Origin of the sequence: Dietzia maris, assembly GCF_036287335.1 — a bacterium.
In the GTDB taxonomy this organism is placed as follows: domain Bacteria; phylum Actinomycetota; class Actinomycetes; order Mycobacteriales; family Mycobacteriaceae; genus Dietzia; species Dietzia cinnamea.
The window spans coordinates 461,374-576,716 of the sequence record NZ_CP143053.1 but is presented as its reverse complement, the minus strand read 5'-3'; the positions used below and the strand labels follow the sequence as shown (position 1 = coordinate 576,716).

Here is a 115,343-nt window from a genome sequence, read left to right as displayed (position 1 = left end):
CGAACTAGGCTGGGACCGATGGAGCGCTGGGTCAGGTTGTTCAGGTGGCTGTGGGCCACCCCCTGGCCCGTGTATGCGCTCACGATGGTGCAGGCCAACATCATCGGCGCGGTCTTCGTGTTCTCGTTCCTGCGCTTCGTGTTGCCGGTGGACCGGTTCCTGGACCTCGACGAGTTCCGGTTCCTCAACCAGTACCTCTTCATCGGCTACCTGGTGCTGGCCTTCATCGGCGGAGTCATCGCCTCCACACTGCTCCTCTTACCCGTGCTCAGAGTGGACCGGGCGGGCGCGGAGTTCGACGGCGCCATCCGCCGCCGCACCCTGCGTCTGCCGTTCCACCAGGCGATCATCTCGGGCACGATGTGGCTCATCGGGACCCTGCTGTTCGCCGCCGTCAACGTCGGGCACTCCCCCAGGCTCGCCCTCATCGTGTCGGTGACGAGCCTCCTGGGCGGGAGCACGACCGTCCTCATCTCCTATCTCCAGGCCGAGCGGATCATGCGGCCGATCACCGTGCGCGCGCTGGCCAGCGGCGTGCCGGCCAACCGGCACGTCCCCGGCGTCCGGCGCCGGATCTTCCTGGGCTGGGCGCTGACGACGGTCATCCCGATCGCGGGCATCCTGCTCATCCTCACCGGCCACTGGTTCGGACTGTTCGGTGACGACCCCGGGACCATCCTCGTCGCGCTGGCGGTCCTGGCGAGCGTCGCCGTCATCGCCGGCGCCATCGGCATGGGGCTGGTCTCGGACTCGATCGCCGACCCCGTCCGCGAGATGCAAGCGGGTGTCAGCCGCGTCAAGCAGGGCGACCTCGAGACGCGCGTGACGATCTACGACAGCTCGGAGATCGGCCGCCTGGCGCAGGGCTTCAACGAGATGGTGACCGGCTTGCAGGAGCGCGAGGCGATCCAGGACCTGTTCGGCCGCTACGTCGGCGAGGACGTTGCCCGCAACGCCCTCGAGCGCGGCACCGAACTCGGTGGGCAGGAGCGGGAGGTCGCGGTGCTGTTCGTGGACCTCACCGGGTCGACCGAGTTCGCGGCAGCACACGAGCCCGCCGAGGTCGTGTCGGTGCTCAACGAGTTCTTCCGGATCGCGGTCGAGGCCGTCGACTCCAACGGCGGGTACATCAACAAGTTTCAGGGAGACGCACTCCTCGCGGTCTTCGGCGCGCCCCTGGAGGTGGACAACGAGGCCGGCCGCGCCCTGCGCGCCGCCCGCGCACTGCAGAGCCGCCTCGCCGAGCTGTCGCCGCTCTCCGCGGGCATCGGCGTCTCCTACGGGACGGTCATCGCCGGGCACATCGGTCACGCCAAGCGGTTCGAGTACACGGTGATCGGCGACCCGGTCAACGAGGCCGCGCGCCTGACGACGTTGGCCAAGATGGAGCAGGGGCACGTGCTGGCCTCGGCGGCGACGATCCACCACGCGGACGGCCCGGAAGCCGCGCGGTGGGTGCTGGGCCAGAGCGTCGAGTTGCGCGGCCGCGGGATCATGACCCAGCTCGCTCGGCCCCTTCGCCCCACCCTGGCGGATCGGTGGCAGGCGGGCGACGCCGTACGGCGGTCCGCGACCGACGCCGGGTCCGTCGCATCCGCGGCGTCGGACGCACGCCCCGCCGCCGCTCCGGCAGCCGACGCGGTCGTCGACGACGCGACGCTCTGACCGACCCGCAGTCCGTCAGCGACGGGAGGAGGCCGCCTTCTTCGCCGGGGCTCTACGGGCGCCCGACTTCGTGGCGGGGGCCCTCTTGGCCGGCGGCGACTTGGCCCGACGCTCCGAGAGCAACTCGGCGGCCCGCGCATCGGTGAGACTCTCCACGGTGTCACCCTTGCGCAGAGACGCGTTGGTCTCGCCGTCGGTCACATAGGGGCCGAACCGGCCGTCCTTGACCAGCATCTGCTTGCCGGAGACCTCGTCGATCCCCATCTCGCGCAGTGCCTTGGGCGCAGCGGCCTGGCGGCCCCGACGCTTGGGCTCGGAGTAGATCTTCAGCGCCTCCTCGAGCGTCACCGTGAACACCGCGTCCTCGGACTCGAGGGTGCGCGAGTCGGTGCCCTTCTTCAGGTACGGCCCGTACCGGCCGAGCTGTGCGGTGATCTCCTCGCCGCTGGCGGGGTCGACGCCGACGACGCGGGGCAGTGACAGGAGCTTGAGCGCGTCCTCCAGCGTGACCGTCGCCGGGTCCATGGACTGCATGAGCGACCCGGTCCGCGGCTTGGGCCCGGTCGGGTTCTCGGAGTCCTTCTTCGCCTTGCGCGTGACCGCGGCCTTGGCCTTCGTGGCGGCCTTCTTGGCCTCTGCCTTGGCCTCGTCGTCCTTCGCCGCGGCGATCGCGGCGTCGCGCTCGGCGTCGATCCGCTTCTTCTCCGCCTCGGCGTCGGCGAGCACCTTCTTCGCCCACGCGGCCTTCTCGGCGTCGCTCGGCTCGGGCAGCTTCTCTGTGACGTAGGGCCCGTAGCGTCCGTCCTTGACGACGATCTCGTGCCCGGTCTCGGGGTCCACGCCCAGCGGACGCCCGTCCTGCGGGGTGGCGAAGAGCTTCTCGGCCACCTCCAGGGTGAGCTCGTCGGGGCTCATACCCTCGGGCAGGTTGGCGCGCTGCGACTCCTCTTCTCCGGACTCGCCCGTCACCATCCGCTCGAGGTACGGACCGTAGCGACCGACGCGCACGTAGACGGGGCGCCCCTCGGCGTCGTCGAACACGCGGATCGAGTTGATGCTGCGGGCGTCGATGGCCTCGAGGTTCACGTCGACGAGGTTCTTCAGCCCCACCGCGTAGTTCGAGTCCGCGTCGCCCTCACCCCCCTCGCCGTGGCCCCCCGGGCCACCGACGCCGAAGTAGAAGCGGCGCAGCCAGTCGCTCCGGTTCTCCCGACCCTCGGCGATCGCGTCGAGCTCGTCCTCCATGAGGGACGTGAAGTCGTAGTCGACGAGCCGGCCGAAGTTCTGCTCGAGCAACCCGACCACCGCGAACGCCACCCAGCTGGGCACGAGCGCGTTGCCGCGCGAGTAGACGTAGCCGCGGTCCTGGATGGTGCGGATGATGCTGGCGTAGGTCGACGGGCGTCCGATGCCCATCTCCTCCATCGCCTTGACGAGGCTGGCCTCGGTGTAGCGGGCCGGCGGGCTGGTGGTGTGGCCCTCGGGCAGGAGGTCCGAGCCGGTGAGGTGCTGTCCCTCGGACAGCTGCGGCAGGCGCCGTTCGGCGTCGTCGGCCATGGGCTTGTCGGCGGACTCGGCGGCATCGTCGGCGGCCTCGACGTAGGCCTTGAGGAAGCCGGGGAACGTGATGGTGCGGCCGGAGGCGGAGAAGGTGGCGCGGGAGTATCCGGAGGCGTTGGCCCCGGCCTCGCCGCTGATGCGGATGCTCACCGAGGTGCCGCGGGCGTCGGCCATCTGGGAGGCGACGGTGCGCTGCCAGATCAGCTCGTAGAGGCGGTACTCCTCCGCGTCCAGCACGCTGTGCAGCTGGCCGGGGGTGGCGAAGGTCTCGCCGGCGGGGCGGATGGCCTCGTGTGCCTCCTGCGAGTTCTTGACCTTGCGCGTGTACTGCCGCGGTGTGGGCGAGACGTACTCGCTGCCGTAGAGCTCCGTGGCCTGCGCGCGGGCGGCGGCGATGCCACCCTCGGACAGGGTGGTGGAGTCGGTTCGCATGTAGGTGATGTAGCCGTTCTCGTACAGCCGCTGCGCGATGCGCATGGTGCGCTCGGAGGTGTACCGGAGCTTGCGGCCGGCCTCCTGTTGGAGGGTCGAGGTCATGAACGGCGCGTAGGGGCGCCGTGTGTAGGGCTTGGACTCGACGGTGTCGACGACGAAGTCGGCACCGTCGAGAGCCCCGGCCAGCGCGCGGGCCGCGGGCTCGTCGAGCACGACGGAGTCCTTGGCTGCGCCGGTGGTCTTCAGCCTGCCGTCCGGGCCGAAGTCACGGCCCTGCGCCACCCGGGCGCCATCGACGGCGGAGAGCTTGGCCGTGAAGCTGCGTGGCTCACCGGCGTCACCTCCGGCCGAGCGCTGCGTCGCCAGGGTTGCGGTGATGTCCCAGTAGTCGGCGGCGACGAACGCCATACGCTCGCGTTCACGCTCGACGATGACGCGGGTGGCCACCGACTGCACACGCCCGGCGGACAGCCGCGGCATGACCTTCTTCCACAGCACGGGCGAGACCTCGTATCCGTAGAGACGGTCGAGGATGCGGCGGGTCTCCTGGGCGTCGACGAGGTCGGTGTCCAGCTCGCGGGTGTTCTCGGCGGCGGCGAGGATGGCGGGCTTGGTGATCTCGTGGAACACCATGCGCTTGACGGGGACCTTGGGCTTGAGCACCTCGAGGAGATGCCAGGCGATCGCCTCACCCTCGCGGTCGGGGTCCGTCGCGAGCAGGAGCTGATCCACCCCCGCGAGCTCCTTCTTGAGCTCGGAGACCTTCTTCTTCTTGTCGGCGCTGACCACGTAGATGGGCTCGAAGTCGTCCTCCGGGTTCACGCCCAGCCGCGCCCACGGCTCCTTCTTGTACTTGGCCGGGATGTCCGCGGCGCCCTTGGGCAGGTCGCGGATGTGACCGACGGAAGCCTCGACCACATAGTCGGACCCCAGATAGGGCTGGATCTTGCGCGCCTTGGTGGCGGACTCGACGATCACCAGGCTCCGCTTGCCGCCCGATGCTGTCTTCTTGCTCGCCACTGGAGTGCTCCCAACCTGCGCTGATCCGTCGGCGACGCCCGCCGTCGACTCCGGTCCCGGTTACGGTACGCGTGCCGGAGCCTTTCCATACAGATTCATACCAGGCCGGTCCGTCACGGGAAGAAACGCGATCCAGCCCTGCGCGGGCACCGTGAGCACGCCCACCCGGACGCCACCACCCCCCGGGACGGTCCGGCCTATCCCTCTATATGCATCGCGCACTCGAGCGCCCCCTCGTCGTCGTTCCCCCCAGCGCACACCGTCGCGAGTGGCGGAGATAGACAGATCGGTCTACGATGAAGAGGAACATCCACGGCCGCGGATTGGAACCTGTTACATTTCCGGCAATTCGGCCGTGGCCGCGGGCTGCGCCCTAAAGGGCGTACCGTCGATGGCCGTACGGGAGCCACGACGAGTCCCGATCATCACGACTTTCTGGAGGTCAGCAGCGGTGGGCAATGCGTCCAAGACCAAGCTGGACAAGGTGGTCATCCGCATCGCGGGTGACTCGGGTGACGGCATGCAGCTCGCCGGTGACCAGTTCACGTCCGAGGCGGCCGCGTTCGGTAACGACCTGGCGACCCAGCCCAACTATCCGGCCGAGATCCGGGCTCCCCAGGGCACCATCCACGGCGTCTCAAGCTTCCAGATCCAGATCGCGGACTACGACATCCTCACCGCCGGTGACCGTCCCGACGTCCTGGTGGCGATGAACCCGGCCGCGCTGAAGGCCAACATCGGCGACCTGCCCTCGGGCGGGATCCTCATCGTCAACTCCGACGAGTTCACCAAGCGGAACCTGACGAAGGTGGGCTACGAGTCCAACCCGCTGGGCTCACCGGCGTTCGAGGCGTTCCAGGTGCACGAGGTCGCGATGAGCACGCTGACCATCGGCGCCGTGGAGTCGGTCGACATCGGCAAGAAGGACGCCGAGCGCTGCAAGAACATGTTCGCGCTCGGTCTGCTGATGTGGATGTACGGGCGCACGGTCGACTCGATCGAGAAGTTCCTGGCCGACAAGTTCGGCAAGAAGCCGACCATCCTCGAGGCCAACACCCTGGCGCTGCGGGCGGGCTGGAACTACGGCGAGACCACCGAGGCGTTCGCGTCGGAGTACGAGATCGCCCCCGCCAAGCTCCCCGCGGGCCGCTACCGTCAGGTCACCGGCAACACCGCCCTGGCCTACGGCCTGGTCACCGCCGGCATCTCGGCCGACATGCCGGTCTTCCTGGGCACCTACCCCATCACCCCGGCCTCGGACATCCTGCACGAGCTCAGCAAGCTCAAGCAGTTCGACGTGACCACCTTCCAGGCCGAGGACGAGATCGCCGGAATCGCCTCCGCGCTCGGCGCCTCCTATGGTGGCGCGCTGGGCGTGACCTCGACCTCCGGGCCGGGTCTGGCCCTGAAGTCCGAGGCGATCGGCCTGGCCGTCATGACCGAGTTGCCGTTGGTCATCATCGACGTCCAGCGCGGCGGTCCCTCGACCGGCCTGCCCACCAAGACCGAGCAGTCCGACCTGCTGCAGGCGCTGTTCGGCCGCAACGGTGAGTCGCCGGTGGCCGTGGTGGCCCCCCAGTCCCCCGCGGACTGCTTCGACGCCGCCCGCGAGGCCGCCCGCATCGCGGTCACCTACCGCACGCCGGTCATCCTGCTCTCGGACGGCGCGATCGCCAACGGCTCCGAGCCGTGGCTGCTGCCCGAGGTCGACGCGCTGCCGAAGATCGACAGGAACCTTGCCACCGCACCCGAGGCGGGCGAGGAGGGCGCGACGGTCCCCGACTACCTGCCCTACGCCCGTGACCCGGAGACCCTCGCCCGCGACTGGGCCGTGCCCGGTACCGCGGGCCTCGAGCACCGCATCGGTGGCCTGGAGAAGGCCAACGGCACCGGCAACATCTCCTACACGCCGGACAACCATGACCTGATGACCCGCACGCGCGCCCTGCGCATCGCGCGCATCGACGTGCCGGACCTCGAGGTCGACGACCCGTCGGGAGAGGCCGACGTCCTCGTCGTGGGATGGGGCTCGTCCTACGGCCCCATCGGCGAGGCCGTGCGCCGCGCCCGCGCCAACGGCCACCGCGTGGCCCGCGCACACGTGCGTCACCTCAACCCGCTGCCCCACAACATCGGCGAGGTGCTGGGGTGCTACCGCCGCGTGCTGGTGCCGGAGATGAACCTCGGTCAGCTGTCGATGCTGCTCAAGGCCCGCTTCCCCGCCAACATCCAGCCCATCACCAAGGTGCACGGCATGGCGTTCTCCGCCGAGGAGCTGCAGAACGCCATCGAAGCCGAGTTCGCCGGCCGCCTCTCCCACGCCGAGCACGACAAGTACCGTGTCGCGCTCGACGGGGTCGTCACCACCACCGGTGAGCCCGCGGCCCGCGCCCGGCAGATCGGTCACACCGCCACCGGCACCACCACCGCCAACCGAACCCGCTGAAACAGACGAGCGAGGAGAGGACCCCCATGACAACAACCGAACCCGGACTCGTCGGCACCAAGCTGCCGCTCGACGCGCTGTCCTCGGTCCCCAAGACCGACGCGCCGCAGAAGCCCAAGGACTACACCTCCGACCAGGAGGTGCGCTGGTGCCCGGGCTGTGGCGATTACGTCATCCTGGCCACCATCCGCGCGCTGCTGCCCAAGCTCGGCCTCAAGCGCGAGAACATCACCTTCATCTCCGGCATCGGTTGCTCGAGCCGCTTCCCGTACTACCTCGAGACGTACGGCATGCATTCGATCCACGGCCGCGCCCCGGCCATCGCCACCGGCCTGGCCACCACCCGCCCCGACCAGTCGGTGTGGGTCGTCACCGGCGACGGCGACGCCATGTCCATCGGCGGCAACCACCTGATCCACACCCTGCGCCGCAACGTGAACATGAACATCCTCATGTTCAACAACCGGATCTACGGCCTGACCAAGGGCCAGTACTCCCCCACCTCCGAAACCGGCAAGGTCACCAAGTCCAGCCCCATGGGCTCATTGGACCACCCGTTCAACACCCTGTCACTGGCACTGGGCGCCCAGGGCACCTTCGTGGCCCGCGCCCTGGACTCGGACCGCAAGGGCCTGACCGAGGTCCTCGAGGCCGCCGCCCGCCACCGCGGCACCAGCTTCGTGGAGATCATGCAGGACTGCCCGATCTTCAACGACGGCTCCTTCGACCTGCTGCGCAAGGAGGACGCCGCCGACCACCTCATCCCGGTGCGCCACGGCGAGAAGATCATCTTCGGCGACTCCGGCCAGCACTGCGTGGTCCGCCGCGGCTTCTCACTGGCCGTGGCCGCCACCGCGGACGTCGACGAGGCCGACATCGTGGTCCACGACGCCCACACCGACGACCCGACCTACGCCCACGCCCTGGCCAACCTGTCCAGCCAGGACCTGGAGTACACGGTCACCGGCATCATCCGCCAGGTCGCCCGCGACACCTACGACGACCTCGCCCGCGGGCAGGTCGAGCACGCCAAGCAGATCGCCACCAGCGATCTGCAGGCCCTCCTCGACGGCTCCAGCACCTGGACCGTCGAGTAGGACGCCGCACCGCCCGCGCCGCGTCCCGCGAGGCCGACGGCGCACGCGCCACCGCTCACGGTGGGCGGTCACCGGCTCACACGCGCCTGGTGACCGTCCCCGTGACGCGTCCGCGGGTGTCCCACGTGCGCTCGACCACGTCGGCGGAGCCGTGCTGGTCCACGCGGACCGCGGTCGTCGACCGGGTGCCGTAGCTCCCGCCGATGCGGACGAACCTCGACGACAACCGCCACTCGTGCGTCAGGGGCACGCCGGTGCGGGGCATCGTCCACGGCGCGGCCGGGCGGCGGTCCGCCAGCACGTCGAGCAGTGCCCGCGACCAGTCCGGGCCCTCCATGAGGTCGGTGCCCAGCAGCGTCCGCACGTCACGGACCGCGCCGACGACCTTGGGCCACGGCGTGTTGAGGGCCGCGTTGGACAAGCCGTGGACGCCGTCGTCGAGAGGCAACGGGCCGCGGGTGGACCGGTTGGAGGCCCACCACATGGCGTCGAGGTCACCGGCGAGGAGGTTGACGCCCCCGTAGGCGTCGAGGCCGTCGACGACGTGGTGGGCGAACTCCGTGACCGGCACCGGCCCGGTGAGCGCATCGACCGGCAACTCACCACGCGACGCCGGCGCGGGGATCGCCGGCCCGGGCTCGCGGACATTGGTGACCGCGGCGAACCGCCCGCCCGGCGCCAGCGCCATCCAGGTTCCCCCAGCGGTGATGTCCCGGCCGGCGACGATGTCCGCGGCACCGTCGTGCTCCAGCGTCCACTCGTGGAGCGGCTCGGTGGGCCGGGCGAGGACCTCGTCCCGGTTGGCCACCACGATGAGGGGATAGCGGGGGTGGACCCGGCAGGCGACCACGAGCATGCACATACCCCCACGGTACGTCGACCTGCGACGGGGCAGCGCGACGCCGGGGGCGGGTCGGCGCGCGGCGGGGGTGTGCAGCGCCGCGTCAGCCGGGCCAGTGCTCCGCGGGCACCCCGACGGGTGGTGCGCCGATGTTCTGCGCCAGCCGCGCCCGCGCCTTGGCCGTCCCCAGTCGCAGCAGCGGGCCGCCGCCCTTCGACCCGACGTACGTCGTCCGGATGCCGACCCGCTCCAGCGCCGCACGCAGCGCGTCCCGCCGTGGGGCGTGGTGCTCCAGCCCGGCGTCGATGCCCAACTCGACCACACCGGTGTCCGTGATGTGGCCGGCGGTGAGGACCCAGACGCGCAGCGCCCCGGCCGAGGGGGTCCACCCCTCCGGGACCGCGGTGACGGCGCCCCGCCTCCAGCGGCGCACCACCGGCGCCAGCACCGACGTCCGCGCCGTGGAGACCGTGCACCGGCCGTCGGGATCCGGGTCGGAGCGCACGGGATCCAGCCCCGCCTGCGTCAGGATCGTCTCGAACGCGTCTGCCCGCCACGCGGCGTCGAGCGCCACCGACACCTGCGCCACCTCGCCGGCCAGGGTGGACTGGCCGCGGGCGGCCAGGACGCCCTCGAGGTCCGAGGGGTCGGGGACATGGTCGTCCGCGGCGAAGAACGACAGCTGCGTCACGGCTCCGAGCCTACGGTCGGCCCCGGACACCTCCGACCCCGACACGGCACGAGGCCCCCACCGCGAGCGCGGTGGGGGCCTCGTCGTGTCGGACCTGATCGGTCAGAGGGCGCGGACCTCCTGCGCCTGCGGGCCCTTCTGACCCTCGCCCACCTCGAACTCGACGCGCTGGTTCTCCTCGAGCGACTTGAAGCCGGTGCCCTCGATGGAGGAGTAGTGGACGAAGAGGTCGGCGGAACCGTCCTCGGGGGCGATGAACCCGTAGCCCTTCTCCGCGTTGAACCACTTGACGGTGCCCTGTGCCATGTTTACTGCGTTCCTTTTCCGTACTGCCAGGTGCGACTCGCGGGATGGCCGCGCGTGTCGGGCCGACGCCCCCGTTCACCGGCTGCCCGGTGGGCGGTTGTGACGACCGGCTCCAGTAGACCACGACAACAGCGTGAGGAGTACAGATCTTGGGGACGTCGGTCCTCCGCCGGTCGCGAATCGACCGGCGGGGCGGAGCCCTCTACGGTCGAAGGGTGACGACTTACGGACGCGAACTCCTGGGCCACCTGCTGGACCAGCTCCCGGCCGGTCCGTCGCCACTGACCCACGCCGCCGACCTGCCCGCCCGCGAGGCGCGGTACGCCGACTGGCCCACCTGGGCCCACCCGGGCCTGGTCGACGAACTGCGCGCCCGGGGCGTCGACCGGCCCTGGGCCCACCAGGTCGCCACCGCCGAACACGCGCACGCCGGTCGACACGTCGTGGTGGCGACGGGAACCGCGTCCGGGAAGTCGCTCGGCTACCAGCTGCCCGCGCTGAGCGCACTCGCCGAGGACCCCAACGCCTGCGTGCTCTACCTGGCCCCGACCAAGGCCCTCGGGCAGGACCAGCTCTCGTCGGTGATCTCGCTGGTGGACTCCGTGCCCGGGCTCTCTCACGTCGCACCCGCCTCCTACGACGGAGACACCCCGTCCGACGCCCGACCCTTCATCCGGGAGAACTCGCGGTGGATCGTCACCAACCCGGACATGCTCCACCTGTCGATGCTCGGCAGGGCCCGCCAATGGACACGGATCCTGCGGGGGCTCCGCTTTGTCGTCGTCGACGAATGTCACTCCTACCGCGGTGTGTTCGGCTCCAACGTCGCCCTGGTCCTACGACGGCTCGACAGGTTGGCCCGCGCCCTGGGCGCGGCGCCGACCTTCATCCTGGCGTCCGCCACCACCTCCGAGGCCGGGGCCGCCGCCACCACGCTGGTCGGCCGCGAGTGCGTGGAGGTCACCGACGACGCCTCGCCCCAGGGCGGCCGCACCGTCGCGCTGTGGGAACCGCCGCTGATGGAAGGGGTGGCCGGCGAGCACGGCGCGCCCGTCCGCCGACCCGCGCCCGTCGAGGCGTCGGCGCTCATGGCGTCCCTGGTGGCCGAGGGCGCACGCACCCTGACGTTCGTCCGCTCCCGCGCCGGTGCGGAATCCACCGCGCTGCGCGCCCGCGAGCGCCTGGCCTCGGAATACGGGGCGCGCGGACTCGAACTCGCCGGCCGCATCGCCGCCTACCGCGCGGGCTACCTCGCCGACGATCGCCGCGAACTCGAACGCGGCCTCGCCGAGGGCGAACTGGTGGGCGTGGCCTCGACCTCCGCGCTCGAGCTGGGCGTGGACATCTCCGGTCTGGACGCCGTGGTGAGCGCGGGATTCCCCGGCACGATCGCCTCGTTCTGGCAGCAGGCCGGCCGCGCCGGGCGCCGCGGCCAGGGCGCGCTCGTCATGCTGGTCGCGCGCGACGACCCTCTGGACACCTATCTCGTCCACCACCCCGAGGCTCTGCTGAGCCGGCCCGTCGAGGCCACCGTCACCGACCCCCGCAACCCCGTCCTGCTGGCCGGGCAGCTGCGGTGCGCGGTGAGCGAGCGGCCGATGTCCCACGAGGAGGCGCGGGCGTGGGGCGCCACCGAGGTGCTCGAGGACCTCGCCGCGCGCGGGCTCGTGCGGCGCCGACCCGCGGGCTGGTACCCGGCCGCCGACGACCACACCCCGCACGCCGAGGTCGACATCCGCGGCACGGGCGGCGCGGAGGTCGTGATCGTCGACGCGGTGGACGGCCGGATGCTCGGCACGATCGATTCCGTCCGCGCCCGCTCGCAGGTCCACCCCGGCGCGCTGTACCTGCACCAGGGCGAGTCGTTCATCGTCGACGAACTCGACCTCGACGAGGGGTTGGCGCTGTGCCACCCCGAGGTGCCGGAGTGGACGACCTCCGCGCGCGAGCAGGTGTCGATCGACCTCATCGAGACGCTGGAGACGGTGCCGGCCGGGCCGGTGACCCTGTCGCTGGCCGACGTGGAGGTCACCACCCGCGTCACCGGCTACCAGCGGCGACTGCGCGGCGGGGAGATCCTCGACGTGCCCCCGCTGGACCTGCCCGAGACGACCCTCGCCACGCGGGCGGTGGTCTACACGCTCACCCCGCAACTCCTGCGCGTGGCCGGGCTCGAGGAGGCGGACTGGCCGGGGGCACTGCACGCGGCCGAGCACGCCGCGATCGGCCTGCTGCCCCTGGTCGCCACGTGCGACCGCTGGGACATCGGCGGGGTCTCCACCGCCCTGCACCCCGACACCGGCCTGCCCACGGTGTTCGTCTACGACGGTTACGCCGGCGGGGCGGGTTTCGCCGAGCGGGGATTCCGCCGCGCGACCTCGTGGCTGCGGGCGACCCTCGACGCGATCCGCGCCTGCGAGTGCGAATCCGGATGCCCCTCCTGCATCCAGTCGCCCAAGTGCGGCAACGGCAACGACCCGCTCTCCAAGCCGGGCGCGATCGCGCTGCTCACGGAGGTGGTCGGGCAACTCGCCGGGGTCGCCGGGTAGCGGGCCGCCGGTCGACCGCCCACCGCGGCCCGGACCCACGTAGGCCCAGGTCTCACCTGGGCCGGGTCTCACACCGGCCCCGCCCGCGCGACCGCCGACACCGCTCGCGAGCCGAGAACGCCGAGATCCACGTGCACCTCGGCCCGGGCCACCAGGTCGTGGCCGTCGACCGTGCACACCGGCAAGTCCGCGCCGTTCGCGGCGGCGATCCCGGACGCCGCCGTGCACGGGTCGAGGCCCTCGCGGAGCGCGTGCGCGCCGGCCAGTGCGGCCAGGTCCGCGGCGGATCGGGCGGCATGCGTGGCCACTGCCGCCCGTCCCACCAACAGAACGGCCACGGCCAGCGCCAGGACGGCCGCCACCGCGAAGGCGGTCGCCACGGTCATGGCCCCCTCGTCGTCGTCACCCACCCGGCGCCACCCCGTGCGCACGGCTACGACGGCGCGTCGGCAGGCTGCCGCACTACGCCCCGTCACAGCACGACGCCCGGCCACGGCGCCACGCCCGGTCATGGCGCAGCGCCCGGCTCGGCGCGCGCCACGGCCCGACCGCGTAACTCCACGCCGGGCAGGCCCCGCGCCGGCGCCACGACCTCGGCCGTGACGGCTCCCCCGCCGCCGACGACCGAGACGTCGGCACCGGGCGCGGCAACCCGGCCGGCCGCCGTGCCCTCCTCCACCCCGGACATCGCGGCCACCCGCGCCGCCTCGCGGGCGGCGTCGACCATCCTGATCTGCGTCAACGCGGCGCCGGCACCGGCGGCGGCGAGCGCGACCACCACCACGAGGGAGGCGATCCCGAGGGCGGCCTCGACGGTCACCGACCCGTCGTCGCGGGCCGCCGCCGCGCGGAGCCGTCGCGGCACCGTCACACCGAGGTGTTGAGAGCCTGCTCGATGATGCCGCCGAGCGCGTCCGGGATCGAGTCGCCGCTGACGACCGTGTACAGCACGGCCCCGAACGCCGCCGCGGCGATGGTCCCGACGGCATATTCGACGGTGGACATCCCCGCGTCCGCGCTGGTCATCGCGTGGAATCGGCGATGCAGGGCGGAACGGGCGCGCGCCACCGCCGCCGTCGGGGCGGCGAGAGTCCGGGTGGCGAGAGTCCGGGTGGCGAGAGTCCGGGTGGCGAGGGTGGCGGTCTGATGGGTGTGGTGAGTGGACATGCGGTTTCTCCTTCTTCACTGACCGGGGCGGCGTCTCCGCCCCGGAATCCGAGTGGCCGGCGGCGCTGCTCACGGCATGACCCCCGGCAGCATCCCGTCGGCCAGACCCACCACGACGGGGAGCACGCCAAGGCAGACGAACGCGGGCAGGAAGCACAGGCCGAGGGGCCCGGCCACGAGGACGGAGGCGCGCTCGGCGCGGGCGGTCGCGGCGGCGTCGGCCTCGGAGCGCATCCGTGCGGCGGCGTGCTCCAGCGCGGAGCGGACCGACCCGCCGCCGTCGCCCGCGCGGATCAGCACAGGAGCGACGGGGGCCAGCCGGGCGGCGCCCGGGACGTCCCGCCAGGCCTCGGCCGACGTCGCGCCTAGCCGCATGCGGGCGGCCGCCGCGCGCAGGGGTTCCGCGGCGTCGGGGTCGGAGTGCTCGACGGCGTCGGCGACCGCGGACAGTGCGTCCGGCGTGGGCAGGCCCGCGAGCAGGGCGACCGCGAGCAAGTCCAGCAGGTGGGCGAGCACCTCGGTGTCGGCTGGGGCGTGGCGGCGCCGGGTGAGCGGGGCCACCAGGCGCACCACTGGACCGGCGATGCGGCCCGTCAACGCCGCGGCCGCGGACGTCGCCACGCCGTGCGGGCGCCCCGGCGCCGCGTGCTGCCGAGCAGGCCCCGCGGGGTCGGGGAGGACCGCGTCGAGTCTCTCGGCGGCCCGCGGGCGCCACGGCGCGATGCACACCGCGGCGGCGAGTAGGAGAACTGCCGGGCTCACCTGCCCGCCCCGCCCGCGATCCGGTCGGTCCACACCAGACCGGCCGCGAGGAGAACCGCCCCTGCCAGGCACAGGGCGCCGCCGAGTGTCCCGCCCAGCAGGACGCCCAGGGGGTCGGCTCCGAAACCCGCGCCGAGCAGCACGCCCAGGCCGGGCAGGGCGGTGAGGATGACGGCGGTGGCTCGGGGTCCGGCGAGGGTGGCGTGCGTCCGGACGGCGCGCTCGCGGCGGGAGGCCACGTCGGCGCGGAGACCGTCCACGACGTCGGCGAGCTCGACCCCGTGCCGGGTCGCGAGCAGCCAGGCCCCGGCGAGCTCGCCGGGGACACGGTCGCCCCCGAGGTCACGCTTCGAACCGTCGGCGGTGGCCGCGGCGGCCGGACCGGTCGTGGTGGTCGCGGCGGGTCGCAGCGCCGCGGTGACGTCGCCGCCCAGGCGGGCGTGCGATCCGGCGGCGGCGAGGATGTTCCCGACCTGCGGGTCGTGGGCAGCGGCCGCGTCAGCGGCCCGGCCGAGGGCGGCCCCCGGCCCGGCGCCCGCCCGGAGGGCGGAGGCGGCGTCGTCCAGCGCGCGCTCCCACGCGCCCAACCGCGTGAGGCGGCCGCGGCGTTCGGTGGCGCGGCCGTGCAGGTCGGCGGCGACACCGCCGAGCACCGCGGCCGCGCAGGCGTGCAGTGGTCCGGCGCCGACCAGGCCGACCAGCCCCGCCGCGACCGGCCACGAGAGGCTCGCCGGAACCTGCAGGACGAGGCCGCCCAGCGCGCCGATGCGCTGGGCGGCGCCGGTCGCGGCTCCGCCAGCCGCGGCTCCGGCACCCGCGGAACCGGTCGCCCCGCCCGCGGCACCGTCGCCCGCGGCCCGGTCGAACCCACCGGACTCGAGCGCCGCCAGCCGGTCAGCCGCGCGCCCGCCCGGCCACACCAGCAGCGCGACGGCCACCAGCACCAGCGCGGCCGTCATCGGACGCGCTCCGCGAGCATCGCGTCGAGGGCCGCACGACCGGGCACGTCTCCCCCGTCGGCACGCCAGGCCGGGTCCACCACGATCCCCTGTGCCTCGCGGCGCACCACCCCGATCGAGTCGACGCCGCGCATCCCGTCGGGCAGGCGGCGCATGCCCACCACGACTCGCAGCGACGCGGCAACCTGGGCGGACAGCGCGGCGCGATCCAGACCGCCGAGGGCACCGAGCGCCTCCAGTCGCGCGGGCAGCTCGGTCGGCGAGTTGGCGTGGACCGTGCCCGCGCTCCCGTCGTGGCCGGTGTTGAGGGCGGCGAGCAGGTCGGCGACCTCGCCGCCGCGGACCTCGCCCACGGCGATGCGGTCGGGCCGCATGCGCAGCGCCTGCCGGACGAGGTCGGCCATCGTCACCTCGCCGGCGCCCTCGACGTTGCCGTGCCGCACCACGAGCCTGACGACGTGCGGGTGCGCGGGTCGCAGCTCGGGCGAGTCCTCGACACACAGCAGCCGCTCCGAGTCCGGGACCAGCCCCAGCAGCGCGGCGAGCAGTGTGGTCTTGCCGGAACCGGTGCCGCCCACGACGAGGTAGCCGACCCGGGCCGCGACGAGCGCGCGGAGCAGCGGCTCGGCGTCGTCGGGGACGGTGCCCGCGGCCACGAGCCGGTCGAACGTCGACTGCGCCGGCCTCGACACCCGTAGCGACAGGCACGTCCCGTCGACGGCGACCGGAGGAAGGACCGCGTGCAGCCGCCACGCCATACCGTCGCGCGACCGCACCACGCCGTCGGCCCAGGGGCGAGCGTCGTCGAGCCGCTGGCCCGCCCGCCCGGCCAGTCGCACCGCGAGCGCGCGCAGCTCGGCCTCGGTCGGCACCACGACGTCGGTCTCCTCGAGCCCCCGACCGCGATCGACCAGCGCGGGGCCCGGTCCGTCGACCACCACGTCGGTCACCCCGGGACTGGCGAGCAGCGCCTCGAGCGGCCCGGCGCCGGCGAGGTGTTCGCGGACGAGCCGGGCGGTGCGCAGTAGGTCGAGGTGTCCGTGGAGGACGCCGGACTCGGCGCGCACCGCGCGGACCACCTCGTCGGGTTCGGGATCCACGCCCAGGCCGGCGAGGCGCGCGCGGACGCGGTCGACCAGGTCGGCGGGCGGGGCGCCGGGGTCCTCAGCGCTCACCGGCGCCCACCTCCCCGAGCAGGGTGTCGGCGAGTGCGCACAGCCGCCGCATCCCGCCCGCGCGACCGCGACGCAGCGCATCGGCCAGCTCGCCGGCGCCGGCCGCGCGCCGCACGGAGCCGATCTCGGGCAGCACGTGCCACCGCTGAGCCCCCACCGATCCGGCGACGTCGGCCGCATGCAGGGGGTCACCGCGCCCGGTCCGGATCACCAACGCCGCGCCGGGTGACCGCCGCACCGCCCGTCGGGCCGCGACCGCGCCCTGGAGGTCGGCCCTGGTGACGACGACGACGAGGTCAGCCTCGTCGCGCACCGGCCCGCAGTCCTCGGCGCCGCCGGAATCGCTCACCGCGAGTCCGCTGCCCGCCCGGTGGGCCAGCACGGCACCCGGTCCGCCATCGGGGGCGGGGGCGGGGTCGGCGTCCGCCGGACGGCTTCTGGACCTGGCCAGTACCCGCAGTCCCGGCAGCACCTCGGGTGCCGCGCCCCACAGGGCGTCGGGGTCGGGCCCGCCCAGGTCGGCCCGGACATCCTCAACGCGCAGGCCGGAGTGGTCCTCCGTCCCCAGCAGCAGGTCGACGCCGGTGCCGTGCGGGTCCGTCTCCACCAGAAGGGTCCGGTGAGACGGCGCGGCACGGACCGCCATCGCTGCCGCGAGCGTGCTGGCCCCGCAACCGCCCACCGCGCCGACGACCACCACCACCGCTCCCGCCCGGGTCGGCACCGGCGCGAGCAGCACCCCCACGAGATCGCCGGTCCCGGACGGCAGGCGGATCACCTCGTCGTCGTCACCCGGATCGCGGTCCGAGCCGACCCGCACGACCCGTGACCCGCCGGTTCCCACCCTCCCCGCGGCGGCGTCCGACACGGCACCGCCGGCACCGCTGGCACGGTCGCCGTCGCGGTCCACGCGCTCGGCGGCGCGGTCGGTCACCAGGACGTCGGCGGGCCCCGTCCCCGGTTCCATCGCCAGGGCGGCCAGCACCGCGCGCACGTCGGCGTCCAGGTCGGGATCGGTGATCTCCACCGCGACGGTCAGCGCTCTCGTAGTCGTGTCCACGGCGCCCACCCTCGCCCATGCCGGCGACCGTCGACCCCGCCGCGACGCGGGACGGCGGTCGGCCTGTGGAGGGGGACGGGGCTGTGGAGAACGCGCGGGGCGGGGCGCTCGTGGCGCACTCACCCGTGGTGTCGACGCGGTCTTCGGGCCCGCTCAGTCGCAGCCGCCCAGCCTTCCCAATCGCAGCCGCACGCGAACATGGCGTCTCGCGCAGCCCGCGGCGGGTGCGAGACGCCATCCCGGGGAGCGGCTGCGAATGCCCGTGGCGCCTTCGGATACCCACAAATGCGAGAAACCGCGGCAGGGGGTGCCGCGGTTTCTCAAAGCCTCAGTTCTCGGGGGGATGAACTGAGCACCTGTAGGGGGATGCCCCGTTAAGGGCACATCCAGTATCACCCATCTGCGTGGGCAACACAAGGACCGTATCGTGGGTGTCGTGTCCGCCCCCCGCCCACCGGGCCCCAGGATCTCGCACCGGCCGCGCCGCGTGGCCGCGTTCTTCGACCTCGACAAGACGATCATCGCGACCTCGTCGGTGTTCGCGTTCAACAAGTCGTTTCTCGACGAGGGCCTGCTCTCCCGCCGGTCGGTCATCGACCTGGCCTACACGCAGCTGGCGTTCAGCCTCTCCGACGCCGACGACGAGCAGATGCAGAAGGTACGCCAGGCCATGGCGACCGCCACCAGGGGCTGGGCGCCCGAGCAGGTCGAGCGGATCGTCACCGAGGCGCTCACCGAGAAAGTCTCGCCCACCGTGTACGCCGAGGCGCAGGAACTGCTCGCCGAACACCGCGCGCTGGGCCACGACCTGGTGATCGTGTCCGCGTCGGGCGAGGAACTGGTCGCGCCGATCGCCCGCATGCTCGGGGTGGACCACTACGCCGGCACCCGCATGAACCGCGACGAGAACGGCCGGTACGGCGGGGAGATCGAGTTCTACTGCCAGGGCCCCGGCAAGGCGGAGGCCATCCGCGGGTTCGCCGACCGGTACGGTTACGACCTCGACGCGAGCTACGCCTACTCCGACTCCTCGACCGACCTGCCGATGCTCGAGCTGGTGGGCCATCCGACGGTGATCAATCCCGACCGCGCGCTGCGCCGCGAAGCGCTCGAGCGGGGTTGGCCGATCCTGACGTTCTCCAACCCCACCCCGCTGCTGCCGACGCTCGAGAGGGCGACGGGGCCGATCGTGGGTGTCGGAGCCATCGTCGTGGCGATGAGCGCGGCGGCCGCCGCGTTCGCGCGTGGTGCGAGGCGGGCGGCGCCGTAGCTGCACGGCCCGGTGCGGTAGATCCGCCGACGCCCCAATCACTCATCGTGGGCCGCGGACGGAGTCAGAAGCGATAGCCGGATCGACCGAGGAGTCGGCGGGTTCTTTGGGGGTTCCCACCATCGCCCCGGCAGGGTGCTCGACGGCATGCTCAAGGCACGGTGGTGAGGACGCCAGGACCGCGACGGAAGAGAAGTCACGGCCCCCCGCCTGATCTACCGTCATCGACGTTCGGAAACCCACGCGACGGATAACGCCCGAGAGGCAACACCAGCCGTGGGTCCGCGCCAGCCGTCACCGACGGTTGTCCCGGGCCGGCGACACGGCGGACGACAGGACGCTTGGTACCCGGATCTCTCGATGAACCGCAGTGAGTTGGCGGGTCGGCTTCGGCCGACCCGCCGTTCGCGTGTCAAGCCAGTGCGCCGTGCGCGCGCCAGACCCGACCCGCCGTTCGCGTGTCAGGCCCCGGCGGCATCGGCGATCGAGGTGGCCTCACGAGCCCCCGCCTCCAGCGCCTTACAGCAGTAGAGGATCCAGGCGGCGACGCCTTCCTCGGTCCCCGCCATGAAGCCGGCGACGGCGGCGCGGTAGGCCTCCGGGTCGCGGTAGAAGGTCACCTCGGGCACGCCCAGGCAGTGCGGGTCGAGGCCGGTGGACACCGCGACCAGCCGGAACGCGGCGCGGGCGACGATCCCGTCGGCCGAACCGAACGGCGCGAGCCCGGAGAGTTCCCCCAGCACGACCGCGGCGAGCACCGGTGCCGGCACGCGCGTGCCGCCGGTGACGAGCCCGGCCAGGCCCTGGAGTCGCTCGGCCACGCCATCTCCGGCGCGGGGGCGGCCCAGCGTCTGCGGGTCGACGTCGGGCCGGGCCGCGGCGAGGAGATGCAGGTGGGCGAGCTCCTGCAGCGGCGAGCGGGTCCACACGGCGACGGCACGATCCAGGGACTCGCCGGTGAGTTCACCGGCGACCCGCAGGGCGCCGGACAGGATCTCGTCGGGCTCGCCGTCGCTGTCCAGACGGACGGACGCGCCCTCGACTCCGGCGGAGGCGCGGGCCCCGCGCAGGACCGATTCGGCGGCGGTGGTGGGCCATCCGCGGCGGTTGGCGGGGTGCCGGTGCACCGCGGCGAGGGCGTCGCGGGCGGTGTCCGCGGCCTCGGCCACGCCCGGCAGGGCGGTCAGCGGGGCGAGCGGGTCGGGAGCTGCGGAGGTCACGGGTCGAGGTTACCCATCGGGTCACAATCGGCCGACACAGGCAATTTTCAGCTGCCTCAACCGGTGTGGAGCTGGTGTAATCACCTCCACCCGGTCGGGGCCCGCGCCGGCACCGCCCGCCCACCCTCGACACCCCGGAGATCCGCGTGAACCTCAAGGACCAGCTCGACGCACTGCTCGACGCGACCGCCTTCGACTCGACGGGGGCCAAGATCGGCGCGGTGCGCCAGGTCTACGTGGACGACGCCAGCGGCAAGATCACATTCGCGGCCGTCTCGACCGGCATCTTCTCCGCCGACGCGATCGTCCCCCTCCACGGGGCGCGGCTCCTCGACGACGAACTCCACGTCGACCACACCCGCGCCGTCATCCGCGACTCCCCGCGCCCCGACAACACCGAGGACGCCCTCACCCCCGAGCAGGAGGCCAAGCTGCTCGAGTACTACGGCATCGAGACGCCCACGCGCCTCCGCGGCACGGCCGCGCAGTCGTCCGGTCCGGCGGCGGGTGCGGCGACGGGTGAGGCCGGAAAGCCTGCGAAGGGCGACGGGAAGACCGCGTCGACGGGCGCCGCGAAGGAGACCGCGGGCACCGGCGGGGGTGCGGAGGCCGCCGCCGAGACCGCCGGCGCCGGTGAGAAGGCCGCCGCCAAGACCGCCGGCGCGGGCGCGGAATCCGCCGCCAAGGCCGCAGGCGCGGGCGCGGGCGCAGCGAAGGACGCGCGGAAGGACGGAGACGCTGCCAACGCCACCGCGACGCCGAGCGCGGACAAGAACACCGCGACGCCGGGAGCGGCCGAGGACGCCGCGGCGGACCCGGCGTCGGCGCGCCGGGACGGTAAGGGGTCGACGACGACGAGGTCGACCGACGGCGATGAGACCGCCGACTCCCCCGCGCCCGCGAAGGCCTCCGGCCCGGGCCCCGCGGCCCCGGCCGCGGACCGAGACGATGAGACCGGCGCCAAGGGCCCGGAACCGCGTCGCGGCTGATGGCCGTAGGCGGGATTCCCCCGTCATACCCCCGCGGGTGGGTTGCCCGACACGACGGGGTGCATGTGACTACGCTCACAGGCATCGGTCCGGTCACGTCCGCCGTGGCGAGCCCGGCCGTCCGTGAAACCTCATCCCCGAGAGAGAGCCGCTGATGACCGCTCCCGAGCACACCCCGTCTTTCGCGCCCGATCCCGACTTCGCCGCCCAGGCCAACGCGCAGGCAGACCTGTACGACAGTGCCGCGAACGACCGTCTGGCGTTCTGGGAGGAGCAGGCCCGTCGTCTCGACTGGGACACCGAGTGGTCCGAGGTGCTGGACTGGTCCGACGCCCCTGTCGCCAAGTGGTTCGTCGGCGGCAAGCTCAACGTCGCCTACAACTGCGTCGACCGACACGTCGAGGCGGGCAACGGTGACCGCGTCGCCATCCACTGGATCGGCGAGCCCACCGACGACGCCCGCGACATCACGTACGCCGAACTCAAGGACGAGGTCAGCCGGACCGCCAACTACCTCAGCTCGCTCGGCCTGGTCGCCGGCGACCGGGTGGCGATCTACATGCCGCTGCTGCCCGAGGTCTACATCGCGATGCTCGCGTGCGCGCGGCTGGGCCTGACCCACTCCGTCGTCTTCGCCGGCTTCTCGCCCGCGGCCCTGCGCTCGCGAGTCGACGACGCCCAGGCCAAGCTCGTCATCACCGCCGACGGCCAGTTCCGCCGCGGCAAGCCCGCCCCGCTCAAGGCCGGCGTCGACGACGCCCTGGCCGGGAACCTCGAGGGCGTGGACGGCCCCGCCGAGTCGGTGGAGAACGTGCTCGTCGTGCGCCGCACCGGCCTCGACGTCGAGTGGACCGAGGGACGCGACGTGTGGTGGGACGAGGTCATCCCCGAGCAGTCCACCGAGCACGCCCCGGAGGCCTTCGACTCCGAGCACCCCCTGTTCCTGCTCTACACCTCGGGCACGACCGGCAAGCCCAAGGGCATCGTCCACACCTCCGGCGGGTACCTCACCCAGGCCGCGTACACGCACCACAACGTCTTCGACCACAAGCCCGGCGAGGACGTCTACTGGTGCACGGCGGACGTCGGCTGGGTCACCGGCCACACCTACGGCGTGTACGCCCCGCTGGCCAACGGCGCCGAGTGCATCGTCTACGAGGGCACACCCAACTCCCCCGACGAGCACCGCCACTTCCAGATCATCGAGAAGTACGGCGTCTCGATCTACTACGCGGCGCCGACCCTGATCCGCACGTTCATGAAGTGGGGCAAGGAGATCCCGGCAGCCCACGACCTGTCGTCGATCCGCCTCCTCGGTTCGGTCGGCGAGCCGATCAACCCGGAGGCGTGGCGCTGGTACCGCGAGAACATCGGCGGCGGGAAGGCCCCCATCGTCGACACGTGGTGGCAGACCGAGACCGGCGCGATCATGATCTCGCCGCTGCCGGGCATCACCGAGACCAAGCCGGGGTCGGCGATGCGACCCCTTCCCGGGATCTCGGCGGCGATCGTCGACGGGGACGCCAAGGAGGTCCCCGCGGACGAGCAGGGCTTCCTCGTTCTCACCGAGCCGTGGCCCGCGATGCTCCGCGGCATCTGGGGCGACATGGAGCGCTACCGCGACACCTACTGGTCGCGCTTCGCCGAGGAGGGGTACTACTTCGCCGGTGACGGCGCGAAGTGGGACTCGGACGGCGCCCTGTGGGTGCTCGGCCGCGTCGACGACGTCATGAACATCTCCGGCCACCGCATCTCGACCTCCGAGGTCGAGTCGGCGCTCGTCGGTCACCAGGCGGTCGCCGAGGCGGCCGTGGTCGGCGCGGACGACGAGACCACCGGTCAGGCGATCGTGGCGTACGTCATCCTGCGCGGCAACGTGGGCGCCGAGGAGGATCAACAGAAGCTCATCGACGAACTGCGCGCCGAGGTGTCGCGCGAGATCTCCCCGATCGCCAAGCCCCGCGACATCACGATCGTGCCCGAGCTGCCCAAGACCCGCTCCGGCAAGATCATGCGTCGACTGCTCAAGGACATGGCCGAGGGCCGCGAGGGCGGCGACACCTCGACCCTGGCGGATCCGACGATCATGGACCAGATCCGCGAGAAGGGCACGCGCGGTTGACCGGGTAGCGGGTGAAGGCCGCCACGTGACGTGGCACGATGGACGACGGTGCAGCCGTCGCCGGACAATGGAGGAACAACCGTGAGCCACGCCCAGGGAACGCACAAGCCGACCGAGGCCTCGATCCCCCTGCACGACGCGGACTCGATCGGCCGGGGCGACGCCAGTATCGGCACCCTAGTCAAGAACGCCTCGACCCACGTCTCCACGCTGATGCGGGCGGAGATCGAGTTGGCGAAGACCGAGATCACCGAGCAGGTGAAGAAGGCCGCCACAGGGTCCGGGTTCTTCGTGGCCGCTCTCGTGCTCCTCCTGATGTCCTTCTTCCCGTTCGTGTTCATGTGGGCGAAGCTCATCTCGCTGTGGTTCGGCACGCAGAGCTGGGACTGGATGGGCTTCCTCATCGTGTTCCTGGTGCTCGTCCTCCTGGCCGCGGTGTGCGGACTGCTCGGGTACCGCAAGGTCAAGAAGATCCGCAAGCCGCAGCGCACCATCGACTCGGTATCGGATCTCAAGCTGGCCATGCCCAAGGGCACCGAGCCGCAGCGTCCCCACACGGTGCGGATCACCAGCACGCCCGAACCCCCCGTGCGCAACTGAAAACGCCCGCTCACAGGCCGCCCGACCCGTCGATCGTCAGGATCGACGGGTCGTGGCGGCATCGTGACGTCTCGGCCAACGGCATCCGCCTGCACGTGGCCGAGGCGCTCCCCGCCGACGCCGTCGCCGGGGAGTTGCCGCCGCTGGTCCTGCTCGTCCACGGTCTGAGCGGGATCTGGTGGACGATGCGCGCTCCCATGCTCGCGCTGGCGGAGGCGGGCTTCCACGCCGTCGCCGTCGACCTGCGCGGTCACGGCGACTCCGACAAACCGCCGCGCGGCTACGACGCCTGGACCCTGGCGTCTGACATCACGAATCTCGTGCGGGCGCTCGGCCATTCGTCGGCCGTCATCGTCGGGCAGGGCGAGGGCGGCTTCTATGCGTGGACCGCCGCATACCGCCGGCCGCGCGCGGTGCGGGGCCTCGTCGTCGTCGGATCCCCGCACCCACTCGCCACCCGCCGCGCCGCCCTCCGTGACCGCCACCAACGTCGCGCGCTCGTGCCCCGCTTGGTCGCGGACCAGGCGCCCCGACTGCCCGAGCGGCGCCTCACCCGCGACGGGGCCGCAGACGTCGAGGAGATGCTCCGCCGCCGCTCCGGACCCGCGTGGCCGGAGACGGACGACTTCCGGGAGACCGCGGAGCTGCTCCGCCGGGCGATGCTCATCCCGAAGGTCGCGCACCTGTCGCTGGAGAGCCGTCGCTGGATGGTGCGTAGTCAGTTCCGCCCCGACGGCCGCGACTTCCGCCGGGCCGTCTCGGGCGTGCTCTCGCAGCCCGTGCTCGGAATCAGCGGCGCCGAGGACCGCTTCATCCTGCCGGAGACCGTCCGCTCGTCGTCCGCGTGGGCGCCGGACTTCAGCAGCGAACTCGTCCCCGGCGCCGGCCACTACCCGGTGATGGAGGCCCCGGCGGAGACGTCCCGCCTGATCGTCGACTTCGCCCGCCGCGCCACGCCGTCCTGAGCCTGCCCGAGGAGCGCTCCGCCCCCGCGAGGCTCCGGCTCGGCCGCGGCCGAGGAGCTCGAAGATCACCGTCATATCGGATTTGGTCGTAACTATCGTGGTAAAACGGCCTCCGGAGCAACGTGGCTACGTCCACAAGCTCGCTGATCACGTCCAGATCGCGGTGCGGGAATGGCGCGGGTGCAGGGATGGCGCGGGTGCGTCAGCGGACCCCGACGCAGGGACCCGTCGGCACGGCGCCCGGCGCGTCGACCGCCGCCTGCAGTTGCGGCAGGACCTGCTCGACGGTCAGCGCGTACCCGGTGTCCGCGGCGTCCATCGCCGCACCGAACACCACTCCCACGACCTGCCCCTCGGGCGTGATCAGCGGGCCGCCCGAATTGCCCTCGCGGACACTGCCGCGCAGGATGTAGACCTCGCGCTCGACGGTCTGTTCACGGTAGATGTCCGGCCCGCGCAGGGTCACGCGCTCGCGGATCCGCGCCGCGTCGGGGCGGTACGGCCCGTTGCCGGGGTAGCCCACGACGATCGCGTTGTCTCCGGTGCGGGCGCGGCTCTCGGCGAACGGCAGGACCGGCGCGTCCAGCCCGGGCACGCGCAGGACCGCCACGTCCACCGAGGAGTCGTAGACCACGACCTCGGCGTCGAGCTCGTCGTCGCCCGAGACCACGCTCACCGAACCGGTGCCGGCCACGACGTGCGCGTTGGTCATGACGAGCCCGGGCGCGGCCACGAAGCCGGAGCCCTCCAGCGCGCGGCTGCACGACTCGGCCCGGCCACGGATCTTCAGCACCGACGGCTTCACCCGGGCGACGACCTCCGAACCGGCGAGCACGGGATCCGGCGGCGGCACCTCCTGCAGCGGAGTGGTGCCGAACGGGCCGAGGATGTCCGGGAACCCGGTCGTGCCGAGGACCTGGGTGAACGCGGCCGGGATCCGCTGTAGCTGCTCGGGGGCGACGTCGTCGATCTTCGCCAGCACCGTCGAACCCCGCACCGCCTTACCGGGCCCCGGGCCCTCCTGAGCGGCGATGGGCACGGCCACCAGCCACGCCACCAGCAGCATCGCGGCGGATTGGAACACCGCGCCCAACGTGCTGTCGAGGAGTCGGGCGCCGGTTCCGGAGATGTAGCGTCGGGCGGCGCGGCCGATGGTCACACCGGCGACCTGCCCGATGATCACCATCACCGCGATGATCGCCAACCCCGCCACCAGGCGACCCAGCGCCGAATCGACCTCGCGGACCAGGTGCGGCGCCACGAGGAGTCCGGAGGTCGCACCGATGCCCACGCCGAGCAGGGCGAACCCGGAGGCGGCGGCGCCGTTGATCCAACCGGAGATCGCGGCGGCGGCGGCCAGGGCGAACAGGGCGAGGTCGAGCCACTGTGAGCCCGTCACCGAAGTCCCCTGCGGGGGTTGTCGGCGGGGAGGTCGAGGGGCTCTTCGCCGTCGGGGGCCGTCTCGACACCCTCGCCGGCCCCGGCTGCGTGCCCGGACCTCACCCCGGGCACTCCGGCGACGGTGCGGTCGGCCAGAGGATCCGCGGACTCGCGCCGGGCCTCCTCCGCCGACATGCGGTGCTGCTCGCCGTTGCCGGACGCGGCCAGGGTCTTCTCTAGATCGCGGATGTCGTCGGTGTCCCACTCCAGGTCCCAGCCGGCGGAGTGGAACATCGCGGCGAGGATACCGGCGGTGAAGCCCCACACCACCAGATCGTCGTGCTGGAACGCGGGGCCGGTCCACCCGGTGGTGTGCCGGAGCAGGAAGCGGTTGGCGGGATCGAGCAGCTCGTTGACCGGGACGGTCATCACGCGCGCGGTCTCGCCCGGGTCCACCACGCCGACCTCCATCGGCTCACGCCAGTACCCCAGCACGGGCGCGACCGAATAGTTGGACACGGGGATGTACAGCTCGGGCAGCACGGCCAGGACGTCGACGCCGGCCGGGTCCAGGCCGGTCTCCTCCCACGCCTCGCGCAGGGCGGCCTCGACGGGCCCGCTGTCGGTGTCGTCGACCCCGCCGCCGGGGAAGGAGATCTGCCCCGAGTGGTTACGCAGGGTCGGCGCGCGATGGGTGAGCAGGACCCGCGCGTCCTCGGGCGGCTGCGGGCCGGGCGCGTCCGGTGAACCCGAGAACAGCACCAGCACGGCGGCGTCGCGGTGCGGGCGACCGACCTCGTTGGGCCCGCGGTCCTCGGGCGGGCGTCGCCGCGGCAGCAGCCCGTCGAAGCTGCCGTCGGTGCACGCCGCCATCAGCGGGTCCATCCACCCCGGATACGGGACGCCGGTGACGTCGCCTGGCCGGGGCGCGTGACGGCTCGCCGGGTCGTTCGTGGTCTCGCTCACGCGGTCACCCCCAGGTGCTCGGCGACGGCGTCCAGCACGTCCTGCTCGCTGTCCATGGGCTGCACCAGCACGTGGGCGACCGTCCCGTCGGCCCGTACGAAGAGGGTGAGCGGCAGGACGGGCGGCGCGCCGAGCACGGTGGGGAGCTCCTCGTCGTGGTCGGAGACCGACACGAGTTCGTCGATACCGAGCGCGCCGAGGGTGTCGAAGCCCTTGGTCTCGGACGGGTCGGTGTGCGAGATGACCACCCGGACGTCGTCACCGAGCGTGGCGGCCGCGTCCTGGATCGCGGGCAGCTCGCGTCGGCACGGCTCGCACCAGTAGGCCCACATGTTGACGACCATGGGCTTGCCGGCCTGGATCTTGCCGAGCGTGGTGGTGGAGCCGTCGTCCATACACCGCACCATGAGGCCGGCGACGGGGCCGGTCGTGGTGGCGGGCGCGGCGCTGTCGCGGCAGGCCGGCAGGTCGGCGGTGGCGCGGGTCCCGGCGTCCACGACCGTGTGTGGCTCGTCCGCGGGCGGGCCTCCGATCGGCGGCGCCCCGGGGGCACCGGCGGGGGGAACGGTGGGGGCGGCGGTGGGGTCACCGGAACCGTCGCCGGAGTCACCGAAGGTGGTGAGGAGGGCGACGACGACGCCGACCAGCGCCACGAGCGCGACCAGCGACCACCGGGTGGAGGCACTCACGCGTATTCCCCCAGTCCCACCAGCTCGAGGAGGTGATCACGCTCGGGTCCCGCCACGAGGCGGGCGGCCGCGACCGGATCGAGCGGGCCGGCCTCGCCCGCGGACGGGCAGTCGTCGGCCAGGACACACGCCCCGCAGGCCGCGGTCCGCGCGTGGCACACCCGGCGACCGTGGAAGATGATCCGGTGACTCGCGTCGGTCCAGGAGGTCCGGGGCAGCATCTGCGACACCTCCCGCTCGATGCGGACCGCGTCGGTGGCGTCCGTCCACTTCCAGCGGTTCACCAACCGGATGAAGTGAGTGTCGACGGGCAGCCCCGGGATGCCGAAAGCGTTACCCAGCACCACGTTCGCGGTTTTGCGCCCGAAGCCAGGGAGGGTGACCAGGTCCTCGAGCCGCTGCGGCACCTCGCCGTCGTACCTCTCCACCAGGGCCGCGCCGAGGCCCTGGATGCTCCGCGCCTTGTTGCGGTAGAAGCCCGTCGGGCGGATGAGCTCCTCCAGCTCCTCGCGGTCCGAACCCGCGTAGTCCGCCGCTGTCCTGTAGCGGCGGAACAGCGCCGGGGTGACCTCGTTGACCCGCTTGTCCGTGCACTGCGCGGACAGAATCGTGGCGACGGAGAGCTCGAGCGGGGTGGTGAAGTCGAGCTCGCAGTAGACGTGCGGGAACGCCTCCTCGAGAGTGCGCAGCATGCGCCTGGCGCGCCGGGTGCGCCCGAGGTCGGTTTCCACCCCCCTCGCGGCCACCCCTCGTCTGCGGCGCTTCACGGCTGGAGCGGGGTCGGGCATGAGTCCACATTACGGCTCCGCCTGCCCACGGCGCCGCGCCGCTCCGGACGGGCACGTGTGCGGCCGCGCGGTCGGCGGTGGATAATCATGGGCATGCAGGGAATCCTCGTCGTCCTCGTGCCGGTGCTGCTCGCCGGGTTCGCGCTTCTCATGGACCGATTCGAGAACGCGATCCTCGCCGAACCCGAACAGATCGAGGCCTGAATCATCCCGCTGACCGCGCGTCGACCACACCTCGACGCGTGAACGACTACAGTGGCTTTCGCCACACGCACGCCATGGCGCGGACGAGCATGTCCCCGCCCGAACGGAGGGTCACAGACTGTGACGATTGATCGCCGCACGGACCAGTCTGCCGACGACGTCCTCACCAGTGCCGGAATCTTCCAGGGTGTGGAGCCCGCGGCGGTCTCCGCTCTGCGTGCCGATCTGACCCGCGAGGAGTACTCGAAGGGTGACGTGATCATCCGCGAGGGCGAGCAGGGCGACAGCCTGTACATCGTCACCTCCGGGAAGGTGAAGCTGTCCCGCAAGGCGCCCGACGGCCGCGAGAACCTGCTGTCCATCCTCGGTCCGTCGGACATGTTCGGCGAGCTGTCGATCTTCGACCCGGGCCCGCGGACCTCGTCGGCCGTGTGCGTCACCGACGTCACCGTCCAGGCCATGGACCGCTCCGCCCTCAAGCGGTGGATCGCCGAGCGGCCCGAGATCTCCGACCAGCTGCTGCGCGTGTTGGCCCGCCGCCTGCGCCGCACCAACAACAACCTGGCCGACCTCATCTTCACCGACGTCCCCGGTCGCGTGGCCAAGGCCCTGCTCCAGCTGGCGCAGCGCTTCGGCACGCAGGAGGGCGGCAACATCCGCGTGACGCACGACCTCACGCAGGAGGAGATCGCCCAGCTCGTCGGCGCCTCCCGCGAGACGGTGAACAAGGCGCTGGCCGAGTTCGCGCACCGCGGCTGGCTGCGGCTCGAGGGCAAGAGCGTCATCATCTCGGACACCGAGCGCCTGGCCCGCCGCGCCCGCTGACGCTGGTCGGGCCGGCTCAGCCCCACCCGTCGCGGCCCACCCCGGACCCCGTCCGAAATCCGCTACCCGGACTCCGGATCCGCTACCCCGACATGGGTAGCGGATCCCGGGTCGGAGTAGCGGATTTTCTCTATCAAGCAGAGTTCGGGCCGAGCCCGAGTCGTTCCTGCCGCCACATCTCCTCACGGACTCGACGGACGATCGCCCGGGGATCCTGCAGGTCCGCCCACGTCCACCGGATCACCACGTATCCGGCGTCCTCCAACTGGGCCTGCCTGCGCCGCTCGGCAGCCCAGTTCCGGCGGATCTCCTCCGGTTCCGTCCCGTACTTGCCGAAGCCGTCCGCCTCGCCGATCAGGCGCCACTGCGGCCAGAAGAAGTCCACCCGGAACCTCTTGCCTCCGCGCACCGCCAGCCGCACCTGCAGCTCGGGCTCCGGCAGCCCCGCCATCACCAGGATGAGCCGGATCAGCGTCTCCAGCACTGACTCGGCCAGCCCGGAGGTCCGCTCGGGCAGGGCCCGCGCCCGGGAGACGCCCGTTCTCCCCTTCGCCGCCTCGGCCTCCACCTGCAGGTCGAACCGGGTGCAGAGGCCTCGGCGGATGGCCTGGTCCGCCGCGCACACCCCGCTCTCCAACCCGGACGTCCGGGCCACGTCGACGATCGTCCGGGCCGGCGAGGTCACCGGTATGCCGTCGAGCATTTGCACCACCCCGTCGAGCGGCAGGTTCGCGACGATGAGCGCGGAGCTGCGACGACTCCCGCCGCCCGCGCGGTGACGAGTGGCGGTGGGACGATCGAGCACCATCCCGTGGAGCGGTAGCCCGTGCAGGGCCAGCGCCGAGGCGTGGGAGAAGACCGTCCCCGGTTCCACCGCTCGCGCTGCGGCCGCCGTGCGTTCGACGAACACCCGGCGACGCCGCTCATAGGCGGGTTCACCGGGCGATCGGCCGTCCGGGCCGGCGTCGTCCGCGGCGTGAGCGTAGACCCCGGTGCGGACACGTCTGAGCTCGCCGTTCGCGATCAGCCGTGCGATGTCGGCGTGGGTCAGGCCGCCCCTCGCCAGATCGGCGTACGTCGACAGGCGGGTGGGGCGGTTCCGGGCGGGTGTCGAGGTGTTCATGCGGACATCGTCCCGCCGGTGTCGCCACGTCCCGGCGGTTCAGGGCCTCGCGGGCCGGCCTCCTGTGGAGACGCCCGGCCCTGTGGACAACGCGGGTCGACACCCCGGCCCATCACCCCGCCCTCCCCGAGATCCGCTACTCCCACTGGGGATCCACTACTCCTGTGCGGGTAGCGGATCCGGAGGGCGGGTAGCGGATACGGGGTGGGGCAGGCCGGGCCGGCGCCCCGGGCAGGCCGGCCCGGCTCAGGCCTCCGCGTCAGGGCGGTCGAGGCGGTCGAGGTAGCGCAGCGCCACCTTGGTCGACTGCTCGGCCACCTTCAGCAGGAACGGCGTCACGTCGCGGTAGATGTGCTGCGTGATCGCCTCGGCGGAGGCGTCTCGGCCCAACTCGGCCCGCGCGGCGATGATCTGCTCGAGCCGATCGCGCCGGTGCTGCCCGAGGACCTGCGCGGCGCGGCCGGTGTTCTCGACGTCGGGCCCGTGGCCGGGGATGCCGATCACCCCGTCGGCCCGCGCGGCGAGCAGGTCCATGCTGCCCAGGTAGTCGCCGAGATCGCCGTCGGTCGAGTCGAGCACGGTCGAATCCCTGCCGAGGATCGTGTCACCGAGGACCACGCAGTCCGGCCGGGCGGTGAACCCGGCGCCCGCGGGCCGCACCTCGAGGCTGACCGAATCGGCCGTGTGCCCCGGCGTGCCCACCGCGGTGATGTCCAGTCCGGCGGCGTGGATCACCTCGTCGTCGTCGCCGTCCGTCACCAACGGTGCGGCGTCGCGACAGAACCGTTCATCGACGGCCCGGACGGGGGCGGTGGTGAAGGCGCGCAGGTGATCGATGCCGTCGGTGTGGTCACCGTGGCGATGGGTGACGACGACGAGCTCGATCTCCCCCACGATCGCCGCGATCCGCTCGGCGTGCGCGCGGTCGTCGGGCCCGGGATCCACCACCACGCAGGTGGGCGACCCGGGGGCCCGCAGGACGACCGTGTTGGTCCCCTCGAAGGTCATCTCGGAGGGGTTGTCGCAGAGGATGACCCCGGACAGGTCCGTGACGGGCCGGAGCGTCTCGTACGCCGGGAAACTGATCGGGGTCAGTCCTGCGGACATGGCTAGACCTCGACCTCGACGACCAGCTCGACCTCGACGGGCGCGTCGAGCGGCAGCTCGGAGACGCCGACGGCCGAGCGGGCGTGGACGCCGGCGTCGCCGAAGAGCTCACCGAGAACGTCGGACGCACCGTTGACCACCGCGGGCTGCCCGTTGAAGCCGGGCGCCGAGGCGACGAAGCCGACGACCTTGACGATCTTCACCACGGCGTCGATGCCGACGAGCGCGTCGACGGCGGCCAGCGCGTTGAGTGCGCACGTGCGCGCCAGGTCGGCGGCCTGCTCGGGGTCGACCTCGGCCCCCACCTTGCCGGTGGCGGCCAGCGTGCCGTCGACCATGGGCAGCTGGCCCGAGGTGTAGACGAACGTGCCCGCCCGGACGGCGGGGACGTAGTTGGCGACCGGCGGGACGACCGTCGGCAGCTCTACGCCGAGCTGCTCGAGCTTGCGGCTCCAGTAGCCCCCGGACTCGGGCTCGGGCATCAGAGCCGTCGCTTCATGTAGGCGACATGCTGCTCGCCCGTCGGGCCGGGCAGCACGGAGACCAGCTCCCAGCCGTCGCTCCCCCACTGGTCGAGGATCTGCTTGGTGGCGTGCGTCAGCAGCGGCACGGTGACGTATTCGAACCGGTCTGTTCCGGTGGATTCGCTCATGGGCCCCACTCTAGGTAAGTGACGAGCGTCCCGCGCGCGGTGGTGTGAGCGCTTAGTGTGGGGGCCATGCCGTCCACTGAGAACCCAGGTACGCGGTCGACACGGGCGACCATCGCCGATGCGCTGTCCACCGGATGGTCGGACAGCTCCGAGCGGGCCGAGTTGCACTACGTGTCCGGGAAGGGCGGGACGGGCAAGACGACGGTCGCCACCTCGCTCGCGCTGGCCCTCGCCTCGACCGGCAAGCGCGTACTACTGGTGGAGGTCGAGGAGCGCCAGGGCATCGCCCGGACCTTCGACCGCGAACCGCTGCCCTACAGCGAGGAGCTCGTCGCGCGGGTGGACGGCGGCGGCAAGGTGTTCGCGCTGGCCATCGACATCGAGTCGGCGATGCTCGACTACCTCGACACCTTCTACCGCCTCGGCGTGGTGGGCAAGGTGATGAAGTCGGTGGGCGCCATCGAGTTCGCCACCACCATCGCGCCCGGCCTCAAGGACGTGTTGCTCACCGGCAAGATCTACGAGGTCGTCACGCGCGAGCACGCCAAGCGCGAGGTCGTCTACGACGCGGTGGTCGTGGACGCGCCGCCCACCGGCCGGATCGGCAAGTTCCTCGACGTCACCACCGCGATGGCCGACCTCGCCGGCGGGGGCGGACCCATCCGGCGCCAGGCCGAGGCCGTGTCCGAACTGGTGCACTCGCCGAGGACGGTCGTGCACCTGGTGACGCTGCTGGAGTCCCTGCCCGTGCAGGAGACGCTCGAGGCGATCGACGAGCTCAAGAGCCACGGCCTGCGTGTCGGCCAGGTGATCATCAACCGCGCCGAGACGCGGCACCTGGACGACGAGGCGCTCATGCGGATCGCCGAGGAGGACATCGACGCCGAGGCGGTGCGCGCCGGCCTGGACGAGACCGGGGTGGAGGTCGACGACGAGGGCTTCGAGGGGCTGCTGGTGCAGGCCATCGAGCACGCCCGCGTCGCCCGCGGGCAACTCCGGGCGGGCGAGACGCTGACGTCGGCCGCCTGCCCCACCCTCGTCCTGCCGGCCCTGCCCCACGGGGTGGAGGTCGCCGACCTGTACGACCTCGCCTCCGCCCTCGTCGACCAGGGAGTGCACTGACATGACACGTCGTCTCGACATCACGGCCATGCTCACCGACCCCGCCACCCGCGTTGTGGTGTGCACCGGCGCCGGCGGCGTGGGCAAGACCACCACCGCCGCCGCGGTCGCGCTGCGGGCCGCCGAACTCGGCCGCGACACGGTCGTGCTGACGATCGACCCGGCCCGCCGCCTCGCGCAGGCCCTCGGGATCGACGAGCTCTCCAACGAGCCCGCGCCCGTCCGGCTGGGACCGGACACACCCGCCGACGCCGGGTCGCTGCACGCGATGATACTCGACATGCGGCGGACGTTCGACGAGCTCGTCGTGGCCAACACCTCCGAGGAGAACGCCCGCGCCATCCTCGACAACCGCTTCTACAAGACCATGGTCACCTCGTTCGCGGGGACCCAGGAGTACATGGCCATGGAGAAGCTCGGGCAGCTGCTCGACGACTCGGCGTGGGACCTCGTCGTCGTCGACACCCCTCCCTCGCGCAACGCCCTGGACTTCCTCGACGCCCCGCGCCGACTCGGCGCGTTCCTCGACAGCCGTCTCATGCGCCTGCTCTCGACCCCCGGGCGCGGGGTGGGGCGCCTCGTCTCCGGCGCGATGAGCACCGCCATGCGCGGGGTGTCGGCCGTGGTGGGCTCGTCGATGCTCAAGGACGCCTCCGAGGTCGTGGTGGCACTGGACTCCACGTTCGGCGGCTTCACCACGCGCGCTGCCCGGACCCAGGCGATCCTGCGCCGCAAGGGCACCGAGTTCCTCGTGGTCTCCTCCGCTGAGCGGCCCGCGTTGCGCGAGGCCGCCTACTTCGCCGAGCGACTGGCAGAGGAACGCATGCCGCTCGCGGGCGTCGTGGTGAACCGGACCCACCCGCGGCTGACCGACCTGAGTGCCGAGCAGGCCTGCGCGGCCGCCGACCGGCTGAGCGGCCGGAACGCGGAGGCCGAGGCGGTCCTGCGCATCCACGCCGACCGGGCCGGCACCGCCAAGCAGGAGCTGCGGCTGCTCGAGTCGTTCACCGACACGCATCCGGACGTGCGGATCGTCGGCGTGCCGTCGCTACCGTTCGAGATCTCCAACCTCGAGGCGCTGCGCTCGGTGGGCGACCAGCTCTGCGGCTGACCGGGGCCGGGATACGCGAACGCGGCCCGCGTCAGATGTCGCGGGCCGCGTCGGGTAGCCGGTCGGGGTGATGGGTGACGACGCGAGGGGGCGTCGACGCCCGGGGCTGAGCTGACTCAGTAGGCGGCGGAGTGCCGCTCGATCTGCTGGGCGAAGAAATCGGCCCAGGACCGCACCTCGGGATGCTGCTTGAGCAGGGCACGTCGTTGACGCTCGGTCATCCCGCCCCACACGCCGAACTCGACGCGGTTGTCCAGCGCGTCCGCCCGGCACTGCAGGAGTACCGGGCAGTGGCGGCAGATGGAGGCGGCCTTACGCTGGGCGGCACCGCGGACGAACAGCTCGTCGGGGTCGATGTCCTTGCAGCGGGCTTGGGCGACCCATTCCTGGCGCCCCTCACCGATGATGACCTCCTCGGAGCCGAGGGGGTTGCTTGAGCCGGGGCGGACCCCGTTACCGGAGGAGCGGGTGGTCCCGGGGAGGGTAGCCGTCATCGAAAAACCCCTAGTCTGTGTGAAGGCGTGGGCGGGTTCACCGCACACGCCTCCGGCCTTCTGAGCCCGCCCGGCGCGGCGGGCTCACTGTGTACGCGGTGCGCCCGCACCGGGGTCGGAGGAGATCGACCCCATTTCGGTCCGGAACGTCCCGCGTTCCCTCATATTGTTACCGCAGTCACACAACAGAAGTAAAGAGTTGACACCGGAACCCTGCTCACGGGGTGGTCCGGCGGAGCCTGTCACGTACTCTGGGCGCGTGTCGGCTATGAGTTCGCTGGGAAAGCTGGTCGCGACCTGTGTGGCGGCCGGGGTGGTGGCGGCGGGCTCGCTGTTCCCCATCGCGGGCGCGGCCGGTCTCGCGTCCAACAAGATGGCCGACTCCCTGGCCGGGACGTCCGCCGATCTCATCAAGGGCGACCTGCCCTCGATCTCCACGGTCACCGACGCCGGCGGGCAGCCCATCGCGTGGCTCTACGACCAGCAGCGTGTGTTGGTGCCCAGCGAGGAGATCTCGCCGCAGATGAAGCTCGCGATCATCGCGATCGAGGACCGACGATTCGCGGATCACAACGGCGTCGACTGGCGGGGCACCATCCGGGCGGCCCTGACCAACGCCACCTCCGGAGAGGTCGAGCAGGGCGCGTCGACCATCGACCAGCAGTTGGTCAAGAACTACCAGTTCCTCGTCTCCGCCGAGAACGACGCGGAACGTCGTGCCGCCGTGGAGACCACCCTCGCCCGCAAGATCAAAGAGATCCGGATGGCGCTCACCCTCGACGGGGAACTGAGCAAGGACGAGATCCTCACCAAGTACCTCAATCTGGTCTCGTTCGGCAACGGCGCGTTCGGCGTCCAGACGGCCGCCCAGACGTACTTCGGCGTCGACGCCGCGGACCTGACGGTCCCGCAGGCGGCGATGCTCGCGGGCATGGTGCAGTCCACCAGCCGCTTCAACCCGTTCACCAATCCCGAGGACACCAAGCAGCGCCGCGACACGGTGATCGACACGATGGTCCAGACCGGGGCGATCACCCCCGCCGAGGGCGAGCAGTACATGGCCGAGCCGCTCGGGGTGCTCGAGCGGCCGAACTCCCTGCCGCGCGGGTGCATCACCGCGGGCGACAGCGGGTTCTTCTGCGACTACGTGCTGCAGTACCTCGACGAGAACGGGCTCAGCCGGGAGATGGTCGAGCAGGGCGGCTACACGATCCGCACGACCCTGGACACGACCGTGCAGGACAACGTCCAGCGCGCCGTCGACACCTACGGCAACCCCACCGCCCAGGGCGTGGCCGAGGTGATGAGCGTCGTCCGACCCGGCAAGGACGCGCACAAGGTCGTCGCGATGGCCTCCAGCCGGCAGTACGGCCTCGAGCTGGGCGACAGCCAGACCGTCCAGCCGCAGCCGTTCTCGCTGGTCGGCGACGGTGCGGGCTCGGTGTTCAAGGTCTTCACCGTGGCCGCCGCGATGGAGAAGGGCATGGGCACCAACACCTCCCTGCCGGTGCCGCGCCGCGTCCAGGTGGCGGGCCTCGGTTCGGGCGGCGCGGCGGGTTGTCCGGCCGGCCAGTACTGCGTGGAGAACGCCGGCTCGTACCCCGCGTCCCTCCGGGTGCCCGACGCCCTCGCCCAGTCCCCCAACACCACGTTCGTCAACCTCATCAAGGACGTCGGCGTGGCCCCGACCGTCGACATGGCCGTCCGGCTGGGCATGCGCTCGTACGACCGCAAGGGCACCGCGGCCGGAGGCGACTCGATCAGCGGGTTCATCAAGAAGAACAACCTCGGGTCGTTCACCCTCGGGCCCACCGCCGTCAACGCGCTGGAACTGTCCAACGTCGGTGCCACCCTCGCGTCCGGCGGCGTGTGGTGCCCTCCCAGCCCCATCGAGTCGATCACCGACCGGACCGGAAAGCCCGTCGAGCTGAACGAGCCGCAGTGTGAGCAGGTGGTCGAGGAGGGGCTCGCGAACACCCTCGCCGTCGCCATGTCCAAGGACTCCGTCGGCGCCGGCACCGCCGCGGGTGCCGCGGCGGGCGCGGGCTGGAACCGCCCCATGTCCGGCAAGACCGGTACCACCGAGGCCAACCGCTCATCGGCGTTCCTCGGCTTCACCAACCACTACGCCGCGGCCGTCTACGCCTTCAACGACGGCACCACCACCACCGAGCTGTGCACCAGCCCGCTGCGCCAGTGCTCCTACGGCAACCTCTTCGGCGGCCTCGAGCCGGCGCAGACCTGGTTCTCGGCCTTCTCCCCCATCGCTGACGTCTACGGCCCGGTCCAGTTGCCCGCGCCCGACCCCGCCTACGAGGCCGGGACCAGTGGCGAGAGCACCCCGGACGTGGAGGGCATGAGCCAGTCCGCCGCCACCTCCCTGCTCACCAACGCGGGCTTCACCGTCAACACCCAGTTCGTCTCCGGCACCGGCCGCCCGTACGGCACGGTCATCGGCCTCGACGGCGGCACCGGCATCCCCGGCTCCCAGGTGACCCTGCGCGTGTCCGACGGATCGGGCGGGGGCGGCGGGACCTCCGGCGCCTCGGGACAGGGTGCCACCGGACCCGGCGCCGCGGTCGGCGACCAGCCCCTGGTCCTCAACGTGCCCGGCCTGGCACCCATCACCATCTCGCCGCCGCGGTAGCCGCGCCACACGCGGGCTCGCTCCCTGTTGCCACACGCGGGCTCGCTCCCGGCGGCGGCCCCGCGCGGCGTCGGTAGTCTGGGAAGATGCGTCGTCCCACACGGAAGAACCAGGCTTCGCCGACCTCCCCCGCCCGTGCGGCCGCCGTCCTCGCCGGTGCCGCCGTGGCCGGGACCGTCTACGCCAGCGGCTGGGAGCGCAACGCCTTCACGCTTCGCCGGCACACTCTGCCCCTGCTCGCCCCGGGCTCCGAGCCCCTGTCGATCCTCCACATCTCGGACCTGCACATGATGCCGGGCCAGAGGCGTAAGCAGCAGTTCGTCTCCTCGCTGGCCGAGCTGCAGCCGGACATGGTGGTCAACACCGGCGACAACCTCTCGAGCGACCGCGCCGTGCCCTCGGTGGTCCAGGCCCTCGGCCCGTTGCTCGACCGACCCGGCGCCTTCGTGTTCGGCTCCAACGACTACTTCGCGCCCGTGCCCAAGAACCCCCTGTCCTACATCGGGCTCGGCGCCAAGAAGCACTCCGCCGTGCCCCTGCCGTGGCGTGACCTCAAGGCCGCCTTCACCGAGCGCGGCTGGGTCGACGCCACCCACCGCCGCGCCGAGATCGCGGTGGACGGGCGGCGCGTGCTGGTGGCCGGCGTCGACGACCCCCACATCGGCCGCGACCGCTACGACGAGATCGCCGGACCCGCCGGGCCGGCGTTCGATCTGCGGCTCGGGCTGCTCCACTCGCCCGAGCCGCGCGTGCTCGACCGGTTCGACGCCGACGGGTACGACCTGGCGATGGCCGGACACACCCACGGTGGCCAGCTCTGCCTGCCCACCGGCGCGATCATCACCAACTGCGGCATCGACCGCTCGCGGGCCCAGGGCCTCTCCGCGTGGGGCCGGGACCTGGTCCTGCATGTGTCCGCCGGCCTCGGGACCTCCCCGTATGTACCGATCCGGACGTTCTGCCGGCCGGAGGCCACCCTGCTCGAACTGGTCGCCGTCCCCGGGGGTGGGGACGGCGGATCCGAGGTCCCGGTAACCCCGCAGCGGGAGACGGTGCCCCTGCCCGCCTGACCCGGTTTCGCGATTCCGGCCACGGGGCGCTACAGTAATCCTCGTTGTCGACCGGGGTGTGGCGCAGCTTGGTAGCGCGCTTCGTTCGGGACGAAGAGGCCGTGGGTTCAAATCCCGCCACCCCGACAATGGGAGGGCCCGGATCACGTCAGTGGTCCGGGCCCTCAGCTCATTCCCGGCCGCGCGGCGGCGGTCTACCGGTGCACAGCGCGGACGACACTCCGTATTCTCGTGGCATGACCTCCGAGACCGACGTCCAGAACGCCGCCACTTCCGGGGATTCCGCGCCCGAGAACGGCGCGCCGGTGCACCCCAATTTCGGCCGCATCACCACCACCGGCGCCGGGGACCCGACCCTTGCCGCCGCACTGCAGAAGGTCCTCGACGGGACCTGGGCGGACGCGCGCGAGTTCACCCGCGACTCCATGACCCTGGACATGCTCAATCCGATCGGGCTGACCATGGAGGAGCACCGCGACCACGTCCTCGCCCAGCTCCAGCGGCTGGCGGACTCGGGGATGCCCAAGCTCGGCTTCCGCGAGGAGGACGGCGGCACTGGTGACACCGGCGGCGCGTTGACGTCGTTCGAGATGCTCGGCCACCTCGACCTGTCGCTGATGGTCAAGGCCGGCGTGCAGTGGGGCCTGTTCGGCGGCGCGATCGCCAACCTGGGCAACGCCGAGACGCGTAAGAAGTACCTGCCCGACGTCATGTCCCTCGACCTGCTGGGCTGCTTCGCCATGACCGAGATCGGTGGCGGCTCGGACGTGCAGAACCTCGAGACCACGGCGACGTACGACCGGGAAACCGGCGAGTTCGTGGTCAACACCCCCACCCCCAGCGCCGAGAAGGCGTACATCGGCAACGCGGCCCGCGACGGCCGGATGGCGGCGGTCTTCGCGCAGCTCATCACCCACGAGGACGGCGAGGAGCTGCGCCACGGCGTGCACTGCCTGCTCGTGCCGATCCGGGACGAGTCGGGCAACGACCTGCCGGGCGTGAGGACCACCGACCACGGCCACAAGGGCGGCCTGCAGGGTGTGGACAACGGCCGCATCTGGTTCGACAACGTGCGCGTGCCCCGCGAGGCGCTGCTCGACCGCTTCGGTGCCGTCGACGAGAACGGCACGTACTCCTCCCCCATCGACTCGGTGGGGGCCCGCTTCTTCACCATGCTGGGCACGCTCATCCGCGGGCGCGTCTCCGTGGGGGCGGCCTCCGGCGCCGCGGCCCGGACCGCGCTGGCGATGGCCGTGCGGTACTCGCTGGTCCGCCGCCAGTTCGACCACCCGGAGACCGGCAAGGGTATCCCGCTGCTCGAGTACCGCGAGCACCAGCGCCGCCTCATGCCGCGGGTCGCCCGCGCGTTCGCCTACGCGTGCGCCCAGAACGCGATCATCGCCGAGCTCGACGAGTTCGAGCGGAACCCTGAGGCGTTCGACGAGGTCAAGCGGCGTGAGATGGAGACCCACGCCGCGGGCATCAAGGCCACGGTCACCGCGTTCGCCAACGACACCATCGTCGAGGCCCGTCTCGCCTGTGGCGGCGCGGGGTACATGGCCGAGAACCGCATCACCGAGCTGCGCAAGGACTGCGACGTCTTCTCGACCTTCGAGGGCGACAACGTGGTGCTCACGCAGCTCGTCGGCAAGGAGCTGCTCACCGCCTACGCGTCCGAGTTCGGGAACATGGACCAGCGCGAGACGGTGGCGTTCGCGCTGGGCACAGCCGTGGACGTGGTGCAGGAGAAGGCCCGCGCCTCGACCCTGTGGCAGAAGCTCGTCGACGCGGTGACCGACCGTGAGCACACCGATCTGCTCGACCGCGGCAACCAGCTCGAGCTGCTCGTCGACCGCGAGGAGCACCTGCTGGAGACGGTCGCCCGCCGGCTGCGCAAGGCGCAGGGCGAGGACGGTTCGGCTGCGTTCAAGGTGTTCAACTCGGCGCAGGACCACCTCCTGCAGGCCGGCCGCGCACACATGGACAGCTGGGTGTTCGCCCGCTTCGCCGAGGCCGTGGACGCCTGCGAGGACCCGGAGGCCAAGGAGGTTCTGGGGATGCTGTGCGACCTGTACGTGCTGGACATCGTCGACGCCGACAAGGGCTGGTTCCTCGAGCACAACCGTCTCACCACCGAGCGCACCAAGGCGGCCACCGCGGCGCGCAACCGCCTGTGCACGAAGCTCGCCGGTCGGGCGCGCACGCTGGTCGACGCGTTCGCGATCCCCGAGTTCGTGTTCGAGGTCCCCATGCTCACCGACGGCGGCGTCGACACGCTGACCGATGAGCCGGCGGACGAGCACGAGGTCGCGGGCCTGGCCGACTGACCTCGCGCGACCCCTTCATCGAGAAGAGCGTTCCGCACACGTTTCCCGAGGGAGGCGTGCGGAACGCTCTTCTCGTTGCGGCGGGCCCGGGGCCGCAGCGGCGCGGGACCTACCGGCGGTCCCGGGGCCGTCCGGCGAGGCGCACCGCGAGCAGCGAGCACACCGCGACGGCCGCCAGGACAGCCGCGCCGGTCCACGCCACTGACGCGGGGCCGGCCAGCAGCAGCGCGTCGAGCGCGGCGGTGGCCTGCCCCGTGGTGGTGGCGGAGGTCGCGGTGACGAGCGCGGAGGGCGCGCCGCCGGCGACCCACACCCACCACGCCGCGCTGGCCGACGCGGCCGCGAGGAGGGCCGCCACGATCCGTCCTGGCCACGCGCCGAGCACCGCGACCAGTGCGCGCCACAGGGCGGAGGAGGCGACGACGACGAGGGCGACCACCGCCACGACCGCGGCCACCGCGGCCGCGGAGATGCCTTCCGCGGTGGCCAGCGCCCACGCGGACAGGCCCGCGGTGAGCAGGGTCAGGGCCAGGACGGACTCGGCGCGCGGCGAGCCGGGCCGGCGGACGAGCTGGACGAGCAGGGCCCCGAGGACCGCGGCGGCGGCGACGCCGAGGATCCCGGCGGAGGTGCGCCGCTGGGCGTCGTCGGCGGCCGCGGCTGCCGCCGGTGCGGCCTCGCCCTGTTCGGCGGCCAGGGCGCGCCCGGTCCTGCCGATGGCGTCCTGGGTGCGGCCGGCGGAGTCGGCGACGCTCGAGGCGCCGTCGCGCAGGGCGTCGGCGCCGGTGGAGAGCTCGCCGGCCCCGGTGGCGAGCTCGCGGGCGCCGCGGGTGGCCTCGTAGACGCCGTCGCGTAGGTCCGCCCCGGGTTGGGAGAGCTGGCGGGCGAGTTCGGCGGCGCCGGAGTCGAGACGGTCGAGGTTGCTCAGGGTGTTCTGGTCGAGCCCCTGGGCGGAGAGTTGGTCGCGCAGGCCGATGAGCGCGTTGCGGGCCTGGACCACCTCGGGGGCGTCACCCTGCAGGCGCGACAGGGCGTCCTCGATCGCGGTGGAGACCTGACCCTGGATCACGGCGACCCCACGAACCGCGCCCACGACCTGCCGGACCCCGCCGGCGACCTCGTCGGCGCCCGTGCCGGCCTGGCCCATCCCGGCCTGGAGCTGCTCCATGCCGGCGGCGAGCTCGGCCGAGCCGTCGCGGAGCTGCCCGGCCCCGGCGGCGAGCTCGGCCGATCCGGAGCGGAGCTGCTCGGCCCCGGCGACGGTGAAGGACGAGTTGGCCGACGCCTCGGACAGCGCGGAGCGCAGGGGCCCGCCGGCCCCGGGGGCTGCCTCCTCCTGCTGGGGCGTCGGGCCGACCACCGCCCACAGCGCCGCGAGCACCAGTGGTGCGATGACGAGCACCAGGCCCGCGAGCCGGCGGAACGGACCCGGCCCGCGCGCAGGCCCGGTCGCGGGCGCGGGGGCGGGTACGGCCTCGGGCTCGGCGGCGCCGCCCGGCCCGCGCCCGTCGGCGGACGGGGGGTCACCGACCGGGGGGAGGACGTCGGTGTCCGCTGAGGGGCCGGAGGGGGAATCCGAGGTGGTCATGGCCGGATCGTAATCCGGTGGCGCGCGGGTTCCCGCAGGTCACTCGGCATGCCCCCGTATCGGTGTCCGAGGCGGCTGGTAGGATTCCCCGGGAAACCGCGTCCCCCTCACGGTGGACCTCACCCGAGAGTTCACCCGAGAGCCCACCGCAGCCCTCACGCACACCCCGCCGCACAGCGACCTCTACCGCGCCGCGCAGGAAGGAGCCATGAGCCCCGTCCTCGCGATCGCTTCGGCAGGTCTGGCGACGCTCCTCGCGTGGCCGCTCACGAGGTGGCTAGGACGTGGCGCGGGATGGCCGCTCGCGGTGCTCTACCTCCTGGGTGCGTTCGCCCTGCTGTCGCCGCTCTCGCTGGCCCTGTCTGGGATGCCCACCGAGGTCGTGCGCATCCCCTGGGTGCCCGCCCGCGACTGGACCCTGGATCTGTTCGCCGATCCCACGGGGCTGCTCTTCGCGATGCTCGCGCTGGTGATCGGCGCTGTGGTGTTGATCTACTCGTCGTCGTACCTGTCCGGCGGTGAGGCGCACGGCGACGGCCGGGCCCGGACGCGCGGCCCACAGCACTACGGCTTCTTCCAGCTCATGACCCTGTTCACGGTCTCGATGCTGGGACTCGTGCTCACCGACTCCATGGTGCTGCTGTACGTGTGCTGGGAGCTCACGTCGCTCGCGTCGTTCGCGCTGATCGCCAACTCGGGCCGCCCCGCGTACGCCTCCGCCTTCCGCACGCTCACCGTGACGGTCGTCGGCGGGCTGGTGCTGCTGGGCGCGCTCGTGGCCATGTGGATCCGCACCGGCACCACCTCGATCTCCGAGGCCCTGTCCCACGACGTCTGGTACACCGATCCCGGGTTCACCGCGGCGGTCGCCGTGGCGGTCGCGGTGGCCGCGTTCACCAAGTCCGCGCAGTTCCCGTTCCACTTCTGGCTGCCCGACGCCATGGCCGCGGCGACCCCCGTGAGCGCGTATCTCCACGCCGCGGCGGTCGTCAAGGCCGGCATCTTCCTGTTCATGCGCTTCTCCCCCGCCTTCCACGACGTCCCCGTCTGGAACGCCCTGCTCGTGTCCGTGGGCATGGGCACGGCCGTGATGGCGGCCGTGTTCGCGCTACAGAAGACCGACCTCAAGCAGCTCATGGCGTACTCCACCGTGAGCCAGCTCGGCTGGATCACCGCGGCGATCGGCGTGGGAACACAGGAGGCGCTCGCCGCCGCCGCGCTGCACACCGTCGCCCACGCCCTGTTCAAGTCCGGCCTGTTCATGCTGGTCGGCGTGATCGACCACGAGGCCGGCGCGCGCGACATCCGCGACCTGGGCCCGCTGTGGCGGCGCATGCCGTGGGCGTTCGGCGCCACCGTGCTGGGCGCGGCCGCCATGGCCGCCGTCCCGCCGACGCTGGGCTTCGTGTCCAAGGAGTCCATGCTCATCGCGTTCGGCGACGTCGCCGGCGGGCAGCCCGTCGCGGTGACCGCGCTGCTGGCCGGCGCGGTCATCGGGGCGATCCTCACCTTCCTCTACTGCGCGCGCATCGTCCTGGGCGGCTTCCTCGGCGCCTACCGCGATCCCTCGCGCCCGGCGAAGGACGTGGCGGAGGTCCACGAGGCACCGGCCCGCCTGTGGCTGCCGGCGGCCCTGCCCGCCGCGATCGGGCTGCCGCTGGCGCTGGTCGTGGGCGTCTTCGACGCGCCCATGACCGCCGTCGCCAAGGCGGCCGCGGGGCCGTTCGGATGGCAGCCGGTGGAGCGGGGATTCGCCGAGTACCGCGGCCTGCCCGCCGGCGCCGACGAGGCGGACCTGCACTTCGAGGCCCACTTCGTCCTGTGGCACGGGCTCACCCTCGAGGTCGGGCTCACCGCCCTGATCCTTGTGGTCGGAGCCCTGCTGGTGTGGCGCCGCAGCGCGGTCGACCGCCTCCTGGACCGCGAGCTGCTGCCGTTCAGCGGCGCGTCCGTGCTGGAGGCCCTGACCTCGGCCGTCGCCCGCGCGGGCCGGGCTCTGGTGCGCCCCACCGAGTCGGATTCGCCCGCCCGCCACGTCGGCGCGCTGCTGGCCGTCCTCACCGTCTACGCGGTCGGGGTCGGCGGATGGGCACTGGCCACCGGCACGACGATCCCCCCGCGCGTCGGGGGCCTCGACAGGTCGGTCGACGTCGTCCTGCTCATCGTCGTGATCGTCGGCGTCCTCGGGCTGTGCGCCGCGAACTCCCGCCTGGCCGCGGCCGTGCTGCTGTCCGCGGTGGGCATCGCGGTGACCATCCAGATCTTCGGCCTCGGGGCACCCGACGTCGGCATGACCCAGCTCCTGGTCGAGGCCCTCACCGTCATCATGTTCGTGCTGGTCCTGCGGCGCCTCCCCCGCGATTTCATCGCCGCCTCCCGCCCCCGGAACACCGCTGCCATCGTCCTGGCCGTGCTCACCGGTGTCACGGCCACCATCGGCGTCCTCGTCTTCACCGGACGCCGCGAGCGGTCCCCGGTCGGCATGTACCTGCTCGAGAACGGGCCGGAGATCACCGGCGGCAGCAACGTGGTCAACACGATCCTCGTGGAGTTCCGTGCGCTCGACACCTTCGGCGAGGTCGCAGTGCTCGGCGTCGCCGGCATCGCGATCCTCGGGGTCCTCGGCTCGGTCCGGGCCACCGCCCTGGCCATCGACCCGCCGCCCGCCGACGAGCCGCTGCCGGGCACCGTGCAGAGCACCGGGACCGCCGCGGAGGCGCTCGAGGACGCCACCCGCAACACCGTGCCGCTGAAGCTGCTGGCGCGGGGCGTGACCCCGATCCTCGCCGTGGTCTCGATCATGCTGCTGTGGCGCGGCCACAACGAGCCCGGTGGCGGGTTCATCGCCGCCCTCGTCGCCGCGTGCGCGTTCGCGCTGATCTACCTCGCCCGCGAGTCGGACCGCCCGGTGAGCCGGCCGTCCACGCCGGTCGCGCTCATCGGCGGCGGACTCGTCGTCGCGGGTCTCACCGGCATCGGTGGCTACTTTCTCGGGCAATTCCTCCAGCCCGCCCACTGGTACGTGGCGGGACAGCAGCTCTCGAGTGCCCTGATCTTCGACCTCGGCGTCTTCGCCGGCGTGCTCGGTCTGGTCATGACCGCCTTCAACACGCTCGGCGCGGGACGCGCACCCATCGAGGTGGTCCCCGGCCCGGATGAGCCCGACACCGGTCGGCGTGTGAGCGCGCGCGGTCGCCGGGCCCGGCAGGACGCGAGCCCCGGCCGGGATCGTGACGGGGATCGCGGCGAGGGCCGCGGCGTCGAGGAGGTCGCCCCGTGACCATCGCGATCATGATCGGCGTCCTCACCGCGGGCGGCGTCTACCTGATGATGCAGCGCGGGATGGTCCGCGTGGTTTTCGGGCTCGCGCTCATCAGCCACGCCGTCAACCTCACCCTGCTCAGCGCGGGGGTCGCCGCGTGGCGCGCCGAGCCGCTGGAGGGCGTCAACGGGCTCGACGTCTCCGCCGACCCGCTCCCCCAGGCCTTCGTCCTCACCGCGATCGTCATCACCCTCGCGGTGACGGTGTTCATGCTCTCCCTCGCCGTGGTGAGTCGTGACGACGACACCCACAATGTCCCGCCGACCGGTGAGGAGCCCGCGCCGTGACCGCCCTGCTGCTGCCGCTGCTGGCCGCCATCCCGGTGATGGCCGCCGCCGTGACCGCGATGCTGCCGTCGCGTACGGCCGGGCGACTCATGGCCCTGGCCGTTCCTGCGGCCACCGCGGTCGCGGGTGTCGCACTCCTCGTGCAACACCGGGCCGAGCCAGTCATCGCCGGCTCGGTGGGCGGGTTCGTCCCCGGCGTGGCGATCCCGTTCGTCTCGGACTCCTTCACCGCCCTCATGCTGGTCGCCACGGGTGTGGTCGCGCTGGCGTCACTGGTCTTCTGCGACCTGACCGGGGAGTTCGGCCGCAGTCGCTACTTCGCGCCGCTCGCCCTGCTGCTGCTGGCGGGCGCCAACGGTGCACTGCTCACCGGCGACCTGTTCAACCTCTTCGTCTTCGTCGAGGTCATGCTGCTGCCGTCGTATGCGCTCATCGCCATGACGGGCACCTGGCGGCGCCTCGGCGTGGGCCGGCTGTTCGTGGTCATCAATCTCCTCACCTCCACGCTGCTGCTCGCCGGCGTAGGGTTCGTGTACGCCGCCGCCGGAAGCGTCAATCTCGCCGTCCTCGCCGGTGCCGCGCAGGAGGACGGACGCGTCGCCGCAGCGGTGGGTGTCGTGCTCATCGCGCTGTGCATCAAGGCCGGTGCCGTACCGGTCCACGGCTGGCTGCCGCGCGCCTACCCCGGGACCTCCTCCGGCGTCATGGCGCTGTTCTCGGCACTGCACACCAAGGTCGCCCTCTACGCGGTCATCCGCATCTGGGCGACCGTGTTCGACCTCGACCCCGCGTGGGGGCGGGTCCTGCTGGTGTTCGCGCTCGTGACCACCTTGTGGGGCGCCGTCGCCTCGGCCTCCCCGGTCGGGGTCCGCGAGATCCTCGCGTGGCAGATGGTCTCGGGCGTCGGCGTCATCCTCGCCGCCCTGGCCGTCGCGCAAGCCCCCGGCGGGGCGATCGTCTACATGATCCACCACATGGTGACCATCGGCGCGCTGGTCACGCTGTTCGGCGCCGCCGAGCACGTCTACCGCAGCGGGCAACTCGGCGGGCTGTCCGGGCTGTGGTACCGCGAGCGGCCGCTGGCCGTCCTCATCGTGATCGCGATCGCGGCCCTCGTCGGACTGCCCCCCACCTCGGGACTGATCGGCAAGCTCGAGGTCGTCGACGCCGCCCTCGGGGCGGGCGGCGCATGGGGGGTCGTCACCGTCGTCGTCGTCCTCGTCGCCTCGCTCATCGGCCTCGTCGCCATGCTCCGGCTGTGGCGCGGCACCATGTGGGGTGGGAGTGACGACGACGAGGGGCGCCCGGCCCGCCGCGTTCCGTCGGGACTGCTCGTGCCCGGTGGGGCACTCGCCGCCGTCTCGGTCGCACTGTTCCTCGGCTACGGGGTGGTCGCGCCCGAGGTGGACCGGGCGGTCGCCGGCCTCGTGAACACCGACGCGTACGTCGCGGCGGTTCTCGACGGGCCGGGTGCGATGACGGAGTCGACGATCGGGGGCGTCTCGTGATCCGCCGTGTGCTGCGCGCCCCGCTCGTCCTGGGTTGGCTGCTGTGGAACGTCGTCCTGTCGTCGTGGGCGCTGGCCAAGGAGGCCGTCACCCCGGGTCCCATCGGCACCCCGGTGCTGGTGCGGTACCCCATGCGCTGCCGCACCGACGTGGAGATCACCGCGCTGGCCTGGGCCATCACTGTCACCCCGGGGACTCTCGTGACGGTCATCGGCGACGACGAGATGTGGGTCCACGTGGTGCTGGGCGGTCCACGGGAGGAGATGATCGACTTGCTCGGTCAGACGGAGAACCGGGTGCTGTCCGTCCTGCGAGGTGATGACGCGTGAGTCCGCTACTGACGGTTCTTCTGGGGGCGTCGACCGTGATCGTCGTCGCGAGCATGGTGGTCGCGGCCGTCCGGGCGGTGCGCGGGCCCGGGGACGCCAACCGCGCCGTCATGGCCGATCTGAGCTACTTCTGTGCGGTGGCGCTGTTCGTCCTGTTCGTCATCCGCCAGGGGTCGGCGGTGGCGCTGGACGTGGTCATGCTCGGCTCCCTCATCGGGATCCTGTCGACCGTCGCGCTCGCACGGTTGCTCTCCCGGGGACAGCGGTGATCGCGATGGACTCCTCGATGATCACGGACCTGCTGATCGGCGTCCTGGCTCTGCTCGGGTCGCTGTGTTTCCTGGTGGCCGCCGTGACCATGTCGCGCGCCGGCGATGCCCTGACCCGCATCAACATCCTGTCGGTGGCGACCGGCCTGGGGATGATGCTGTTCATCCTGTCGGCGTACGTCCACGAGCTCACCACCGGGTTCAGCTGGATGGCGACCCTCATGGCACTGGTGGCGCTCGGCGCGACGGTGGTCGTCACCACGGTCGCCTCCATCACCCTCGCCCGGGCCGCCTACCGCGCCGACGGCCGACTCGACCCGCGGACCGCGTACGACGATATCGCCGAGGAGGGGTGACATGACCGGGCCAGATGATGCGCGTTCGCCGGGAGCGGTGACCGTCCGCGACCCGGCCGAGGCCGCACGACGGCTCGACGCCCTCATCGGCGCAGGGGATCTGCACGCCGCGGCCGACATGGTTGAGGCTCTGCCGCCATCGCTGGTCGTGGACGTCCTCGAGCGCAGCGGCGCGAGGGACCGGGCCGTCGTCTTCCGGCTCCTGCCCAAGGGCCGGGCGCTGGTGGTCTTCGAGGCCCTCGATCCGTCCTTGCAGTCGGAGCTGATCCGGGACCTGCACGCGGAGCGGGTCAACCAGCTCTTCACCGACCTCGACCCCGACGACCGCGCCGGGCTCGTCGACGAGCTCCCCGCCCACGTCGCCACGCGGCTCCTGCGGGAGCTCGACCACGCCGAGCAGGCGCTCACCGCCGCGGTGCTCGACTACCCCACCGGCTCGGTGGGCCGGCGGATGAGCCCGGAGTTCGTCTCCACCCACCCCGACCTCACCGCCGGCGAGACCCTCGAGCGGGTCCTGCGACGGATCGACCAGGCGGAGACGATCTACGCGATCCCCGTCACCGACGACCAACGGCGGCTGGTGGGGATCGTGGGACTGCGCGCGATCATGCGTGCGGAGCCGGGCACGCCCGTGCGGGAGCTCATGAACGAGGCGATCACCGCCCGCGCCCGCGAGTCCGCGGAGGCCGCCGCCCGCCGCTCCGCCGACGAGCGCCTCATCGTCCTGCCGGTCGTCGACGACGAGCACCGCCTGGTCGGGATCCTCACCTTCGACGACGCGCTGCGCATCCTCGAGGACGCCGAGACCGAGGACACCGCCCGCGCAGGTGGCTCCGAACCTCTCCGGCGCCCCTACCTCGCCACGCCCGTGCGGACGCTGGTGCGTTCCCGCGTCGTGTGGCTCCTCGTGCTGGCGTTCGGCGCCGCGCTGACGGTGCAGGTCCTCGAGGTGTTCGAGGCGACCATCGAGCAGGTGGTGGCGCTGTCGTTGTTCGTCCCGCTCATTATCGGCACCGGCGGCAACACCGGCAACCAGGCCGCCACCACCGTCACCCGTGCGCTCGCGCTCGGCGACGTGCGCCCACGCGACGCCCTGCGGGTGCTCGGCCAGGAGATCCGGGCCGGGTTCACGCTGGGCGTCATCCTCGGCGCCGTGGGCTCCGCGGTCACCGGGCTCGTCTACGACGCCGACCTCGGCCTGGTCATCGGGCTCACGCTACTGGCGCTGTGCACGATCGCGGCGACCGTCGGCGGGCTCATGCCGCTGCTCGCCCAGGCCGTCCGAGCGGACCCGGCCGTGTTCTCCAATCCGTTCATCACGACCTTCGTCGACGCCACGGGGCTCGTCGTGTACTTCCTCATCGCGCGGGCGGTGCTGGGCCTGTAGCGGTGAACTGACCGGCTCCCCACGGTCAGCGACGGGAACCGACCGCGAGGTCCGCCCGGCCGCTAGTGTGACCCTCATCACCCGACCCGGGTGACGGTCCGCCGCCAGAGGGTGCCCATGCCGCACGATGCCACCGACAATCTCATGCCCGAACTCGCCTGCTACGGCCTGGCCGGGCACAGCGCCGCGCCCGCGGACCTCCTCGCCGAGGCCGCCCGCGCCGAGGAGCTGGGGCTCGGCTCGATCCTGCTCTCGGAGCGGTTCGCGCTCAAGGACGCGGCGGTGATGGCCGGCGCCGCCGTGGCCGCGACCAGCCGCATCGGCGTGGGCACCGCCGCTACCAACCACAACACCCGCCACCCGCTGGTCACCGCCACGATGGCCGCCACGCTGCACCGCATGTCCGGCGGCCGCTACGCGCTCGGGCTGGGGCGCGGGATCCCGATGCTGTTCGACATCATGGGCCTGCCGCACGTGACCTCCGCGCAGCTCGAGGACGCGATCGGCCTCTACCGGACGCTGTGGGCGGGCGGCGCGGTGGTCGGCCACGATGGGCCCGCCGGCAGCTACCCGTACCTGGTGCAGGACTCCGCGTTCGCCGAGGACATCCCCGTGCTGCTCATGGCGATGGGCGACAACCAGCTGCGGCTGGCCGGACGGATCGCCGACGGGGTCGTGCTCCACACCTTCATGTCCGATGCGGCGGTCGCACGCTGCGTGCGCCTGGTGCGCGAGTCTGCCGAGCGGGCCGGTCGCGATCCCGCCGGCGTCCGCGTCTGGTCCGTGATGGCGACGATCGAGGACTCGCTCGACGAGGCGGCGCGCCTGCGCAAGCTCGTCGGGCGGCTGGCCACCTACCTCACCGGCTACGGCGACGTCCTGGTCCGCGTCAACGACTGGGACCCGGCGGGGCTCGAGCGGTTCCGGGCCGACGAACGACTGTCAGCTCACTCCGGTGCGCTCGACGCGACCGACGACCTCGACCTGCTCCGCCACGCGGCGGACGTCCTGCCCGACGAGTGGCTCGCCACCGCCGCGGTGGGCAGCGCCGCACGCTGCGCGGACCGGATCGAGGGGCAGCTCGCGCTGGGCGCGGACTCGGTGGTGCTGCACGGCGCCACGCCCGACGAGCTCGCCCCGGTGCTCACCGAGTGGCGGCGTCGGCGTGACCCCGGCCGCTTCGCCCACCTCGACGCCAACCCGGGCCGGATCCGGCCGCGCCGCGACGCCAGGGCAGCGGACGCGGCGGCAGTCCGACCGGACACCGCCCGTCTACGAGAGGACCTGCCGTCATGACCGGCGTCGCGTCGAACCCCGGGGTGGCCTGCACGCCGGAGGAGGTGACGGCGCCGTGGCTGTCGGAGGCGCTGGGCACCGAGGTCCGGTCGGTACGCACAGAACGTGTGGGCACGGGGCAGATCGGGTGCTGTGTGGTGGCGCACGTCGACGGCGACGGGCTGCCACCGACGCTCTTCGTCAAGCTGCCGAATCCCGACGAGGGCATGCGCCCGCTGCTGCACGGCGTGTACCGGAGCGAGGTGCTGTTCTACCGCGACCTCGCGCCGACCGTCGCCGTCCGCGTGCCGCGGGCGCGGTTCGCGGAGCTCGGCGAGCGGGAGGGCGAGTTCACGCTGGTCCTGGACGACGTCTCGCCGCTCGTGCAGGGCGACCAGCTCACCGGCCTGTCCATCGAACAGGCCGTGGACTGCGCGACCAACCTCGCGGGCCTGCACGGGCCGCGGTGGTGCGACCCCGAGCTGCGACGCGTCGAGGGCCTGTCGGTGCCGACGGTCGAGGACAACGTCACGCTGCAGGAGCTCGGCGGGCCGGCGGTGGAGGCGTTCCTCTCCGAGCTCGGGGGAGGGCTCGACGACGACGAGCGCCGCATCATGGCCGGGATCGCCCCGCTGATCGCACAGTGGGCCAGTGGGCGGGCCGAGCGGTTCGCTCTCCTGCACGCGGATTACCGGGCCGACAACATGCTGGTCGACCCGGTCGGGAGCCGTCCCTCGCTGGCGTGCGACTGGCAGACGCTGGCGGTGGGCCTGCCCGGTCGGGACCTGGGCGGCTTCCTCGGCTCGAGCCTCACGGTGGGCGACCGGCGGCCCGCGGAGCGCGAGATCGTCGCGGAGTACCACCGTGCGCTGCTCGGTCACGGGGTCACCGGTTACTCGGCGGACGAGTGTTGGGACGACTACGTCTACGGGCTGCTGCAGACGCCGGTGCTGGGGATCTTCGGGTGGATGTACGGGACGCGCACGCCCCGCGGGGACGAGATGTTCACCGTGCTCATGCGCCGGTCGTGTCGCGCGATCGCCGACCACGACGCGCTGGCGGTGGCCCGGTCCGGCTGACACCGGGCGCCGCCGGGGTACGAGTCCACCTCGTCGTCGTCCCCGGCCGAAATGACGAGATCCGCTACCCCGCCGCGGGATCCGCTACCCGTGTGAGGGGCGCGGATCCGTAGGCGGAGTAGCGGATCTCGTGGGCGGGAGGGTCAGGCCGAGCCGATCAGACCGACTGGGCCTGCCACATCCAGTGCAGCTGCTCGAGCCGGGCGCTGATGCCGATGAGCAGGTCCTCGGTCACCGGGTCGTCGCCGACCTTGCCGATGTTCGCCCGCAGGCGCTTGATGGCCGCCTCGAGGGCCTCGGTCATGACCCGCACGACCTTGTCGTCCGAGGTGAACTCGGCCGAGACCTCGTCGAGCGCGCTGTTCGCGGCGACCGTCGCGGAGCGGCCGTCCGGGCTGACGCCGACGGCGGTGGCCCGCTCGGCGACCTCGTCGACGAAGGCGCGGGCGTCCGTCACGACCTCGTCGAGCGCGAGGTGGATGCTCCGGAAGCGCGGGCCGACGACGGACCAGTGCGCCTGCTTGGCGACGAGCGACAGGTCGATCAGGTCGACGAGCGACTCCTGCAGCGCGTTCGTCACCGCCTCCTGAGCCTCGGCGGGGACGAACGAGGTGAACAGACCATTCGAATCAGCAGCCATCATGGCTCCCTTCTGACCCGGTTCTCCGGGTCGTGGAAGTGAATCGGATCGTGCACTGGACGTTCCCAGTATGCCCGTTCTGTTGACTGCCGTCAGTCCTGCAGCCGGTGGTTGCCGCGCGGGCCGGCCTCGACGCCGGCCTTCACGGCCTGGCACAGGCCCTCGTCGACGGCGGCCCAGTAGGCGTAGACGCGCTCGAGCAGCTCGGTCTCGTCCGGGTGGATCGCGGACACGTGGCCGGCGATGTTGGCCGCCAGGCGCTCGCGCTCCTCGTCGTTCATCACCTCGCGGTACAGGATCGTCGCCTGGACCTGGTCCGTGTCATCGGCATGGGGGGTGAGGTCACCGCGGAAGATCTCGGTGCCCTCGGCGTCCCAGGCGCCGAGGTCGTAGGCCTTGGCCGGATCGGCCGCCGGCCCGCCGAGCGAGTTGGGGTGGTACTCGGCCTGCGCGGGGTGCGGGAACTCGAACTGCATGGCGCCCTCCTTGGAGTAGGAGTTCACCTCCGAGAGCGGCCGGTTGACCGGGACCTGCTGGTAGTTGGCACCGATGCGGTAGCGCTGGATGTCCGGGTAGGCGAAGACGCGACCGAGCAGCATCTTGTCGGGCGAGAAGCCGATGCCCTTGACGATGTTGGTCGGCGCGAACGCGGCCTGCTCGATCTGCGCGTGGTGGTTCTGCGGGTTGCGGTTCAGCGTCATGGTGCCGACCTTGCGCAGCGGGTAGTCGCGCTGCGACCACGTCTTGGTCAGGTCGAACGGGTTGTACCGGTAGGTGGCCGCGTCGGCGACCGGCATGACCTGGACGTGCAGGTCCCAGGACGGGTAGTCACCGTTCTTGATGGCCTCGTAGAGGTCCTCACGGTGGTAGTCGGCGTTCTCGCCGGCCAGCTTGTCGGCCTCGGCCTGGGTGAGGTTCTTGATGCCCTGGTTGGTCTTGAAGTGGAACTTGACCCAGTGGCGCACACCCTCGGCGTTGATGAACTGGTAGGTGTGCGAGCCGAAGCCGTCCATGTGACGCCAGGTGGCGGGGATGCCACGGTCGCCCATGAGCCAGGTGACCTGGTGGGTGGACTCGGGGCTCAGGGTCCAGAAGTCCCATTGCATGGCGTGATTGCGCAGGCCCGAGGCGTTCTTCCGGCGCTGCGAGTGGATGAAGTCCGGGAACTTGATGGCGTCGCGGATGAAGAAGATCGGGGTGTTGTTGCCGACGAGGTCGTAGTTGCCCTCCTCGGTGTAGAACTTCAGAGCGAAGCCACGCGGGTCGCGCCACGTGTCCGGGCTGCCCTTCTCACCGGCGACGGTGGAGAAGCGGGCCAGCATGGGGGTCTTGACGCCCTTCTGGAACAGGCCGGCGCAGGTGATGTCGGAGATGTCCTCGGTGGTCTCGAAGACGCCGAACGCGCCCGAGCCCTTGGCGTGGGGCAGACGCTCCGGGATGTTCTCGCGGTTGAAGTGGGCGAGCTTCTCGATCAGGTAGAAGTCGTGCAGCGGCTGCGGGCCACTCTTGCCGACCTGGGCGCTGAACTCGTCGCTGGGGACGGGCTGGCCACTGTCGGTGGTGGTGTGCGAGCCGGGCTGGAAATCGCGAACGCCGCGGTCGGCGGGGTGAACGGTCACGTCGTGATGCTCCTCGGATGAGTGGTGTGGAGTGGATGTGATCTTGGTCTCAGTCTTAGACGAGCGCGGACTGCTTCGCCCGACATTCGGGACATGTGCCCCAGTAGTTGACCTCTGCTTCGTCGATCCGGAAGCCGTGGTCACTGTCGGCGGAGAGGCAGGGTGCGTGCCCGACCGCGCATTCGACGTCCTCGATGCGCCCGCAGTGCCGGCACACGAGGTGGTGGTGGTTGTCCCCCGTGCGTCGCTCGTACCGCGCCGGCGAGCCGGCGGGTTCGATACGGCGCATGAGACCGACCTCGGTGCACACCCGCAGCGCGTCGTAGACGGTCTGCGTGGACACCGCGCCCAGTCGTTCCCGGACGAGGGAGGCGACATCCTCCGCCGCGATATGGGGACGACCGGCGACGACGTCGAGGACCGCAAGGCGCGGCGAGGTGACCCTCAATCCGGCTTGTCGGAGCAGTGCTCCCAGTTCCCCTGCTGTCGTCATGGCACTCACCATAGCCGACTTTCTGGAACTAGTCCAGAAAGAGAATGGCTCCCTTGTAGGAAATCTTCGCGGCCGCGCGGCGGCCGCGGCCGACTAGGCTGACGGGCGACCCGAGAACGCGCAGGAGGAACCCATGACGGTGACCGCCACCGGACCGATCGTGTGCGGCTATGACGGCTCGCAGGACTCCCGTCGAGCCGTGACCTGGGCCGCCGCCCGGGCCCGCGGGCTGGACACCCCGCTCGAGGTGATCTCGGCCGACCGCGCCGTCGGTCGCGTGGTCGCCTTCGACGACACCGCCCGCGCCAACGTCGAGGGCGCCATGCGCGATCAGCTCGCCGATCTCGTCGGCGACGTCCCCACCACCTACCGGGTGATCGCCGACAGTCCCGTCGGGGCACTGGTCGAGGCCGGCCGCGGCGCGTCGGCGATCGTCGTGGGCAGCCGCGGGCTCACCGTGCGGGAGGACTTCGCGATGGGCTCGACGTCCGCCGGGGTCGTCGAACACGCGACCTGCCCGGTCATCGTCATCACGCCGCACGCGCCCGCGGACCCCACCGAGGGCCCGGTCGTGCTGGCCGCCGACGGCTCGGAGGCCAGCAGCGCCGCCGTGGCATACGCGTTCTCCGAGGCCGAGCGCCGCGCGACCACCCTGCGGGCAGTCCACTCAGTGGAGGTGCCCCGGCTCCCGGGGGCGTCGCTGTTCGACCTCGATCGGCTGGCCGAGAGCGTGATCGCCGAGGATGAGAAAGAGGTCCTCGACTCCCTCGCCCCGCACGAGGCCCGCCATCCGGGCGTGGAGGTCGAGCTCATCCTCGTCGTCGGCGAGCCCGCCGTCACGATCGCTGACGAAGCCGCGGGCGCGTCGTTGCTGGTCACCGGCTCGCGGGGCCACGGCGGCTTCGCCGGCCTGCTGCTGGGCTCGGTGAGCCGGCGACTGCTGCAGACGGCGCCGTGCCCGGTCGCGGTCGTCCGCCCCACCGACTGACCCACCGCGCGCCCGACCCCACGTCTTCCGCGGCGTCGGGTCCGTCTGGTCCTGCCCGAGACAGGAGCTCAGGCCGGCCCGATGCGCAGCATGCGGGTGAGGGTCGGCTGCCACATGATGCCCGGGGCGTCGCCGCGGGAGGCGATCGTGCCGGTCAGCTCCATCGGCTCGTCGAAGGGGGCGTGGCCGACGAAGGTCCGGGCGACCTCGCGGCCGGTCTCCACGTCCGTCGAGGTGACATCGACCGGGCCGACCTTCTGGGCCAGCCCCTGATCGAGCGGCAGCCCCGCCGAGCCGGCCGCCGGGCCGGCCGCCGGGCCGGGAGCTCCCGCTCCCCCGTCGCGTCGCGGACCGTACGCCAGCGCGTGGATGAGCCCGTCACCTGTCGTCAGCTTGGGTAGGGACGCCGTCCGGGCGGTCGAGGTCCACGCGCGCGAGCAGCTCGGGCCCGCGTCCCCCGGCACGTCGGGCCGCACGTCGATCCGGGTCATCCCGCCCGCGTACGGCGCCGACGCCGGCGCCGCGGGGCCGTCCACGGCGAACGGCGGGTACTCGAAGCCGTACGTGTTGACCAGCACCAACGCGTTTCCGACCGCGATGATCGAGTTCTCCGTGGCGGCGGACCCGTCGATGAGCACCCCGTCGTCGGCGGCGGAGTCGGGCCGAAGCGTGGTGGCGAACGCGGGCATCCGGCAGACCTCGGCCCCGTCCTCCCGGCGCAGAACGATCAGGTCCGGGTGCTCGGCGTCGTCGGTGATCGCCACCAGCGAGTCATCGGGCCCGAAGTAAGTGGGCGTCGTCCCCGACCCGTGGGCCAGCAGGCCGGGTTTCCGCGCGGGCCCCACCTCGTAGCCGTGCCGCCAGCGCACGGTCGGCGTCCCGTCGACCGAGGTGTCGATCTCGTAGAGCGCGCGGGTGGTGATCACCGACGCGCCTCCCGGCCGGACGGTCAGCCCGTTGGAAATCTTCTCCCCTGCGGGCAGGGCGAGGTAGCGGAGCTCGTCGTCGTCGACACCGGCACCGTCCTCCCCGCCGACCGCCGCCAGGCCGCCGGCGTCACCGCCGCCACTCGCGCCGCGGGGCCGCACGGTTCCCACCACCCCGCCGGACGTCGCGAACCACACCCGCCCGTCGAAGGAGGGCATGAGGCCGGTGATCGCGTCCCCGTCGGGGACGGCCGGGGCGAGGTCGGCGAGGACGTCGACCGTCATGCGCCAGGAGCCGTCCGGCGCGCGATCATGCCCGACGGCGAGGAGTTTGCGGTCCCCGTCCGCGACCACCACCCGGTCCTGCGCGTCGAGGTACCCGTAGACCCCGCCGAGCAGCGCGCCCTTGGTCAGTTGCACCTCCGCCAGCACTGCCGCGGTCTCCGGATGGAAGAGCTTGACCGTCGGCGCGAGCGGGGTGGGCGGGTTGAGTCCCAGGTAGGCGGTGCACAGGGCGACCGGCATGCCGTCGGAACCGACGAACACGGTGGAGCAGGTCGCTCCGGTGAGGCCAGAGGCGATCGCGGGGTGCGCGCCGGGGCCGCGGCCGGGCAGCGTGTCGGTCGACGCCGCGTCGCCGTGGACGGTGGCTGTGCCGGCGGGGCCGAGGCCGGGCGGGGTAGCCGGCTGAGCGGCGGCCGCAGAGGGCAGCGCCGCGCTGATGCCCGCGGCGACCACCGCAGAGGAAAGGAAGACTGCGAGAGTCCGGGGCGACGCGTCCATGCCGAGATTCCACCACTCGGGGTGGTCCCGCCGCTGCGAGTTGGCTCGCCCGATTTTGCTCCCCCGATTTGGACGTAACCATGGCGGAAAATCTGGCCGGACGCCGCCATGGCTACGTCCATTTCCGCCATGAGTACGACCATCCGGGTGCGGGGGCCCGGGGAGTCGTCGTGAGACGATCTCACCGGCGGTGGACGATGCGAAAGCAGACACTGGACGGGCGCGCGCCGGCTCCGGTCCGACGCGGGCGCCGGAGCGGGCACTGATCAGGGGGTGGGCAGACACGAGCCCGGGCGCTACGGGCCACGCAGACCAGAAGGACGACGGGGGATATCGATGAGCGCACGAACCGGCCGGCTCGGCGCCACCCGGATCGTCGGCGAACTGCTGCTCACGGTGGGCGCGGTGCTGCTGCTCTTCCTGTTCTACGAGGCGTTCTGGAGCAATCTCGACTCACGGCGCCTGCAGAACGAGGCGGCCGCCGGACTCGAACAACGGTGGTCGAACGGCCCGGCCGCAGAAGCCGCCGATGACGCCGCAGGGATCGCCGACGAGTCCGCGGGGCCGGCAACCCGCGCGCCCGGTGGCGAACCGGTACCGCCGGCCGTTCCAGCGTTGGGCGAGGCGTTCGCCCGCATCCACCTGCCGACGCTCGGTGACGACGCGGTCTACGCGGTGGTCGAGGGCGTCCGCGCCGAGGACCTGCGCACAGGGCCGGGACACTATCCCGGGACCCAGATGCCCGGCGAGGCGGGCAACGCGGCGCTGGCCGGTCACCGCAACGGCTCCGGCGCCGTGTTCGAGCGCCTCGACCGGTTGACCTCGTGCGAACCGATCGTCATCGAGACCGCCACGCAGTGGCTGACGTACCGGCTCCTGCCAGTAGAGGCCGGCGGCGCCGAACGCCTGGCCGCTGCGCAGAACTGCCTCACGCCGCAGCAGTCGGAGCGGATCGCAACCGGCGACTACGCCCACGTCCGGGGCGCGCACATCACCACACCGGAGGCGGTGGAGGTGATCGCGCCCGTGCCCGGGGCAGCGAGCGGCGCCGACGGGACAGCGCTCGAGCGGCTGCTCACCCTGACCACCTGCCACCCGATGTACTCGAACGCCGAGAGGCTGATCGTGCACGCCGTGCTCACCGAGACCACCGCCAAGGCCGACGGCCGCCCGGCCGCGTTGGAGGACTGACCGATGTATGCCTACCTGTGGCGATTCCTGCCCGGCCCGCGGCCGGTGAAGGCGCTGATCGCGCTTGCCCTGCTGGTGGCGGTCTTCCTGCTGCTCATGGAAGTGGTGTTCCCGTGGGTTTCGCAGCAGCTGCCGCACAACGACGTGACGGTATAGGCGCAACTCGCCGGGCACGCCGCCGGGCGATCAGAGGTGGACGGTCACGTCCGCGCCAGCGCGCAGCTTCTGCGACAGCTCCTCCATCGCGCCGGCCTCCTTCTGGACCCGCACCTGCTCGGAGACCTCGCCGCGCACCTGCTCCAGCGGCGGCAGTCCGCCACCACCGGCCGCACCGCCGCCGCCGGCCATCGCCTGCTGCTGACCGATCTGCTCGTAGGCGGCCTCGATCTCCGCGTCAGTCACCTCGAACTCGCCGAACTCGGACGTGATGAGCTTCTCGACACGCAGCTGCTTGTCGATCTGCTCCATCACCGCGTCGCGGTCGAGGCCCTGCTCCCCCATCGCCGCGATGAACTCGTCGGGGCTGACCTGGTTCGTCTCGGCGAACTCCTCGAGCTCCGCCTGAATCTCCTCGTCGGAGACCTCGATGCCCCGCTTCTCGGCCTCCTGGGTCAGCAGCTCGGTGCCGACCAGCCCGTCGGTGGTCAGCTTCTTGAGCTGCGCCTCGTCGACGGGCTGGCCCGTCATCTGCGCCTGCATGCTCATCTGCTGATACTGGTTCTCGAACACCGACAGGAACTCGTCGCGCGAGATCTCCGTCCCGTTCACCTCGGCCACCGGGTCCGGGATGTCCGAGGTATCGGGCCCGTCGGGCGACTGCTCGCCGCCCTGCTCCGGCCCGGCCGCCTGTCCGGACTGCTCGGCTGCTGCGGGCGCGGCCGTGGCGCCGCCCTCGTCGTCGTCGCCCCCGGCGCCGCACCCCGCGACCACCAGTGCGAGTCCCGCGGCGGCGACGGCCGCCCTCCATGTCCTCGAGCGCACTCGATCTCCTCACGTTGTTCGTGTGCGTGAAGACGCCGACGCTACACATCCGAGTTGAGCGGGAGCTGTGCGCGAGGCGGGCGGCGCGGCGCGCCAAGGCGCAGGGCGCGAACAGCGAGGCGGGCGGCGCGGGGCCTCACCCGCGCCGCCCGCCACCTGGTGCGTCAGAACCGCAGGATCGCGCCCTCCGACACGTCCTGCGGCAGCGAGTCCACCACCATCACCGACCCCGACGTGGCCAGGACCTGGCCGATCGCCGAGTCCAGGTCGTCGGGGCCGTGGTCGGCGGCGCAGCGGCGGCGGGTGAGGATGAGCCGCTCGACCCGGGCCTCCTGCGCGGCGCGGAGGATATCCGAGCCGCCGCCGGCGATCGCCCGGCCGGCGCCGATCGCGTCCCCGAAGCGCTCGGCGTCGCGCTCGGCGAGACGGCCGAACGCGGGCTGCACGACCTTCCAGGCCCGCTCGTGCAGGTCCCCGGGCGACAGCGCATCGGGGTTGCCGGCCGCGACCTCGTCCACCAGGTTCTCGTAGTTCAGGAACTCGCGGAACCGCGGCATGTACTCGGCGACGGACGCCAACACGACGAGGCGGCGATCGTTGGGCTCGAGCACTTCCTCGACCCCGTGGGCGACCTGGCGCAGGAACTTCTCCAGTTGCACGTCGCCGACCTCGGCGCCCGTGCCGTGGCTGTGCACGATTCCCCCACCCGCGGTGCTGCCCGCGTGTCCGGCGCCGACCCCGGCGCTGAAGCGCTGCTGCTGGTGCGGCGGCGGCTGCGTGTCACCCGCCATGTCGTCCACCGACGAGGGGATCGAACCCAGGTCGAGCTCGCGGATCGTCGACGCGGTCCCTTCGAGGAGCCGGACCTTGTTCTGGCTCACCGCGACCACCAGGAACGTGCGGTCTCCGACCGCCGCCGGCACGATCGGCCGGAGCGCGAACCGGTCGCTCACGTGGACCGCCTCCGGCAGGTCGGTGGTCAGGCGGTACGCGCGCCAGATGCCCTTCGCGGCGAACAGCGCGAGGCCGTCGGCCATGGAATTCCAGTAGGGGTCGTCCTCGAGGAGCGTGACCAGCGGCCCGAGGATCTCGCCGGTCTCCTCCTCCGAGGCGCCGTGGGCGCGGAGCTGGGCCTCGGCCTCCTTGATGAGCGACTTGGCGCGGATGGGGTTCTCCCGGACCTCCGCGCCCCCGCGGGCCGTGGGCAGGAAGATGGACACGGCCCGGCCGGTGGTGCCGCCCAGCTCGGTGAGGTCGGCGTACGGGATGGGATCTGCTTCTGCGGTGCGGATTGGATCAGCCATGACCTGACGTTACCGACGACGCCTGTGCGGGAGAAGGTTGTGACCGGGTTGTTGTGGGGCTGTGACAATCGGTGCGCGCCAGCGGGTGCGGAGTGCGGACGGTTGGCGCCGAACGTGCGAGCGCGCCGCGGTTACCATCGCGGGAGTGACCGATCAACGTGTGGAGACCGCGACCCCCCGGCCGGTGAGCACGGCGAGAATCCTCACGCCGCTGATGGTCCCGTTGTTCATGGCGCTGCTGGCGCTGTCGGTGATCAACGTGGCCCTGCCGGTGATCGGCACGACGTTCGACGCCGACTCCAGCAGCCTGCAGTGGGTGATCTCGGGTTACGCCCTGGCGTTCGGCCTGCTCCTGGTGCCGTCGGGTCGCCTCGGTGACGCGACCGGCCGCAAGCGGATCTTCCTGGCCGGCGTCACCGTGTTCATCGTCGGCGCGCTGATCGCGGGCTTCGCGCAGTCGATCGAGATGCTCAACCTCGCGCGCCTGGTGCAGGGCGTCGGTTCGGGGATGCTCAACCCGCAGACGTTCGGACTCATCCAGAAGTACTTCCGCAAGGAGGCGCGCGCCCGCGCCTTCGCGACCATGGCCACCACCGTCTCGATCGCCACCGCGTCGGGGCCCCTGGTGGGCGGGCTGCTCATCGAGGCGCTCGGCGAGAACCTGGGCTGGCGCGCGATGTTCCTGGTCAACGTGCCGTTGGGCGTGCTGGCGTTGGTGTTGGGGCAGCGCTGGCTCGCCGACGACCGCACCCTCCCCCGTGCCGCCGACGAGGGTCCGGACGTGGGCGGGTCGAGGGCCCGTGCGGCGGAGATGGCGCGCCTGGAGCGGGCCACCGCCCGACTAGGAGCATGGGTCAGTAATGGCTCGAAGCGCGCCGAGAGTACGGCGGAGTGCGTGAGAGCGTTGCGCTCGGGCCGGCGTCACTGGCGGCCAGGTATTCGGTTTGCGAAGCCGCGGTGATGGCGTTCAGTCCGCGGGTCAGCCTGTAGGTCGCCCGGGCCTGCCAGTTCAGGCGATCTGGAGGCCGCCGAGCCCGGTGGCGCCGATATGACCGTGGAGCTTTCGCAGGTTGTGGCAGGCAGCGAGCAGTAGCCATTCACCGCGGGCGGCGTCCAGACCGCGAATCAGGAGTTGCTTGCCGTTCTGCAGGGTGCTCATCTGTCCGAAGACCGGTTCGACGATCGCTTTGCGCTGGGCGTAGACCGCTCGGCCTTTCTTCGTGGCGAGCTTGCGGGCCATGCGCTGCTTGTCCGTGGCGCTGGCCGGGATCGGTCCCCGGGGGGCGATCGGCGCCGGTTCCCCGCTGCGCTGTCGTCCGGTGGCGATGAAGAACTCGGTGCCCTGCTCGCCGGTGACCTCGGCGGAGGCGGCGAGGTTCGCGGCTGAGCAGTACCCGGCATCGGCGAGCATCTGCTTCGGGGCCTGCCCCGTGTTGCTGATGGCCTGCTCGGTCATGGGGATGAGGTTGCCGACGTCGGCGGCACAGTCGTTGACCTCGGCCGCCACGATGATCTGATGGGCGGCATCGACCACGGCCTGGCCGTTGTAGCACTGAGCGAACGACCCGTCCCCGGTGAGCATGATCTTCGACTCCGGGTCGGTGAAGTTGCGCTGGGCCTTCGGCCTGGGCGTGGCGCGCTCGGCGGCCTCAGCGGCCTTCTGCGCGACGGTGTCTTCGTCTTCGCCCTTACCGCGGGCCTTAGCCTCAGCCTTCTCCGCCGCATCGGCGGCGGCGTCGGCTTCCAGAGCAGCTTTGGCCTGGCGCAGCTTGACCAGGCGAGACTCTCGGCGGGCCAGCTCATCGGGCAGCTCGTCCCCGCGCCGGTTCTTGCCGAACTTGGCGTCCTCGGCCTTGTCGATGGCCTCGGCGGCGGCCAGCAGATCGGAGACCTCCTGGGCCAGTACCTTCTCCTTGTCCGTCAGCCGCGCGTACGACATGGCCTTGCGTTTGGAGGCGTTCGCCCGCAGCTTCGTCCCATCCAGCGCGACCTGTCCAAGCGTGACCATCCCGGCGGCCTGGCACAACGCCAACGCCTGCAAGAACAGGTTGCCCAGCGCGGCCAGGTGCCTCTTGCGAAACCTGGCGATCGCGCGGTAGTCCGGGGCCGCCCCGGCCGCCAACCACCGGAAAGCGACGATGTCGGTGCAGGCCTTCTCGATCCCGCGGGAGGAGCGCACCCCCGTGGTGTAGCCGAAGATCAGCAACCGCACCATCAACCGCGGATCGTACGGCGGGGCCCCGCGCCCCTCCTGGTAGGAGACGTAGATCCGCGATAAATCCAGGTGCTCATCGACCAGATCCGCCACGAACCGTGCCAGATGATCGGCCGGAAGCCAGTCATCCAGCGACGGCGGCAGCAACAACCCCTGGCCCGGGTCGAACGCCCGAAATGTCTTGCCTGCGCCCACCGGCTCGACCTCGCCCTGCCGGTCAGCCCGCTCGACGCGGAACTCCTCGGCGGCGAACAACCCTTCCTCGCCCATGACGACAATTATCCCGCCGAACCCGCCCCATCAGCGGACCTGAACTGGCGTGTTACTGACCCACGCTCCTAGGTGACGACGACAACGACGACGACAACAACGCCGCCGGCTCCGCCACTGGAGCGGACGCCCCGGGCACGCGAGGGCCGTCTGCGACCGGGCCGGCCCCGGGGCGTCGGCGGCTCGATCTGGACCCCATCGGCATCGCGCTGCTCGGTGTGGCCGTGCTCGCGGTGATGCTGCCGTTCCTCGGCCGCGACCTGCATCCGGCGTACTGGGCGCTCGTGCCCGCCGGGCTGGCCCTGCTCGGGGTGTTCGCGTGGTGGGAGCGGCGCTACGAGCGGCTCGGGCGGCCGCCGCTGGTCAACCCGGACATCTTCCGCGACGCGGGCTTCCGCAACGGCATGATCATCGTGTCCATCTACTTCGTGGGCGGCACCAGCCTGTGGGTCATCATGCCGCTGTACCTACAGTTCCACCTGGGGTACGCACCCATCGACTCGGCGTTCATCAGCCTCCCGGCGTCGGTCTGCGCGGCGATCTCCGCGCAGGTCGCGGGGCGGTTCGTCCTGCGCCTGGGGCGGCGGATGGTCATCACCGGCTTCTCCATCACGATCACCGCACTGGTGACGTTCATGGTGCTGGCCGGCTTCGTCGAATCCGGCGCGCTGCACTACCTGGTGTTCATGGTCCCGGCGGCGTTCGTCGGCATCGCGCAGGGCATGACCATCTCGCCCAACCAGACCCTCACGCTGCGGGCGGTGGACCCGGCCTACGGCGGCGTCGCGGGCAGCATCATCTCGCTCGGCCAGCGCATGGGCACCGCAGTCGGCACGGCGATCGTACCCGGGGTGCTCTTCGGCATCGTCGAGACCCGCGGCGACTGGCTGCTGGCGTTCCGGGCGGCGCTGGGCATCATCGCGCTGCTGGCGGCGGGCGCGTTGGCGTTCAGCGTGGTGGATCGCCGCCGCGAGAAGCGCTGCGCCTGACGCCCTGCCTCCGCGACACCCTGCCTCCGCGCGGATGGGCGGTTCAAGCGGAGAGAATCGACCCACCCCCTCCGGCCGGGTGGCCGCGGGGCTGATCCGACCACGTGTGGTGATCATCTCAACGTGTGAACGGCGAGAAAACGCTCATCCGTATCCCGCCGGCCCGGGCACCCCGCGCCGGGTCAGGGCCGCAATCCGTGGACCCGGCGGGCCGCGTTCGGCGCTCTTGGACGATCGTTTAGATGACGGAGCGACACTCGTCGTGCCGACCTGGCCTTTTCGCGATCCGGCCCCCGGACCGGCGGGGGTGGATTCTCGCGTGGCCGCCGGGACGTGACCTTATTCTCAGGTCGTGGCAACCCCTCCGCCACCCTCACATCCCCCATATCCCCTCAGGATCCCCTCATGAGAACTATCGCCCGGCTCCGCATACGCGCTGTCGTCATCGCCGCCGCCACATTCACCGTCCTGACCGCCCCGGTCACCGCCGCCCAGTCTCTCGAATTCACCATGGCCACGCCGGCGCCCTGCGAGTCCGCGACCCCCGCGGAGCTCGAGCAGGTGATCGAGGACGTCCACGAACACACCAACCGCGAGCGCGCGGCCGCGAAGGTGGCCCCCGTCAAGCGGCTCGAGAGCCTGGACGGGATCGCCCAGACCTGGAGCGAACAGATGGCCACCGAGGACCGGATGTACCACAACCCCGGAATCCGCGCCCAGGTCACCGCGGCCTACCCCGGACAGTGGCGCAGCTATGGCGAGAACGTGCTGCAGAACTGGTGCGGCGCCAGTGGCGAGACCCTGGTGCGTCAGTGGATGAACTCGACCCCGCACCGCGTCAACCTTCTCAATCCCGCCCACACGCACCTCGGCGTGGGCGCGGACGTGGCCGCGAGCAGCAAGCTGTACTCCACCCAGAACTTCGTCAGCCTGCGCTGACCTCACCGGTCCGCGCGGCCACGACCTCCCGGCGACGCCCCCGCTCCCCCGCGGGGGCGTCGCCGTTGTCGTCGGCCGGTAGGACGCCGGCGTCGCGGCGCCCGGCATCGCGGGCATCCGTCGGTGCACGAATCGCACACCTGTAACACTTGTGACTAGAGTGACGATAGTTGCAGGAGTGACTGCCCGGCGAGCCCGTCGCGCAGTCCGCTTCGCCCACGCAAGCCCGGCGCGAGCCGGGGCCGAGGAAAGGACCATCGCGTGCGTCACCACTTCCGCTCCGCTGTCGCCACGGGCGCCGCAGCCCTTCTGCTCGTCTCCGGCACGGGCACCGCGGCCGCCCAGGGATCGCTGGGGTTCGCCCTGCCGTTCGGCTTGGCGATCCCCGGCCTGTCGTCGCTCGCCCCGGCCGGCCCCCAGCCCGGTGGTCCCGCGGCAGCCGACCCCGCCACCGCCGATCTCCTACCGGAGGAGGTACGGCTGATGGCGTTCGAGGGCAGCGTGGTCGCAGCGGTCAACGACGCCCGTCTCGTGGTGGGCGCGGACCGACTGATCACCGACCCGGCACTGGAGGCATCGGCCCGTGAGCGCGCGGCCGAACTCGCCGCAGGCGATCCGGCCACGGGCGACGTCCCCGTTCCCGCCGACGCCCGGGCGGGTGAGGACGCCGACTCGGAGAAGGCTCCCGCGGGCGAGGAGTCCGGCGACCGCACAGTGCTGACCCTGCCCGCCGGCGCGACGCCGCAGAACACTCTGTCCGCACTGCTCACCGACACCGGGATGCGGGAGCGCATGCTCGACGGCGAGTTCACGCGGGTCGGCGTAGGAGTGGTCACCGCGGAGGACGGAACCGTGCACGTGGTCCAGGACTTCGCCCGCGACTGACACGAACACCCGTCCAGCGGGGGTGCGCTCGCCCCCGACGGAGTGCAGGTCAGGCCGGTCACGGGGTGATGACGGCTGGCTTAGGGCACCGGTCGGCCCTACCGTCTCGGCTGGCGATCCGACCGTCGGGTCGCAGCACACGAAAGGTACCCACCCTCGTGACCCGAGCCCTCCACCATCTGCGCCGCGGCCTGATCCTGGTCGCCGCGGCGTCCGCCACCGTCGCCCTCGGCGCCGGACCCCAGGCGTCGGCTCAGGCGCCCCAGATCCAGTTGCCGCAGATCCACCTGCCCGGCCTGACGATCGGATTCGCCGCTCCTGCGCCCGCCGGGGGTGCGCCCACCCTGGATCCCGCCTCCGCCGAGTACCGCGCCCAGCTCGAGAACGCCACCAATGCCGCTCGCAGCGCGCACGGTCTCGCCCCGCTCCAGAGCCACGGCGGGTTGACGGACGTGGCGGTCCGCTGGAGCGGCACGCAGGCCGCTCAGAACCGCATGTTCCACAACCCGCACGTGCGCGACGAGATCCCCGGCGGCTGGCGCCACTTCGGCGAGAACGTGCTGCAGAACTATGCGCACGCCACGCCGCAGCAGCTGGTGGACCAATGGATGAACTCCCCCAGCCACCGCGCGAACCTTCTCAACCCGGGCCACACCTCGATGGGCATGGGCGCCGCCGTGGCCGCGGACGGCAAGCTCTACGCCACCCAGGTGTTCGCCCGCTACTGATCCGGCCGGCGGCGCGACGGCGCCGGCCCACCCGTGGCGCGCTGCGGCAAGCGTCAGGCGGGCACGCCCGCGAGCAGCGCGTCCAGGCCCTGCTCGAACCGCGCCTCGAACTCGACCGGCGGCGTCGCGGGGTCGGCGACGGTGAGGTTGTGGTGCGTCTGCTCCTCCAGGCTCAGGCCCACCACGTAGGAGGTCAGAGCCGTCGTCAGGCCCGCGGCCCGACCCTCCAGGCCGTGGCGGACGCAGGTGGCCTCGACCGCGCCGGCGACCGGGTTCACCGCACCGGCCGCGAGGCCGAGTGCGACGATCTCCGCGCCGTCCGGCACGCCCCTGACCGCCGCCCGTAGAACCGCACCCACCTCCCGCAGCTCGGCGGCCGCAGACGCACCCGAGCCCACCGAGCCCATGGCCGCGAGAATCCGCTCGGCGACCGCGGTGAGCAGCGCCTGCTTGGACGGCACGTGCCAGTACAGCGCGCTCGGCTGGACGCCCAACCGCGTCGCCAACGTGCGCATCGACATCCCGGGCAGCCCGGACTCGCGGAGCAGGTCGAGCGCGGTGTCGACGACCGTTGTCGTTGTCAGGGCCACGATCGACGATCCTACCGCGCGACCCCGATCCTCCTGAACGCTGTACAAGACGAGGACGCTCGGCTAGCTTGAACACCGTTCAATGAACGGCGTTCAGGAGGAAGCCATGCCCGTCACCACCCCCCGCTGGCACGAGCTCGCGGACCACGTCCTCGCCGGCGGAGTCGTCACCGCGGCGGACGCCCTGGCAGTCCTCGACTCGCCGGACTCCGAGCTCATGGAGGTCGTGGCCGCGGCGTCCCGGCTGCGATACGAGCACTTCGGCAACACCGTCAAGGTCAACTACCTGGTCAACCTCAAGTCCGGCCTGTGCCCGGAGGACTGCTTCTACTGCTCGCAACGCCTCAACTCCACGGCCGGCATCCTGCGCTACACGTGGCTGAACACCGACGAGGCCGTCACCGCCGCCAAGGCGGGCATCGCGGCCGGCGCCTCGCGCGTGTGCCTGGTCGCCAGCGGCACCGGCCCCAGCAACCGCGAGGTCGGCAAGGTCACCGACATCATCGAGGCCATCAAGTCCGACACCCCGGGCGTCGAGGTGTGCGCCTGCCTGGGCGCACTGAAGGACGGCCAGGCCGAGAAGCTCTGCGCGAGCGGCGCCGACGCCTACAACCACAACCTCAACACGGCCGAGAGCCATTACGAGGACATCTGCACCACCCACACCTACGCCGACCGCGAGCACACCGTCGCCCAGGCGCACGGCGCGGGCCTGTCGGCGTGCTCGGGCTTCATCGCCGGCATGGGCGAGACCCCCGAACAGCTCGTGGAGCTGGCCTTCGACCTGCGGGCGAAGGAGGTCGACTCGATCCCGGTGAACTTCCTCCTGCCCTTCGACGGCACCCCGCTCGAGGGCGTCGACACGCTCAACCCGCGCGACTGTTTGCGCATCCTCGCCATGGTCCGCTTCGTCGCCCCCGACACCGAGATCCGCGTGGCCGCCGGCCGCGAGCGCCACCTGGGCCACCTGCAGGGCATCGCGCTGTACGTGGCGAACTCGCTGTTCCTCGGCGACTACCTCACCAGCGAGGGCCAGCCCGGCGCCCAGGACCTGCAGATGATCGCCGACGCCGGCCTCGAGGTCCTGCGGATGGCACCGCCGGAGCACGCCGGCGAGCAGGGCGATCCCGCGGCCGCGGCTCCCGGGAGGCGGGAGGAGAAGGTGGCCATCCGCACGCGCGGAGCCGGCACGAGCGAGCCCGCGAACGCCTGACATGTCGGCCTCCGTCCACCTCCCCCGCTCCGAGGGCCTCGTCGTCGTCGACACCCCCTCCGCCCTCCTCGCCGCCGACGCCGCGCAGGCGCGCACCGGCGCGCTCCTCGCCGCCGACGCCGAGCACGTGTGGCACCCCTACGGCGGGTTCCCCGCGAGCACCCAGCCACTGCCGGTGGTCTCGGCGGAGGGTGTGCGGCTGCGGCTGGCCGACGGGCGCGAGCTCATCGACGGCATGAGCTCGTGGTGGGCGGCGATACACGGCTACCGGCACCCACACCTCGACGCGGCCGCGCACCGGCAGATCGACACGATGAGCCACGTGATGTTCGGTGGGCTCACGCACGAACCGGCAGTCGAGCTGGCCACGCGGCTCGCCCGCCTCGCCCCCGGCGCGCTGAACAAGGTCTTCCTCGCCGACTCGGGCTCTGTGGCCGTAGAGGTCGCGGCCAAGATGGCCATTCAGTTCCAGCGCTCGCTCGGCCGTTCCGGGCGGACCCGTCTGGCGACGTGGCGCGGCGGCTACCACGGCGACACCCTGACGCCCATGAGCGTGTGCGACCCGGAGGGCGGCATGCACGCGATGTGGCGCGGCGTCGTGGCCGAGCAGGTCTTCGCGCCCGCTCCGCCCGCCGACTACGACCCCGCTTACGTCGCCGAGCTCGAGCGGGTGATCCGGAGGAGCGCCGACGAGCTGGCGGGGATCATCGTCGAGCCGGTGGTCCAGGGCGCGGGCGGGATGCGCTTCCACCACCCCGGGTACCTGCGTGACCTGCGCCGGTTGGCCGACGAGACGGGCACGCTGCTCATCTTCGACGAGATCGCCACCGGCTTCGGCCGCACCGGCGAGCTGTGGGCCGCAGACCACGCGGGCGTCGCACCGGACGTGATGTGCGTGGGCAAGGCCCTGACCGGCGGGTATCTCACCCTCGCCGCGACGCTCACCACCGACCGGGTGGCCGAGGTCATCAGCGCCGGCGAGGCGGGGGGCCTGGCGCACGGGCCGACGTTCATGGGCAATCCGCTGGCGTGCGCGGTGGCGTGCGCGTCGCTGGATCTGGTGGCCGGCGGCGGGTGGCGGCGCGACGTGCCACGCATCGAGGCACGCCTGCGCCACGGGCTGGCGCCCGCGCTCGACGTGCCCGGTGTGGTGGACGTGCGGGTGCTCGGGGCGATCGGGGTGATCCAGCTGGCCGAGCCGGTGGAGATGACGACGACGACAACAGCGATCACCTCGCACGGCGTGTGGCTGCGCCCCTTCCGGGATCTCATCTACACGATGCCGCCGTACACCTCTACGGATGACGAGATCGATCGGATCTGTGCGGCGGCGGTGGCCGGGGCTGCAGCGGCGGGAGCGGGCCGATGATCGGGCCGAGCTCACCGGTCGGGCCCGCGCCCGACCGCTCCCCCGCCCTGGACTGGCTCGACGACGCCGCCGCCGACCGGGCCGCCCGGCATGTGCGGCGGGTGCTGGCCCCACGCGCGGCCGATGACGGCGTGATCGACCTCGCCTCCAACGACTACCTCGGGCTGGGTCGGCACCCCGAGGTCGTGGACGCCGCCGTGGCAGCGACGCGCCGTTGGGGTGCGGGCGCGACGGGATCACGCCTGGTCACGGGCACGACGGAGGAGCATCTGGCGCTCGAGGACGAGCTCGCCGAGTTCACTGGCAAGCCCGCCGCGCTGGTCTTCTCCTCCGGGTACACCGCCAACCTCGGAGCCGTGGTGGCGCTGTCCGGGCGGGGATCGCTCATCGTCTCCGACGGCGGCTCGCACGCGTCGTTGGTGGACGCGTGCCGGCTCGCGAGGGCGCGTGTCGTCGTCGTCGACCGGGGTGACGTCGCGGCGGCGGCACGCGCCCTGGCCGAGCGCACCGAGGAGCGCGCGCTGGTCGTTACCGACTCGGTGTACAGCGCCGACGGTGAGCTGGCTCCCCTGCTCGCGCTGCACGGGGCGAGCCGCGCGCACGGCGCGGTCCTGCTGGTCGACGAGGCCCACGGCCTCGGCGTGCGCGGCGACCGCGGGCGGGGGCTCGTGGACGAACTGGGGTTGAGCAGGCACGAGGACGTGGTGGTCACGGCGACGCTGTCCAAGGCGCTCGGGTCGCAGGGCGGGGTGGTCCTGGCGTCCGAGCGGGTGCGCGAGCACCTCATCAGCAGCGCGCGCACCTTCATCTTCGACACCGGCCTCGCCCCCGCCGCGGTCGGCGCGGCCCGCGCCGCCCTCGGCGTCCTGCGCCGCGACCCCTCGCTCGCCTCGCGCGTGGTGGAGGTCGCCGAGCACCTGGCCGCGGTCACCGGCGCCGAGCAGCCACGCTCGGCGGTGGTGTCGGTGATCCTCGGCGACCCCGCCCGCGCGGTCTCCGCCGCCGGCAGGTGCCTCGAGCTGGGCGTCCGGGTGGGGTGCTTCCGCCCGCCGTCGGTTCCCGAGGGCACCGCGCGGCTGCGCCTCACCGCCCGGGCGGACCTCTCCGACGCCGACCTCGCGCGGGCGAGCGACGTGCTGGCCCAGGTGTTGGCCGAGCACGGGCACCCGGTTGGGGCGGCAGCGCGGCTCGAGGGGGCCCGCGCATGACCGCGTCTTCCGGCTCCGCATCCCCGCCCGCCCCGGCGCCGATCGTCATCACCGGCACCGGCACGGACGTGGGCAAGACCATCGCCACCGCAGCGCTGGCCGCCCACGGCCTGTCGGCGGGCCTGGACGTGGGGATCTGCAAACCGATCCAGACGGGCCTCGCGCCCGGCGAGCCCGGCGACGCCCACGAGGCCGCGCGCCTGTCCAGGGTGCGGCGGATGCTGGAGATCCGTCGGCTGCCCGATCCGCTGGCGCCTGAGACCGCCGCCCGCGTCGCCGGCCTGCCGCAGTCCACGCTGCCCGAGTTGATCGATCCGATCCGCGCGTGGCTCCGCACGTCCGGCGGGTCGGCGCCCGACACCGCGGCGGCCTCCGGACCTGCACGCGGGCGCCTGGATCTGGTCGAGGGCGCCGGCGGCGTGCTCGTCCGGCTCGGTACCGGCCTCACCGTCCTCGACCTCGCCCGGTCGCTCGACGCCCCGGTCATCGTGGTCGCGAGGGCCGGACTGGGCACGCTGTCGGACACCGAGCTCACCGTCCGCGCGATCGAGGCGGCGGGTCTGCGGTGCGCGGGGATCGTCATCGGGTCCTGGCCGGCCGATCCGGACCTCGCCGAGCGCTGCAACCTCGAGGATCTGCCCCGCCTGACCGGGGTTCCGGTGCTCGGCCGGGTGCCCGCGGGTGCCGGGGCGGTGGAGCGGGACGAGTTCGGGCGGCGCGCACCGGGGTGGTTCGTCCCCGACCTGCTCGACGTCCTTCGAAGCGGAGATCGGCGGGCGCACTACGGTGAGAAGTCGACGGTTATCGGATCTCCGGCCTGTCAGGCTGCGGGATGACGTCCGAGGTACTCGTCGATCGCTGACCGGATAACCGCACTCATCGGCTGCCCGGTCCGCTCGGCATAGTCCGCAAGCCTTCGGCGGTCCGACTCGGTCAAACGGACAGCCAACGGCCGGGTCTCTTCTGCGACATCACCGGTCCGCGGCCGGCCGGGCCGGTAGTCCGGACGTATTTCGACAGCCCCGGCGTCGATCTCGTACTCGCCGGCCTCCACCGCGTCGGCAAGACGCTCGTAGCGGGCTTCACGTTCACTGGCAGCACTCATCATTCCTCCAATCGCGCTCTCTGCCGGGCACTGACCTCATCGGTCAGATCAACCGCCCCTCCGGTTGCCACGAGGACCTCGCGAGCCACAGCCGCCGTCAGCAGCATGGCGTGGAACACATGCAGCTCATCTTGCTCGATCTGGTCGGCGACCACTTCGATCAAGGCCCCACCGTTCATGTCGCCGACCATCCTGACCAGCTTCGCCTCGGGATCCGCCCGAGGCACCAGGCCATAGCGAACTATCGGATGCGCCAGCACCGCTCTGATCTCCGCATCCGCAACTCCATGTCGGCGTGCGGACGCGTAGATCACCGCTTTCACATTCAAAACTGTATCACGGTTTGAGGCGACGAGAACGACCGAGGCGGGGCGGGGCGGTCCACTTGCCGGTCGCGGTCCCCGCCCTGCTGAGCAGGTAGAATCGGCTGCACGTCGACGCAAGGAGACTGTGTGGCCACCCGCATCCGCCCGACCACCGACCAGGCACTCGCAGGAGCCGCCGCCGGCCACCGCATGGCCGGCATGGAGCCCTCACCCGAGGCCCTCGAGATCACCCGCCGGTTCGCCGACGGGCTCCTCAGCCGCGACCGGGCTCTCGCCGAGATCCGCGCCGCGGTGCGTGAGCGCACCGCTCCCTGACGCTGCCCTCACGCCCATGAACCCCCGAGATCCGTACAAGGAACCCTCGGGGGTTCTGCGTAACCGACTGGGCATCTCCGACCCCGCCGAGCTGGCGGAACACGAGCGCGACCTGGCCTTCTTCCGGGTCGTGGAACTGGAACTCAGCCCGCTGGAGGGTCGATTCGATTTCAAGCACCTCCGCGCGATCCACCGCTACATCCTCCAGGACGTCTTCGACTGGGCCGGCGAGCTCCGCACCGTCGACACCCGCGGCCTCGGCATCCCTCATGCCCGCCCGCAGTTCCTGCCCGACGAGCTCGACCGGGTCTTCCGGCAGATCGCCATCCGACCGCCCAGCACCACCGACCCCGACGCGGCCACCGACACCATCGCCGAGCACTGGTCCGAGCTCACCCTCGTGCACCCGTTCCGCGATGGGAACAGCCGCACGCAGCGAGTCTTCTTCGACCAGATGTTCCGCCACGCCGGGTGGGCCGTCAACTGGGCCGGCATCGACGCCTCAGCGGCGCACGCCGCCCGCCACATGTCGGTGTACGGGCGGCCGGACTACCTCGCCGACCAGCTCAGACGCGCCGTCCACCCGGCCTCCGAGCTCGCCGAGGGCCGCCTGGCCACCACCCTGGGCAACCGCTCGCTGCTCGACTCCTCCGCGCACTTCCGCGCCATGCGCGAGCACCACAGGGCCGCGGTCATCACGCCCTACGGTCGCACCGGGTAGCCGACGACCGGGCTCCCCACCGGGCTCCCCACCGCGTCGTCGCGCCCGGTCAGGACAGGTCGAGGAAGCTACGCAGGTCGTTGAACGGCTCGCGCACCACCGAGTAGTGCGCCCACTTGCCGCGCTGCTCGCGGACCAGCAACCCGGCCTCGACGAGCTTCTTGAGATGGTGGCTGATCGTGGGCTGGCTGATGTCGACGACCTCGAGCAGGTCGCACGCGCACACGGAGTCGCACCCCTGTGCCGCGATGTGCGACAACAGGCGCAACCGCATCGGGTCCGCGAGCGCCTTGAGTCGCGCCGACATCCGCTCGGCGGTGGAAGCGTCCACCGGCCCCGCCGACATCGAACAACACGCGTCCTGCTCCGGCGCCGACAGGCCGGGTTCCACTGTTGTCATCGTCCACCTCACCTGCCCCCGAAGATACATTGACACTTACCGATGTGTCAGCCTAGCCTCCCCCATAGACAATCATCGATCTAAGGACGTTCCCCCGGATGAGCACCATGATGACCGGGCCCGGCGTGGCACCGGTCGCCAAGAAGATGTCGTTCCTCGACCGCTGGCTGGCCCTCTGGATTCTCATGGCGATGGCCGTCGGGCTGCTGCTCGGACGGTTCATCCCCGGCCTAGACCGGGCGCTGGACTCGGTGAAGATCGGCGGGATCTCCGTCCCGATCGCCATCGGCCTGTTGGTGATGATGTACCCGGTCCTCGCGAAGGTCCGCTACGACGAGACCCACCGGGTCACCGGTGACCGGAAACTGCTCACGCTGTCGCTGTTCCTCAACTGGATCGCCGGTCCGGCGTTCATGTTCACCCTCGCGTGGGTCTTCCTACCCGACCTGCCGGAGTTCCGTACCGGGCTGATCATCGTGGGCCTGGCCCGCTGCATCGCCATGGTGTTCATCTGGAACGACCTGGCCTGCGGGGACCGGGAGGCCGCCGCGGTGCTGGTCGCGATCAACTCGGTGTTCCAGGTCGTGGCGTTCGGCGCCCTGGGCTGGTTCTACCTGCAGCTTCTGCCCTCCTGGCTGGGGCTGGAGACCACGACGGCCGAGTTCTCGGTGTGGGCGATCGTGCTCTCGGTGCTGGTGTTCCTCGGTATCCCGCTGCTGGCCGGCTTCCTCACCCGAGTGTTCGGCGAGCGGGCCAAGGGCCGGGAGTGGTACGAGGAGACGTTCCTCCCCCGGATCGGCCCGTGGGCCCTCTACGGGCTGCTGTTCACGATCGTGTTGCTGTTCGCCATGCAGGGCGATGCCATCACGTCCCAGCCGCTCGACGTGGCGCGGATGGCCGTGCCCCTCCTGCTGTACTTCGTCCTCATGTTCCTCATCAGCCTGTTCGCCTCGCGGGCGGTCGGGCTGAACTACGCGAAGTCGACCAGCGTGGCCTTCACCGCGTCGGGCAACAACTTCGAGCTGGCGATCGCGGTGTCGATCGGCACCTTCGGCATCGCCTCCGGCCAGGCCCTCGCAGGCGTGGTCGGGCCGCTCATCGAGGTCCCGGTCCTCATCGGGCTCGTCTACGTCGCCCTGTGGGCGGGACCGAAACTCTTCCCGGGCGACCCGACCCTGCCCGATCGTTCGGTGACCGGGACCCGCTCATGACCGGGGAGCAGCAGGCGCACCACGTCCCCAGCGTTCTGTTCGTGTGCGTGAAGAACGGCGGCAAGTCCCAGATGGCGGCGGCGCTCATGCGCCTGCACGCCGGTGACGCGATCGAGGTGCACTCGGCGGGGACCCGGCCCGGCTCGGCCGTCAACGCGCTGTCCGCGGAGGTGGTCGCCGAGGTCGGCGCCGACATGTCCGGCGAGACCCCCACGGCCGTCGACCCCGACCTGCTGCGACAGGTGGACCGGGTGATCGTCCTGGGCGACGAGGCCGCCGGGGAGATCGACGACGACGAGGTCAGCGCGCTCGAAATCTGGCGCACCGACGAGCCGTCGCACCGGGGCATCGAGGGCATGGAGCGGATGCGTCTGGTCCGCGACGACATCGATCGCCGCGTCCGCACCCTGCTCGCAGAGCTGACCGATTCCAGGCCCCGGGTGCTGTTCGTCTGCGTCCACAACGCCGGGCGCTCCCAGATGGCCGCCGGCTACCTGTCCCACCTGGCCGGAGGACGAATCGACGTCCTGTCTGCCGGGTCGGCACCCAAGGATCAGATCAACCCGGTCGCCGTCGAGGCGATGGCCGAGGACGGCGTCGACATCACCTCGGCGACCCCGAAGATCCTCACCACCGACACCGTCCGCGCCTCCGACGTGGTCATCACCATGGGCTGCGGCGACGCGTGCCCGATCTTCCCCGGCAAGCGGTACGAGGACTGGGACTTGGCGGACCCGGCAGGCCAGGGAATCGAGGCCGTCCGCCCCATCCGCGACGAGATCAAGCGGCGGGTCACCGCGCTGATCTCCGAACTGCTCGAGACCGGGTCGTAGTGGCTCCCCTGACCTGATCTCCATCGGCGTGACCTCCGGCTCCACCTCAAGCTGAAAGGGCCCATCATGATCACCGACACCCCCGAGCTGGACGTCCACGTCCTGCACCGCGCCGCCGAGAGACTCGCCACGACATACGAGGGGATCTTCTCGCCGGAGACCGTCGAGCGGTACGTGTTCGAGTCCTACGCGACGCTGGGCCGCACGGCGAAGGTCAGGACGCATCTCGCGGCACTGGCCCAGCACTTCGCGGCCGATCGGCTCCGGGCTCTGGCACTCGCCCAGGGCAAGCTCGAGTCCGCGGTCCCCCAGGTGCTGTTCGTCTGCGTCCAGAACGCCGGCCGTTCCCAGATCGCCGCGGCCCTGTTGCGACATCATGCCGGCGCCGACGTGGAGGTCCGGTCTGCCGGCTCACTCCCCGGCTCGGAGGTGGATCCGCGGGTCCTCGCCGAGCTGGAATCCCGGGGAATCGACATGGCCGGGGCGTTCCCCAAGCCACTGACCGATGACGTGGTCCGCGCGGCCGACTATGTGATCACCATGGGCTGTGGCGACGCGTGCCCCGTCTACCCGGGCAAGAACTACCTGGACTGGGACCTGGTCGACCCCCGGGGCGAGTCCGAGGACACCGTCCGCCGGATCGTCGAGGAGATCGACGGCCGGGTCCGGGCACTGTGGGCGGAGATCAGCCGCTGAGCTGAGCCCCGGGAGCTGCACGGCCGGTAGTGCCACCTCGCCGGCCGGGCGGGTTCAGCCGACGTGCCAGTGACGGCGGATGAGCTCCTCCCGGTCGACCTCTCCGCTTCCGGAGTTGCCCACCTCGTCGTCGTCGTTGTCGTCGTCATCGTCGTCGCCATCACCGCGTAGCCCCGCGAGCACCGAGTCGATGAGCGCGGCGGGGAACACACCGTCGGTCTCGAACATCTCTCGCTCGGCCTCCAGCACGTCGGCCGACTCCGCGCACGAGGTGGGCAGGGTCTCGAAGTCCTCACCGCCGGCGGCGTTGAGTCGCTCGGCCTGCTCCAGGCTGCCCGGGTCGTCGAGCCCGCGCCTGGCCGCCACGGCCATGCCGGCCAACAGCAGGTGCACGTCGGCCGACCCGTCGCCGAGCCGGAGCTCGACGGTCTGGGGATGGACGGTGGGGTCGGGGATCGGCTCGCTGGTGCCGGGGTTGGCGTGGGCGACCATACCGGCGAGCACGTCGCCGCCCCAGGCCAGCGGGACTCGGACGAGGCCGGTGCGGTCCTGCTCACCCCAGCAGATGTCCTCGGGAGACTCGTCGCCCTCGGCGAACCGCAGGTAGGACGTCGGCACCGTGTTGCCGACCGCGGACAGGGCCCTGGCCGCCGAGAGGTAACCGGCGATCAGGCGTCGCCCGGTGTCGTTGATGCCCGCCTCACCCACGATGGCGTTGGCGCCGTCGCGTACCAGGCGACTGTGGACGTGCAGGCCGTTGCCGGCGCCCTCGCCGCTCACCAGCGGGGCGAAGGTCGCCTCGAGGCCGTGGGAGTAGGCGACCTCGCGCACCACCCACTTGGTCAGGACGAGGGCGTCGGCCGCCTGCTCGAGGGGCAGGGGCTGGAGCTCAATCTCGTGCTGGACCATCTGCCGGTCGCCGGTGAGGATGTTGCCGACCTCGCCGTGCGCGTACTTCAGCGGTATCCCCATGGCGGCGAGGCGGCCCAGCACCTGCTCGCGGACCCGCTCGTGCTTGGAGAACGGAGCCGACTCCTGGTAGCCGCGCTCCTCCTCGACCGGGTAGATCGCTTCGGGCGCGTCGACGAGGTAGTACTCGAGCTCGCCGAAGGCCTCGAGCGTCATGCCGGTCTGCCGCGTCAGCGTCTCGGCGGCGCGGCGCACCACCTGCTCGCGCGCGTAGGGCAGCGGCGTCCCGTCGGGCGCGTAGAACGAGCAGAGCACGTCGAGCGAGCAGCGTTCACCGAAGGGGTTGAGGAACGCGGTGCGGTGCCGGGGCACGATGTAGACGTCGCTGGCGTCGGTGTCTGTGCCGGGGAAGACGCTCGAGCCGTCCACGCGCTCGCCGCGGGTGAGCACCTCGCCGAGGTGCTCGCGGGAGTTGATGGGGAAGGCGACGGTCTTGAGGCGCCCGTCGCCGCCCACGTAGCGCAGGTTGACCTGGCTCAGGCCCAGCTCCTCGACCGCCCGGACGAGGTCGCCCGCGGTGAAGTCGTCCGTGGGCTTACCGAGCAGCCGGACGAGGGGGTGTGGTTCGAATGCATCGATGGCCATACCCCGTTGTATCAGCGCTACCGGGTGTCAGCTTCCGGTGCGCGCGACGGAACCGCGTGGCGGGCCGAACGTCAGAACCAGTGGGCGGCGAGCAGTTCGACCGCCTATCCCCTCCCGAGAATCACGTCGTGTACGCGAGGGGCGTACACCCGACGCTTGTAGGCCTCAGGATCGATAAAGGCCAGAACACCGAGTTCCACCAGCTGTCCGACAACCTTGTTGGCTCGCCCGTAGGAGACGCCCAGCGCCTGTTCGACGTGGCGGACCGTGAAAGTCGGATGGGCAACGGCGAGGTCGACTACCGAGATCGGCGTTGCAGACCGCAAGTGGGACCCGCGGACGATTTCCTTGAGTTCGGCTTGCACGCCGACGAGTTCGATCATCTGCGTGTGCGTGGTGCGCGCGGCAGCTTCGAGTCCCCGTGCGAAAAACGCCACGTAGGTGTCCCAGTCTCCCCGCGTACTCACGCCGAGAAGTGCGTCGTAGTACTCGGCACGTCGAGCCTCGAACCACGGAGACACGGTGAGGGTCGGCTCCCCTAGGACGTCCATCGAGAGGAGGTGTAGGACGATAAGAAACCTCCCGAGGCGGCCGTTCCCGTCGCGGAACGGGTGCAATGTCTCGAACTGGTAATGCGACATAGCCGCAGCGACGACGGGGTCGAGCGTCGAACTGTGGTCAGTTCGCATCCAGTCGACGAGGTCGGACAATCCCGCCTCGAGGAGCGGGCCAGGGGGCGCCGGGACGAAGCGGGCTCGCATGATCGCCGGACCGCCCGGGTCCACATCCGACCTCAGGCCGACGACAACCTGGGTATCGCGTAGCCGACCTGAGACCTCCTCAAGGGGCCCACCCCTCATGAGCACGCCTTGAAGGTCGTACAACATCGTCGTCGACAGCGGGCGTCCGTCCGCGGCCCAGGCAAACCCGAGGCGCGCCATCACCTCGAAGTTAAGGATCTCACGGAGGTCCGGCGACCCAGGTTCCTCCACGTCCGCCCCCAGCACTTCGGACAGGGGTGCGTATGTGCCCTCCAGAGCGGAGGTCGAGTGCGCCTCACGGCGGAGAGTAGGGACGCGGAGGAGGGTTGGATCCGGTAAGCGTCGCGCGGTGCTGTCCAAGGAGGCCAACGCCGCCCGGGCGTTCCCCACTGCCAGAACGGTAGGCATCGTCAGTTCTGGCATCCCCTCGGGAAGCCGCGCGGGGACGAACGCTTTATGGCGCCAGTCGCCGACGCGCGGGTCGGTGCCGACGATATCTACGAGCGCGCCCGTCGCGTCGTTGACGAACATTTCCAGGTTCACAATGTCACTGTAGGCGCCCTTGAATGACATTGTCGGCGCCACCATCGCACTCAACCGGCGTCAGACGAACGTGAGCCGCCAGGGCCGGCTCGCCTCCGGCCGACTCCAAGGAGGATGTACACACGGAATCGGTGAGCCCGTCCGCGGCACGACCGCCCGCCCGGTCTGTCAGTCCACGTCCTTGGACCAGCCCCGGACACTCCAGCGGTGCCGACGACGTCCACGTAGCGGGCGCTCGGGCTGTTCGCGCTCCTGGTAGTAGTCGAACACCGGCAGACCGAGCTTGAAGCGGATCGCGGCCACTCGAAGGCTGAACCCCACGACCAGGGTGATCACCGCGCCCCAGTTCTCCGGGACGCCGACGGCCGTGAGGCCCACAAAGACGAGCGCGGCCAGGATGGCGATACTGGCGTAGAGCTCCTGCCGGAACACGAGCGGCACCCGATCGCACAACAGGTCACGCATGACTCCCCCGAACACGCCCGTGATGACCGCGGCCGCGACGGCGATGACGACGCCGTGCCCCATCTCGAGGGCGATCCGGGCACCGAAGATCGCGAAGACGGTCAGTCCGAGTGCGTCGAGTCCGAGGAAGAGCACCCTGAAGTGCCGCATGAGCGGGGCGACGAACACGGTGACGACTGCGGCCAGCGCGACCAACGCGAGGTAGGACGGATTCTCCACCCAGATGAGCGGATAGTGGCCCAGCAGGACGTCCCGGATCGAGCCACCGCCGATGGCGGTGACGCACGCGACGATCACAACCCCGAACAGGTCCATGCGCTCGCGACCGGCGGCCAGCGCGCCGGTCATCGCCTCGGCGGTGATACCGATGAGGAAGAGGACGGTGAGGAACTCCACGGGTCCGACGCGTGTCTAGAACCAGAGGTCGGCGAGCAGCTCGATCGACCGGTTCCGCACAGCCGGGTCGTAGGCGTACGTCACCGTGATGAGCTCGTCGGCGCCGGTGCGCTCGAGGAACTCCTCCAGCTGCGCCTTGACCGTGTCGGGCGAGCCGACGGCGCTGATGTCGAGCATCGGGTTGGTGGCGCCGGCGAACTGGGCGGGGTCGACGGGCGGCTGGATCTTGCGGCTGCGCCCGGCGCGGAGGTCGAGGAACATCTGCTGCAGCGTGGTGAACTCCCGCTGGGCCTCCTCGTCGGTGGCCGCGACGACCACGTTGATGCCCGCCATCACCTGCGGCTTCTCGATGCGGGCGGTGGGCGCCTCGGTGCTGAAGGTCTCGCGGTACACGCGGATGGCGTCGTCGATCTGGTCGGGCGCGAAGTGCGAGGCCAGCGAGAACGGCAGGCCCAGCTGACCGGCGATCGAGGCGCCGTTGACGGTGGAGCCGAGCACCCAGATCGGCACCTCCATCCCCTGCGAGACCGCGGAGAAGATGGGGATGCTGTGGGCGGTGCCGGTCTCGCCGAACCAGCCCTGCAGGTCGTAGATGTGGCGGGCGAACGCCTGCGGCTCGGCGGACGAACGGCTCAGGGCCTGCGCGGTCATGCCGCCGGTGCCGGGGGCGCGGCCCAGGCCGAGGTCGATCCGGTCGCCGTGGATGTTGGCGAGCGTGCCGTACTGCTCGGCCACCATGAGTGGCGCGTGGTTGGGCAGCATGACGCCGCCGGAGCCGACGCGGATCCGCTCGGTCACCGACGCCGCCTGGGAGATGAGCAGCGAGGTGGCGCTCGAGGCGAGGTTGGGGGTGTTGTGGTGCTCGGCGAACCACAGCCGCGAGTAGCCCAGCCGGTCGGCGAGGCGGGCCGACTCCATCGACGCGGCGATGCCGTCACGCGCGGTGGCCCCCTCGGAGATGGAGACCAGGTCGAGAATGCTCAAGGGGACCGACACAACGCACCTTTTCGTAGCTCACCGTGACCGCCGCGAACATCCGCGGCTCGTGTGTCGAGGCTACCGATACGGGCAGGTCCGTGACGGGTCACGGATCGGTGCCACCCACGCCCGCCCCCGTGACGGGCGTGGGTCACACGGGTGCCGCCGTCGGTGACGCGCGGGACCGGACCGGATCGACGACGACGACGACGACGAGGTTTCCGTCCCACACCCCGTGGCCGCCTACGGGCGTCGGCGTTTCGAGCCCTCGCCGCTGTGCCGTGGGTCACACTGGGCTCGTCGCGGGGTCCCGCCCGCGCATCAGATCCGCACGAAGGGTCCGAGCACATGACGTCCGATCACATGACGCAGACACGCTCTGATGAGCCGCTCCACCAGCGGGTCACCTCCGGCGAGGCCGATCTCGACGAATTCCGTGAGCGCCTCACGGCCTGGCTGGCCGAGCGCCACGAGGTGGACGCTGCAGCCGGGGTCGAGGTCACTGCGGTGAGCCGGCCGGAGAGTTCGGGAATGTCCAACATCTCGGTCCTCTTCGACGCCACGTGGACCCCGGCCGAGGCCGGCGCGCCGGCGGGCCCGTCCGAACGGCGGGCTGCCCGCCTGGTCGCGCGGATGTGCCCGCTGGACGACGCGTTCCCGGTGTTCCCCGTCTACGACCTGCAGAAGCAGTTCGACGTGATGCGGGCGGTCGGCGAGGCCACAGACCTGCCGGTGCCGCGGGTGCGCTGGCTCGAGCAGGACCCGGCCGTGCTCGGAGCGCCGTTCCTGGTGATGGACCGCGCTTCCGGTCAGGCGCCGGTCGACAATCCCCCGTACGTCTTCGACGGCTGGCTGCTCGAGATGGCCCCCGAGCGGCGGGCCGAGCTCCAGCGCGAGTCCGTGGCGGTGCTCGCGGAGATCCACCGCATTCCCGCGCCGGCCGACCTCCTGCCGGCGCTGGCCCCGGTGCCCGGCGTGAGCGCCCTGCGCGCCCACGTCGACGAGCAGCGCGCCTACTACGAGTGGACGACCCGCGAGGACGGGCTGAGGATCCCTCTCATCGAGCGCGCCTTCGACTGGATCGAGGAGCATTGGCCCGCCGAGACCGGTCCCGACGTGCTGAGCTGGGGCGACGCCCGCATCGGCAACATCCTCTACGAGGGCACCACCCCGACCGCCGTCCTGGACTGGGAGATGGCGGCCATCGCGCCGGCCGAGGTGGACCTGGGCTGGTTCCTGTACTTCCACGACCTGTTCCAGGACCTCGCGGAGACCTTCGGCTTCCCCGGGATCCCGGACGTGTTCGACCACTCCGAGGTCGTGGAGCAGTACGAGCAGCTGACCGGCTCCACCGTCCGGGACCTGCCGTTCTATTACGTCTACGCCGGGCTGCGGCAGGCCATCATCCTGTCGCGGATCACTCGTCGTCGTATCCACTTCGGTGAGCAGGAGGCCCCCGCCCACCCGGACGAGTACGTCCTCCACCACCCCATGCTCGCCCGCCTGATCGCCGGCTGACCGCACTCAGAAGGCGTTTCGCGGTGACTGCTGAAGTCCGTCTTCCGGAAGCTCAACTTTCGCTCCCAGCTCTCGAAGGACTTCTGCCGCCACCTCTGGCCGCTCGCGTATGACCGAGCGGGCTTGATAGTCCCTCCATTCAGCTCGCCCTTGGTCAATCTGTTCTCTCCAGTCACCACTTCCTTCAACGCCGCATTCGGCGATCAGGAACTCCAAGAAGTCCTCGACGCAAGGCCGGAAGCGCTCTCCGCCGGTCGGGATGTGGAGAGACTCGACAGCAGCCGGAGTCTTGTGACCCGTCTTGGCAAGGAACAGCGTTAGTGGCCCACTCTGCGCGTGTATGTGAATGTGAGAAGACGGTACGTGCACCGGCTCGCGCAGATACTCCATCCGCAAGATCGGTCGCTTGCGCATATCAAGGAGTTTGAACGCGGACTCGTACACGGCCATGTAGCGCCCCGCCCGGTCGCGCCCCACCGTGAAGTGGACCTCGACAAATCCGATCGAGGCAGGATTTCGTTCTGCTTTCAGTGGTCGCCGAAACTCAAACGAGAACCTCGGCCCCTTGGGAGATCTGACGACACTCAACGGCTCTTCAGATCGGGCGCCGGCCAACGTCGATTCGATGCGGCTACTGCACTTCACCGCGAAGTCGCTTACATCGCGTTGAAGGTCTGCGTCGCGCTTTTCGTCTTCACCGAAATCGCTTCCGGAGTCGTCAGTCATCCCATAAGAGGAAACGAATCGTCTTGACTTCGTCCCAGACTTCCCGCTCTTCGTCGGTCAAGAGGTACTGTTCGGCGAGCTTGGCCAGCTCCTCGTAGCTGTGGCCGACCCGTGCGAGCGCGAGCCGCTCCTTCTCGCGAAGCTCCGGCTCAGTTGGGTTTTCGAACACAATGGTCATGGCTTACCTCCCCCTCCTCTCCTACGTGCCCTCAGTATGCATCGCCGGTACGACAGGAGTCGGGTTGCGGCCGTGCTGCTCCCAGATGGCTGCCGGGATGTCGCCCCTGTTAGCGCGACGACGGCGAACTCACTTCCCGCGCACCCATGCCGGGACTACGTACGAAGCGGTGACATTCAACGGCTCTCTGCACCAGAGTGGAATCACCTTCCTGACCCGACACGACAGGCCTGCCGATGAAGCCGACGCCGCTCGATGAGTTCCCCGTCCACCAGACGCCGCTGCCCATGGCTCAGGTGGGCACGAGCGACCGGAACTTCTACGACCGCTACTACTTCAACGCGCACGACCGCACCGGTGACGTGTTCCTCGTGACGGGGTTCGGCGTGTATCCCAACCTCGGGGTCGTGGACGCGTTCGTCACCGTCCGCCACGGCGACACCCAGCGGTCAGTGCGGTTCTCCGACGCCCTCGACGCCCGGGCGCTCGCGCCCGCAGTGGGTGGGTTCCGGATCGAGGTGATCGAGCCGCTGCGCACCCTGCGGCTGGCCTGCGAGCACCCGGACCTGTCGGTGGACATGACGTGGGAGGGGTCGTTCGACGCGGTGCTCGAGGACCGGCACGTGCTACTCGAGGGCACGCGCGCGATGCTCGACGCGAGCCGGTTCGCGCAGGTGGGCAGTTGGTCGGGCACGCTCTCGGTCGACGGACGCGACTTCGCCGTGGATCCCGACGTGTGGCTGGGGACGCGGGACCGCTCGTGGGGCATCCGGCCGAGCGGCGAGTCGGATCCCGCCGGTCGGTGGGCGGCCGAGCCGCGGGAGGGCTTCTGGTGGACCTACGTTCCGCTGCGCTTTGACGACTACGCGATGGTCGTGATCCTGCAGGAGAGCCCCGACGGCCATCGCACGCTCAATCACGCGAGTCGGGTGTTCGCCGACGGGCGGATCGAGCAGCTGGGCTGGCCGCGGATGGAGGTCGACTACCGCAGCGGGACCCGCCACCCCGACTGCGCGCGACTGCACCTCACCACGCCCCGCGGCGAGCCGCTGCTGCTGGAGGTCGAAACCCTCGGTGGCGTTCCGCTGAGCATGGGCTCGGGGTACGTCGGGGACCCGGCGTGGTCGCACGGCCGCTGGATGGGCCGCGAGTGGAGCGAGTCGGTCACCTACGACATGACCGCGCCCGACGTGGTGGCGATGCTGCCGTTCAACACCATCGACCACGTGGCCCGGGCGACCTGCAACGGCGACGTGGGCTGGGGCCTGTTCGAGCACGCGAACCTGGGCCGGCACGACCCGTCGGGGTTCACCGACTGGGGCGATATGGCCTGAGAGCCGGAGGTATACGCAAATGCGGGTTGACCGACACCTCCACCCCGCGCGGTTCACCGCCGTAGGATGCCGACGTGAACGGACATCGGCACGCGTCGGTTCAGGCGAGCTCCACTGACGGCGTCACCGAGGCGCAGGCACCGAGCACGCTGGAATCCCATTTGCTGACCACTCGTAGAATCCGCGGTGAGCAGATGCGGCGTCGAGACGGAGAACCGATCCGCTCGGCCGTGTGGCGCGCCGCTGCATCGATAGGCCAGCACGTTCGATGACGACCGAACGAGAGCAACCTCCACCTCGCACAAGGCGGCCAGCTGCATCATCGGAGACGGTTCGCGTCAACATGTCGCGGCAGAAGCGACGCGATACCGGATGCGAGATGGCGGTCCGAAGGATCCTCCACGCAGAAGGGATCCGCTACAGGGTCGACTTTCGCCCACTTCCCGATGAGCGCTTCAGAGTCGACATCGGCTGGCGCAAGTACAAACTAGCGGTGTTCATCGACGGCTGCTTCTGGCACGGATGCCCCGATCACGGGACTGTTCCGAAGAACAACCGCACGTGGTGGGCCAGCAAGCTCTACGAAAACCAGCAACGCGACCGACGCGTGCTCACTACCCTCGAGGATGCTGGCTGGATAGGTGTTCGCTTCTGGGAACACGAACCGCCGCACAGCATCGCACACTCAATTATGACGCTCGTCCAATCCAGACGCCCGCCATGCTAACGTGAGACAACATAAGTAATTCGCCACCGGTTGTCGGCCGTGGCCGACCCGCCAGCGCCCGACACCTGCCTCGCGCCGCCCAGGAGAGCCCACATGGACCCTGCATTCATCCGTGAAACACTAATCGGGCGAATGCGTCGACATGGCGAGGACCTAGAAGCAGCTATGCGCTCAACTGCTCGCGGCCTCGGCGTCGACATCTCGACCTTGAAGCCGGCCGCCGACGCGATCCGCCGTGAAGGCGCCCGGAACCGACTCTTGACAGAACCGGCGGGCGTCGTCAAAGACCTAGTCCGTGACGAGCTGACCCACGAGAGTTGGTACACCGGCGAAGAAGAAGGTGACGAGTTTTGGCCGCGACTGAGGGCAAAAATGCAGCTCGGATCGTTGTCAGAGGCACTGCCAGAGATCGATAAGGCGTCTACCAAGGTAGTCGCCCTGTGCGCCGATCCGAATGTGCGACGACTCAAGAAGCGCGGAATGGTCGTCGGACACGTCCAATCTGGCAAGACAGCCAACTACACAGCAGTTATGGCGAAAGCGGCTGACGCCGGCTACCAACTTTTCATCGTTCTCGCGGGAATGCACAACAATCTCCGACGCCAGACACAGGTGCGCCTTACCAAAGACCTCCTAGACGACAGCTGGGCACCCCTAACAACAAGAGATGACGACTTCGGCACGGTCACGAACGGCTCCGCCATGCTCAAAAACGGCACCAAGGCGATCGCTGTTGTCAAAAAGAACCAGAGTCGGCTCGAATCGCTTCGCACTTGGCTATCGGAAATCCCAGAAGATATCCGAGCCCGCGTACCAGTAATGATTCTTGACGACGAAGCTGATCAGGCTACTCCAAACTCGTCTACCAACGCCGACTCAAAGACACGAATTAACGAGTTGGTACGCGAGATCTGGGCCGAAGTGAAAACCGGGACATACGTCGGATACACCGCCACGCCGTTCGCGAACGTTTTCATGGACCCCCACGATGAAGAGGAGCTCTATCCAGCAGACTTCATCGTCGACCTTCCACGGCCCAAGGCCTACTTCGGCGCTGAGAGACTATTCGGCAGAGAGCCCCTCGATGAGGAAGACACGCCAAGCGATGGAATGGACGTCATCAGGTACGTGCCCGATGAAGACGCAGATCAGCTCCGCCCCCCGTCCGGCGCCGAGAATCGTAATCGCTTCGACCCGGAACTCCCGCCGTCCCTCATCGAGGCAATATCGTGGTTCATCGTGTCGACAGCCATCCGCCATGCAAGAGGCGAAGCTGCAGAGCACAGCTCAATGCTCATTCACACAACTCACTTCGTAGGACCTCACTTCGCTATGAAGGAGAGGGTCGATGCACATCTACAAATGCGTCTTCGAGAACTCGCGGAAGGCAGATCGGAGGTGTTCCACGAGAGTTTCGAGCGAGAAGCCGCACGCGCGTCCGATTCAGCTACTAAGCCAATGCCTCCGTGGGAAACAGTGCAGGAGCATCTCTGTTCGGTAGCCGAGAGCGTCCGAGTCATTGTCGATAACGGTTTCTCGCGCGACCGCCTCGACTACGAGCGAGAGGACGATGACGGCGAGAAGCTAACAGAAACCGTCATCGCCATCGGCGGAGGCACACTCTCACGAGGCTTAACCCTCGAAGGCCTTGTGGTCTCGTACTTCGTCAGAACATCTAACACTTACGACACCCTTCTCCAGATGGGTCGATGGTTCGGTTTCAGACCGGGATATGAGGATCTTCCTCGGATCTGGATGCCTCGCTCCCTTGCACTAGAGTTCCAATTCCTGGCTTTGATCGAAGAAGAGATCAGACAGGACATGCGACGCTTGGAGAAGATGCAGGTCACGCCTAAAGAGATGGGGATCCGCGTCCGGAGCCACCCTGGGCGACTCGCCATTGTAGCGAAGAACAAGATGCAGCATGCAGACATTGTTTGGGTGTCATTTTCCGGAAAGCGCCTGCAAACATTCATCTTCGATGAGTTTGACGCCTCGATTCAGCGCCAAAATATCGAAGCCGCTCGGAAACTGATCGCGGAGGCGTCCAACTCCTCGGCCGCAGGAGTTCGTCAGATCTCCGGGTCACCGAAGTGGGTGGCTCATGATCTACCCGCGGCGACTGTTATCCGATTCCTGAACAGTTATCGAATCCACCCCGATCAATCGAGCATGCGCGCGGACCACTTGATCGGCTGGATCGAGACCGCCGCGTCGGATCGTCGATGGAATTTGGTGATCAAGGGGTCGGCCCAACAGCAGACACTCGACGGCACAGTGATCGATTTAGGGAGCATCGACCTTGGCCTTCCCGTCGAAGTTCCGGCAGTCAACCGCGCTCCCCTCACTTCGTCTTCGAAGGGAGTCGCCAACATAAAGTCGCTCCTCTCGCAGAGCGACTGGTACGCCGATCTAGATCCCACGCTAATCGCCGACAGAAAAGCTCTCGACTACACGGCCGCCCGAGAGTTGCGGCGAGACCACGCAAACGGCAATGGGCTGATCATCATCTACCCAGTAAGCAAGCACTCCGTCCCATTGAGCCCAGCTCAGCTACGAACGAACAGCAGAAGGGCGATGACCTCTCCGGAACACCTCATCGGAGTCGGAATAATTCTCCCAGACATTGGCAACGACGGGGTAGCAGAAGAAGGCGACTACTATTCAGTCACACCAGACTGGGAGATGACTGCAGACAGTGACGAGACACCCCCGGACCTGGAAGGGTCGGCGCAGTTCGACGGCGCCGATCGACAGAGGGCCTAGAGAAATGGATGTCGGCGAGCACTTTGTATATCTTTCAGAGCAGCAGCGCGACGTCGGAATGTCCCAGATCTTGACGAGGGAGATTGCGTCCGCGTCCGACATCGGTCGCATCCTCGTCGGCATCGACGACCACGGTGATCGACACTTGCTCATTCCGATTACCCCGAGCCAACAGCTAACGCCGTTCTCCCACAAGGCAATCTCAGTTTCCAAGAGGACATTATTCGGCGACTCAGCAATGACCGATTACCTTGATGTCGCTTGCAGCAAGCCACGTCTATTTTTGGTCTTCGACCGATTGCTCGACGAAGTTGTCTCTCGAGTCATATCCGGCACCGCGGATCCCGTTGCCGCCTGCTTGAACACGTTGGACGAGTGGCGGCAAATAATAGAGACCGCCTCAAGTCAGACCTCAGCTACGACAATCGCCGGTCTAGTGGGCGAGCTGACACTGCTTGAGAGCTTAGCGGAGCTTGATCCGATTGGGTCATTGACTTCCTGGGTGGGGCCAGAAGGGGTAGTCCATGACTTCGTATCCGGCGAGAACTCCGCAATCGAGGTGAAGGCGACAACCTCGAAAGAAGGTAATCGCACGTCAATCCACGGGCTCGACCAACTAGATTTCAGCTCTAGAGCGCACCTTTATCTCGCCGTCTACCACCTTAGGGAGAGCCCCAATGCCCCCAGTTTGGACGACAGGATCGATCGGTTGGTCAATATCGGTGTGTCTAGGGTCGAATTGATCAAGAAGGTCTCCAAGGCGGGATACATATACGAATCAGGTACAGACGCCGACCATCGGTTCGAGTGCATCGGGTTCAAGCTCTGGAGGGTGACGGATAGCTTTCCGGGCCTGAAGAGATGCAATCTCGACCCAAGGCTCATTGCCGGTGTGGGAAATGTCCAGTTCGACATCGAACTAGTCGCCGCTCCGCCGCCGCTCGATGAGCATCAAGTCAAACAGGTTCTCGTTGGTTGGAGCCCAAATGTCTGACGAGCTCGAGGAAGCGCTGGCTCCAGTTAAGCACCACTTCCGCGGAAAGAAGATTAGTGAGAACACCGTGTTGGCCGCCTACATGCGGGCGGCAAAACTAGCGCCGACCGGGCCAAAGTGGCAAGCGGCTAAGGCTGCGTTCAAAGGCGGTGCGACTTTCTCGCAGGCTGTCGCTACAGTTGCAGAGTCGAATACCTCGGCGGCCACCCAGGCCGCGGACGCGCCGCGCGCTGTGCCGACGAAATCCCCACGCGACCCAGTTCCCTCGTCTAGACCGCGCAGTTCAACTGAACAGGTTTCCCCGTCGTATAAGACGACGAAAGAGGTGAGTCAGTTGGGCGCCAAGCCTGATCCCCCCCACAAGGTCTTTAGAACGACGAAGGGGGGCGACGAACGGAATTCAATGAAGTGGTTCCCGAAGCGATTCGCCCCCGGCGATATCCATGGGCAGGGAGCCGAAAAGCTACTCGGACGTCCGGACCTTCAACAGTTGGAAGTATTAGTACGCGAGACAGCCCAGAACTCCTGGGACGCCCGCGGCACTGCCGATCGAATTGACTTTTGCATCAATCTACGACGCCTCACAAAAAACAATCTAACCGCATTGAGGTGCGACGTATTTGGAGAGGCTGGGGGGCCGGAGGGGTTACAGGAACTCTTAGGCCGCGATGAGGTCTGGGCTATCGAGATTTCCGATCGCGGGACGATCGGCCTAGGTGGTCCGACTAGGAATGACCTTGTGCCCGCCTCGGGGGTGCCCACCAACTTTATCGACTTTGTTTTCGACTTAGGCGCACCGAAAAACCAAGGGATGTCGGGCGGTACATACGGCTACGGAAAGACTGTGTCCTACTCGTCGAGCAGTGTCGGGACGGTACTGATCTGGTCGCGGTGTGCGAACAATGGTCAATTAGAAGACCGATTGATCGGTTCTGCGATCGGACCTAGTTTCAATATGGGCGGCCGACGATACACTGGGCGGCATTGGTGGGGGCGGATCCCAGAAAACGGCGAGAGAGTTGAACCGCTAATAGGAGCCGAAGCAGAACGCATCGCTGCAGACGTGTTCTCGAGTGGGTTCGAGGGTTCGGTTACGGGCACGAGCATTTTGATTCTCGACCCGCATTTTGGCGATGACGATGAATCGCGGCCTAGTCAAGCACGTTCGATCGCCGAAGTCGTAGAAAATCACCTCTGGCCGAAGTTGATCGATTCGGACTTGCTGCGAGCACGGATGGATATCACTATACTGCTAGACGGCGAGACCATTCCAATCGGAGATCAGGCGTCTCTCAAGATTCGGGCCAACTACGCGGATTGTCTGAACATGGTCCGAAGAATCCAGAGTGGCGGCTCGACGGATTCCGACATCGTTCGAGCGTTTCCGATTACTCGCTATAACGATGTCGTTGGCCACTTATGCATGACGCGGTTTCCACTGGATAAGCGAGCGGGACGAGGGCTTGAGTACGATGACCCCGGCCCAAATCGACTTGCGGAGAACCGTGTTGCCTTAATGAGGAACGAGGCCGAACTCGTCGTAAAGTACCTTGATTTCCCCGCGCTAGCCGTCGAAGGGTTCGCATGGGTCGGTGTGTTCAAGCCGGTCGCGGCAACGGATGGGGCGTTCGCAGCGGCCGAGCCCCCAGCGCACGATGAATGGAACCCAGCGACCGTGACAGTGAAGACGCAGAAGTCGATCGTCAATGTAGCGCTTCGGAAAGTAAAGGAAGCGGTGGCGTCGTACCTAGCACCGACTAAGTCTCTGGGCGAAGTGGGTGTTCAACCACCCGCTGCCCAGATCGGTGACTTCTTAGCCGGACTACTAGTGGGTTTAGACGGGCCCGCTCCAACTAAGCGGCGGAGCGGCACGACTTCTTCGACTCCGAAAAAGTCGAAGGCTAAAGTCAGCATCTCCGGCGTCAGAACCGACCCAATGCCGGGTTCCGAGTGGAACACGTCGATCGTCACAGTTCAAATGCGAGCCAACGATTCTCAGCGTCGCCCTGTGTCGATGGACCTGTCAATTGGGACCGAGGGGAACAGTCGTGAACCTATCAGCCGCGTTGTACTTCGAAACAACGGATGGCTTTCGGATTCGGGAATTACCGCCGACCAGCACATGCTAATGAAAGATGGGGACACCGCTTTCTACGTTTTTGACTCTAGCTCCAAAGTCGCGATCGACTTACAACCTCGGATAGAGACCCCCTAATGGCGCACTTTCGAGTACTCCCGCACAGAGTAGCCAGCGCCGCATCAATCAAAGTCGAGCAGTGGTGGTACCGCCTCGGCGACGGCGAGATCAGTGACCTCCCCGAACTGGTTCCGGGGTGGGACTACAATACCCACACGGTCGTCGGGGTAGACGTAGAGATTAATACAGAAGAGCTGACCTCCAGCACAGGCTTACCCATCGAAGCAATCGAACTCGTCATTACGCTTGATTGCCCTGCCGTCTCGGAACGCTTCCTCGAAAAATCCGCCATCTTGGACGGGCCCCAATCGCTGGCCGTAGAAATTCCCAGTGGCCGAGCCGCCGACTCCTTCATTGCGACTGCGCATCTTGTCGCGAAATCAACTGAGCCACTTCAGCAGTCGCCAGCCTCGGTCAGAAGTGGGGCGCGCCTTTTCACCTCGGAGCCGCAGCGGGCGCAGCTCGAGGGGTCTGGGGGGCGCTTTCCCGTTGAGGTCTGCGGATTTAGTTCCATCGGCTTTGAGTCCGCACCCTGGACGCTGGTGTCCGACTTCGAGGAGCTCAGCGACTCATTTATGGGATCTATTCGACTCTTTGTCAATTCGGAGCATCCACTTGGAGCGCTCGCGGCGAAACCAGCCCAGAACGCGACGGCCGCTCGCTTAATGCAAATAGACACTATGCGTCTTCTCATCGCCGAAATCGCGCGTAGTGGAATGTACGAGTCCCACGCCTCGTGGCCAGATGGGAGCGTGTCTTATGTGGTCGATTCGATGTGCTCAGCATACTTCAACCGCGAGCTGAGCACGATGATTCAATTGCTAAGTGTTGATCCTGCTGCGTTCGAGCGCCTCCTATACGACAGTCTCCCCTTCGACGAGGTGGCTTCTCTATGAGTCATTACGTATATCCTCGACTATCGGGGGCCGCGGCCGAATTCGCTTATACTTCTATATCAAAGGCCTACCGGTCTGGGGGACTAGCGGCCGTAAGAGAACTAAGCGGAATATCGCACTCATCGGCGAGCCCCGTGCCAACCGGGGGAACCGTAGCGACCGAAGCGCGTATTGCGGCAGTTCGGGAAGCCGCAGAAACCGCCACACAAGAGTGGATCGATCGGGGCAATATTGGGCCACGCGAGGTGGGCGTCTTCGACATTGCACTTGGGCGCGCTTTACACCGTTCGCTCGAGATTGCCCCAGCGGACGCCGCCCATGTCGACACCTGGAATTTTCTGTCCCTCGTGGTTATGCCGCACTTGAGCGTGCTCAGATTCCCCGACATGCATCGATCGAGAATCTTCGGAATGCCCCGAAATTCGCTTCGTCGAGCATGGCAACGAGAGGAAGTGATCGGCGACCTCCTCATGGGAAACGAGGGCACACTCGGCGAAGATATTCTGGTTGGTATGTTCGAACGGACTGCGCTCGCGAGGAACCGCACACTCATCCGGGCAATGACCCGAGCCCTACTCGCCTACGACGGCCCCATTGCTAGGTCCACTCTCGCTAGACGATTCTCGAAAACAGTAACCTGGGCCACTGGGCCATTCCTGCTCGACACCCTCAGCCAGAACGAAGTCGACGAAATAATTCCCCAATACTTGAATATCTCCATTTTGAAATTGAACGAAGGCGGTGACCTAGAGGAGGCAGAGGTGAGCACCGCCCCGGCGCGCTGAAGCCGTGACGGGGTTCGGATTTAATATCTTGTCATCGCCTTCGGTAAGGTGCAGTTGTGGATAGTGGAGAGTTGGGGACTTCTAGATCTCCGTACGGGGTCAAGCTGATCCGCGGCCCCTTCCTCGATCTGCCTCCGCATGAGCACCACGCCGCAGACGTAGGGGAATTCAAGCGTCTCACCAAGTCGCTTCGCGGACGGGGCGCGCATCTCGCTGCTGACCTGTTCTCCGGCGCCGGAGGCATAAGTCTCGGTCTCGAGGAGGCCGGCTACGACGTCGTTCTCGGCGCTGACCACTACGAGGCCGCTGTCCGCACCCACGCCCACCACTTCGCGGGATTGTCCCTGGACTGGGATCTCGCGGACGCGGACGTTGTCGAACGCGTCGCGGGTCTCATCAAGGAGGCCCGGGTCGAAATCATCGCCGGCGGTCCGCCCTGCCAACCGTTCTCCAAGGCCGGCCGATCCATGATCCGACACCGCGTCCAGCTCGGAGAGCGTGATCCCCACGATGAACGGCGGGATCTGTGGCGCTCATTCCTCGAGATCGTCGGAGCCGCCCGGCCTCGCGCTGTGCTCATGGAGAACGTTCCGGACCTCGCCCTCGACCGCGAGATGTTCATCTTCCGATCGATCGTCGAAGAGCTGGAACAGGACGGCTACTCCGTCCACACCCGCATCGTGGAGACATGGAGGTACGGCGTTCCCCAGATGCGTCAGCGCCTCCTCGTGGTCGCCTTGCGAGACGGCGTCGCCTTCGAGTGGCCCGCTGACGCCCCCACCAAGACGACCCTGTGGAACGCGATCGGGGAGCTTCCCGAGGTCGAGGGCGGCTGGCGCCCCGAGGGGGGTGCCGAGGGTTGGGCGGAGTACGACGGCCCGGTAACCGATTACCAGAAGAGGATGCGGCGCGGCGTGCCCGGTGCGGACGCCCATAAGGTGTTCGACCACATCACCCGTCCGGTTCGTGAAGACGATCGCGCAGCGTTCGAGACCATGACGCACAAGACCAAATACTCCGACCTCGCGCCCGAGCACCAGCGCTACCGCAACGACATCTTCGACGATAAGTACAAGCGTCTCGACGAGAACGACCTCTCGAGGACGATCACCGCACACATCGCCAAGGACGGTTACTGGTACATCCATCCCCGCCAGCCTCGGACGCTCACCGTCCGCGAGGCCGCGCGCATCCAGTCCTTCCCCGACTACTTCCGCTTCTCGGGGCCACCGTCCGCCGCCTTCAAGCAGATCGGTAACGCGGTCCCTCCCCTGGTCGCCGAGACCGTTGGCAAGTCGATCCGATCAGCGTTGGCCGCCGGCCGGTCGATGCCGTTCAACTCACGCGAGATCTCGGCGAGGATGGCGACCTGGTACCGGAGTCGCGGAGAAGACGATCTCGCCCTCCCCTGGTTCCGGTCCGGTTCGCGGTGGGTTTTCGTCGCCAGTGAGATCCTCCTCGCCAGAGCGTCACGAACGGTCACGCGGAGCTTCTTCCCCGCCATTGCAGCTCTCGACGTCCCCCGCGGCTCCCTTCCCGCGGACGACTCCCTCGCCATCCTCAGGAACATGGCCGAGGGGGTCGGACGCTCGACGCGCGCGAATCAACTCGGTGATCTGGCCGAGGAGATGGCCGACGCCCCGGATGCTCTTTGGTCACCGACGATCGACCGCACCGCCCTGCCGACGATCCCCACGTCCATCGCGGACCTGGCGGAGCTGGCCGTGCCGACAACCGACGAGAACGGGCAGGAATCAGAGGAGCCCATTCTGACCGGAAAGGGCATTCTCCGCGTGGCCAGTCGGTTCCTCGGAAACGACGTGGACAAGCGCAACAAGCTGACCGACGGCCGACTGGCAGTCGCCAGACTGGTCGGCATCGGCGAGGAGTCGCGGGACGCCCAGCTCGGTCTCATCGAGCTCGCGGCGTCGGTCTGTACCATCGACCAGCCCCGGTGCAGCATGTGCCCGCTGTCGGACCACTGCGCGTACGCCAATGACAAGCGGGATGAACCCACCTCGCTCTTCTGAAATCAGAACCCGAGCGACTTCGCCATCTCCGGCGACTCCTTCTTCAGCAGGTCCGAGATCTGCTTGAGGGCGTCGAAGTTGCCGGTACGGACGAGCGCCGCCTTGATAGCCAGCCCGATCTCGGCGCCGTTGGACACCTCGCTCGGCATGCCGACTGCGCCGTTATTACGCCTACGCGGAGCGTCGACGCGGTAAGCGTTGTTGGCGAGGATGCACAGCTCCGAGATCGGGCGTCCCAGCATCTGCTTGAGCTGGGGCGGGAGAGCGACCCGCATCTTCGCCACGTTGATGTTGAACGCCGCGTCCAGGTCGGTGTCGAAGTCGACCGAGGCTCGCGCCAACTTCGTGTGCTCGTCCAACGCCCGGGTCCCGGCCCATCCGCCCCATTGCACGAGCCGGTTGGCGCGATAGATATACAAGCCCTGCTGGCGGTTCCACTTAAGCGGACCAGACGCCGCCTCGAAGGCCTCCGGCGACGAGAACGCGTTCCGCGACGGCAGGATGAAGCGGCGGAGATGGACCTTTCCGGCGTGGTCACCGACCATCACCTCGAACGACTCCGCGCCGAGTTCTTTGAGCTCCGGCTCGTCTCGCTGGAAGGGGTCCCAGGGCGCGAGCGGCTGGTCGTCCACCCAGATCTCGATCTTCCGTGCAGTCCCCTCGCCGGCCAGGAAGCGGTGGAACACCATCGAGAGGTGCGAGATGAGCTTCTCACGCAGGCTGTCAAATCGCCTTTTCGCCCACCCACCGGTTGCCTGCCTTGCCGGCAGTATCCGGTCGAGCTTCTCCCAGATCACGACGGTCCCCGGCTCACCGGCCAGCAGCTCACGAGCTCTCGTGGTCGCGGCGTCCGGATGTGGGACCACGACGATCCAGTCATCGCGCTCGGCGATGAGGTCGAGATCCAATCTCTGGATCTGGGGCTCCTTCATTCGGGCTGTGCGACTAACGACGGTGACCGAGCGTCCCTGCGAGAGAGAAGCGGTCTTCAGCCCGAGGCCGTACCTCCCCAGATCCCCCAACTCGTAGTCGCGGCGGCTGCCGAACCGGAGCGATTCGAGAGCACCGTTCACCGACATGCCGTGCCCGTCGTCGCAGATGAGTACACGGGAGTCCTCGCCGTCGAACTCCATGAAGACGCGGATCTTCTCCGCACCTGCACTCACCGAGTTGTCGATGAGGTCAGCCACCGCCGAGCTGAAGTCGTACCCGATATCCCTCAGGGATTCCGTGAGCCTCGCGGCCGAGGGGGTGACGGATGCGATGGCGACTCCGGGGTTCACGTGTTAGTTCTCTCTACTTCCTCGAGACTGACCTGCTCAGCCGATAGCGACGATCATTGTCGCCCACAGGTCAGACACCGGAGCCCGGCCGGGCCCGCCGAGCATCGGCGACGCTCCGATACTGCCGCCGACCCACAGGATTCGGTCGAGCCGTCCCCGCGGGCTTCTTCGGCACAAGAGTCAACCTCGCTGACATCGGCCTTCCGGAGACATTAACACCCGCTTCGACGCCCACCGCTCGCGACTCGCTGCCGACGACGCTGCGATCGCGTGATGTCTATCGGCCAATCACGACGACTACCGCCGGTCAAACGTCCGACCGGCCCCACCCGGCGTAGTGAAAGCCCCAGCCGCCACGCCCGTCTCGCGAACACCCCGTCGGTGTGGCGCGTCACCGGGTCGCTGAACTCGGGCGGGCGACCGCGCACCTCGTCGTCGTCGAAATAACACCTGCCTTCTCACCTGCACCTTTCCCACCCACCGGAATAAACTGGTGATGCGGGCCACAACGCGGTCACAGTGTCCTCATCCCTCCCCCGGGCGCGCGCGGCGCGGCGGACGGCGGCACCCCCGGCACGACGGGACCCTCATCGGCGAAAGGACACTCCATGGGCGACATCCGGGCCCTCGGCTACCTCAGGATCGACACCACCGACCTCGACCGCTGGCGCACCCTCGCCCACGACGTGCTGGACCTGGGCGTGGGCGCCGGCGGCGACGACGACACCCTCCACCTGCGCCTCGACGAGCGCGCCCGACGCATCACGCTGCGCCGCGCAGAGAAGGACAACCTCGACGCCGTCGGCTGGGAGGTGCGCGACGAGATCGCCCTCGACCGCGTCCGGGCCACCCTCACCGAACACGGCATCGCCTACCGCGACCTCACCCACGACGAGACGCAGGCCATCAAGGTCGACGGCGCCATCACCCTCGCCGACCCCTGCGGCCAGCGCCTGGAGATCTTCCACGGCGCCGAGCTGGACCACTCTAAGGTCTCCACCAAGTACCGCACCGAGTTCGTCACCGACGAGCTGGGCCTGGGCCACCTCGTGGTCCCCACCACCGACTACGACGCCACCATCGGCTTCTACCGCGACGTGCTGGGCTTCCACACCCGCGGCGCGTTCCCGTTCCCGTCCGCGCCGGGCATGCCGCCGCTGCGCATCCAGTTCATGGGCGTCAACCCCCGCCACCACAGCTTCGCCGTGATGCCCGCCCCGCACATGGGCCCCGGGATCGTCCACATCATGCTCGAGGTGGCCGAGATGGACATGGTCGCCCAGGCCATGGAGCGCACCACCGAGCACGGGTTCGGCATCTCCTCCACCCTCGGCCGCCACACCAACGACAAGATGGTGTCCTACTACCTGCGCGCGCCCGGCGGCTGGGACATCGAGTACGGCTACGACGGGCTCATGGTGGACGAGAACCAGTACCTGCCGCAGAACATCACCGCCGACAGCTACTGGGGCCACGACTGGTCCGGCAGCGAGCCCCTGGCCTGCACCCTCCCGCTCGAGGAGCCGGCCGCCGAGGCCGCGGCCGAGTCGCTGTCCGAGCCGGTGGTCGGCACCGCGGCGGCGCCCGCCTGATCGGGGCGGCGGGCGGCGCCCGGCGCTCGGCGCTCGCCTGACGCGCCGCTCGGTGATCGGAGCGTGCCGGCAGCACACCGCTCCGGATCAGGGGTCCGCCCGGACCTCGATCAGCTCCCACTGCCTGACCGGACCGGGGGCGTGCGCCCGGCACATAGTGAAGATCGGCTCGGAGAAGGTTTCGCGCAGCCACACCTCGACCGGACCGCGCGGGCCCTCGAGCGTCACCTGGACGTGCTCGTCGCGCTCGACCACGCTGAGCGGGGCGAAGGCGTCGATCCTGTCGTCGGGCACCACCGCGCGGGCATGGTGCTGGGCGCTCTGGACCGCCGACGAGTAGCTGCTGCGTCCGCGCAGGGACCGCTCGTCGACCCGGCCCTCGGTGTATCGCGTGACGATCTCGGCCGGATCCTCCGCCTGATCGACACGCCCGTAGTAGAGGCCGTGCGGCAGGATGAGCATCGTCGCGGCGAAGCGGTCGCCACCCAGGTGCGAGCACTCCCACGTGAACTCCGGATACCGGTCGGCGATGAGCCCCGCAGCGCGCCGGCCCCGCACCGCGCAGCACTGATCGTGCTTGCCGTGCGCGCACACCGCGACCAGCGGCTCCGCGCCGGGAGAGCCGGCGGAGCCGTCGAGGGGGATCTCGGCGTAGCCGACCGGCCCGTCGACCTCGCCCCACCGCAGAGATTCGTGCCCGGGCCGCGCGTCGGCCAGCGCCCAGCGCCACCGTCGTTCCTCTGGGTGACGACGACGACCCGGTCGGCGGATCGCGGCCACCCTGACGTCCGCCTCCTGGGCGCGGCCGGCGATCTCCCGGCCCAGCTCGGTCGGGAGGAGGTTCGGGGAGTCCAGCAACGCTGAATACCCCCACGGCCCGGCCAGCTCGACCATCAGCCACCGCAGCCCTCGTGACCCCGACCCCTCCAAGGGATCGCCGCGGCGCAGCGACGAGTCGCTGCACGGTTCCCAGTCCGCAGGCCTGCTCACAGAGCCACCACCACACCCTCGCGCAGCAACCGGCGCAGCACCACCGCGCCGTCCGCGGCGTCCAGTCCCGGGAGCGCGCCGGCGCTGACCGGGTCGCCGTCGATCATCTCCCGCAGCGCGGGCTCGCACTCCGCCGGGAAGGTGATCGACTTGTCGGGCAGGCGCAGAACGACCTTGTCGGCGACAGCAGCCGGGCCGATCGAACCGTGTAGGCCGTCGCGCCACCTCACCGGAGTGTCGGCGTCGAGCGCGGCGACGGCATCGAGGGTGGCCAACGGGCGGATGGCCGCGGGCCGCGTGAGTTCCAGGTACCGGGCGGCGAGCGCCCGCCCTGTCCGCGCCGCGATCGCGTCCGGCTCCTCGGTGGCCAACCGGGCGATCGTCGCGAGCACCTCCCGCACGTGGTCCTCGGTCCGATCGGCGGCTACCGGGGCGAGACCGAGCGGCAACGACGCCCGCAGCTCCTCATCCGAGGCCAGCCCGTCGAGCACCGCCCGGGCGATGTCGACCCCGGTGAAGGGCGCGACGCCCACCGTCAGATGGATCGACGTCTCGCCCAGCGCCTCCGCCGAGTGGATCCAGCCACGCGGTAGGTACAGGCAGTCCCCGGGCTCGAGGACCTCGTCGATGACCGGCTCGTCTGCGGCCCGCGCCGAGATCGCCTCGCGATGATCCGTCCACGGCTGGTCAGGCAGCGGATGGTGGTGGACGGGCTCGTGCACCCGCCACCGCTTGGCGCCCGACACCTGGAGCACGAACACGTCGTGCACGTCGTAGTGCGGGTCGAAACCCCGATTGGCCGGCGGGGTGATGTACGCGTTGGTCTGCACGGGATGGCCGACGTCCGCGTTCATGCCCCGGACGAATTCGATGATCGGCGGCCAGAACCGGTGCAGGCCCTGCAGCACAATCGTCGCCCCGGCCGCGAACTGCGTGAGCATCCCGTCCGGGTCGATCTGATCGGCGATCTGCGCACCGAAGCCGGCGGCGCGGGTGAAGCACGCCCGGTCCACGAGCGAGCCCTCCCGCGCCATCCGGACGAACGGCGTGCGCACGCCCCGCTCGGCGATGATCTCGTCGACCATCGCCGGCGACAGCAGATCCGAGAAGTCGCGCGGCAGCTGTGCCGAGCGGGTCAGCAGCGGGCGCCGACCCCAGACCTCGTCCGCGAACTCATCGCGCCCGCAGCCGATGCACCGCTCCAGCACCAGGGATCACTGCGTACCGTCGGCGCCGCCATCTGCACCGTCCGGATTCGACCCGCCATCAGCGGGCCCTTCGCCGGCATCGGCAGCCCCGTCGGCGCCGCCGTCGTGACCTTCCGGGTTCGAGCCACCGTCGGCCAGGCCCTCGCCCTCGCCCTTCATGTGGTGGGCCGATCCGTCCGCGCCGCCGTCGTGACCGCCCGGGTTGGAGCCGCCGTCGGCGACCCCCTCGCCCTGGGCGGCGGAGGTGGTCATGTCGTCGTCGTTGATGGCCATCTGCGTTCCTCTCGTCAGTGCAGGCCGATGACCTGCGCGATCGTGTGGTGTCGCCATGTGCCCGACCGTGGTCCCGCGAATGTGGTCCCGAACACAATGGCCGTTCCGGTTCCCACTATGGCACCGGCCGGACCTCGGCACGACCGGACGCAGCGGGCCCGCAGCAACCGATCCCGCGGGCCTCAGCCGGTTCCCATGCATCGGCCGACTGGGGTTCTCACGGCACACGACACGCAAGCTGCCGTCAGCCTGTGCGACCCAGGTCGGACCGGCGTAACGTCGATCTCGCGGAACCACCGCACGCATCAGCGTGAACGAGAGGAGCTGCAATCACCTTGACCGACATCACCGACGTAACCGTTTTCGGAACCGGCGTACTCGGATCCCAGATCATCATGCAGGCCGCCTACCACGGCAAGACCGTGACCGGCTACGACATCTCGGACGAACTGCTCGCCGAACTGCCCGAGCGATGGGAGTGGATGCGCGGCTACTACCGGCGCGACCTCCCCGATTTCGACGAGGCCCGTTTCGACGCCGCCATCAAATCCATCAAGACGACCACGGATATCGCCGAGGCGGTCGCCGACGCCGACCTGGTGATCGAGTCGATCCCGGAGAAGCTCGACCTGAAGAAGCAGGTCTGGGCGCAGATCGGAGCCCACGCGCCGGAGAAGACCATCTTCACCACCAACACCTCGACGCTGCGGCCCAGCGACTTCGCCGCCGACACCGGCCGCCCCGAGAAGTTCCTGGCCCTGCACTTCGCCAACCTCGTGTGGCGCTACAACACCGGCGAGGTCATGGTCACGCCGCAGACCGACAAGAAGTACTTCGACGCGGTCCTCGAGTTCGCCGGCGAGATCGGCCTCGTCGGTGTACCCATCCACAAGGAGACGCCCGGCTATCTCCTGAACAGCCTGCTGGTCCCGTGGCTCAACGCCGGCGCCGCCCTCTACGTCAACGGCGTCGCCAATCCCGCCGACATCGACAACGTCTGGCGCACCGCCACCAACTCGCCGCACGGCCCGTTCCAGGTGTTCGACACGGTCGGCTTCAACGTCGCCGCCAACATCTCCCGCGCATCCGGCGACCCCACCAGGATCAAGTTCGCCGACATGCTCCAGGAGGGAATCGACGCCGGAAAGGCAGGACTCGGCGACGGTCAGGGCTTCTATCGTTACGACTCCGATGGCAACATCATCGAGCCCGTGGAGGACTGGAACCTCAACTGAGCGACGGGCCGAGGCGGCGCCGCCCCCGCGGCCCTCGGCGCGACGAGAGCCGCCGCCCGGCGCGAACACCGGGCGGCGGCTCCGTCGTTGCAGCCGCGGACCTCGTCGTCGTCGTACTCCCGACGGCGTACCCCGCGACCGCCTACCTGACCGGCAGGCGCGCTACTTGACCAGCAGCTGCGTTACTTGACCAGCAGCTCCGCGATCTGGATGGTGTTGAGCGCCGCGCCCTTGCGCAGGTTGTCGCCCGCCACCATGAGGTTGAGGCCCTTGTTGCCCTCGATCGATTGATCCTGGCGGATGCGGCCCACCAGCGACTCGTCGATGCCCGCGGCCTCGAGCGGCGTCGGCACGTCGACGACCTTGACGCCCGGCGCCTTGGCCAGCAGCTCGCGCGCCTGGTCCGGGGTGATGTCCTTCTCGAACTCGGCGTTGATGCTCAGCGTGTGACCAGTGAACACGGGCACGCGCACACAGGTACCGGCCACGCGCAGCTCCGGCAGGCCGAGGATCTTGCGCGACTCGTTGCGCAGCTTCTGCTCCTCGTCCGTCTCCTCCGAACCGTCGTCGACCAGCGCACCCGCCATCGGCAGCACGTTGAACGCGATCGGCGCGACGTACGGGCCGGTGTCGTCGGTCTTCAGCGCCTTGCCGTCGTGCACCAACTCGTGGCCGGCGCCGACGTTGCCGGTGATCTGGTCGTTCAGCGTGTCCACGCCAGCGAGCCCGGAACCGGAGACCGCCTGGTAGGTCGACACGACGAGCCGCTTGAGACCCGCCGCGTCGTGCAGCGCCTTGAGCACCGGCATCGCGGCCATCGTGGTGCAGTTGGGGTTGGCGATGATGCCCTTGGGAGGGTTCTTCGCCGCGCCCGGGTTCACCTCGGAGACGACGAGGGGGACGTCGGGGTCCTTGCGCCACGCGCTGGAATTGTCGACGACGACGGCGCCGGCCGCCGCGAACCGGGGGGCCTGCTCCTTGGACATCGTGCCTCCGGCCGAGAAAAGGGCGATATCGATCCCCTCCAGCTCCTCGTCGGGCGTGCCCGCGGTGTCCTCGACGACGATGTCCTCACCGCGGAACGGCAGCGTGGTGCCGGCGGACCGGGCGGACGCGAAGAAACGGACCTTGTCTGCCGGGAAGTTCCGCTCCTCGAGCAGGGTGCGCATCACGCGCCCCACCTGGCCCGTGGCTCCGACGACGGCGACAGTGGTCATGTGTGAGGTCAACTCCTGAAAGTCTTCACCCGGCCACGCGCGGGCGGGATCTCCACCCTGTGCTCGAGCAACCGGCAGTCGCCCATGCTACCGCCCGTGGCGGTCCGGTCGAGAGTCGTGCGTCACAGCCGGTCGGGAGGGCCCTTGACGTCGCCCGGCAACGGGGCCGGCACCGCCACGACCCCGGCCTGCAGTGCCGCCAGGAACGACACGAGGAAGGGCAGGCCGGGGGCCGTGAGCACGAGCGCGCGCTCCCCCTCCCGCCTGCGCGACGCCAGATCGGCTGCCAGCACCGCGACATCGTCTGCGAGCTCTCCGCGCGACCGCCGCTGCTCCACCAATTCCGCGCCCCTGTCGTCGAGGTAGCGCACCGAGTCAGCGGCCGGTGCGGCGTCGACGAGCTCCCACCACCGGCCGAGGAGATCCGGTGGCGTTCCCGCCCCGGGAACCGGGTGCGTCACCGAATCCACGTCCGTGCCCATGCGCCTTCTCCGTTCTCCGACCTGATTTCCGATCACATTGCCGATCCCATTCCGGGACGGCTGTCCGAAGCCGTCGATGACGTTATTCCGCTCGCCTTTTCCGCAGCTTTTCGACCACTGCCGGAACCCTTTCGACGGAACCACAGAATCCCTTTCCCACAAACGGCGAGGCGCTTATCCGGCGCTAACCCCGCTGATTCATGGGGCGTGATGGAGTCGGGTTTCTACGGATGTTGTGTCCGGCGGGTCGTGTAGACGTGTTTGGGCGCCGGCTGGCGCTGCCGGTGGGCGGGTCTCCGGGTGGTGCTGTCGTGGGTGGGCAGGTGGGGTCAGGCCGGTTTGGGGATCGCGGCGATCGTGTGGAACACCGCTTCGATGGCGGTGGCCCAGGGCCAGGTCTCGGGGATTTTGACCCGTCTACGTCGGCTGCTGCGGGTCAGTAGGGCGGCGACGTGGAGGAAGCGGTAGCGCATCGCTTTGGGCTCGCACGCTGCGAGGATGGTGGCGGCGCCGGTGCAGGCCAGCATCCGGGTCCAGGCGACGAGGTCGGCGGCGATCATCACCGCCACCAGCCATGCCTGGTTGAGAGCGAACTCTCGCGAGGGCAGACGGCCCAGGCCGGTGTCTTTGGCGTGGCGGATCCGGTCCTCCACCCGGGCGTGCGCCCGATGCCTGGCCTCGAGGAACTGCAGTTGACCGGTGGCGGTGTTGGTGACGAACGCCTGGTAGCGCCACCCGTCGAGTTCCTCGAACATCGACAACTGGGCGCCGGGGTGGGGCCGCTCACGGCGGACGATGACCCGCATCCCGTCGGGCCACTTGGCGAGCATCCTGGGCGGCAGCAGTCCAGTCAGCTCGGCGATCTCCGCGCCCGGCCTCAGGTCGCCGTCTTGATTCACCGCTGGCCCCCACGCGGTGTCGGGGGCGATCGCGATGGCCCGGCGGATTCCGGCGGTGATCGAGAAGCCGACCGAGTACTCCACCCGCCGACCACGGATCCGATTCTGCTCGGAGATCCACTCCAACAGGTCATGGGAGGCGCCGGCGCCGTCGGATCGGATCAGCACATCACGCCGATGGGCGGCGGGAATCTGGGCGATGGCTTGCCCCAGGACGTCGATGTGGTCGGCCGCGGTGTTCGACCCCGCGTTGCCCGGCCGCAAGCTCGCAGCGAGGAACTCTTCTGTGTTGTCGCACCACACGCCGATCGGGTGGTAGCCGAAGGTGCGCTTGTAGGTCGGCGCGCTCTGTTCTTTCTCGCTGTGGGTGACCACGATGGTGGCGTCCACATCGAGCACGACCGTGTCCCCCAGATCCCGGCCCGCGCACTTGGAGGCCGGCACCCCGCCGGGCAGCTGGGACCACACATGCCGCCGCGTACGGGCCCGCGCGACCTGGATCTTTTTGCGTTTACCAGCGGTGACCTCGTCCAGGGCGCGCCACACCGTCGGAGAGGAGGCGACCGGACCCAGGACAGTGGATTGGTGGCGCAGGACGCGGATGTCGGCGATGGACGTGCCGCCACCTGTGAGCATCACCGCGACATCGGTCAACACCCTGCCACGGTCATGGATCGGGATGGATCGGCGCTGCGCCATGGCCCCCGACAGCTCGGCGGTCAGGCCGACGCGATCAGCCAGAAGACGCGGCGCGATGACCCCGGCATGAGCAATCACCCCGACATCCTCGACGGAGAACGACAGACCAGACGACCACGAAGTACGCTTCACCTACCGAGTGCTTTCTGCTTGAGGATCAGGAACCTTAGACAAGTCCCAGTTTCCCCTGTTCAGGAAGCACTTCGGTCTATTTTCACCCAGCGATCCGCAGATCCCCGTGAACTACCGGGGCTAAAGTACGCGCGTGGAATCACTGAGCCGGAGCAGAGCGAGGGAAAAGGGCGCTGAGAAGCGCGCTGAAAGCGTCGGGACAGTGCCACCCGAGTGCGCGTTTAGCCATCCGAAAGTGGGCGGCAAGACGGCGGTGAGTCCGCACGGTTACCGTGGGGCGCGTCGCCGCCCGGCGGCACCGACACCCGAGGGAGACACGACCATGGCCAAGGCCGCCAAACGCCGACGCCCGATCCTGCGCTACACCGCCATCGCCGCCACGGCGGTGCTGCTTCCGGCCGTCGCGTACTCGATCTGGGCGGTGTCCCGCGACTACGAGATGAGCTCGGCCCTGGAGATCGAGGCCACTGCTGACGAGGTGTGGGCCGTTCTGGCCGACCGCGAATCGTACCCGCGGTGGAATCCCTTCATCGTCTCCTCCGCCGGCGACCTGGTCGAGGGCGGGACGTTGACCAACGAACTGATCGACACCAACGGCGGGAGCATGACCTTCACGCCGACGGTCCTCACCGTGGAGCCCGGCCGGGAGCTGCGGTGGAAGGGTTCGGTGGTGTTGCCGGGGATCTTCGACGGCGAGCACTGGTTCACCATCGAGCCCGCCGGCGACGGCCGGGTGGTCCTGCACCAGGAGGAACGGTTCTCCGGAATCGCGGTGCCACCGATGATCGGCTCGATCCGCGAGACGACTCTCCCTATGTTCGACCGGATGAACGAGGCCCTGGCCGCCGAGGTATCGCGGCGGCGCTGAGCATGCCCCGGCGCCCGCGGGGCGTAACGCAGCACGGTCACCGGGTAAGGTGCACTGCCCAGCCAGCTTGTTTGAGATCCGGCTGTTGGGTGGGTGTGCGCTTGGGCGTGACGCGCCGGCAGCGCTTGAGCGCCACATGAACGGTTGACGGCGCCATCTCCAACCAGCCCGCGAGCTGGACCGGGCCGAGGCACTTGCGGATCCGCAAGTGCACGATCTTCTTCACCCGTGGGCCAGGACGCCCGGAACCAGGCTGCTGCTGCGGCAAGGCGGAGCCCTTTGGCGCGGGGTGAGCACCGCGCAAGCGTGAGAGACGAGAACCTCCCTGGTTCAGAGCGGATGTGGTAGCAGCTCCCGCTCTGCCGGGAGGTTCTCGTCACATCAGGGAAGCCAGATCAAACAGCCTCCCTGGGCAGTACAGTTAGGCGGGCTCCGGGACCGCCTCCGAGACACGGCCGCCCAGGTACTCGACAACGATCGAGGTGCAGGTGAAACCCGCGCCGCCGCCGACCAGCAGGACGCGGTCGCCGGGCACGAGCTCGCCCTCGGCGACCATGCGCTCCAGGCCCACGAACTGGTCGCCCGCCCCCAGGTGTCCCATCGCGGCGGCGAAGCGCCAGTTCGTCTTCCGGATGTCCACCGGGATCAGCGCCTGCAGCTGCCAGTCCAGCTTGGACTTGCCCACCGCCGGCACGATCACGCGCGCCATGTCGTCGATCTCCGAACCCGCGTGCTCGAGCGCCCGTCGGACCGACGTGGTCACGGCCTCGACCAGCCGACCCGCCGCCTCGCGCATCCCGCCGGTGGAGATGAAGTGGTCGAACCGCCCGCCGATGTCGATCACCCCGGTGCTCGGCCCCTCACTGAACTCCGGACCGCGCACGACCTTCTCCAGGTCGTTTGCCGCCTCGGTGTGGCTCGAGATCATCCGGAACATCCCGGGCTCGCTCGACATGATCACCGCGCCGGCCCCGTCGCCGTAGACCACCCCGGACTCCGTCTTCCACCTGTCGATCTGCGCGCCGCTGAACCTGTCCGCGGCCGTGAGCAGGACCACCCCGTCCACCCCCGGCAACAGCCCGGCTGCCAGCTCCATGCCCGACAGCGCGACGTTGCACTGTTGCTGTAGGTCGAAGGCGCGCGCCCCGGGCCTTGCCGCGTGCGCCGCGACGTACGAGGCGGCCGGCCACATGTCCACGCCCTGGAACCAGATGCCGCTGTGGAACACCACGTCCACCCGCTCCGGCTCGACGCCTGAGCCGGCGAACGCCCGGCGCGCGGCCTCGACCGCCATCTGCGGCGCGACCAACTCCTTCTCCACGGCCGCGCCGGCGAAGCCGTCCGCCAGCAGCGACTCCTCGTCATACAGGCCCTCTGCGACCGCGGACGCCGACGGGACCGACTCGGGGACGAAGGCCCCGACGCCGTTGATGTAGGTGTCGTTCCACTTCATGTCTGCACTCCTGCTCGGGTTGACTGTTCGGGTTGTCCGGTAACTGACCGGAGCTACTCAGCGGTCGTGTGGAGCGTCGTCGGCGCCGACGGTCCGGCGGTCACGCGCGAGTGCGCGCGCCTCGTCGTCGTCCCAGGTCACGACGAGTTCGGAGACGCCGTTGACCAGCAACCCCGTTGGGCGGGGTACGTCCTCCGGGGCCACCGCCAGGGCGAGACCGGGCAGGCGACGGAGGATCTCCCGGTAGGACTCCCGCAGCTCGACGCGCGCGAGGGCAGCGCCTATGCAGAAGTGCGGGCCGTGACTGAACGACAGGTGCGCGGCCGCGTCGCGCGCGATGTCGCAGCGCTCGGAGTCGGTGAAAGTCCGCTCGTCACGGTTCGCCGACACAAGGCTCGGCAGGACCGCCGCCCCGGCCGGGATCACCACGCCGGAGAGCTCGACATCCTCGAGGGTGATCCGGATGAGTCCCTCGGTCCCCGGACCGTACAGACGTAAAAGCTCCTCCACGGCCGTGTCCACGAGCTCCGGCTGCTCGATCAGCCGACGCATCTCCGACGGGTTCAAAAGGAGCGCGTACACCCCGTTGCCGATCATGTTGACCGTCGTCTCGTGCCCCGCCACCAGCAGCGTCACCCCGAGGAAGGTCAACTCCAGCTCGGAGATCTCCTGCGTCTCGTCGTTTTTTCTGACCAGGTCCGAGATGATGTCGTCGGCCGGCTCGGCCCGCTTGGCCGCGATCAGTTCCGAGAGGTAGGTGAACAACGCCACCTGCGCCTCGGTGACCTGTTCCGCCGTGTACTCCTCACTCGTGGTGGCCAGGAACGCCCGCGACCACGCACCGAACTTCGGCCGGTCCCCGATCGGCACCCCCAGCAGCTCGCAGATCACCTGCACCGGCAGCCGGAGCGCGAAGTCCGCGATGAGATCGGCCGTCGGGCCCCTGTCCACCATCTCGTCGAGATACGCGCCCACCAGGCGCTTGACGTGCGGCTCGAGCACCGCCACGCGGCGCGCGGTGAACGCTCGGGAGATCATCTTGCGCACCCGGCCGTGGTCCGGCGGGTCCATGTTGAGCAGCGTCGGGAAATTCTGTGGCGCCGGCCCCAGACGCGGCGCACCCTCCTCGAGCGTGGCCGCCCGCGAGAAGCGTGGATCGGCCAGGACCGTCCGGACGTCCTCGTACCGCGTGACCAGATAGGCCTCGTCCCCCGACGGCATGCGCACCCGTTCGACCGCCGACCCATTCCGGATGTCCCCGTACTCCCGTGCGATCTCCATTGCCGAGGGCCTGTCGAAGGGATACGGGCACACTCCCGTATCCTCGGTCCGCTCCCGAACGTCTACGTTCCGCATACGCCGCCGATCCCTTCCCAGCCGATAATCGTGCCGGATACCCGCCGTGCCATAGGAGGCCCGGCGACCGAATTCCCAGATGAATTCGCCCGACATTCCCGGTCACCGTAGAAATTTCGCAATCTGCGGTCAATAGAGAAAAGGCCGGATTTAGCGGGAACAAAGCCCACCCCGGAGCACGACTTGAGTTCCGTCCCGGCCGCGTTTTTCGACTCACCGGATAACGTCCCACCCGACGCCGACGAAAGGCAGGCAATGTCGCACGCACACGCCCCGGTCCCCGAGCGGACCGACGTCCTCGTGGCCGGTGCCGGGCCCGCCGGCATGCTCCTCGGGCTGCTGCTGGCCGGGCAGGGACTCGACGTGGTGGTGCTCGACTCCTCCGCGACCTCGCACCGGACCTTCCGAGGCGAGTCCATCTCCCCCGACTCCGTCCGCGTCTTGCGGTCGGTCGGAGTACTCGACCACGTGGCCGACGACCGCCGTCGAACGGTCTCCGGGATCCGGATCGTCGACGCCGGCCACGACGTGCTCGGCGTGGACTTCGCGTCCCTGTCCGCCTGCGGCGAACTCCCCCACGAGATCCCGCAGGACGTCCTGCTCGAGGCCGCAGCCGAGCGTGGATCAGCGTTCCCCGGCTTCCACCTGATCCGACCCGCGACAGCCGTGGGCGTGATCCGCGAGGGCGGACGCGTGACCGGCCTGCGGGTCGAGCGCGACGGCGCGGAGACGATCGTCCGCGCCCGGGTGGTGGTGGCCGCCGACGGCCGATACGGCACCCTGGCCGCCGACGCCGGCATCGCGATCCGCCGGCGCCCCGCGGCCCGCGACTTCCTGTGGTTCAAGATCACCCCGCCCGCTGACTGGGACGCCACCAGCTACCAGGTTCGGATCGACGACGACGCGCACGCCATGTGCATCCCCACCGTCCCCGACCTCCTGCGCCTGGGCATCAACATCCCCTCCGGCGGCCTGCGCGCGATCCGCAAGGAGGGCATCGGAGCGTTCCACGACCGGGTCGCCGCCCTCGTGCCCGAGCTGGCCGACCCCGTCCGCGAGCAGGTCCGCAGCTGGCGCGACACCTCCATGCTCGAGATCTTCACCTCCGCCGCCGACCGCTGGTGGCTGCCCGGATTCGTGGCCGTCGGCGACGCCGCCCACACCCTCTCGCCGGTCCTGGCCCAGGGCGTCAACCACGCGATCCTCGACGCCGTCGTGCTGGCCGACCAGCTCGGTCCCGTGCTCGTCGCCTCCGGCGACGTGGAGGTGGACACCCGCTTGTGCAAGTTCGCCGACCTCCGCGAACCCCGGGTCGCGGCGGCCCGCGCACTCCAGCTACGCCAGGAGTTCGCCTTCGCGCAGTCCGGCCCAGTCCGCACGCTCGCCCGGCGCGGCGTCTACCGGACACTCGACGCTGTCGCCCCGCTCCGGGCGCACATCTGGGGCCGGCTCTACTACTCGATGGACCTGCCCGACGATCCCGCTGCCGCCGCCCTCGACAGGCTCACCCACCGGATGGGCAACCAGCCCAGCCACCCCTCCTCCATCCCCGTGGAAAAGAGTGTTGCTAACCCGGGTGATTCATGGGAATCTGCGGATCGCTGGGCGAAAATAGACCGAAGTGCTTCCTGAACAGGGGAAACTGGGACTTGTCTAGAGCTCCAGGTCCTCAAGCAGAAAGCACTCGGTAGGTGAAGCGTACTTCGTGGTCGGCTGGTCTGTCCGTTACTGCCGATGGTGTCGGGGTGATCTCTCACGCCGGCGCCATCGCTCCACGCCTTCTGGCTGATCAGGTCGGTCTGACCACCGAGCTGTCAGGGGCCATGGCTCGCCGCCGGTTCATCCCGATCCATGACCGCGGCCGGGTGTTGACCGATGTCGCGGTGATGCTCGCCGATGGCGGCGAGTCCATCTCCGACATCGGCGTCCTGCGCCACCAGTCCGGCGCCCTGGGCCCGGTGGCCTCAGCACCGACGGTGTGGCGGACCCTGGACGAGATCACTGCCGGCAAGCGTAAGAAGATCCAAGTCGCGCGGGCCCGTACCCGGCGTCACGTGTGGTCCCACCTGCCCGGCGGGGTTCCCGCATCCAAATGTGCAGGTCGGGACCTCGGATCGACGATCGTGCTCGATGTGGACGCCACCATCGTGGTCACCCACAGCGAGAAGGAGAACGCCGCGCCGACGTACAAGCGCACGTTCGGATACCACCCGATCGGCGTGTGGTGCGACAACACAGAAGAGTTCCTCGCCGCGAGCCTGCGCCCGGGCAACGCCGGGTCCAACACCGCCGCCGACCACATCGACGTCCTGGGCCAAGCAATCGCCCAGATCCCCGCCGCTCACCGGCGCGACCTGCTGATCCGCTCCGACGGCGCCGGCGCCTCCCACGACCTGTTGGAGTGGATCACCGAACAGAACGGCATCCGCGGTCGACGGGTGGAGTACTCGGTCGGGTTCTCGGTCACCGCCCCGTTGCGCCGGGCCATTGCGATCACTCCCGAGGCTGCGTGGGGGCCAGCGTTGAATCCCTCCGGCGACATCCGCGACGGGGCTGAAGTTGCTGAGCTGACCGGGTTGCTCGCCTCCAGGATGCTCGCGAAGTGGCCGGACGGGATGCGGGTGATCGTGCGCCGCGAACGGCCCCACCCCGGCGCCCAGTTGTCGATGTTCGAGGAGATCGACGGGTGGCGCTACCAGGCGTTCGTGACCAACACCATCACTGGTCAGCTGCAGTTCCTCGAGGCCAGGCATCGGGCTCACGCCCGGGTTGAGGACCGGATCCGCCACGCGAAAGACACCGGGCTCGGCCGTCTGCCCTCACGGGAATTCGCGCTCAATCAGGCCTGGCTGGTGGCGGTGATGATCGCCGCGGATCTCGTGGCCTGGACGCGGATGCTGGCCTGCATCGGCGCGGCCGCAGTTCTGGCCTTGTGCGAGCCCAAAGCGCTGCGCTACCGCTTCCTGCACGTGGCAGCCCGGCTGACTCGTAGCGGACGACGGCGAAAAGTGAAGATCCCCGAAACGTGGCCCTGGGCCACCGCCATCGTCGCCGTGTTCAACACAATCGCCGCCATCCCCAAACCAGCCTGACCTCACCTGCCCGCCCACGACAGCACCACCCGGAGACCCGCCCACCGGCAGCGCCAGCCGGCACCCCCGCACGCCCACACGCGAAAACAAGCCCGCCGTCACCCGACAGCAGCAGTCACACCGGCCCGTGAATCAGCGGGGCTAACACATAGCTGCAGATAGGCCGCGACGCCCCGACCCCATGTCGCCGATCAGACCTCACCCCGTCGACAGCGCCTCCGCGCAGTCCACGCGACCGTTAGGGAACTCGACGACCTTCGCGTCGCGCTTCTGCAGCAGCCCGTCGAGCACCCGGCACTCGGTGAACCCGGCGATCGGCCCACCGGCGTCCCCGTCCACCGACAGGACAAGGGTGTCGCCCTCCCACCACGCGGTGCCGTTCTGCGTGGAGAAGGCCCTCTCGACGGCCTCGGCGAGCTGGTCGCGGTCGGTGCCGAACGCGTAGGAGCCGGAGTCGCTCGACGGTGAGGTCTGCTTCAGGACGGGAGGTTCCGTCGCGGGGTCCGCGTCCGGCGCGTCTCCTCCGGAGCCGCAGGCTGCACCGGCCGTCACGAGGAGTCCCGCCCACACCACCGCCCCGGCCCGCACGAGACGTGCACGCATGATCGTCTCGATTCTCCCAGCGCCACCGCCGGAGTAGTCAGATATCGGAACTCTTCACCACAGACCAACACACTATTCGCTGTTCATCATGTCTCGTTATGGTGTCGAATCACCGCGGGGCGCCTATTTTCTCGGGATCTGCCTATGGTGGGCCCATACCGCGTGAGCAAGGGAGAGCAGGAATGGTCGCCTCGCCGTCGGGTCAGGGGTTGGTACACGGCGCCAACGACTGGTCGCGCAGACTCGGGATCTCGCTCCGGCCGTGGTCGGCCCACTCACCACACGGGCTGCTCCTGCGCGGGGCGATCCAGACCGCCGTCTCGGTGTTCGTCGTGGTGGTGGGGCGGCGCCTGCGGGGCGCGGACGAGGTCACCGCGGGCGCCGGCGAGCTCGAGAGTCTCCGCGCCGTCGCGCTGCTCCTCGTCATCGGCGCGATGGCCACGGGCCTCCTCGGCGTCGCACGGATGGTCGTGGGAGCGATCGACCTCGCGCCGCGGACGACCGTCACCGGCACGGTCCTGAGCTTGGACGACCGTCAGGCTCTCGACTTCCTACCCAACGCCCTCCAGCACGCGATATTCACCCGCAACCCCCAGAACATCGACAAGCGTCGGCCCCGGACCGAGGTGGTGCTCGACACCGCGGACGGCGTGCGCCAGTGGACGGTCCGCAGCGCGCGCGCCCGGCGACAGCTCCGGCGGGGCGCGACGGTCCGCCTCGTCGTCACCCCCCTGGCCGGCTACGTCGCCAGCGTCGAGCCCACCGCCCCCTGATCCGGCCCGGGGCCCGGGGAGGGGTCAGCGCCCGGTTCCGGCGTAGACCGTGGCCTCCTCCTCGCCGCCCAGCTCGAACGCCGCGTGCAGGGCACGGACGCTGTCGGGCAGCTCGTCCTCTCGGACCAGCGCCGAGATGCGGATCTCCGAGGTCGAGATGAGCTCGATGTTGATACCCGCCTCGGACAGCGACTCACAGAAGGTGGCCGTGACGCCCGGGTGCGACTTCATGCCCGCGCCGACGAGGGAGACCTTGCCGACGTTGTCGTCGTAGAGCACCTGGTCGATGCCCAGATCGTCCTTGGCCTTGGACAGCACCTCGACCGCCTTGGCGCCGACCTCGCGCGGGCACGTGAAGGTGATGTCGGTCTTGCCCTCCGCCTTGGAGACGTTCTGCAGGACCATGTCGATGTTGATCTCGGCATCGGCGACGACGCGGAAGATCTTGGCCGCGTACCCCGGCTGGTCGGGGATGCCGACCACCGTGATCTTGGCCTCCGAGGCGTCGTGAGCGACTCCGGTCAGGACTGCGTCTTCCACGGGGATGTCCTCCACTTTTCCGGCCACGAGCGTGCCCGGGTTGGTCGAATACGAAGAG

General features: G+C 70.1%; 106 protein-coding genes, 1 tRNA gene and 2 pseudogenes (1 of these 109 running past the window's edge). 58 read left to right on the top strand and 51 right to left on the bottom strand.

The genetic code is table 11. The annotated features are described in order from the left end of the window. Positions 1-18: 18 nt before the first annotated feature. A complete protein-coding gene (locus tag VYL96_RS02605; RefSeq protein WP_061227514.1) occupies positions 19-1,665 on the top strand; it encodes an adenylate/guanylate cyclase domain-containing protein in 1,647 nt (548 codons plus the stop codon). Between the two features lie 15 nt (positions 1,666-1,680). Here the strand turns inward: VYL96_RS02605 and topA are convergent, their stop codons facing one another. Continuing rightward, a complete protein-coding gene (topA, locus tag VYL96_RS02600; protein WP_061914163.1) occupies positions 1,681-4,680 on the bottom strand; it encodes a type I DNA topoisomerase in 3,000 nt (999 codons plus the stop codon). Positions 4,681-5,131: 451 nt separating this feature from the next. Between topA and VYL96_RS02595 the strand changes: the two genes are divergently transcribed. Both VYL96_RS02595 and VYL96_RS02590 read left to right on the top strand, forming a co-directional pair. Further along, entirely contained in the window at positions 5,132-7,126 is a 1,995-nt protein-coding gene (locus VYL96_RS02595) for a 2-oxoacid:acceptor oxidoreductase subunit alpha (protein ID WP_061914161.1), read from the top strand. A 26-nt stretch (positions 7,127-7,152) separates the two neighbouring features. Then, a complete protein-coding gene (locus VYL96_RS02590; RefSeq protein WP_061914159.1) occupies positions 7,153-8,223 on the top strand; it encodes a 2-oxoacid:ferredoxin oxidoreductase subunit beta in 1,071 nt (356 codons plus the stop codon). A gap of 76 nt (positions 8,224-8,299) precedes the next feature. Here the strand turns inward: VYL96_RS02590 and VYL96_RS02585 are convergent, their stop codons facing one another. The 3 genes from VYL96_RS02585 to VYL96_RS02575 all read right to left on the bottom strand — a co-directional run bounded on the left by VYL96_RS02585 (position 8,300) and on the right by VYL96_RS02575 (position 10,061). Beyond that, the gene (locus VYL96_RS02585) at positions 8,300-9,085 is read right to left on the bottom strand and encodes an NRDE family protein (RefSeq protein ID WP_131885816.1); all 786 of its coding nucleotides are present in this window, start codon (positions 9,083-9,085) and stop codon (positions 8,300-8,302) included. Positions 9,086-9,167: 82 nt separating this feature from the next. Then, positions 9,168-9,755 (bottom strand): hypothetical protein, encoded by a 588-nt coding sequence (locus tag VYL96_RS02580; RefSeq protein ID WP_207913567.1) that lies wholly within the window; start codon positions 9,753-9,755, stop codon positions 9,168-9,170. A 102-nt stretch (positions 9,756-9,857) separates the two neighbouring features. Further along, positions 9,858-10,061: a cold-shock protein gene (locus tag VYL96_RS02575; protein ID WP_007628711.1), complete on the bottom strand. Its 204-nt coding sequence runs from the start codon at positions 10,059-10,061 to the stop codon at positions 9,858-9,860. A 215-nt stretch (positions 10,062-10,276) separates the two neighbouring features. Here VYL96_RS02575 and VYL96_RS02570 point away from each other — a divergent pair, with 215 nt between their 5' ends. Continuing rightward, positions 10,277-12,610: a DNA 3'-5' helicase SftH gene (locus tag VYL96_RS02570; protein WP_131885814.1), complete on the top strand. Its 2,334-nt coding sequence runs from the start codon at positions 10,277-10,279 to the stop codon at positions 12,608-12,610. Between the two features lie 68 nt (positions 12,611-12,678). Here the strand turns inward: VYL96_RS02570 and VYL96_RS02565 are convergent, their stop codons facing one another. The 7 genes from VYL96_RS02565 to VYL96_RS02535 all read right to left on the bottom strand — a co-directional run bounded on the left by VYL96_RS02565 (position 12,679) and on the right by VYL96_RS02535 (position 17,733). Next, positions 12,679-13,020 carry an Rv3654c family TadE-like protein gene (locus VYL96_RS02565; protein WP_311199411.1) on the bottom strand — a complete coding sequence of 114 codons (342 nt, stop codon included), beginning with the start codon at positions 13,018-13,020 and terminating at the stop codon, positions 12,679-12,681. Between the two features lie 98 nt (positions 13,021-13,118). Beyond that, positions 13,119-13,481: a TadE family type IV pilus minor pilin gene (locus VYL96_RS02560; RefSeq protein ID WP_061227521.1), complete on the bottom strand. Its 363-nt coding sequence runs from the start codon at positions 13,479-13,481 to the stop codon at positions 13,119-13,121. Continuing rightward, the gene (locus tag VYL96_RS02555) at positions 13,478-13,636 is read right to left on the bottom strand and encodes a DUF4244 domain-containing protein (RefSeq protein ID WP_082904216.1); all 159 of its coding nucleotides are present in this window, start codon (positions 13,634-13,636) and stop codon (positions 13,478-13,480) included. The genes VYL96_RS02560 and VYL96_RS02555 overlap by 4 nt, the downstream gene beginning before the upstream one ends. Before the next feature lie 210 nt (positions 13,637-13,846). Next, positions 13,847-14,539 (bottom strand): type II secretion system F family protein, encoded by a 693-nt coding sequence (locus VYL96_RS02550; protein WP_165001089.1) that lies wholly within the window; start codon positions 14,537-14,539, stop codon positions 13,847-13,849. Further along, on the bottom strand, positions 14,536-15,498 hold the full coding sequence (locus VYL96_RS02545) for a type II secretion system F family protein (RefSeq protein WP_061914150.1): 963 nt from the start codon (positions 15,496-15,498) through the stop codon (positions 14,536-14,538). The genes VYL96_RS02550 and VYL96_RS02545 overlap by 4 nt, the downstream gene beginning before the upstream one ends. Next, the gene (locus tag VYL96_RS02540; RefSeq protein ID WP_043567754.1) at positions 15,495-16,673 is read right to left on the bottom strand and encodes a TadA family conjugal transfer-associated ATPase; all 1,179 of its coding nucleotides are present in this window, start codon (positions 16,671-16,673) and stop codon (positions 15,495-15,497) included. The genes VYL96_RS02545 and VYL96_RS02540 overlap by 4 nt, the downstream gene beginning before the upstream one ends. Then, on the bottom strand, positions 16,663-17,733 hold the full coding sequence (locus VYL96_RS02535; protein ID WP_131885813.1) for a CpaE-like family protein: 1,071 nt from the start codon (positions 17,731-17,733) through the stop codon (positions 16,663-16,665). The genes VYL96_RS02540 and VYL96_RS02535 overlap by 11 nt, the downstream gene beginning before the upstream one ends. Before the next feature lie 436 nt (positions 17,734-18,169). Between VYL96_RS02535 and VYL96_RS02530 the strand changes: the two genes are divergently transcribed. Continuing rightward, positions 18,170-19,003 (top strand): HAD family hydrolase, encoded by an 834-nt coding sequence (locus VYL96_RS02530; protein ID WP_083324205.1) that lies wholly within the window; start codon positions 18,170-18,172, stop codon positions 19,001-19,003. A 461-nt stretch (positions 19,004-19,464) separates the two neighbouring features. On the opposite strand, the gene VYL96_RS02525 is transcribed toward VYL96_RS02530, so the two are convergent. Then, entirely contained in the window at positions 19,465-20,223 is a 759-nt protein-coding gene (locus VYL96_RS02525; RefSeq protein ID WP_061227526.1) for a Fic family protein, read from the bottom strand. Positions 20,224-20,369: 146 nt separating this feature from the next. Here VYL96_RS02525 and VYL96_RS02520 point away from each other — a divergent pair, with 146 nt between their 5' ends. The 4 genes from VYL96_RS02520 (at position 20,370) to VYL96_RS02505 (ending at position 24,899) form a co-directional block, all read left to right on the top strand. Next, complete coding sequence (locus tag VYL96_RS02520) at positions 20,370-21,212, top strand: PRC-barrel domain-containing protein (protein ID WP_131885812.1); 843 nt, start codon at positions 20,370-20,372, stop codon at positions 21,210-21,212. Between the two features lie 154 nt (positions 21,213-21,366). Next, the gene (acs, locus tag VYL96_RS02515; RefSeq protein ID WP_131885811.1) at positions 21,367-23,334 is read left to right on the top strand and encodes an acetate--CoA ligase; all 1,968 of its coding nucleotides are present in this window, start codon (positions 21,367-21,369) and stop codon (positions 23,332-23,334) included. An 81-nt stretch (positions 23,335-23,415) separates the two neighbouring features. After that, a complete protein-coding gene (locus VYL96_RS02510; RefSeq protein WP_131885810.1) occupies positions 23,416-23,934 on the top strand; it encodes a phage holin family protein in 519 nt (172 codons plus the stop codon). A gap of 95 nt (positions 23,935-24,029) precedes the next feature. After that, complete coding sequence (locus tag VYL96_RS02505) at positions 24,030-24,899, top strand: alpha/beta hydrolase (RefSeq protein ID WP_197471212.1); 870 nt, start codon at positions 24,030-24,032, stop codon at positions 24,897-24,899. A gap of 202 nt (positions 24,900-25,101) precedes the next feature. Here VYL96_RS02505 and VYL96_RS02500 read toward each other — a convergent pair whose 3' ends face one another. From VYL96_RS02500 to nth, 4 genes and pseudogenes are all read right to left on the bottom strand, one after another. After that, positions 25,102-26,298 (bottom strand): MarP family serine protease, encoded by a 1,197-nt coding sequence (locus VYL96_RS02500; protein ID WP_131885809.1) that lies wholly within the window; start codon positions 26,296-26,298, stop codon positions 25,102-25,104. 188 nt (positions 26,299-26,486) lie between these two features. Continuing rightward, positions 26,487-27,152 (bottom strand): annotated as a pseudogene (locus tag VYL96_RS02495) (NUDIX hydrolase); the annotation flags it as partial. Between the two features lie 89 nt (positions 27,153-27,241). Continuing rightward, a complete protein-coding gene (locus tag VYL96_RS02490) occupies positions 27,242-27,934 on the bottom strand; it encodes a TlpA family protein disulfide reductase (RefSeq protein ID WP_007629921.1) in 693 nt (230 codons plus the stop codon). Next, positions 27,931-28,722 (bottom strand): endonuclease III, encoded by a 792-nt coding sequence (gene nth / locus VYL96_RS02485; protein WP_050797164.1) that lies wholly within the window; start codon positions 28,720-28,722, stop codon positions 27,931-27,933. The genes VYL96_RS02490 and nth overlap by 4 nt, the downstream gene beginning before the upstream one ends. A 324-nt stretch (positions 28,723-29,046) precedes the next feature. Between nth and VYL96_RS02480 the strand changes: the two genes are divergently transcribed. After that, positions 29,047-29,751: a Crp/Fnr family transcriptional regulator gene (locus VYL96_RS02480; RefSeq protein ID WP_131885808.1), complete on the top strand. Its 705-nt coding sequence runs from the start codon at positions 29,047-29,049 to the stop codon at positions 29,749-29,751. A gap of 133 nt (positions 29,752-29,884) precedes the next feature. On the opposite strand, the gene VYL96_RS02475 is transcribed toward VYL96_RS02480, so the two are convergent. The 4 genes from VYL96_RS02475 to VYL96_RS02460 form a co-directional block, all read right to left on the bottom strand. After that, positions 29,885-30,874 carry a type IV toxin-antitoxin system AbiEi family antitoxin domain-containing protein gene (locus tag VYL96_RS02475; protein WP_061227533.1) on the bottom strand — a complete coding sequence of 330 codons (990 nt, stop codon included), beginning with the start codon at positions 30,872-30,874 and terminating at the stop codon, positions 29,885-29,887. Positions 30,875-31,120: 246 nt separating this feature from the next. Then, the gene (locus tag VYL96_RS02470; RefSeq protein WP_131885807.1) at positions 31,121-31,981 is read right to left on the bottom strand and encodes an MBL fold metallo-hydrolase; all 861 of its coding nucleotides are present in this window, start codon (positions 31,979-31,981) and stop codon (positions 31,121-31,123) included. 2 nt (positions 31,982-31,983) lie between these two features. Beyond that, entirely contained in the window at positions 31,984-32,463 is a 480-nt protein-coding gene (locus VYL96_RS02465) for a RidA family protein (protein WP_007629909.1), read from the bottom strand. Continuing rightward, positions 32,463-32,633 (bottom strand): DUF4177 domain-containing protein, encoded by a 171-nt coding sequence (locus VYL96_RS02460; RefSeq protein ID WP_007629907.1) that lies wholly within the window; start codon positions 32,631-32,633, stop codon positions 32,463-32,465. Before VYL96_RS02460 ends, VYL96_RS02465 begins: the two co-directional genes overlap by 1 nt. A gap of 66 nt (positions 32,634-32,699) precedes the next feature. On the opposite strand from VYL96_RS02460, the gene VYL96_RS02455 reads away from it, so the two are divergent. Next, positions 32,700-33,755, top strand: coding sequence for an ATPase BagA (locus tag VYL96_RS02455; protein ID WP_007629905.1), 1,056 nt, complete (start codon positions 32,700-32,702; stop codon positions 33,753-33,755). A gap of 1 nt (position 33,756) precedes the next feature. Further along, complete coding sequence (locus VYL96_RS02450; RefSeq protein ID WP_007629903.1) at positions 33,757-34,866, top strand: ArsA family ATPase; 1,110 nt, start codon at positions 33,757-33,759, stop codon at positions 34,864-34,866. A gap of 116 nt (positions 34,867-34,982) precedes the next feature. Here the strand turns inward: VYL96_RS02450 and VYL96_RS02445 are convergent, their stop codons facing one another. Then, positions 34,983-35,360, bottom strand: coding sequence for a WhiB family transcriptional regulator (locus VYL96_RS02445; RefSeq protein ID WP_061227537.1), 378 nt, complete (start codon positions 35,358-35,360; stop codon positions 34,983-34,985). Between the two features lie 268 nt (positions 35,361-35,628). On the opposite strand from VYL96_RS02445, the gene VYL96_RS02440 reads away from it, so the two are divergent. The 4 genes from VYL96_RS02440 to VYL96_RS02425 all read left to right on the top strand — a co-directional run bounded on the left by VYL96_RS02440 (position 35,629) and on the right by VYL96_RS02425 (position 41,404). Then, the gene (locus VYL96_RS02440) at positions 35,629-38,007 is read left to right on the top strand and encodes a transglycosylase domain-containing protein (protein ID WP_131885837.1); all 2,379 of its coding nucleotides are present in this window, start codon (positions 35,629-35,631) and stop codon (positions 38,005-38,007) included. A gap of 86 nt (positions 38,008-38,093) precedes the next feature. Beyond that, entirely contained in the window at positions 38,094-39,077 is a 984-nt protein-coding gene (locus tag VYL96_RS02435; RefSeq protein ID WP_131885806.1) for a metallophosphoesterase, read from the top strand. A gap of 52 nt (positions 39,078-39,129) precedes the next feature. Further along, positions 39,130-39,203, top strand: a tRNA-Pro gene (locus VYL96_RS02430). A 110-nt stretch (positions 39,204-39,313) separates the two neighbouring features. After that, complete coding sequence (locus tag VYL96_RS02425) at positions 39,314-41,404, top strand: acyl-CoA dehydrogenase family protein (RefSeq protein ID WP_131885805.1); 2,091 nt, start codon at positions 39,314-39,316, stop codon at positions 41,402-41,404. A 109-nt stretch (positions 41,405-41,513) separates the two neighbouring features. Here VYL96_RS02425 and VYL96_RS02420 read toward each other — a convergent pair whose 3' ends face one another. Continuing rightward, on the bottom strand, positions 41,514-42,992 hold the full coding sequence (locus tag VYL96_RS02420) for a hypothetical protein (protein ID WP_131885804.1): 1,479 nt from the start codon (positions 42,990-42,992) through the stop codon (positions 41,514-41,516). A 208-nt stretch (positions 42,993-43,200) separates the two neighbouring features. On the opposite strand from VYL96_RS02420, the gene mbhE reads away from it, so the two are divergent. The 9 genes from mbhE (at position 43,201) to VYL96_RS02375 (ending at position 52,804) form a co-directional block, all read left to right on the top strand. Beyond that, positions 43,201-46,272 carry a hydrogen gas-evolving membrane-bound hydrogenase subunit E gene (gene mbhE, locus VYL96_RS02415; RefSeq protein WP_131885803.1) on the top strand — a complete coding sequence of 1,024 codons (3,072 nt, stop codon included), beginning with the start codon at positions 43,201-43,203 and terminating at the stop codon, positions 46,270-46,272. After that, positions 46,269-46,601 (top strand): sodium:proton antiporter, encoded by a 333-nt coding sequence (locus tag VYL96_RS02410; protein ID WP_131885802.1) that lies wholly within the window; start codon positions 46,269-46,271, stop codon positions 46,599-46,601. Before mbhE ends, VYL96_RS02410 begins: the two co-directional genes overlap by 4 nt. Next, entirely contained in the window at positions 46,598-48,109 is a 1,512-nt protein-coding gene (locus tag VYL96_RS02405; RefSeq protein ID WP_131885801.1) for a proton-conducting transporter transmembrane domain-containing protein, read from the top strand. The genes VYL96_RS02410 and VYL96_RS02405 overlap by 4 nt, the downstream gene beginning before the upstream one ends. Positions 48,110-48,117: 8 nt before the next feature. Next, positions 48,118-48,438 (top strand): Na+/H+ antiporter subunit E, encoded by a 321-nt coding sequence (locus VYL96_RS02400; RefSeq protein ID WP_329438685.1) that lies wholly within the window; start codon positions 48,118-48,120, stop codon positions 48,436-48,438. After that, the gene (locus VYL96_RS02395; protein WP_061227546.1) at positions 48,435-48,707 is read left to right on the top strand and encodes a monovalent cation/H+ antiporter complex subunit F; all 273 of its coding nucleotides are present in this window, start codon (positions 48,435-48,437) and stop codon (positions 48,705-48,707) included. The genes VYL96_RS02400 and VYL96_RS02395 overlap by 4 nt, the downstream gene beginning before the upstream one ends. 5 nt (positions 48,708-48,712) lie before the next feature. Beyond that, positions 48,713-49,063: a cation:proton antiporter gene (locus tag VYL96_RS02390; protein WP_131885799.1), complete on the top strand. Its 351-nt coding sequence runs from the start codon at positions 48,713-48,715 to the stop codon at positions 49,061-49,063. A gap of 1 nt (position 49,064) precedes the next feature. Then, complete coding sequence (gene mgtE / locus VYL96_RS02385; protein ID WP_243699704.1) at positions 49,065-50,450, top strand: magnesium transporter; 1,386 nt, start codon at positions 49,065-49,067, stop codon at positions 50,448-50,450. Positions 50,451-50,567: 117 nt separating this feature from the next. Further along, complete coding sequence (locus VYL96_RS02380; protein ID WP_131885798.1) at positions 50,568-51,746, top strand: TIGR03857 family LLM class F420-dependent oxidoreductase; 1,179 nt, start codon at positions 50,568-50,570, stop codon at positions 51,744-51,746. After that, positions 51,743-52,804: a phosphotransferase family protein gene (locus tag VYL96_RS02375; protein WP_131885797.1), complete on the top strand. Its 1,062-nt coding sequence runs from the start codon at positions 51,743-51,745 to the stop codon at positions 52,802-52,804. The genes VYL96_RS02380 and VYL96_RS02375 overlap by 4 nt, the downstream gene beginning before the upstream one ends. Positions 52,805-52,961: 157 nt before the next feature. Here VYL96_RS02375 and VYL96_RS02370 read toward each other — a convergent pair whose 3' ends face one another. The 3 genes from VYL96_RS02370 to VYL96_RS02360 form a co-directional block, all read right to left on the bottom strand. Then, entirely contained in the window at positions 52,962-53,447 is a 486-nt protein-coding gene (locus VYL96_RS02370) for a Dps family protein (RefSeq protein ID WP_243699703.1), read from the bottom strand. An 89-nt stretch (positions 53,448-53,536) separates the two neighbouring features. Then, complete coding sequence (locus tag VYL96_RS02365; RefSeq protein WP_131885796.1) at positions 53,537-55,063, bottom strand: catalase; 1,527 nt, start codon at positions 55,061-55,063, stop codon at positions 53,537-53,539. Between the two features lie 55 nt (positions 55,064-55,118). Then, complete coding sequence (locus tag VYL96_RS02360) at positions 55,119-55,556, bottom strand: Fur family transcriptional regulator (protein ID WP_131885795.1); 438 nt, start codon at positions 55,554-55,556, stop codon at positions 55,119-55,121. 133 nt (positions 55,557-55,689) lie between these two features. Here VYL96_RS02360 and VYL96_RS02355 point away from each other — a divergent pair, with 133 nt between their 5' ends. Next, complete coding sequence (locus tag VYL96_RS02355; RefSeq protein ID WP_131885794.1) at positions 55,690-56,544, top strand: universal stress protein; 855 nt, start codon at positions 55,690-55,692, stop codon at positions 56,542-56,544. 68 nt (positions 56,545-56,612) lie between these two features. Here VYL96_RS02355 and VYL96_RS02350 read toward each other — a convergent pair whose 3' ends face one another. Further along, entirely contained in the window at positions 56,613-58,253 is a 1,641-nt protein-coding gene (locus VYL96_RS02350; protein ID WP_243699702.1) for a hypothetical protein, read from the bottom strand. Positions 58,254-58,589: 336 nt separating this feature from the next. Between VYL96_RS02350 and VYL96_RS02345 the strand changes: the two genes are divergently transcribed. Together VYL96_RS02345 and VYL96_RS02340 are read left to right on the top strand one after the other, a co-directional pair. Then, entirely contained in the window at positions 58,590-59,444 is an 855-nt protein-coding gene (locus tag VYL96_RS02345) for a class E sortase (protein ID WP_131885793.1), read from the top strand. A 3-nt stretch (positions 59,445-59,447) separates the two neighbouring features. Beyond that, a complete protein-coding gene (locus tag VYL96_RS02340; protein WP_165928484.1) occupies positions 59,448-59,600 on the top strand; it encodes a hypothetical protein in 153 nt (50 codons plus the stop codon). Positions 59,601-59,630: 30 nt separating this feature from the next. Here the strand turns inward: VYL96_RS02340 and VYL96_RS02335 are convergent, their stop codons facing one another. Beyond that, positions 59,631-60,425 carry a SurA N-terminal domain-containing protein gene (locus VYL96_RS02335; protein ID WP_243699701.1) on the bottom strand — a complete coding sequence of 265 codons (795 nt, stop codon included), beginning with the start codon at positions 60,423-60,425 and terminating at the stop codon, positions 59,631-59,633. 164 nt (positions 60,426-60,589) lie between these two features. Further along, positions 60,590-61,729, bottom strand: a complete 1,140-nt coding sequence (locus VYL96_RS02330) for a baeRF3 domain-containing protein (RefSeq protein ID WP_131885792.1) — start codon at positions 61,727-61,729, stop codon at positions 60,590-60,592. A 145-nt stretch (positions 61,730-61,874) separates the two neighbouring features. On the opposite strand from VYL96_RS02330, the gene VYL96_RS02325 reads away from it, so the two are divergent. Continuing rightward, positions 61,875-62,690, top strand: coding sequence for an MFS transporter (locus tag VYL96_RS02325; RefSeq protein WP_329438679.1), 816 nt, complete (start codon positions 61,875-61,877; stop codon positions 62,688-62,690). Positions 62,691-62,738: 48 nt separating this feature from the next. Here the strand turns inward: VYL96_RS02325 and VYL96_RS02320 are convergent, their stop codons facing one another. After that, entirely contained in the window at positions 62,739-64,214 is a 1,476-nt protein-coding gene (locus VYL96_RS02320) for an IS1182 family transposase (RefSeq protein WP_329436936.1), read from the bottom strand. Between the two features lie 218 nt (positions 64,215-64,432). On the opposite strand from VYL96_RS02320, the gene VYL96_RS02315 reads away from it, so the two are divergent. From VYL96_RS02315 to VYL96_RS02300, 4 genes are all read left to right on the top strand, one after another. Then, positions 64,433-65,203: an MFS transporter gene (locus VYL96_RS02315; RefSeq protein ID WP_243699785.1), complete on the top strand. Its 771-nt coding sequence runs from the start codon at positions 64,433-64,435 to the stop codon at positions 65,201-65,203. Positions 65,204-65,608: 405 nt separating this feature from the next. Further along, entirely contained in the window at positions 65,609-66,142 is a 534-nt protein-coding gene (locus tag VYL96_RS02310; protein ID WP_131886379.1) for a CAP domain-containing protein, read from the top strand. 261 nt (positions 66,143-66,403) lie between these two features. Further along, positions 66,404-67,027 (top strand): CAP domain-containing protein, encoded by a 624-nt coding sequence (locus VYL96_RS02305; RefSeq protein ID WP_131886378.1) that lies wholly within the window; start codon positions 66,404-66,406, stop codon positions 67,025-67,027. A gap of 158 nt (positions 67,028-67,185) precedes the next feature. After that, a complete protein-coding gene (locus tag VYL96_RS02300; RefSeq protein ID WP_061914094.1) occupies positions 67,186-67,755 on the top strand; it encodes a CAP domain-containing protein in 570 nt (189 codons plus the stop codon). Positions 67,756-67,808: 53 nt separating this feature from the next. On the opposite strand, the gene VYL96_RS02295 is transcribed toward VYL96_RS02300, so the two are convergent. Continuing rightward, positions 67,809-68,345, bottom strand: a complete 537-nt coding sequence (locus VYL96_RS02295) for a TetR family transcriptional regulator (RefSeq protein WP_070722334.1) — start codon at positions 68,343-68,345, stop codon at positions 67,809-67,811. Positions 68,346-68,451: 106 nt separating this feature from the next. On the opposite strand from VYL96_RS02295, the gene bioB reads away from it, so the two are divergent. Genes bioB through bioD form a run of 4 tightly spaced genes read left to right on the top strand, consistent with a single transcriptional unit; the run spans position 68,452 to position 72,971 of the window. After that, a complete protein-coding gene (gene bioB, locus VYL96_RS02290; RefSeq protein WP_131886377.1) occupies positions 68,452-69,558 on the top strand; it encodes a biotin synthase BioB in 1,107 nt (368 codons plus the stop codon). Between the two features lies 1 nt (position 69,559). Continuing rightward, positions 69,560-70,927: an adenosylmethionine--8-amino-7-oxononanoate transaminase gene (locus VYL96_RS02285; protein ID WP_131886376.1), complete on the top strand. Its 1,368-nt coding sequence runs from the start codon at positions 69,560-69,562 to the stop codon at positions 70,925-70,927. After that, positions 70,924-72,135, top strand: coding sequence for an 8-amino-7-oxononanoate synthase (locus VYL96_RS02280; RefSeq protein WP_061229773.1), 1,212 nt, complete (start codon positions 70,924-70,926; stop codon positions 72,133-72,135). Before VYL96_RS02285 ends, VYL96_RS02280 begins: the two co-directional genes overlap by 4 nt. Next, positions 72,132-72,971, top strand: a complete 840-nt coding sequence (bioD, locus tag VYL96_RS02275; RefSeq protein WP_082767832.1) for an ATP-dependent dethiobiotin synthetase BioD — start codon at positions 72,132-72,134, stop codon at positions 72,969-72,971. Before VYL96_RS02280 ends, bioD begins: the two co-directional genes overlap by 4 nt. Here the strand turns inward: bioD and VYL96_RS02270 are convergent. Together VYL96_RS02270 and VYL96_RS02265 are read right to left on the bottom strand one after the other, a co-directional pair. Beyond that, positions 72,956-73,240, bottom strand: coding sequence for a YlcI/YnfO family protein (locus VYL96_RS02270; protein WP_131886375.1), 285 nt, complete (start codon positions 73,238-73,240; stop codon positions 72,956-72,958). The genes bioD and VYL96_RS02270 overlap by 16 nt on opposite strands. Further along, positions 73,240-73,563: a hypothetical protein gene (locus tag VYL96_RS02265; protein WP_131886374.1), complete on the bottom strand. Its 324-nt coding sequence runs from the start codon at positions 73,561-73,563 to the stop codon at positions 73,240-73,242. Before VYL96_RS02265 ends, VYL96_RS02270 begins: the two co-directional genes overlap by 1 nt. A gap of 129 nt (positions 73,564-73,692) precedes the next feature. Here VYL96_RS02265 and VYL96_RS02260 point away from each other — a divergent pair, with 129 nt between their 5' ends. Then, positions 73,693-73,881, top strand: coding sequence for an antitoxin VbhA family protein (locus VYL96_RS02260; protein WP_061229775.1), 189 nt, complete (start codon positions 73,693-73,695; stop codon positions 73,879-73,881). Between the two features lie 16 nt (positions 73,882-73,897). Beyond that, positions 73,898-74,602, top strand: a complete 705-nt coding sequence (locus VYL96_RS02255; RefSeq protein ID WP_131886373.1) for a Fic/DOC family protein — start codon at positions 73,898-73,900, stop codon at positions 74,600-74,602. Positions 74,603-74,651: 49 nt separating this feature from the next. On the opposite strand, the gene VYL96_RS02250 is transcribed toward VYL96_RS02255, so the two are convergent. Beyond that, complete coding sequence (locus tag VYL96_RS02250; RefSeq protein ID WP_165928533.1) at positions 74,652-75,002, bottom strand: ArsR/SmtB family transcription factor; 351 nt, start codon at positions 75,000-75,002, stop codon at positions 74,652-74,654. Between the two features lie 98 nt (positions 75,003-75,100). On the opposite strand from VYL96_RS02250, the gene arsB reads away from it, so the two are divergent. The 4 genes and pseudogenes from arsB to VYL96_RS02230 all read left to right on the top strand — a co-directional run bounded on the left by arsB (position 75,101) and on the right by VYL96_RS02230 (position 77,742). Further along, positions 75,101-76,213, top strand: a complete 1,113-nt coding sequence (arsB, locus tag VYL96_RS02245; RefSeq protein ID WP_061914087.1) for an ACR3 family arsenite efflux transporter — start codon at positions 75,101-75,103, stop codon at positions 76,211-76,213. Beyond that, positions 76,210-76,614, top strand: a pseudogene (locus tag VYL96_RS02240) (arsenate-mycothiol transferase ArsC); the annotation flags it as partial. The gene arsB and the pseudogene VYL96_RS02240, both read left to right, overlap by 4 nt. A 39-nt stretch (positions 76,615-76,653) precedes the next feature. After that, on the top strand, positions 76,654-77,046 hold the full coding sequence (locus tag VYL96_RS02235) for an arsenate reductase ArsC (protein WP_425598918.1): 393 nt from the start codon (positions 76,654-76,656) through the stop codon (positions 77,044-77,046). A 66-nt stretch (positions 77,047-77,112) separates the two neighbouring features. Next, the gene (locus VYL96_RS02230; RefSeq protein WP_109148568.1) at positions 77,113-77,742 is read left to right on the top strand and encodes an arsenate reductase ArsC; all 630 of its coding nucleotides are present in this window, start codon (positions 77,113-77,115) and stop codon (positions 77,740-77,742) included. A gap of 54 nt (positions 77,743-77,796) precedes the next feature. Here the strand turns inward: VYL96_RS02230 and VYL96_RS02225 are convergent, their stop codons facing one another. The 4 genes from VYL96_RS02225 to VYL96_RS02210 form a co-directional block, all read right to left on the bottom strand. Further along, positions 77,797-79,296 (bottom strand): glutamine synthetase beta-grasp domain-containing protein, encoded by a 1,500-nt coding sequence (locus tag VYL96_RS02225; RefSeq protein ID WP_109148567.1) that lies wholly within the window; start codon positions 79,294-79,296, stop codon positions 77,797-77,799. A 104-nt stretch (positions 79,297-79,400) separates the two neighbouring features. Further along, a complete protein-coding gene (locus VYL96_RS02220; protein WP_232302990.1) occupies positions 79,401-80,630 on the bottom strand; it encodes a Fic family protein in 1,230 nt (409 codons plus the stop codon). Between the two features lie 138 nt (positions 80,631-80,768). After that, positions 80,769-81,461, bottom strand: coding sequence for a trimeric intracellular cation channel family protein (locus VYL96_RS02215; RefSeq protein ID WP_131886372.1), 693 nt, complete (start codon positions 81,459-81,461; stop codon positions 80,769-80,771). A gap of 15 nt (positions 81,462-81,476) precedes the next feature. Next, positions 81,477-82,457, bottom strand: a complete 981-nt coding sequence (locus VYL96_RS02210) for an LLM class flavin-dependent oxidoreductase (RefSeq protein WP_131886371.1) — start codon at positions 82,455-82,457, stop codon at positions 81,477-81,479. 345 nt (positions 82,458-82,802) lie between these two features. Between VYL96_RS02210 and VYL96_RS02205 the strand changes: the two genes are divergently transcribed. Then, complete coding sequence (locus tag VYL96_RS02205) at positions 82,803-83,957, top strand: phosphotransferase family protein (RefSeq protein ID WP_063972252.1); 1,155 nt, start codon at positions 82,803-82,805, stop codon at positions 83,955-83,957. A 6-nt stretch (positions 83,958-83,963) separates the two neighbouring features. Here the strand turns inward: VYL96_RS02205 and VYL96_RS02200 are convergent, their stop codons facing one another. Both VYL96_RS02200 and VYL96_RS02195 read right to left on the bottom strand, forming a co-directional pair. Then, on the bottom strand, positions 83,964-84,683 hold the full coding sequence (locus VYL96_RS02200) for a hypothetical protein (RefSeq protein WP_063972184.1): 720 nt from the start codon (positions 84,681-84,683) through the stop codon (positions 83,964-83,966). Beyond that, positions 84,676-84,861, bottom strand: a complete 186-nt coding sequence (locus VYL96_RS02195; RefSeq protein WP_061914077.1) for a hypothetical protein — start codon at positions 84,859-84,861, stop codon at positions 84,676-84,678. The genes VYL96_RS02200 and VYL96_RS02195 overlap by 8 nt, the downstream gene beginning before the upstream one ends. Positions 84,862-85,097: 236 nt before the next feature. Here VYL96_RS02195 and VYL96_RS02190 point away from each other — a divergent pair, with 236 nt between their 5' ends. From VYL96_RS02190 to dcm, 8 genes are all read left to right on the top strand, one after another. Continuing rightward, positions 85,098-86,195 carry an Rv3169 family protein gene (locus VYL96_RS02190; protein WP_063972183.1) on the top strand — a complete coding sequence of 366 codons (1,098 nt, stop codon included), beginning with the start codon at positions 85,098-85,100 and terminating at the stop codon, positions 86,193-86,195. Between the two features lie 268 nt (positions 86,196-86,463). After that, complete coding sequence (locus VYL96_RS02185; protein ID WP_131886370.1) at positions 86,464-86,922, top strand: very short patch repair endonuclease; 459 nt, start codon at positions 86,464-86,466, stop codon at positions 86,920-86,922. A gap of 93 nt (positions 86,923-87,015) precedes the next feature. Then, positions 87,016-89,688: a Z1 domain-containing protein gene (locus VYL96_RS02180; RefSeq protein ID WP_131886369.1), complete on the top strand. Its 2,673-nt coding sequence runs from the start codon at positions 87,016-87,018 to the stop codon at positions 89,686-89,688. 4 nt (positions 89,689-89,692) lie between these two features. Beyond that, complete coding sequence (locus VYL96_RS02175) at positions 89,693-90,682, top strand: PD-(D/E)XK motif protein (protein WP_063972180.1); 990 nt, start codon at positions 89,693-89,695, stop codon at positions 90,680-90,682. Next, on the top strand, positions 90,675-92,897 hold the full coding sequence (locus VYL96_RS02170; protein WP_131886368.1) for a hypothetical protein: 2,223 nt from the start codon (positions 90,675-90,677) through the stop codon (positions 92,895-92,897). Before VYL96_RS02175 ends, VYL96_RS02170 begins: the two co-directional genes overlap by 8 nt. Further along, positions 92,897-93,775, top strand: coding sequence for a hypothetical protein (locus tag VYL96_RS02165; protein WP_063972179.1), 879 nt, complete (start codon positions 92,897-92,899; stop codon positions 93,773-93,775). Before VYL96_RS02170 ends, VYL96_RS02165 begins: the two co-directional genes overlap by 1 nt. Positions 93,776-94,020: 245 nt before the next feature. Beyond that, a complete protein-coding gene (locus VYL96_RS02160; protein WP_131886367.1) occupies positions 94,021-94,560 on the top strand; it encodes a DUF6339 family protein in 540 nt (179 codons plus the stop codon). A 56-nt stretch (positions 94,561-94,616) separates the two neighbouring features. Continuing rightward, positions 94,617-96,590: a DNA cytosine methyltransferase gene (gene dcm / locus VYL96_RS02155; RefSeq protein WP_231888826.1), complete on the top strand. Its 1,974-nt coding sequence runs from the start codon at positions 94,617-94,619 to the stop codon at positions 96,588-96,590. A gap of 2 nt (positions 96,591-96,592) precedes the next feature. Here the strand turns inward: dcm and VYL96_RS02150 are convergent, their stop codons facing one another. Then, positions 96,593-97,873: an ATP-binding protein gene (locus VYL96_RS02150; RefSeq protein WP_231888825.1), complete on the bottom strand. Its 1,281-nt coding sequence runs from the start codon at positions 97,871-97,873 to the stop codon at positions 96,593-96,595. Positions 97,874-98,481: 608 nt separating this feature from the next. Between VYL96_RS02150 and VYL96_RS02145 the strand changes: the two genes are divergently transcribed. After that, positions 98,482-99,465: a VOC family protein gene (locus tag VYL96_RS02145; RefSeq protein ID WP_063972177.1), complete on the top strand. Its 984-nt coding sequence runs from the start codon at positions 98,482-98,484 to the stop codon at positions 99,463-99,465. An 87-nt stretch (positions 99,466-99,552) separates the two neighbouring features. Here the strand turns inward: VYL96_RS02145 and VYL96_RS02140 are convergent, their stop codons facing one another. From VYL96_RS02140 to VYL96_RS02130, 3 genes are all read right to left on the bottom strand, one after another. Continuing rightward, positions 99,553-100,359, bottom strand: coding sequence for a ferredoxin family protein (locus tag VYL96_RS02140; RefSeq protein ID WP_207913595.1), 807 nt, complete (start codon positions 100,357-100,359; stop codon positions 99,553-99,555). Positions 100,360-100,451: 92 nt separating this feature from the next. Further along, on the bottom strand, positions 100,452-101,663 hold the full coding sequence (locus VYL96_RS02135) for a cupin domain-containing protein (protein WP_131886365.1): 1,212 nt from the start codon (positions 101,661-101,663) through the stop codon (positions 100,452-100,454). Positions 101,664-101,669: 6 nt separating this feature from the next. Continuing rightward, positions 101,670-101,936, bottom strand: a complete 267-nt coding sequence (locus tag VYL96_RS02130; protein ID WP_131886364.1) for a BatC protein — start codon at positions 101,934-101,936, stop codon at positions 101,670-101,672. A 335-nt stretch (positions 101,937-102,271) separates the two neighbouring features. Between VYL96_RS02130 and VYL96_RS02125 the strand changes: the two genes are divergently transcribed. Further along, the gene (locus VYL96_RS02125; RefSeq protein WP_131886363.1) at positions 102,272-103,171 is read left to right on the top strand and encodes a 3-hydroxyacyl-CoA dehydrogenase; all 900 of its coding nucleotides are present in this window, start codon (positions 102,272-102,274) and stop codon (positions 103,169-103,171) included. A 182-nt stretch (positions 103,172-103,353) separates the two neighbouring features. Here the strand turns inward: VYL96_RS02125 and VYL96_RS02120 are convergent, their stop codons facing one another. From VYL96_RS02120 to VYL96_RS02110, 3 genes are all read right to left on the bottom strand, one after another. Beyond that, positions 103,354-104,388 carry an aspartate-semialdehyde dehydrogenase gene (locus VYL96_RS02120; RefSeq protein WP_131886362.1) on the bottom strand — a complete coding sequence of 345 codons (1,035 nt, stop codon included), beginning with the start codon at positions 104,386-104,388 and terminating at the stop codon, positions 103,354-103,356. A 122-nt stretch (positions 104,389-104,510) separates the two neighbouring features. Further along, positions 104,511-104,870 carry a hypothetical protein gene (locus VYL96_RS02115; protein WP_131886361.1) on the bottom strand — a complete coding sequence of 120 codons (360 nt, stop codon included), beginning with the start codon at positions 104,868-104,870 and terminating at the stop codon, positions 104,511-104,513. A gap of 329 nt (positions 104,871-105,199) precedes the next feature. Further along, on the bottom strand, positions 105,200-106,600 hold the full coding sequence (locus tag VYL96_RS02110; protein WP_039867814.1) for an IS1380 family transposase: 1,401 nt from the start codon (positions 106,598-106,600) through the stop codon (positions 105,200-105,202). 322 nt (positions 106,601-106,922) lie between these two features. On the opposite strand from VYL96_RS02110, the gene VYL96_RS02105 reads away from it, so the two are divergent. Beyond that, positions 106,923-107,468 (top strand): SRPBCC domain-containing protein, encoded by a 546-nt coding sequence (locus VYL96_RS02105; RefSeq protein WP_131886402.1) that lies wholly within the window; start codon positions 106,923-106,925, stop codon positions 107,466-107,468. A 37-nt stretch (positions 107,469-107,505) separates the two neighbouring features. Here VYL96_RS02105 and VYL96_RS17255 read toward each other — a convergent pair whose 3' ends face one another. From VYL96_RS17255 to VYL96_RS02090, 3 genes are all read right to left on the bottom strand, one after another. Further along, the gene (locus VYL96_RS17255; RefSeq protein WP_131886403.1) at positions 107,506-107,694 is read right to left on the bottom strand and encodes a hypothetical protein; all 189 of its coding nucleotides are present in this window, start codon (positions 107,692-107,694) and stop codon (positions 107,506-107,508) included. A gap of 195 nt (positions 107,695-107,889) precedes the next feature. Continuing rightward, on the bottom strand, positions 107,890-108,921 hold the full coding sequence (locus tag VYL96_RS02095) for a ketoacyl-ACP synthase III family protein (RefSeq protein ID WP_131886404.1): 1,032 nt from the start codon (positions 108,919-108,921) through the stop codon (positions 107,890-107,892). A 57-nt stretch (positions 108,922-108,978) separates the two neighbouring features. After that, on the bottom strand, positions 108,979-110,202 hold the full coding sequence (locus VYL96_RS02090) for a cytochrome P450 (protein ID WP_243699789.1): 1,224 nt from the start codon (positions 110,200-110,202) through the stop codon (positions 108,979-108,981). 330 nt (positions 110,203-110,532) lie between these two features. Here VYL96_RS02090 and VYL96_RS02085 point away from each other — a divergent pair, with 330 nt between their 5' ends. Then, positions 110,533-111,909 (top strand): FAD-dependent monooxygenase, encoded by a 1,377-nt coding sequence (locus VYL96_RS02085; RefSeq protein WP_131886406.1) that lies wholly within the window; start codon positions 110,533-110,535, stop codon positions 111,907-111,909. 59 nt (positions 111,910-111,968) lie between these two features. Then, positions 111,969-113,369 (top strand): IS1380 family transposase, encoded by a 1,401-nt coding sequence (locus VYL96_RS02080; RefSeq protein ID WP_131886407.1) that lies wholly within the window; start codon positions 111,969-111,971, stop codon positions 113,367-113,369. A 198-nt stretch (positions 113,370-113,567) separates the two neighbouring features. On the opposite strand, the gene VYL96_RS02075 is transcribed toward VYL96_RS02080, so the two are convergent. Then, positions 113,568-113,972, bottom strand: a complete 405-nt coding sequence (locus VYL96_RS02075) for a hypothetical protein (RefSeq protein WP_131886408.1) — start codon at positions 113,970-113,972, stop codon at positions 113,568-113,570. Positions 113,973-114,154: 182 nt separating this feature from the next. Here VYL96_RS02075 and VYL96_RS02070 point away from each other — a divergent pair, with 182 nt between their 5' ends. Next, entirely contained in the window at positions 114,155-114,745 is a 591-nt protein-coding gene (locus VYL96_RS02070; RefSeq protein WP_131886409.1) for a hypothetical protein, read from the top strand. A gap of 24 nt (positions 114,746-114,769) precedes the next feature. Here the strand turns inward: VYL96_RS02070 and VYL96_RS02065 are convergent, their stop codons facing one another. Further along, on the bottom strand, positions 114,770-115,343 hold the 3' portion of the coding sequence (locus VYL96_RS02065) for an aspartate kinase (RefSeq protein WP_131886410.1). It continues 689 nt past the right edge of the window; 574 of the gene's 1,263 nt are visible here — the last part of the coding sequence; the start codon falls outside the window, past its right edge; it ends in the stop codon at positions 114,770-114,772.

Bases quoted from the DNA above. Each gene is read 5' to 3' on its own strand.
- VYL96_RS02095 (WP_131886404.1), bottom strand. From the start codon at position 108,921: ATGAAGTGGAACGACACCTACATCAACGGCGTCGGGGCCTTCGTCCCC.
- VYL96_RS02250 (WP_165928533.1), bottom strand. From the start codon at position 75,002: ATGACAACAGTGGAACCCGGCCTGTCGGCGCCGGAGCAGGACGCGTGT.
- VYL96_RS02270 (WP_131886375.1), bottom strand. From the start codon at position 73,240: ATGAGTGCTGCCAGTGAACGTGAAGCCCGCTACGAGCGTCTTGCCGAC.
- VYL96_RS02425 (WP_131885805.1), top strand. From the start codon at position 39,314: ATGACCTCCGAGACCGACGTCCAGAACGCCGCCACTTCCGGGGATTCC.
- VYL96_RS02340 (WP_165928484.1), top strand. From the start codon at position 59,448: ATGTATGCCTACCTGTGGCGATTCCTGCCCGGCCCGCGGCCGGTGAAG.
- VYL96_RS02450 (WP_007629903.1), top strand. From the start codon at position 33,757: ATGACACGTCGTCTCGACATCACGGCCATGCTCACCGACCCCGCCACC.
- VYL96_RS02460 (WP_007629907.1), bottom strand. From the start codon at position 32,633: ATGAGCGAATCCACCGGAACAGACCGGTTCGAATACGTCACCGTGCCG.
- VYL96_RS02390 (WP_131885799.1), top strand. From the start codon at position 48,713: ATGGACTCCTCGATGATCACGGACCTGCTGATCGGCGTCCTGGCTCTG.
- VYL96_RS02105 (WP_131886402.1), top strand. From the start codon at position 106,923: ATGGCCAAGGCCGCCAAACGCCGACGCCCGATCCTGCGCTACACCGCC.
- VYL96_RS02170 (WP_131886368.1), top strand. From the start codon at position 90,675: ATGTCTGACGAGCTCGAGGAAGCGCTGGCTCCAGTTAAGCACCACTTC.
- VYL96_RS02225 (WP_109148567.1), bottom strand. From the start codon at position 79,296: ATGGCCATCGATGCATTCGAACCACACCCCCTCGTCCGGCTGCTCGGT.
- VYL96_RS02330 (WP_131885792.1), bottom strand. From the start codon at position 61,729: ATGGCTGATCCAATCCGCACCGCAGAAGCAGATCCCATCCCGTACGCC.
- VYL96_RS02145 (WP_063972177.1), top strand. From the start codon at position 98,482: ATGGGCGACATCCGGGCCCTCGGCTACCTCAGGATCGACACCACCGAC.
- VYL96_RS02130 (WP_131886364.1), bottom strand. From the start codon at position 101,936: ATGGCCATCAACGACGACGACATGACCACCTCCGCCGCCCAGGGCGAG.
- VYL96_RS02585 (WP_131885816.1), bottom strand. From the start codon at position 9,085: ATGTGCATGCTCGTGGTCGCCTGCCGGGTCCACCCCCGCTATCCCCTC.
- VYL96_RS02545 (WP_061914150.1), bottom strand. From the start codon at position 15,498: ATGACGGCCGCGCTGGTGCTGGTGGCCGTCGCGCTGCTGGTGTGGCCG.
- VYL96_RS02370 (WP_243699703.1), bottom strand. From the start codon at position 53,447: ATGATGGCTGCTGATTCGAATGGTCTGTTCACCTCGTTCGTCCCCGCC.
- VYL96_RS02175 (WP_063972180.1), top strand. From the start codon at position 89,693: ATGGATGTCGGCGAGCACTTTGTATATCTTTCAGAGCAGCAGCGCGAC.
- VYL96_RS02465 (WP_007629909.1), bottom strand. From the start codon at position 32,463: ATGCCCGAGCCCGAGTCCGGGGGCTACTGGAGCCGCAAGCTCGAGCAG.
- mbhE (WP_131885803.1), top strand. From the start codon at position 43,201: ATGAGCCCCGTCCTCGCGATCGCTTCGGCAGGTCTGGCGACGCTCCTC.
- VYL96_RS02435 (WP_131885806.1), top strand. From the start codon at position 38,094: ATGCGTCGTCCCACACGGAAGAACCAGGCTTCGCCGACCTCCCCCGCC.
- VYL96_RS02420 (WP_131885804.1), bottom strand. From the start codon at position 42,992: ATGACCACCTCGGATTCCCCCTCCGGCCCCTCAGCGGACACCGACGTC.
- VYL96_RS02085 (WP_131886406.1), top strand. From the start codon at position 110,533: ATGTCGCACGCACACGCCCCGGTCCCCGAGCGGACCGACGTCCTCGTG.
- bioB (WP_131886377.1), top strand. From the start codon at position 68,452: ATGCCCGTCACCACCCCCCGCTGGCACGAGCTCGCGGACCACGTCCTC.
- arsB (WP_061914087.1), top strand. From the start codon at position 75,101: ATGAGCACCATGATGACCGGGCCCGGCGTGGCACCGGTCGCCAAGAAG.
- VYL96_RS02285 (WP_131886376.1), top strand. From the start codon at position 69,560: ATGTCGGCCTCCGTCCACCTCCCCCGCTCCGAGGGCCTCGTCGTCGTC.
- VYL96_RS02440 (WP_131885837.1), top strand. From the start codon at position 35,629: ATGAGTTCGCTGGGAAAGCTGGTCGCGACCTGTGTGGCGGCCGGGGTG.
- VYL96_RS02070 (WP_131886409.1), top strand. From the start codon at position 114,155: ATGGTCGCCTCGCCGTCGGGTCAGGGGTTGGTACACGGCGCCAACGAC.
- VYL96_RS02205 (WP_063972252.1), top strand. From the start codon at position 82,803: ATGACGCAGACACGCTCTGATGAGCCGCTCCACCAGCGGGTCACCTCC.
- VYL96_RS02605 (WP_061227514.1), top strand. From the start codon at position 19: ATGGAGCGCTGGGTCAGGTTGTTCAGGTGGCTGTGGGCCACCCCCTGG.
- VYL96_RS02350 (WP_243699702.1), bottom strand. From the start codon at position 58,253: ATGGACGCGTCGCCCCGGACTCTCGCAGTCTTCCTTTCCTCTGCGGTG.
- mgtE (WP_243699704.1), top strand. From the start codon at position 49,065: ATGACCGGGCCAGATGATGCGCGTTCGCCGGGAGCGGTGACCGTCCGC.
- VYL96_RS02455 (WP_007629905.1), top strand. From the start codon at position 32,700: ATGCCGTCCACTGAGAACCCAGGTACGCGGTCGACACGGGCGACCATC.
- VYL96_RS02090 (WP_243699789.1), bottom strand. From the start codon at position 110,202: ATGGAGATCGCACGGGAGTACGGGGACATCCGGAATGGGTCGGCGGTC.
- VYL96_RS02310 (WP_131886379.1), top strand. From the start codon at position 65,609: ATGAGAACTATCGCCCGGCTCCGCATACGCGCTGTCGTCATCGCCGCC.
- VYL96_RS02185 (WP_131886370.1), top strand. From the start codon at position 86,464: ATGACGACCGAACGAGAGCAACCTCCACCTCGCACAAGGCGGCCAGCT.
- VYL96_RS02165 (WP_063972179.1), top strand. From the start codon at position 92,897: ATGGCGCACTTTCGAGTACTCCCGCACAGAGTAGCCAGCGCCGCATCA.
- VYL96_RS02195 (WP_061914077.1), bottom strand. From the start codon at position 84,861: ATGACCATTGTGTTCGAAAACCCAACTGAGCCGGAGCTTCGCGAGAAG.
- bioD (WP_082767832.1), top strand. From the start codon at position 72,132: ATGACCGCGTCTTCCGGCTCCGCATCCCCGCCCGCCCCGGCGCCGATC.
- VYL96_RS02590 (WP_061914159.1), top strand. From the start codon at position 7,153: ATGACAACAACCGAACCCGGACTCGTCGGCACCAAGCTGCCGCTCGAC.
- VYL96_RS02280 (WP_061229773.1), top strand. From the start codon at position 70,924: ATGATCGGGCCGAGCTCACCGGTCGGGCCCGCGCCCGACCGCTCCCCC.
- VYL96_RS02075 (WP_131886408.1), bottom strand. From the start codon at position 113,972: ATGCGTGCACGTCTCGTGCGGGCCGGGGCGGTGGTGTGGGCGGGACTC.
- VYL96_RS02200 (WP_063972184.1), bottom strand. From the start codon at position 84,683: ATGACTGACGACTCCGGAAGCGATTTCGGTGAAGACGAAAAGCGCGAC.
- VYL96_RS02140 (WP_207913595.1), bottom strand. From the start codon at position 100,359: ATGGTCGAGCTGGCCGGGCCGTGGGGGTATTCAGCGTTGCTGGACTCC.
- VYL96_RS02320 (WP_329436936.1), bottom strand. From the start codon at position 64,214: ATGGGCGAGGAAGGGTTGTTCGCCGCCGAGGAGTTCCGCGTCGAGCGG.
- VYL96_RS02115 (WP_131886361.1), bottom strand. From the start codon at position 104,870: ATGGGCACGGACGTGGATTCGGTGACGCACCCGGTTCCCGGGGCGGGA.
- VYL96_RS02190 (WP_063972183.1), top strand. From the start codon at position 85,098: ATGAAGCCGACGCCGCTCGATGAGTTCCCCGTCCACCAGACGCCGCTG.
- VYL96_RS02220 (WP_232302990.1), bottom strand. From the start codon at position 80,630: ATGTCATTCAAGGGCGCCTACAGTGACATTGTGAACCTGGAAATGTTC.
- VYL96_RS02120 (WP_131886362.1), bottom strand. From the start codon at position 104,388: ATGACCACTGTCGCCGTCGTCGGAGCCACGGGCCAGGTGGGGCGCGTG.
- VYL96_RS02575 (WP_007628711.1), bottom strand. From the start codon at position 10,061: ATGGCACAGGGCACCGTCAAGTGGTTCAACGCGGAGAAGGGCTACGGG.
- nth (WP_050797164.1), bottom strand. From the start codon at position 28,722: ATGCCCGACCCCGCTCCAGCCGTGAAGCGCCGCAGACGAGGGGTGGCC.
- acs (WP_131885811.1), top strand. From the start codon at position 21,367: ATGACCGCTCCCGAGCACACCCCGTCTTTCGCGCCCGATCCCGACTTC.
- VYL96_RS02180 (WP_131886369.1), top strand. From the start codon at position 87,016: ATGGACCCTGCATTCATCCGTGAAACACTAATCGGGCGAATGCGTCGA.
- VYL96_RS02255 (WP_131886373.1), top strand. From the start codon at position 73,898: ATGAACCCCCGAGATCCGTACAAGGAACCCTCGGGGGTTCTGCGTAAC.
- VYL96_RS02360 (WP_131885795.1), bottom strand. From the start codon at position 55,556: ATGACGACAGCAGGGGAACTGGGAGCACTGCTCCGACAAGCCGGATTG.
- VYL96_RS02380 (WP_131885798.1), top strand. From the start codon at position 50,568: ATGCCGCACGATGCCACCGACAATCTCATGCCCGAACTCGCCTGCTAC.
- VYL96_RS02475 (WP_061227533.1), bottom strand. From the start codon at position 30,874: ATGAACACCTCGACACCCGCCCGGAACCGCCCCACCCGCCTGTCGACG.
- VYL96_RS02555 (WP_082904216.1), bottom strand. From the start codon at position 13,636: ATGACCAGCGCGGACGCGGGGATGTCCACCGTCGAATATGCCGTCGGG.
- VYL96_RS02345 (WP_131885793.1), top strand. From the start codon at position 58,590: ATGAGCGCACGAACCGGCCGGCTCGGCGCCACCCGGATCGTCGGCGAA.
- VYL96_RS02230 (WP_109148568.1), top strand. From the start codon at position 77,113: ATGATCACCGACACCCCCGAGCTGGACGTCCACGTCCTGCACCGCGCC.
- VYL96_RS02355 (WP_131885794.1), top strand. From the start codon at position 55,690: ATGACGGTGACCGCCACCGGACCGATCGTGTGCGGCTATGACGGCTCG.
- VYL96_RS02445 (WP_061227537.1), bottom strand. From the start codon at position 35,360: ATGACGGCTACCCTCCCCGGGACCACCCGCTCCTCCGGTAACGGGGTC.
- VYL96_RS02470 (WP_131885807.1), bottom strand. From the start codon at position 31,981: ATGTCCGCAGGACTGACCCCGATCAGTTTCCCGGCGTACGAGACGCTC.
- VYL96_RS02375 (WP_131885797.1), top strand. From the start codon at position 51,743: ATGACCGGCGTCGCGTCGAACCCCGGGGTGGCCTGCACGCCGGAGGAG.